Annotated in this window: 104 protein-coding genes, 1 tRNA gene and 2 pseudogenes (1 of these 107 only partly in view); 40 read left to right on the top strand and 67 right to left on the bottom strand. The window is 60.0% G+C overall.

Annotation, left to right across the window (positions count from 1 at the left end; genetic code table 11):
* A protein-coding gene (locus AC13RC_RS18195) for a sarcosine oxidase subunit alpha (protein ID WP_488558029.1) crosses the window boundary here: on the top strand, window positions 1-697 show its end. Its footprint begins 2,300 nt before the window's first position; 697 of the gene's 2,997 nt are visible here — the last part of the coding sequence; its start codon lies off the left edge, out of view; its stop codon occupies window positions 695-697.
* The gene (locus AC13RC_RS18190) at window positions 690-1,238 is read left to right on the top strand and encodes a sarcosine oxidase subunit gamma (RefSeq protein ID WP_488558028.1); all 549 of its coding nucleotides are present in this window, start codon (window positions 690-692) and stop codon (window positions 1,236-1,238) included. Before AC13RC_RS18195 ends, AC13RC_RS18190 begins: the two co-directional genes overlap by 8 nt.
* On the opposite strand, the gene AC13RC_RS18185 is transcribed toward AC13RC_RS18190, so the two are convergent.
* From AC13RC_RS18185 to AC13RC_RS18125, 13 genes are all read right to left on the bottom strand, one after another.
* Window positions 1,235-1,723, bottom strand: a complete 489-nt coding sequence (locus tag AC13RC_RS18185; RefSeq protein ID WP_488558088.1) for a MaoC family dehydratase — start codon at window positions 1,721-1,723, stop codon at window positions 1,235-1,237. The genes AC13RC_RS18190 and AC13RC_RS18185 overlap by 4 nt on opposite strands.
* A 67-nt stretch (window positions 1,724-1,790) precedes the next feature.
* A complete protein-coding gene (gene glgX / locus AC13RC_RS18180; protein ID WP_488558027.1) occupies window positions 1,791-3,761 on the bottom strand; it encodes a glycogen debranching protein GlgX in 1,971 nt (656 codons plus the stop codon).
* A gap of 207 nt (window positions 3,762-3,968) precedes the next feature.
* Window positions 3,969-5,597 carry an alpha-D-glucose phosphate-specific phosphoglucomutase gene (locus tag AC13RC_RS18175; RefSeq protein ID WP_069613291.1) on the bottom strand — a complete coding sequence of 543 codons (1,629 nt, stop codon included), beginning with the start codon at window positions 5,595-5,597 and terminating at the stop codon, window positions 3,969-3,971.
* Window positions 5,598-5,601: 4 nt separating this feature from the next.
* Window positions 5,602-7,044: a glycogen synthase GlgA gene (gene glgA, locus AC13RC_RS18170; RefSeq protein WP_113330515.1), complete on the bottom strand. Its 1,443-nt coding sequence runs from the start codon at window positions 7,042-7,044 to the stop codon at window positions 5,602-5,604.
* Window positions 7,045-7,047: 3 nt separating this feature from the next.
* Window positions 7,048-8,310: a glucose-1-phosphate adenylyltransferase gene (gene glgC, locus AC13RC_RS18165; protein ID WP_113330514.1), complete on the bottom strand. Its 1,263-nt coding sequence runs from the start codon at window positions 8,308-8,310 to the stop codon at window positions 7,048-7,050.
* 27 nt (window positions 8,311-8,337) lie between these two features.
* Window positions 8,338-10,545 carry a 1,4-alpha-glucan branching protein GlgB gene (gene glgB / locus AC13RC_RS18160; protein WP_113420206.1) on the bottom strand — a complete coding sequence of 736 codons (2,208 nt, stop codon included), beginning with the start codon at window positions 10,543-10,545 and terminating at the stop codon, window positions 8,338-8,340.
* Complete coding sequence (locus AC13RC_RS18155) at window positions 10,542-13,004, bottom strand: glycogen/starch/alpha-glucan phosphorylase (RefSeq protein WP_488558026.1); 2,463 nt, start codon at window positions 13,002-13,004, stop codon at window positions 10,542-10,544. The genes glgB and AC13RC_RS18155 overlap by 4 nt, the downstream gene beginning before the upstream one ends.
* 296 nt (window positions 13,005-13,300) lie before the next feature.
* A complete protein-coding gene (locus AC13RC_RS18150; protein ID WP_488558025.1) occupies window positions 13,301-14,548 on the bottom strand; it encodes a vWA domain-containing protein in 1,248 nt (415 codons plus the stop codon).
* Window positions 14,549-14,694: 146 nt separating this feature from the next.
* On the bottom strand, window positions 14,695-15,573 hold the full coding sequence (locus tag AC13RC_RS18145; protein ID WP_488558024.1) for a transglutaminase family protein: 879 nt from the start codon (window positions 15,571-15,573) through the stop codon (window positions 14,695-14,697).
* A gap of 4 nt (window positions 15,574-15,577) precedes the next feature.
* On the bottom strand, window positions 15,578-17,995 hold the full coding sequence (locus AC13RC_RS18140; protein WP_488558023.1) for a circularly permuted type 2 ATP-grasp protein: 2,418 nt from the start codon (window positions 17,993-17,995) through the stop codon (window positions 15,578-15,580).
* A 13-nt stretch (window positions 17,996-18,008) separates the two neighbouring features.
* Window positions 18,009-21,329, bottom strand: a complete 3,321-nt coding sequence (locus AC13RC_RS18135; protein ID WP_488558022.1) for a transglutaminase family protein — start codon at window positions 21,327-21,329, stop codon at window positions 18,009-18,011.
* A gap of 183 nt (window positions 21,330-21,512) precedes the next feature.
* Window positions 21,513-22,940, bottom strand: coding sequence for a mannose-1-phosphate guanylyltransferase/mannose-6-phosphate isomerase (locus tag AC13RC_RS18130; protein ID WP_488558021.1), 1,428 nt, complete (start codon window positions 22,938-22,940; stop codon window positions 21,513-21,515).
* 299 nt (window positions 22,941-23,239) lie between these two features.
* Entirely contained in the window at window positions 23,240-24,340 is a 1,101-nt protein-coding gene (locus tag AC13RC_RS18125) for a DUF475 domain-containing protein (protein ID WP_488558020.1), read from the bottom strand.
* 423 nt (window positions 24,341-24,763) lie between these two features.
* Here AC13RC_RS18125 and AC13RC_RS18120 point away from each other — a divergent pair, with 423 nt between their 5' ends.
* On the top strand, window positions 24,764-25,015 hold the full coding sequence (locus AC13RC_RS18120) for a hypothetical protein (RefSeq protein WP_183812751.1): 252 nt from the start codon (window positions 24,764-24,766) through the stop codon (window positions 25,013-25,015).
* Window positions 25,016-25,059: 44 nt separating this feature from the next.
* Here the strand turns inward: AC13RC_RS18120 and AC13RC_RS18115 are convergent, their stop codons facing one another.
* Together AC13RC_RS18115 and AC13RC_RS18110 are read right to left on the bottom strand one after the other, a co-directional pair.
* Entirely contained in the window at window positions 25,060-25,530 is a 471-nt protein-coding gene (locus AC13RC_RS18115) for a hypothetical protein (protein WP_113330505.1), read from the bottom strand.
* A 177-nt stretch (window positions 25,531-25,707) separates the two neighbouring features.
* A complete protein-coding gene (locus AC13RC_RS18110; protein WP_069613279.1) occupies window positions 25,708-25,953 on the bottom strand; it encodes a hypothetical protein in 246 nt (81 codons plus the stop codon).
* 213 nt (window positions 25,954-26,166) lie between these two features.
* On the opposite strand from AC13RC_RS18110, the gene AC13RC_RS18105 reads away from it, so the two are divergent.
* Window positions 26,167-26,478 (top strand): hypothetical protein, encoded by a 312-nt coding sequence (locus AC13RC_RS18105; protein ID WP_113389199.1) that lies wholly within the window; start codon window positions 26,167-26,169, stop codon window positions 26,476-26,478.
* A 139-nt stretch (window positions 26,479-26,617) separates the two neighbouring features.
* Here the strand turns inward: AC13RC_RS18105 and AC13RC_RS18100 are convergent.
* Together AC13RC_RS18100 and cpdR1 are read right to left on the bottom strand one after the other, a co-directional pair.
* Window positions 26,618-26,692: transfer RNA gene (locus tag AC13RC_RS18100), tRNA-Val, on the bottom strand.
* An 84-nt stretch (window positions 26,693-26,776) separates the two neighbouring features.
* Window positions 26,777-27,139, bottom strand: a complete 363-nt coding sequence (gene cpdR1 / locus AC13RC_RS18095) for a response regulator CpdR1 (protein WP_004117561.1) — start codon at window positions 27,137-27,139, stop codon at window positions 26,777-26,779.
* Between the two features lie 287 nt (window positions 27,140-27,426).
* Between cpdR1 and AC13RC_RS18090 the strand changes: the two genes are divergently transcribed.
* From AC13RC_RS18090 to hisN, 3 genes are all read left to right on the top strand, one after another.
* Window positions 27,427-28,311, top strand: a complete 885-nt coding sequence (locus tag AC13RC_RS18090; RefSeq protein ID WP_069613332.1) for an N-formylglutamate amidohydrolase — start codon at window positions 27,427-27,429, stop codon at window positions 28,309-28,311.
* 146 nt (window positions 28,312-28,457) lie between these two features.
* Window positions 28,458-28,913: a YcxB family protein gene (locus tag AC13RC_RS18085; RefSeq protein WP_488558019.1), complete on the top strand. Its 456-nt coding sequence runs from the start codon at window positions 28,458-28,460 to the stop codon at window positions 28,911-28,913.
* A gap of 293 nt (window positions 28,914-29,206) precedes the next feature.
* A complete protein-coding gene (hisN, locus tag AC13RC_RS18080; protein ID WP_488558018.1) occupies window positions 29,207-29,980 on the top strand; it encodes a histidinol-phosphatase in 774 nt (257 codons plus the stop codon).
* A gap of 3 nt (window positions 29,981-29,983) precedes the next feature.
* On the opposite strand, the gene AC13RC_RS18075 is transcribed toward hisN, so the two are convergent.
* A complete protein-coding gene (locus AC13RC_RS18075) occupies window positions 29,984-30,958 on the bottom strand; it encodes an alpha/beta fold hydrolase (RefSeq protein WP_488558017.1) in 975 nt (324 codons plus the stop codon).
* A gap of 224 nt (window positions 30,959-31,182) precedes the next feature.
* Between AC13RC_RS18075 and AC13RC_RS18070 the strand changes: the two genes are divergently transcribed.
* Complete coding sequence (locus AC13RC_RS18070) at window positions 31,183-31,917, top strand: SDR family oxidoreductase (RefSeq protein WP_113395343.1); 735 nt, start codon at window positions 31,183-31,185, stop codon at window positions 31,915-31,917.
* Here the strand turns inward: AC13RC_RS18070 and AC13RC_RS18065 are convergent.
* From AC13RC_RS18065 to AC13RC_RS18055, 3 genes are all read right to left on the bottom strand, one after another.
* Complete coding sequence (locus tag AC13RC_RS18065) at window positions 31,868-32,806, bottom strand: LysR family transcriptional regulator (RefSeq protein WP_488558016.1); 939 nt, start codon at window positions 32,804-32,806, stop codon at window positions 31,868-31,870. The genes AC13RC_RS18070 and AC13RC_RS18065 overlap by 50 nt on opposite strands.
* A 167-nt stretch (window positions 32,807-32,973) precedes the next feature.
* A complete protein-coding gene (locus AC13RC_RS18060; RefSeq protein ID WP_183812766.1) occupies window positions 32,974-34,041 on the bottom strand; it encodes a cyclic nucleotide-gated ion channel in 1,068 nt (355 codons plus the stop codon).
* A 129-nt stretch (window positions 34,042-34,170) separates the two neighbouring features.
* The gene (locus tag AC13RC_RS18055) at window positions 34,171-34,650 is read right to left on the bottom strand and encodes an Lrp/AsnC family transcriptional regulator (protein ID WP_488558015.1); all 480 of its coding nucleotides are present in this window, start codon (window positions 34,648-34,650) and stop codon (window positions 34,171-34,173) included.
* A 130-nt stretch (window positions 34,651-34,780) separates the two neighbouring features.
* Here AC13RC_RS18055 and AC13RC_RS18050 point away from each other — a divergent pair, with 130 nt between their 5' ends.
* Both AC13RC_RS18050 and AC13RC_RS18045 read left to right on the top strand, forming a co-directional pair.
* Window positions 34,781-35,197 carry a DUF2000 domain-containing protein gene (locus tag AC13RC_RS18050; RefSeq protein WP_113395342.1) on the top strand — a complete coding sequence of 139 codons (417 nt, stop codon included), beginning with the start codon at window positions 34,781-34,783 and terminating at the stop codon, window positions 35,195-35,197.
* 352 nt (window positions 35,198-35,549) lie between these two features.
* The gene (locus AC13RC_RS18045; protein ID WP_113389195.1) at window positions 35,550-36,014 is read left to right on the top strand and encodes an Hsp20 family protein; all 465 of its coding nucleotides are present in this window, start codon (window positions 35,550-35,552) and stop codon (window positions 36,012-36,014) included.
* 153 nt (window positions 36,015-36,167) lie between these two features.
* Here AC13RC_RS18045 and AC13RC_RS18040 read toward each other — a convergent pair whose 3' ends face one another.
* The 3 genes from AC13RC_RS18040 to AC13RC_RS18030 form a co-directional block, all read right to left on the bottom strand.
* The gene (locus tag AC13RC_RS18040) at window positions 36,168-36,587 is read right to left on the bottom strand and encodes a PIN-like domain-containing protein (RefSeq protein ID WP_488558014.1); all 420 of its coding nucleotides are present in this window, start codon (window positions 36,585-36,587) and stop codon (window positions 36,168-36,170) included.
* Window positions 36,584-37,285, bottom strand: coding sequence for a hypothetical protein (locus AC13RC_RS18035; protein WP_488558013.1), 702 nt, complete (start codon window positions 37,283-37,285; stop codon window positions 36,584-36,586). The genes AC13RC_RS18040 and AC13RC_RS18035 overlap by 4 nt, the downstream gene beginning before the upstream one ends.
* A gap of 87 nt (window positions 37,286-37,372) precedes the next feature.
* Window positions 37,373-38,398: a bile acid:sodium symporter family protein gene (locus AC13RC_RS18030; protein WP_488558012.1), complete on the bottom strand. Its 1,026-nt coding sequence runs from the start codon at window positions 38,396-38,398 to the stop codon at window positions 37,373-37,375.
* A gap of 106 nt (window positions 38,399-38,504) precedes the next feature.
* Between AC13RC_RS18030 and AC13RC_RS18025 the strand changes: the two genes are divergently transcribed.
* The gene (locus AC13RC_RS18025; protein ID WP_152092525.1) at window positions 38,505-39,362 is read left to right on the top strand and encodes a LysR family transcriptional regulator; all 858 of its coding nucleotides are present in this window, start codon (window positions 38,505-38,507) and stop codon (window positions 39,360-39,362) included.
* 372 nt (window positions 39,363-39,734) lie between these two features.
* On the opposite strand, the gene AC13RC_RS18020 is transcribed toward AC13RC_RS18025, so the two are convergent.
* Window positions 39,735-40,781 carry a threonine aldolase family protein gene (locus tag AC13RC_RS18020; RefSeq protein ID WP_488558011.1) on the bottom strand — a complete coding sequence of 349 codons (1,047 nt, stop codon included), beginning with the start codon at window positions 40,779-40,781 and terminating at the stop codon, window positions 39,735-39,737.
* A gap of 566 nt (window positions 40,782-41,347) precedes the next feature.
* On the opposite strand from AC13RC_RS18020, the gene gltB reads away from it, so the two are divergent.
* On the top strand, window positions 41,348-46,072 hold the full coding sequence (gene gltB / locus AC13RC_RS18015; protein ID WP_488558010.1) for a glutamate synthase large subunit: 4,725 nt from the start codon (window positions 41,348-41,350) through the stop codon (window positions 46,070-46,072).
* 176 nt (window positions 46,073-46,248) lie between these two features.
* Window positions 46,249-47,703, top strand: coding sequence for a glutamate synthase subunit beta (locus tag AC13RC_RS18010; protein ID WP_113330492.1), 1,455 nt, complete (start codon window positions 46,249-46,251; stop codon window positions 47,701-47,703).
* Between the two features lie 64 nt (window positions 47,704-47,767).
* On the opposite strand, the gene AC13RC_RS18005 is transcribed toward AC13RC_RS18010, so the two are convergent.
* From AC13RC_RS18005 to AC13RC_RS17995, 3 genes are all read right to left on the bottom strand, one after another.
* Window positions 47,768-48,517, bottom strand: coding sequence for an aminoacyl--tRNA ligase-related protein (locus AC13RC_RS18005; RefSeq protein WP_488558009.1), 750 nt, complete (start codon window positions 48,515-48,517; stop codon window positions 47,768-47,770).
* Window positions 48,518-48,756: 239 nt separating this feature from the next.
* Window positions 48,757-49,947 (bottom strand): SGNH/GDSL hydrolase family protein, encoded by a 1,191-nt coding sequence (locus AC13RC_RS18000; protein ID WP_488558008.1) that lies wholly within the window; start codon window positions 49,945-49,947, stop codon window positions 48,757-48,759.
* Window positions 49,948-50,026: 79 nt separating this feature from the next.
* Window positions 50,027-51,250 carry a lytic murein transglycosylase gene (locus tag AC13RC_RS17995; RefSeq protein WP_145631919.1) on the bottom strand — a complete coding sequence of 408 codons (1,224 nt, stop codon included), beginning with the start codon at window positions 51,248-51,250 and terminating at the stop codon, window positions 50,027-50,029.
* Window positions 51,251-51,453: 203 nt separating this feature from the next.
* On the opposite strand from AC13RC_RS17995, the gene galU reads away from it, so the two are divergent.
* On the top strand, window positions 51,454-52,341 hold the full coding sequence (gene galU / locus AC13RC_RS17990; RefSeq protein WP_095435793.1) for a UTP--glucose-1-phosphate uridylyltransferase GalU: 888 nt from the start codon (window positions 51,454-51,456) through the stop codon (window positions 52,339-52,341).
* Between the two features lie 92 nt (window positions 52,342-52,433).
* On the opposite strand, the gene AC13RC_RS17985 is transcribed toward galU, so the two are convergent.
* Window positions 52,434-53,951 (bottom strand): outer membrane beta-barrel protein, encoded by a 1,518-nt coding sequence (locus tag AC13RC_RS17985; protein WP_488558007.1) that lies wholly within the window; start codon window positions 53,949-53,951, stop codon window positions 52,434-52,436.
* 197 nt (window positions 53,952-54,148) lie between these two features.
* On the opposite strand from AC13RC_RS17985, the gene AC13RC_RS17980 reads away from it, so the two are divergent.
* The gene (locus AC13RC_RS17980) at window positions 54,149-55,144 is read left to right on the top strand and encodes a KpsF/GutQ family sugar-phosphate isomerase (protein WP_113389187.1); all 996 of its coding nucleotides are present in this window, start codon (window positions 54,149-54,151) and stop codon (window positions 55,142-55,144) included.
* Here AC13RC_RS17980 and AC13RC_RS17975 read toward each other — a convergent pair whose 3' ends face one another.
* Complete coding sequence (locus tag AC13RC_RS17975) at window positions 55,145-55,603, bottom strand: NfeD family protein (RefSeq protein WP_113389186.1); 459 nt, start codon at window positions 55,601-55,603, stop codon at window positions 55,145-55,147. It abuts the gene before it with no gap.
* Between the two features lies 1 nt (window position 55,604).
* Window positions 55,605-56,621, bottom strand: a complete 1,017-nt coding sequence (locus tag AC13RC_RS17970; RefSeq protein ID WP_488558006.1) for an SPFH domain-containing protein — start codon at window positions 56,619-56,621, stop codon at window positions 55,605-55,607.
* A gap of 299 nt (window positions 56,622-56,920) precedes the next feature.
* On the opposite strand from AC13RC_RS17970, the gene AC13RC_RS17965 reads away from it, so the two are divergent.
* Window positions 56,921-57,829 (top strand): S1C family serine protease, encoded by a 909-nt coding sequence (locus tag AC13RC_RS17965; RefSeq protein WP_113330449.1) that lies wholly within the window; start codon window positions 56,921-56,923, stop codon window positions 57,827-57,829.
* 34 nt (window positions 57,830-57,863) lie between these two features.
* Here the strand turns inward: AC13RC_RS17965 and hemH are convergent, their stop codons facing one another.
* The 9 genes from hemH to AC13RC_RS17920 form a co-directional block, all read right to left on the bottom strand.
* On the bottom strand, window positions 57,864-58,898 hold the full coding sequence (gene hemH / locus AC13RC_RS17960) for a ferrochelatase (protein WP_488558005.1): 1,035 nt from the start codon (window positions 58,896-58,898) through the stop codon (window positions 57,864-57,866).
* A gap of 96 nt (window positions 58,899-58,994) precedes the next feature.
* On the bottom strand, window positions 58,995-61,097 hold the full coding sequence (locus AC13RC_RS17955) for a 5'-nucleotidase C-terminal domain-containing protein (protein ID WP_488558004.1): 2,103 nt from the start codon (window positions 61,095-61,097) through the stop codon (window positions 58,995-58,997).
* Between the two features lie 147 nt (window positions 61,098-61,244).
* Entirely contained in the window at window positions 61,245-61,568 is a 324-nt protein-coding gene (locus tag AC13RC_RS17950; protein ID WP_145316081.1) for a hypothetical protein, read from the bottom strand.
* 28 nt (window positions 61,569-61,596) lie between these two features.
* Entirely contained in the window at window positions 61,597-61,986 is a 390-nt protein-coding gene (gene omp10 / locus AC13RC_RS17945) for an outer membrane lipoprotein Omp10 (protein WP_113355044.1), read from the bottom strand.
* Window positions 61,987-62,165: 179 nt separating this feature from the next.
* On the bottom strand, window positions 62,166-63,617 hold the full coding sequence (locus AC13RC_RS17940; protein WP_488558003.1) for a homospermidine synthase: 1,452 nt from the start codon (window positions 63,615-63,617) through the stop codon (window positions 62,166-62,168).
* Window positions 63,618-63,883: 266 nt separating this feature from the next.
* On the bottom strand, window positions 63,884-64,168 hold the full coding sequence (locus AC13RC_RS17935; RefSeq protein ID WP_488558002.1) for a YciI family protein: 285 nt from the start codon (window positions 64,166-64,168) through the stop codon (window positions 63,884-63,886).
* A 4-nt stretch (window positions 64,169-64,172) separates the two neighbouring features.
* The gene (locus AC13RC_RS17930; protein ID WP_488558001.1) at window positions 64,173-64,814 is read right to left on the bottom strand and encodes an aminotransferase class IV family protein; all 642 of its coding nucleotides are present in this window, start codon (window positions 64,812-64,814) and stop codon (window positions 64,173-64,175) included.
* Window positions 64,799-65,959, bottom strand: a complete 1,161-nt coding sequence (locus AC13RC_RS17925; protein ID WP_488558000.1) for an aminodeoxychorismate synthase component I — start codon at window positions 65,957-65,959, stop codon at window positions 64,799-64,801. Before AC13RC_RS17925 ends, AC13RC_RS17930 begins: the two co-directional genes overlap by 16 nt.
* 266 nt (window positions 65,960-66,225) lie before the next feature.
* Window positions 66,226-68,085 (bottom strand): M3 family oligoendopeptidase, encoded by a 1,860-nt coding sequence (locus AC13RC_RS17920; protein WP_488557999.1) that lies wholly within the window; start codon window positions 68,083-68,085, stop codon window positions 66,226-66,228.
* Between the two features lie 220 nt (window positions 68,086-68,305).
* Here AC13RC_RS17920 and AC13RC_RS17915 point away from each other — a divergent pair.
* The 6 genes and pseudogenes from AC13RC_RS17915 to AC13RC_RS17890 form a co-directional block, all read left to right on the top strand.
* Window positions 68,306-69,557: pseudogene (locus AC13RC_RS17915) on the top strand (sigma-54-dependent transcriptional regulator); the annotation flags it as partial.
* Window positions 69,558-69,676: 119 nt separating this feature from the next.
* Window positions 69,677-69,886 (top strand): annotated as a pseudogene (locus AC13RC_RS17910) (helix-turn-helix domain-containing protein); the annotation flags it as partial.
* A 175-nt stretch (window positions 69,887-70,061) separates the two neighbouring features.
* A complete protein-coding gene (locus AC13RC_RS17905; RefSeq protein WP_113330403.1) occupies window positions 70,062-72,014 on the top strand; it encodes a peptidoglycan L,D-endopeptidase MepK in 1,953 nt (650 codons plus the stop codon).
* Window positions 72,015-72,296: 282 nt separating this feature from the next.
* Complete coding sequence (locus AC13RC_RS17900) at window positions 72,297-72,914, top strand: glycosyltransferase family 29 protein (RefSeq protein ID WP_113389177.1); 618 nt, start codon at window positions 72,297-72,299, stop codon at window positions 72,912-72,914.
* A gap of 123 nt (window positions 72,915-73,037) precedes the next feature.
* Window positions 73,038-73,880, top strand: a complete 843-nt coding sequence (locus AC13RC_RS17895; protein ID WP_488557998.1) for a glycosyltransferase family 25 protein — start codon at window positions 73,038-73,040, stop codon at window positions 73,878-73,880.
* An 11-nt stretch (window positions 73,881-73,891) separates the two neighbouring features.
* Entirely contained in the window at window positions 73,892-74,593 is a 702-nt protein-coding gene (locus AC13RC_RS17890; protein WP_113355068.1) for a polysaccharide deacetylase family protein, read from the top strand.
* 166 nt (window positions 74,594-74,759) lie between these two features.
* Here the strand turns inward: AC13RC_RS17890 and AC13RC_RS17885 are convergent, their stop codons facing one another.
* Complete coding sequence (locus tag AC13RC_RS17885) at window positions 74,760-74,954, bottom strand: hypothetical protein (protein WP_113355070.1); 195 nt, start codon at window positions 74,952-74,954, stop codon at window positions 74,760-74,762.
* A gap of 346 nt (window positions 74,955-75,300) precedes the next feature.
* On the opposite strand from AC13RC_RS17885, the gene AC13RC_RS17880 reads away from it, so the two are divergent.
* The 4 genes from AC13RC_RS17880 to AC13RC_RS17865 all read left to right on the top strand — a co-directional run bounded on the left by AC13RC_RS17880 (window position 75,301) and on the right by AC13RC_RS17865 (window position 80,037).
* Complete coding sequence (locus AC13RC_RS17880; protein WP_488557997.1) at window positions 75,301-76,563, top strand: flavin monoamine oxidase family protein; 1,263 nt, start codon at window positions 75,301-75,303, stop codon at window positions 76,561-76,563.
* A gap of 191 nt (window positions 76,564-76,754) precedes the next feature.
* Window positions 76,755-77,852, top strand: coding sequence for a branched-chain amino acid aminotransferase (locus AC13RC_RS17875; protein ID WP_113395259.1), 1,098 nt, complete (start codon window positions 76,755-76,757; stop codon window positions 77,850-77,852).
* A gap of 101 nt (window positions 77,853-77,953) precedes the next feature.
* On the top strand, window positions 77,954-78,877 hold the full coding sequence (locus tag AC13RC_RS17870) for an NAD(P)-dependent oxidoreductase (protein WP_152092545.1): 924 nt from the start codon (window positions 77,954-77,956) through the stop codon (window positions 78,875-78,877).
* Between the two features lie 65 nt (window positions 78,878-78,942).
* The gene (locus AC13RC_RS17865; protein WP_488557996.1) at window positions 78,943-80,037 is read left to right on the top strand and encodes an NAD(P)H-dependent flavin oxidoreductase; all 1,095 of its coding nucleotides are present in this window, start codon (window positions 78,943-78,945) and stop codon (window positions 80,035-80,037) included.
* Between the two features lie 11 nt (window positions 80,038-80,048).
* Here AC13RC_RS17865 and AC13RC_RS17860 read toward each other — a convergent pair whose 3' ends face one another.
* The 3 genes from AC13RC_RS17860 to AC13RC_RS17850 all read right to left on the bottom strand — a co-directional run bounded on the left by AC13RC_RS17860 (window position 80,049) and on the right by AC13RC_RS17850 (window position 81,600).
* Window positions 80,049-80,300: a DUF2312 domain-containing protein gene (locus tag AC13RC_RS17860; RefSeq protein ID WP_069613239.1), complete on the bottom strand. Its 252-nt coding sequence runs from the start codon at window positions 80,298-80,300 to the stop codon at window positions 80,049-80,051.
* 172 nt (window positions 80,301-80,472) lie between these two features.
* Window positions 80,473-80,778: a DUF1244 domain-containing protein gene (locus tag AC13RC_RS17855; protein WP_069613238.1), complete on the bottom strand. Its 306-nt coding sequence runs from the start codon at window positions 80,776-80,778 to the stop codon at window positions 80,473-80,475.
* 27 nt (window positions 80,779-80,805) lie between these two features.
* Window positions 80,806-81,600 carry an N-formylglutamate amidohydrolase gene (locus AC13RC_RS17850; RefSeq protein ID WP_488557995.1) on the bottom strand — a complete coding sequence of 265 codons (795 nt, stop codon included), beginning with the start codon at window positions 81,598-81,600 and terminating at the stop codon, window positions 80,806-80,808.
* A 204-nt stretch (window positions 81,601-81,804) separates the two neighbouring features.
* Between AC13RC_RS17850 and AC13RC_RS17845 the strand changes: the two genes are divergently transcribed.
* From AC13RC_RS17845 to AC13RC_RS17830, 4 genes are all read left to right on the top strand, one after another.
* A complete protein-coding gene (locus AC13RC_RS17845) occupies window positions 81,805-82,293 on the top strand; it encodes a DUF1036 domain-containing protein (protein ID WP_069613236.1) in 489 nt (162 codons plus the stop codon).
* Window positions 82,293-83,732, top strand: coding sequence for a pyruvate kinase (gene pyk / locus AC13RC_RS17840; RefSeq protein WP_488557994.1), 1,440 nt, complete (start codon window positions 82,293-82,295; stop codon window positions 83,730-83,732). The genes AC13RC_RS17845 and pyk overlap by 1 nt, the downstream gene beginning before the upstream one ends.
* Window positions 83,733-83,858: 126 nt before the next feature.
* The gene (locus tag AC13RC_RS17835) at window positions 83,859-84,740 is read left to right on the top strand and encodes an NAD(P)-dependent oxidoreductase (RefSeq protein ID WP_488557993.1); all 882 of its coding nucleotides are present in this window, start codon (window positions 83,859-83,861) and stop codon (window positions 84,738-84,740) included.
* Between the two features lie 139 nt (window positions 84,741-84,879).
* A complete protein-coding gene (locus AC13RC_RS17830; protein WP_488557992.1) occupies window positions 84,880-85,515 on the top strand; it encodes a LysE family translocator in 636 nt (211 codons plus the stop codon).
* Window positions 85,516-85,519: 4 nt separating this feature from the next.
* On the opposite strand, the gene AC13RC_RS17825 is transcribed toward AC13RC_RS17830, so the two are convergent.
* From AC13RC_RS17825 to AC13RC_RS17810, 4 genes are all read right to left on the bottom strand, one after another.
* Entirely contained in the window at window positions 85,520-86,491 is a 972-nt protein-coding gene (locus tag AC13RC_RS17825) for a threonine ammonia-lyase (RefSeq protein ID WP_488557991.1), read from the bottom strand.
* Window positions 86,492-86,579: 88 nt separating this feature from the next.
* Window positions 86,580-87,152 carry a DUF4865 family protein gene (locus tag AC13RC_RS17820; RefSeq protein ID WP_488557990.1) on the bottom strand — a complete coding sequence of 191 codons (573 nt, stop codon included), beginning with the start codon at window positions 87,150-87,152 and terminating at the stop codon, window positions 86,580-86,582.
* Window positions 87,153-87,155: 3 nt separating this feature from the next.
* A complete protein-coding gene (locus AC13RC_RS17815; RefSeq protein WP_488557989.1) occupies window positions 87,156-87,551 on the bottom strand; it encodes a cupin domain-containing protein in 396 nt (131 codons plus the stop codon).
* A 5-nt stretch (window positions 87,552-87,556) separates the two neighbouring features.
* Window positions 87,557-87,949, bottom strand: coding sequence for a tautomerase family protein (locus AC13RC_RS17810; RefSeq protein WP_488557988.1), 393 nt, complete (start codon window positions 87,947-87,949; stop codon window positions 87,557-87,559).
* Window positions 87,950-88,060: 111 nt separating this feature from the next.
* Here AC13RC_RS17810 and AC13RC_RS17805 point away from each other — a divergent pair, with 111 nt between their 5' ends.
* Complete coding sequence (locus AC13RC_RS17805) at window positions 88,061-89,002, top strand: LysR substrate-binding domain-containing protein (protein ID WP_488557987.1); 942 nt, start codon at window positions 88,061-88,063, stop codon at window positions 89,000-89,002.
* Here AC13RC_RS17805 and AC13RC_RS17800 read toward each other — a convergent pair.
* The 6 genes from AC13RC_RS17800 to AC13RC_RS17775 form a co-directional block, all read right to left on the bottom strand.
* Complete coding sequence (locus AC13RC_RS17800; protein ID WP_488557986.1) at window positions 88,981-90,030, bottom strand: alpha/beta fold hydrolase; 1,050 nt, start codon at window positions 90,028-90,030, stop codon at window positions 88,981-88,983. The genes AC13RC_RS17805 and AC13RC_RS17800 overlap by 22 nt on opposite strands.
* Window positions 90,031-90,129: 99 nt before the next feature.
* Window positions 90,130-90,759 carry a hypothetical protein gene (locus AC13RC_RS17795; protein ID WP_488557985.1) on the bottom strand — a complete coding sequence of 210 codons (630 nt, stop codon included), beginning with the start codon at window positions 90,757-90,759 and terminating at the stop codon, window positions 90,130-90,132.
* Window positions 90,760-90,850: 91 nt separating this feature from the next.
* The gene (gene ykgO / locus AC13RC_RS17790) at window positions 90,851-90,976 is read right to left on the bottom strand and encodes a type B 50S ribosomal protein L36 (RefSeq protein ID WP_003582204.1); all 126 of its coding nucleotides are present in this window, start codon (window positions 90,974-90,976) and stop codon (window positions 90,851-90,853) included.
* A 152-nt stretch (window positions 90,977-91,128) separates the two neighbouring features.
* A complete protein-coding gene (locus AC13RC_RS17785; protein WP_488557984.1) occupies window positions 91,129-92,187 on the bottom strand; it encodes a 5-(carboxyamino)imidazole ribonucleotide synthase in 1,059 nt (352 codons plus the stop codon).
* Complete coding sequence (purE, locus tag AC13RC_RS17780; RefSeq protein ID WP_173002428.1) at window positions 92,184-92,681, bottom strand: 5-(carboxyamino)imidazole ribonucleotide mutase; 498 nt, start codon at window positions 92,679-92,681, stop codon at window positions 92,184-92,186. The genes AC13RC_RS17785 and purE overlap by 4 nt, the downstream gene beginning before the upstream one ends.
* 16 nt (window positions 92,682-92,697) lie before the next feature.
* Window positions 92,698-92,901: a YdcH family protein gene (locus tag AC13RC_RS17775; protein WP_015341042.1), complete on the bottom strand. Its 204-nt coding sequence runs from the start codon at window positions 92,899-92,901 to the stop codon at window positions 92,698-92,700.
* A 230-nt stretch (window positions 92,902-93,131) separates the two neighbouring features.
* On the opposite strand from AC13RC_RS17775, the gene AC13RC_RS17770 reads away from it, so the two are divergent.
* Both AC13RC_RS17770 and AC13RC_RS17765 read left to right on the top strand, forming a co-directional pair.
* On the top strand, window positions 93,132-93,305 hold the full coding sequence (locus AC13RC_RS17770) for a YdcH family protein (protein WP_069613224.1): 174 nt from the start codon (window positions 93,132-93,134) through the stop codon (window positions 93,303-93,305).
* Between the two features lie 254 nt (window positions 93,306-93,559).
* Complete coding sequence (locus AC13RC_RS17765; RefSeq protein WP_488557983.1) at window positions 93,560-93,943, top strand: NUDIX hydrolase; 384 nt, start codon at window positions 93,560-93,562, stop codon at window positions 93,941-93,943.
* 78 nt (window positions 93,944-94,021) lie between these two features.
* Here the strand turns inward: AC13RC_RS17765 and AC13RC_RS17760 are convergent, their stop codons facing one another.
* A complete protein-coding gene (locus AC13RC_RS17760; RefSeq protein WP_015341040.1) occupies window positions 94,022-94,282 on the bottom strand; it encodes an ArsR/SmtB family transcription factor in 261 nt (86 codons plus the stop codon).
* Between the two features lie 223 nt (window positions 94,283-94,505).
* Between AC13RC_RS17760 and AC13RC_RS17755 the strand changes: the two genes are divergently transcribed.
* The 5 genes from AC13RC_RS17755 to AC13RC_RS17735 all read left to right on the top strand — a co-directional run bounded on the left by AC13RC_RS17755 (window position 94,506) and on the right by AC13RC_RS17735 (window position 99,594).
* Window positions 94,506-95,159, top strand: a complete 654-nt coding sequence (locus tag AC13RC_RS17755; RefSeq protein ID WP_113355247.1) for a thiamine phosphate synthase — start codon at window positions 94,506-94,508, stop codon at window positions 95,157-95,159.
* A 9-nt stretch (window positions 95,160-95,168) separates the two neighbouring features.
* Window positions 95,169-96,389, top strand: coding sequence for a tetratricopeptide repeat protein (locus AC13RC_RS17750; RefSeq protein WP_488557982.1), 1,221 nt, complete (start codon window positions 95,169-95,171; stop codon window positions 96,387-96,389).
* A 190-nt stretch (window positions 96,390-96,579) separates the two neighbouring features.
* Window positions 96,580-97,380 carry an inositol monophosphatase family protein gene (locus AC13RC_RS17745; RefSeq protein WP_112503102.1) on the top strand — a complete coding sequence of 267 codons (801 nt, stop codon included), beginning with the start codon at window positions 96,580-96,582 and terminating at the stop codon, window positions 97,378-97,380.
* A gap of 135 nt (window positions 97,381-97,515) precedes the next feature.
* Window positions 97,516-98,559 (top strand): MotA/TolQ/ExbB proton channel family protein, encoded by a 1,044-nt coding sequence (locus AC13RC_RS17740; protein WP_113355205.1) that lies wholly within the window; start codon window positions 97,516-97,518, stop codon window positions 98,557-98,559.
* A 3-nt stretch (window positions 98,560-98,562) separates the two neighbouring features.
* A complete protein-coding gene (locus AC13RC_RS17735; protein ID WP_488557981.1) occupies window positions 98,563-99,594 on the top strand; it encodes a peptidoglycan -binding protein in 1,032 nt (343 codons plus the stop codon).
* Window positions 99,595-99,620: 26 nt separating this feature from the next.
* Here AC13RC_RS17735 and AC13RC_RS17730 read toward each other — a convergent pair whose 3' ends face one another.
* From AC13RC_RS17730 to AC13RC_RS17710, 5 genes are all read right to left on the bottom strand, one after another.
* Window positions 99,621-100,193: a hypothetical protein gene (locus tag AC13RC_RS17730; protein ID WP_488557980.1), complete on the bottom strand. Its 573-nt coding sequence runs from the start codon at window positions 100,191-100,193 to the stop codon at window positions 99,621-99,623.
* Window positions 100,194-100,287: 94 nt separating this feature from the next.
* The gene (locus AC13RC_RS17725) at window positions 100,288-101,520 is read right to left on the bottom strand and encodes an RNA polymerase sigma factor (RefSeq protein ID WP_488557979.1); all 1,233 of its coding nucleotides are present in this window, start codon (window positions 101,518-101,520) and stop codon (window positions 100,288-100,290) included.
* A gap of 7 nt (window positions 101,521-101,527) precedes the next feature.
* The gene (locus AC13RC_RS17720) at window positions 101,528-101,866 is read right to left on the bottom strand and encodes a YciI family protein (protein ID WP_113330377.1); all 339 of its coding nucleotides are present in this window, start codon (window positions 101,864-101,866) and stop codon (window positions 101,528-101,530) included.
* 248 nt (window positions 101,867-102,114) lie between these two features.
* Window positions 102,115-102,303 (bottom strand): YegP family protein, encoded by a 189-nt coding sequence (locus AC13RC_RS17715; protein WP_015341032.1) that lies wholly within the window; start codon window positions 102,301-102,303, stop codon window positions 102,115-102,117.
* A 108-nt stretch (window positions 102,304-102,411) separates the two neighbouring features.
* Window positions 102,412-104,232 carry an ABC transporter transmembrane domain-containing protein gene (locus AC13RC_RS17710; protein ID WP_488558087.1) on the bottom strand — a complete coding sequence of 607 codons (1,821 nt, stop codon included), beginning with the start codon at window positions 104,230-104,232 and terminating at the stop codon, window positions 102,412-102,414.
* 175 nt (window positions 104,233-104,407) lie between these two features.
* Between AC13RC_RS17710 and rpmE the strand changes: the two genes are divergently transcribed.
* The gene (gene rpmE, locus AC13RC_RS17705) at window positions 104,408-104,629 is read left to right on the top strand and encodes a 50S ribosomal protein L31 (protein WP_034503571.1); all 222 of its coding nucleotides are present in this window, start codon (window positions 104,408-104,410) and stop codon (window positions 104,627-104,629) included.
* Between the two features lie 74 nt (window positions 104,630-104,703).
* On the opposite strand, the gene AC13RC_RS17700 is transcribed toward rpmE, so the two are convergent.
* The 4 genes from AC13RC_RS17700 to AC13RC_RS17685 all read right to left on the bottom strand — a co-directional run bounded on the left by AC13RC_RS17700 (window position 104,704) and on the right by AC13RC_RS17685 (window position 109,312).
* A complete protein-coding gene (locus tag AC13RC_RS17700; RefSeq protein ID WP_488557978.1) occupies window positions 104,704-106,641 on the bottom strand; it encodes a GTP-binding protein in 1,938 nt (645 codons plus the stop codon).
* 275 nt (window positions 106,642-106,916) lie between these two features.
* On the bottom strand, window positions 106,917-107,432 hold the full coding sequence (rcdA, locus tag AC13RC_RS17695) for a protease adaptor protein RcdA (RefSeq protein WP_113330375.1): 516 nt from the start codon (window positions 107,430-107,432) through the stop codon (window positions 106,917-106,919).
* A gap of 384 nt (window positions 107,433-107,816) precedes the next feature.
* Window positions 107,817-108,008, bottom strand: a complete 192-nt coding sequence (locus AC13RC_RS17690) for a DUF1192 domain-containing protein (RefSeq protein ID WP_069611864.1) — start codon at window positions 108,006-108,008, stop codon at window positions 107,817-107,819.
* Window positions 108,009-108,037: 29 nt separating this feature from the next.
* The gene (locus AC13RC_RS17685) at window positions 108,038-109,312 is read right to left on the bottom strand and encodes an MFS transporter (protein ID WP_113330374.1); all 1,275 of its coding nucleotides are present in this window, start codon (window positions 109,310-109,312) and stop codon (window positions 108,038-108,040) included.
* A gap of 225 nt (window positions 109,313-109,537) precedes the next feature.
* Between AC13RC_RS17685 and AC13RC_RS17680 the strand changes: the two genes are divergently transcribed.
* Window positions 109,538-109,699 carry a hypothetical protein gene (locus tag AC13RC_RS17680; protein ID WP_488557977.1) on the top strand — a complete coding sequence of 54 codons (162 nt, stop codon included), beginning with the start codon at window positions 109,538-109,540 and terminating at the stop codon, window positions 109,697-109,699.
* Between the two features lie 48 nt (window positions 109,700-109,747).
* On the opposite strand, the gene AC13RC_RS17675 is transcribed toward AC13RC_RS17680, so the two are convergent.
* The 3 genes from AC13RC_RS17675 to AC13RC_RS17665 form a co-directional block, all read right to left on the bottom strand.
* A complete protein-coding gene (locus tag AC13RC_RS17675) occupies window positions 109,748-110,665 on the bottom strand; it encodes a PhzF family phenazine biosynthesis protein (protein WP_488557976.1) in 918 nt (305 codons plus the stop codon).
* A 178-nt stretch (window positions 110,666-110,843) separates the two neighbouring features.
* Entirely contained in the window at window positions 110,844-112,028 is a 1,185-nt protein-coding gene (locus AC13RC_RS17670) for a serine hydrolase domain-containing protein (RefSeq protein WP_488557975.1), read from the bottom strand.
* Window positions 112,029-112,439: 411 nt separating this feature from the next.
* Entirely contained in the window at window positions 112,440-113,465 is a 1,026-nt protein-coding gene (locus AC13RC_RS17665; protein WP_113355191.1) for a class I fructose-bisphosphate aldolase, read from the bottom strand.
* Window positions 113,466-113,637 lie beyond the last annotated feature (172 nt).

Genomic DNA, 113,637 nt, shown 5'->3' with positions numbered 1-113,637 from the left:
AGGTCCGAAGGCACGCGAGATCATCGAGCCGCTCGTCGAAGGACAGGATCTCTCCAACGAGGCCTTCCCGCATATGAGTGTCGCCGAGTGCAAGATTTGTGGCGTGCCGGCGCGGCTGTTCCGCGTCTCCTTCACCGGCGAAATCGGCTACGAAATCAACGTGCCGGCCGATTACGGCCAGTCGGTATGGGAAGCTGTCTGGGCGCGCGCCGAACCGCTGGGCGCCTGCGCCTACGGTACGGAGACCATGCACGTGCTGCGCGCCGAGAAGGGCTACATCATCGTCGGCCAGGATACCGATGGCACCGTCACGCCCGACGATGCCGGCCTTGCCTGGGCCGTGTCCAAGAAGAAGACCGATTTCGTCGGCATTCGCGGCCTGAAGCGGCCGGATCTCGTCAAGGAAGGTCGCAAGCAGCTCGTTGGCCTCATTACGCGCGATCCGAAGGTTGTGTTGGAGGAGGGCGCACAGATCGTCGCCGATCCGAATGAGCCGAAGCCGATGACCATGCTCGGCCATGTTACTTCGGCCTATTGGTCGGAAAATCTCGGCCGCTCCATCGCCTTCGCGCTGGTTGCCGGCGGGCGTGAGCGCATGGGCAAGACGCTCTATGTGCCGATGCCCGATAAGACGATATCAGTCGAGGTGACGGATCTGGTGTTCTTTGACAAGGAAGGAGGCCGGATCAATGGCTGATCTCGCTACCCGCAAACTGCCGCTCGTTGGTCGCCACGGCGGTTCCTCGACCGTTCGGCTGACGCCTGCTGCTCCCGCAAGCCGTATTTCTCTGCGCGCTCCGGCCGATTCTGTCGGCGGTCTTTCGCAGGCGCTTGGCCTGCAACTGCCGACCCGGCCGAAGACTTCGGTCAGCGCCAATGGGCGTCACGCCCTGTGGCTCGGCCCGGACGAATGGCTCGTCATCGACGAAAACGGTGTCGAGCTGGTCGGCGTGGCTGCGTCGTCAGGCGGCTTGCATTCGGCGACCGATGTCTCGCATCGCAATACCGCTGTCATCGTCTCCGGCCCCGGAGCAGAGGCGACGCTTGCTGCCGGTTGTCCGCAGGATGTGTCGCTCAGCGCATTTCCTGTCGGCGCCTGCTCGCGCACGCTGCTTGGCAAGGCGGAAGTCGTAATCCTGCGGCTCGACGGGGAAACATTCCGCGTCGAAGTCTGGCGCTCCTTCTCCGATTATGCCTTCGGTCTTCTGGCCGAGGGTGCGGAGGATGCGAGCCTTTAACTCTCTTCCGGTCTGTCCTTGGGGTCGAACTGCGATATGGTCGTCCATGTCGCTGTCAGTGCCGGCTTGCGTTCGTTTTCGATCTCGACCGTCACGTCATAAGTCAGCATCAGCATATTGGCGCCGCGCAGCCGCGTTTCGGCGAGCGTGAAACGGCCACGGACCCGCACGCCGCATTTGACCGGCGACATGAAGCGGATCTTCTCGAAGCCGTAATTGATGCCCATGGTTTGTTCGCGGATTTTCGGCAGGGCGCTGTAGTTCATCGCTGAAAGCAGCGAGAGCGTCAGGAAGCCGTGAGCGATGGTGCCGCCATAGGGCGTTTCCGCCTTGGCGCGTTCGGGATCGACGTGGATGAACTGGTGATCGAGCGTCGCATCGGCAAAAGTGTCGATCATCGTCTGGTCGACGGTGATCCAGTCGGAAACGCCGATCTCCGTTCCCGCAAGCTTCATGATCTCAACAAGCGAAATTTCGCCGGGCATGCCATCCTCGTCAGTCTGTGTCGTCAAAGCCCTTTCTGGCGAATCGAGACTGAAAGTGCAACCGTGATCAGTTTTCCAGAAGGAAGGCGACAGCGCGGGCGGGAATAGCGATCTGCTCTCCGGCTGGCGTTTCGCCTGCTGTCGTCAGCAGGGACCAGCCGCCGCTCTCGGAAGCCGGCAATGTAACGGCGCGTTCGTCTGCGGCGCGATTGAAGATTATGGCGAGTCGCGTCGATCGATGCGTCGCGCGATCCGCTGTTTCCAGCGCCATGCCAAGCACGGCCGCTCCTGGCGCCTCCCAATCCGGCACCGTCATTGGCGTCCCTGCGCCTGAAAACCAAAGCACGTCACCATCACCCCGGAAGAAATTCATGTCGCCAAAGGCGGTGAAGCGGCGGCGCAGGCCGGCGAGCCAGGCAGTATGGCCGATCAGTTCCTCGTCCAGCGTCTTCCAGTCCATCCAGGTGATGGCGTTGTCCTGGCAATAGGCATTGTTGTTGCCCTGCTGGCTGCGCCCGCCTTCATCGCCTGCCGTCAGCATGATAGCGCCGCGCGTGGCAAAGAGCGTTGACAGCATAGCTTCAATATCGGCGCGGCGCTTGCGCTGGACCGAGGGATCATCCGTTTTTCCCTCGATGCCGTTGTTCCAGGAGAAGTTCTCGTTGTGACCATCGCGATTGTTCTCGCCATTGGCCTCATTGTGCTTGTTCTCGTAGGACACGAGATCCATCAGGGTGAAGCCGTCATGGGCGGCGAGGAAGTTGACGCTGCGCGTCTGTGTCCGCCCGTCACGGCCAAAGATGGACGAAGAGCCGGCAAGGATCGTTGCCAGATCGCCGATGCCGGCATCGCCGCGCCAGAAGCGGCGCAGGTCGTCGCGAGCGCGGTCGTTCCATTCGAGGAAAGGTGCCGGGAAATTTCCGAGCTGATAACCGCCTGGACCGATGTCCCAGGGTTCGGCGATCATGATTCGATCCTGCAGCACCTCGTCCGCCAGCATGGTGCGCAGCGTCATGCTTTCCGGATCGAAGCCCTTGCCGTTGCGGCCGAGCACGGTGGCGAGATCGAAGCGGAAACCGTCGATCCCGGCATTGCGGACGAAATGCCGTAGGCTGTCGATGATGAGCTTGCGTGTCGCCGGCTGATCGCATGCAACGGTGTTTCCCGTGCCGGTATCGTTGACAAGCGTCCCGGGCTGATCCGGCAGGCTGCGGAAATAAGTGGGGTTATCGAGGCCGCGCAGGGATAGCGTCGGGCCTTGACGGTCGCTCTCGCCCGTATGGTTGAAGACGAGATCGAGGATGACGGCGATGCCTTCGGCGTGAAGGGCGGCAACTGTCTCGCGCAACTCCTTCATGCCGCCGGGTACGAGACGCGAGTCGAGCGCCATGAAGGCAACGGGATTGTAGCCCCAGCCATTGGTGAGGCCGAGCGGCGGCAGATGACGTTCGTCGATCCATGCGGTGATCGGCATCAACTCGACGGCGTCGACCTGCAGGCGCTTGAGATGCGCAATGATTGAGGGATGGGCGAGGGCGCCAAGCGTGCCGCGCTGTTTCGCCGGCACATCGGGATGCAGCATGGTGAACGGCTTTACCGCGATTTCGTAGATCAGGCCGCCCGGCTGAAACAAGGGCTTGGCTGGCTTCACCGCGATATCGCGCGAGACGATCGCCTTCGGCATGAGATCCTGCGTATCGGCGCCGTAGACCCCAAGGCGCGGATCGTAGCGAAACGGCCGATCGATCTCCTTGGCATAGGGATCGACAAGCAGCTTGGATGGGTCGAACCATAGGCCGCGATCGGGATCGTAGGTGCCATGGGCGCGCAGGCCGTAGCGCGTGCCTTCCCCCACATCTTTCACAAAGAGGCGGTGTTCATCGCCGTCGCGGGCGAGCGGCAGACGCGCGATTTCCTTGTGGCCCTCGGCGTCGAACAGGCAAAGCTCTATCCGCTCAGCATGCCTAGAATAGACAGCAAATTCGACACCGGATTCAGTGAGGGTGGCGCCAAGGTAGCGGGTTGTCGGTTCGGACATGTCTTGCGGGCTTTCCATTTTAGGACGTTGGAACGAACGTGATGCAATTTGCCGTCGCTCCCGGATAACCCCCTCATCCGTCTTTCGGCGATTTCGCTCCGCTCAATCACCGAAATCCACCTTCTCCCCGAGGGGAGAAGGTCCTTAGGCACAATCCTCCTCTCCCCTCGGGGAGAGGGCAGGGTGAGGGGGTTCTGCAAATTGCCGTCAGGTAATCACCGTCGGTGCATCGCGGCCGGTGCGGCCCTTGATGTCGGCGATATCCTGAGCGGCCGTGATGAGATCGGCCAGCGCTTCCTGGGTCTCGATATTGTGGCGGGTCGAATCGGGCTCGTAACGCTCGATATAGACGCGCAGCGTTGCGCCCGTCGTGCCGGTGCCCGAGAGGCGGAAGACGACGCGCGAGCCGCCCTCGAACATGATGCGGATGCCCTGATGCTGGCTGACCGACTTGTCGACCGGATCGTGATAGGCAAAATCGTCGGCGGCGGAAACCGTGAGGTCGCCGAACTTCGTGCCCGGCAGGGTCGGCAGCTTTTCGCGCAGCGCTGCAATCAGGCCGTTGGCAGCATCGGTATCGACGCCCTCATAGTCGTGGCGGGAATAATAGTTGCGGCCATAGGCGGCCCAATGCTGCGTCACGATATCGATGACGCTCTCGCCGCGCACGGCAAGGATGTTCAGCCAGAGCAGCACGGCCCAAAGGCCATCCTTTTCGCGAACATGGTTGGAGCCGGTGCCGGAGCTTTCCTCGCCGCAGATCGTCGCCATGCCGGCGTCGAGCAGGTTGCCGAAGAATTTCCAGCCGGTGGGCGTTTCGTAGATGCCGACACCGCGCTTTTCGGCAACACGGTCGGCGGCGCCGCTTGTCGGCATCGAACGGGCGATGCCGGCGATGCCATGCGAATAGCCGGGAGCGAGGTTGGCGTTGGCTGCCAGGATCGCCAGGCTGTCGGACGGGGTGACGTAGATGCCCTTGCCGATGATGAGATTGCGGTCGCCGTCGCCGTCCGATGCTGCGCCGAAATCGGGCGCATCGTCGCTCATCATGTCGTCGTAGAGCTCCTTGCAGTAGACGAGGTTCGGGTCCGGATGATGGCCGCCGAAATCCGGCAGCGGCAGGAAGTTGCGCACCGATCCATCCGGGGCGCCAAGACGGATTTCAAAGATTTCCTTGGCATAAGGGCCGGTGACGGCGCTCATCGCATCGAAGCAGATGCGGAAGCCTAGGCTGATCAGGTTGCGGATGGCGCCGAAATCGAACAGCTCTTCCATCAGGGCTGCATAATCTTCGACCGGATCGATGACCGAAACGATCATGCCGTCGATATCTTCGCGGCCGATGCGGTCGAGGTTGATATCCGGGAAATCGGCAATCTTGTAGCTTTCGATCACCTTGGAGCGCTCGTAGATAGCGTCGGTAATCTTTTCAGGCGCGGGGCCGCCATTGCCGATGTTGTACTTGATGCCGAAGTCTTCCGTCGGGCCGCCGGGATTGTGGCTGGCCGACAGGATGATACCGCCGAAGGCCTTGTACTTGCGGATGATGTTGGAGGCTGCGGGCGTCGAGAGGATGCCGCCCTTGCCGACCATCACCTTGCCGAAGCCATTCGCGGCGGCCATCTTGATGGCCTTCTGGATGACTTCGCGATTGTAGTAGCGGCCATCGCCGCCGATGACCAGGCACTTGCCCTGATAGCCTTCGAGCGAATCAAAAATCGACTGGATGAAGTTTTCCGCGTAGTTCGGCTGCTGGAACACCGGAACCTTCTTTCGCAGGCCCGAAGTACCTGGTTTCTGGTCCGCGAAGGGGGTGGTGGGTACTGTTTTAATCATCGGGTTAAGCGCCTCTCGAGACTAGACTGGAGTAGAGAGCGGCGTAGCGTTCTGCGCTCCTGCCCCAGGATACGTCGGATTTCATGCCCTGCTTTTGCATCTGCGTCCAGACCTTTCGATCCGGGAAAAGATGCATGGCACGGCGCACGGCCTGCAAAAGCCCCTCCGCGGTGATGGGCGAAAATTGAATGCCGGTCGCGACTTTTGCCTGCAGCGCGGCATGGTTGGCGTCGATAATCGTATCGTTCAGCCCGCCCGTTCGCGCAACGATGGGTAAGCAGCCATAGCGTAAGCCATAAAGCTGCGTGAGGCCACAGGGTTCGAAGCGCGAGGGAATGATAATCGCATCACAGCCGGCCTGCATCAGGTGCGACATGGGTTCGTTGTAGCCGGCCGAAACACCGACGCGACCGCGATGACGGCCGGCTGCGGCAAAAAGCGCGCCCTCCAGCGCTGCATCACCTGCGCCGAGAATTGCGAGCTTGCCGCCCATGTGGACGATCTCGCTGGCAACTTCAGCCAGAATATCCATGCCCTTCTGCCAGGTGAGGCGGCTGACGACGCAGAAGATCGGACCGTCATCGTCGTCGAGACCGAAATGCTCGACGACCCGATGACGGTTGATGGCGCGATCCTTCAGCGTCGCCGCGCTATAGGTCTGCGCGATCATCGGATCGGTCGCAGGGTTCCAGATGTCATCGTCGATACCGTTGACGATGCCGTAGAGATTGTAGGCCCTGCTGGCGATGACGCCTTCGAGGCCCATGCCGAATTCCGGCGTCAGGATTTCTTCCGCATAGGATGGGCTGACGGTGGTTAGGGCATGTGCCGTCTGTAGCCCGCCTTTCAGGAAGCCGACATCGCCGTAATATTCGATGCCTTCCATGGAGAAAGCGTGGGCCGGCAGGCGCAGGCCGGGGAAGATGTCGGCGCCGAACTGGCCCTGGAATGCGATGTTGTGGATGGTCAGCACACTCGGCAGCTCCGGCGTCGGATAGTAGCGCATGTAGACCGGCACCAAGGCCGACTGCCAGTCATGCGCATGCACGAGATCCGGCCGCCAGCCGGGCAGGAGGCCGGCGGCAATTTCCGCACCGGCGAGCGACAGCGCGGCGAAACGACGCCAGTTGTCGGGGTAATCCTTGCCCGTCGCATCCACATAGGGGCCGCCGGTGCGGCTGTAATAGGCCGGCGCATCGAGCACGAGGAAGGAAATTCCCGCGTGCTCGACCTCGAGAATGGTGGCTGCCTCGCCAAGGAGGTCCGGAAGCTCCAGACGGGCAACCGGATCGCGGATGGCTTTCATGACCGCAGGGTAGCCCGGGATGAGGGTCTTGGTTTCAACGCCATAGGGCTTCAGTGCAATAGGCAGGGCGCCGGCCACATCGGCAAGGCCCCCTGTCTTGATGAGGGGGAAGACTTCGGACGAAACCGAGAGAACCTTCATAGGTTACAAATCCAGCTTGTCGATCATCGATTGGGTGATGAGGCAGATGCCGCTTTCCGTGCGGCGGAAACGCTTGGCATCGAGTTCCGGATCCTCACCGACTATCAGACCTTCGGGAATGGTGACGCCATGGTCGATGACGACATTCTTCAGCTGCGCGCGGCGGCCGATCTTGACACTCGGCAGCACGACGGCGCCTTCCAGCTTGGAGTAGGAATTGGCGCGGACACCGGTGAAGAGCAGGCTGTTGTAGAGGCTCGCGCCGGAAATGATGCAATCGCCGGCAATGACCGAGGAGATGGCGGAGCCGCGGCGATCTTCGTCGTCATGAACGAATTTGGCCGGCGGCGTGATTTCGGCATAGGTCCAGATCGGCCAGGATTTGTCGTAGATGTCGAGCTCCGGCACCACGGCGGTCAGGTCGATATTGGCCTGCCAATAGGCGTCCACCGTTCCGACGTCCCGCCAATAGGCCTCGCGCTCGAAATCCGAACGAACGCAGGATTGCGTGAAGCGGTGAGCGATGGCTTTGCCGTTCTTGACGATATGGGGAATGATGTCCTTGCCGAAGTCGCGGCTGGAATTTGGGTCGGCCGCATCGCGCTTCAGGCATTCGATCAGGAATTTCGTGTGGAAGACGTAGATGCCCATCGAGGCGAGCGCGAAATCGGGGTTGCCGGGGATGCCTGGCGGATCGGCCGGCTTCTCGACGAAGTCGATGATCTGATCCTTATCGTCGACGTGCATGACGCCAAAGCCGACAGCTTCCATACGCGGCACTTCCAGGCAGCCGATGGTGACGTCAGCGCCGGAATCGACATGTTGCTGCAGCATCCATTCATAGTCCATCTTGTAGATGTGGTCGCCGGCGAGGATGACCATGTATTCCGGACCATAGGGCTCGATGATGTCGATGTTCTGATAGACGGCGTCCGCGGTGCCCTCGTACCACTGCGTTTCGGAAACGCGCTGCGAGGCCGGCAGGATATCGAAGCTTTCGTTTCGTTCGGGACGAAAGAAGTTCCAGCCGCGCTGCATGTGGCGGATCAGCGAATGGGCCTTGTATTGCGTCGCGACGCCGATGCGGCGGATGCCGGAATTGAGCGCGTTTGACAGCGCGAAATCGATGATCCGGGTCTTGCCGCCGAAATAGACGGCTGGCTTGGCACGGCGGTCGGTCAGTTCTTTCAGGCGGCTGCCGCGGCCCCCGGCAAGAACGTAGGCCATGGCATCGCGTGCCAGCGGCTGGAAACGTTTTTCTACCATTTTTATTCCTCCCTGTCCGTAGTGATCTCAGAATTCCGGTTCGAGCATGATGGTCGCCAGCGGAGGCAGCGTTATGATCGCATGTACGCCTCCGCCTGCATTGACGGCCTGGACACGCCCGCCATTCCCCTTGCCGCTGCCGCCGTAGATGTCGGCATCGGTATTCAATATCTCGCGCCACCGCCCCTCAGCTGGCAGACGCAAAGTGTAATTCTCTCGATAGACTGGCGTGAAATTGGTGATGACGGCAACCGGCTTTTCGCCCGGCGCCTTGCGCAGCCAGGCGAAGACCGAGTTTTCGAAATCGTCGACGACAAGCCATTCGAAGCCATCGCCCTCGCAGTCGCGGGCGTGGAGTGCCGGCTTGCTGCGATAGGTGAAATTGAGGTCGCGAACGAGGCGGCGCATGCCTTCATGCATGCGGTACTGCAGCAGGTTCCAGTCCAGGGCACGCTCCTCGCTCCATTCGCTCCATTGTGCGAATTCCTGGCCCATGAACAGCAGCTTCTTGCCGGGATAGCCCCACATGAAGGCATAGTAGGCGCGCAGATTGGCGAATTTCTGCCAGTCGTCGCCGGACATCTTGGCGATCAGCGATCCCTTGCCGTGGACGACTTCATCATGCGAGAGCGGCAGGACGAAGTTTTCCGAGAAGGCGTAGATCAGGCCGAAGGTCAGCTCGTTGTGGTGATATTTGCGGTGCACGGGTTCGCGGGCGAGATAGCTCAGCGTGTCGTGCATGAAGCCCATGTTCCACTTGAAGCCGAAGCCGAGGCCGCCTTCATGAACCGGCTGGGATACTTTCGGCCAGGAGGTCGATTCCTCCGCGATGGTCATGACGCCGGGATGTGCACCATAGATCCGGGTATTCACCGACTGCAGGAAGCGGACGGCTTCGAGATTTTCGTTGCCGCCATATTCGTTCGGGATCCATTCGCCGTGCTTGCGGGAATAGTCGAGGTAGAGCATGGAGGCGACGGCATCCACGCGCAAACCGTCCAGGTGGTATTTTTCCGCCCAGTAGAGTGCGTTGTTCAGCAGATAGGCGAGAACCTCGGTGCGGCCGAAATTGTAAATCGCCGTGTTCCAGTCGGGGTGAAAACCCTTGCGCGGGTCCTCATGCTCGTAGAGGGCGGTTCCATCGAACCAGCGCAGGCCATGTTCGTCGGTCGGAAAATGCGCCGGCACCCAATCGAGGATAACGCCGATGCCGACCTTGTGGCAGCCGTTGACGAAACGGGCAAAGCCTTCCGGTTCGCCGAAGCGGGCCGTCGGGGCGTAAAGACCCGTGGTCTGATAGCCCCAGGACGGATCGTAGGGGTGTTCGGTGATCGGCAGGAATTCGATATGGGTGAAGCCCATGTCGACGCAATAGGGGATGAGGCGCGAGGCAAGCTCGTCCCATGACAGCATCGAACCGTCGTCGCGGCGCTGCCAGGAACCGGCATGTACCTCGTAGATGGAGATCGGCTGGCGGCGCTGGTCGACGCTTGCCCAATGTTCGCGATGCGCCGAATCGTCCCAGACCTGAAGCAGTTCGTTGGCGGTGACCGAAGCCGTCTTCGGGCGCAGCTCGCTGCGTCGGGCAAAAGGATCGGCCTTCAACGGCAGCAAGACGCCATCATGGCCACGGATCTCAAACTTGTAGGCGACCCCGGCTGGCACATCCGGGGCGAATATCTCCCAGATGCCGCTGTCGGCACGGAAACGCATGACGTGCCGGCGGCCATCCCAATTGTTGAAATCGCCGACGACGGAAACGCGCTGCGCATTTGGCGCCCAGACGGCGAAATGAAAGCCCTGCACGCCCTCGTGCTTCAGGGGATGGGCGCCCATCTTGTCGAACAGGCGCAGATGCGTGCCCTGGCGCGCAAAATAATCGTCCATCGGCCCGAGAACTGGACCGAAGCTATAGGGATCGGTTACCGCCCATTCTGCATCGCCGCGCCGTGCGCGATAGCGGACCGGCTGCTGCTTGGCGAGCTTGACGTCGCCGGAAAAGAAGCCTGCCGGATCAAGGCATGCGAGCTCGCCGATGACGGAACCGTCGAGTGCCGTGGCGGTGACGGCTTCCGCGCCAAGGATGAAACAGCGGGCCACATAGCCGTCATCCGTCTTGTGAACGCCGAGAACGGCGAACGGATCGGAATGGGTGCCTGCGAGAATTGCAGCAATATCCTCTGCCGAAATATCGCTCGAGCTCGTGGCGTCAGCGGTTTTTTTCGGCTTTTTCATCCGGCTCTCCAGATTTCCTTGGCGTATTGACGGATCGTCCGGTCGGAGGAGAACCAGCCCATGCGAGCGGTATTGTTGATTGTCTTTGCGTACCACTCCGACGGGTTGGCCCAGAGAATGTCGACTTCGCGCTGTGCCGAGGCATAGGCGTCGAAATCGGCAGCGACCATGAACCAGTCGTGGCTATAGATGCCGTCGATCAGGCTGGCGTAGCGGTTGCGATCGTCGGGAGAGAAGACGCCGGAGGCAATGGCCGAAAGTGCTTGAGCCAATTCGCGCGAGCGCTCGATAATGGCGCGCGGATTGTGACCGTCGCTGCGCAGGTTCGCGACCTCGTCGGCCCGCAGTCCGAAGATGACGATATTGTCCTCGCCGACATTGTCGCGCATTTCGACATTGGCGCCGTCAAGCGTGCCGATGGTCAACGCGCCGTTGAGGCCGAATTTCATGTTGCCGGTGCCGGAGGCTTCCATGCCGGCGGTCGAAATCTGCTCCGAAAGGTCGGCGGCCGGAACCATGACTTCTGCCAGCGAGACGTTGTAGTTCGGCACGAAGACGACCTTCAGGAGGCCGCGTACGGACGGATCGTTGTTGATGACGCGGGCGACGTCGTTGATCAGCTTGATGATGAGCTTCGCGTTGTGATAGCTCGGCGCCGCCTTGCCGGCAAAGAGCTTGACGCGCGGCTGCCAGTCAAGTTCCGGATGCGAGCGGATCTGGTCGTAAAGTGCCACTGCCTCAATGACGTTCAGGAGCTGGCGCTTGTATTCATGGATGCGCTTGATCTGGATATCGAACATCGCGTTCGGATCGAGCTTGATGCCCATGCGGCTGGCGACGAGGTTGGAGAGCTGCACCTTGTTGGCACGCTTGACGGCGGCGAACTTCTCCTGGAAGGCGCTGTCGTGGGCGAACTGATCCAGCGGCTTCAGCTGTTCCGCATCGTCGAGGAAGGCGTCGCCGATAGTTTCGCGTACGAGATTGGTCAGCCCGGGATTGCATTGCATCAGCCAGCGCCGCGGTGTGATGCCGTTCGTCTTATTGTTGATGCGATCGGGATAGAGCTTGTGCAGGTCGGCGAAGACCGTGACCTTCATCAAGTCGGTATGAAGCGCGGAAACGCCGTTGATCGAATGCGAGCCGACGAAGGCGAGATTGCCCATGCGCACGCGGCGATCACCATTCTCGTCGATCAGCGAGATCGAGCGGATTTCGGTGTCGCTGAAATTGCGCAGCTTGCGCGCTTCGACCAGAACCTTGGCGTTGATGGCGTAGACGATCTGCATGTGCCGCGGCAAAAGCCGCTCGAATAGCGGTACGGGCCAGCTTTCGAGCGCTTCCGGCAGCAGGGTGTGGTTGGTGTAGCCAAAGGTGTTTCTGGTGATATCCCAGGCCTTGTCGAAATCGAAGCCGTGGACATCGATCAGCAGGCGCATCATTTCCGTGACGGAGACGGCCGGATGCGTGTCGTTCAGCTGGATCGCAACCTTGTCGGCGAGATTGGTCAGGTCGTCATATTGCTGCAGGTGGCGGCGAAGGATGTCCTGCAGCGAGGCGGACGAGAAGAAGAATTCCTGGCGCAGGCGCAGCTCCTGACCGGCGGGCGTCGCATCGGCGGGATAGAGAACGCGGGTCAGGCTTTCGGCCTTGTTGCTTTCGCGTAGCGCGCCGATGTGGTCGCCGGCGTTGAAGGCATCAAGCAGGATCGGGTCGATCGGTTGCGCCGACCAGAGGCGCAGCGTGTTGACGCGCCTGCCGCGCCAGCCGACGACGGGCGTGTCGAATGCCGTGGCGATGACGCGCTCGGCCGGCTTCCAGACGTAACGCGGCTGATCGTCGTGACCGCCGATGGTCTCGACAGCACCGCCGAAGCCGATTTCATAGGAGCTTTCCTGGCGTTCGAATTCCCATGGGTTGCCGTGCGCTAGCCAGGTTTCGGGCAATTCCACTTGCCAGCCATCGGCCATCTGCTGACGGAAGAGACCATGCACGTAACGAATGCCATAGCCATAGGCCGGCACATCGACGGTTGCCATGGATTCCATGAAGCAGGCGGCAAGACGGCCAAGGCCGCCATTGCCGAGCGCTGCGTCGGGCTCAAGGCCGGCGATGACACGAATATCGACGCCCAGCGAAGCGAGAGCGTTGGTGATTTCCTCCATCAGGCCCAGATTGGAGATGGCGTCGCGCATCAGGCGGCCGATGAGGAATTCGAGAGACAGATAGTAAACGCGCTTGGCACCGGTCTGATAGACCTTGCGGGTGGATTCGATCCATTTGTCGATGACGCGGTCGCGGATGACCAGGATCGTTGCCGTCAGCCAGTCATGTGGCTTGGCGACCTTCGCGTCCTTGCCGATACGGTATGTCAGGCGCTCGATGATTTCTTCGGCAAGGATTTCGGGGCGGGAACTGCGCGGGGCTGGAACGGGGAGATCGGCTTTCGTCAAGTTATTCATACTATCAACTCTCGCCATTTATGATTTATATTCAGCGTGTTACGCTCAATTAAATCGATTTGCCTTTCCGTGTCACTATCAGTTTACGCACCGATGTAAAGCAGTTGCAACAAGCGAGTTGGGCGGATGCGAAAAATGCCGCCAAAGGTCTGCCCTGAGTCGGAAAAGACTTGATTCCGATGATGTTTCGGGCTTTTATTCGCGCATCGATCAAACGAAAAGCCGCGCGATACTCGCATCGCGCGGCTTTTTCTTTGCTGTCTATCTATGGTTGCTTGGTGCTATTGCCAGCGAGATCACTTCGTCAGCAGCGTCATCTGCTTCGATGTTTCCGTGGCGATTGTCGTAAATGCCTTGAAGAGATCCGCAGCGCTTTGGGGCGTAAAGTAGTCGGAGGCTGAAGTAGCGCAATACTTCAGCAAGGCCTGGCCATTCTCCGGTGCCATGAAGGCAATCGTGTACACGTGGATGCCGTTGCTGCGCGCCTTGTCGCATTGTGCTTTGGTATCCGTGTCCGCATTTGTCACGTTGTTTTCTCCGTCGGTCATGAATACGATGTACATGGTCGGGTTCAGGACGCCGCTCTTGTCCTTATGTTGGAGCTGCTCATATGTCAGTCCTGACGTCGGGGACGATTTCGTCAATGCGTCGACAGCGGCCGTAAACGCGGGGGCCGAATTCGTGGAGCCGCTCGAAGTCAGATTGTTGACATACGTCGTGATGCCGCTCGTACCCCAAGCCAGGGCCGTAGGTGTCTGAGCGACATTGTTATAGGAGTCCGCGCCTGTTCGAACGTACATCATGTTCGGGTCGGCACTGTTTAGCTGTGCAGCCAGATTGGACGTGGCAATCTTCAGCGATTCCATTTTGGTGTAGTAATTCGTCTTGGTGCCGGTGCACGTACTCCACACCTGTCGGCCGTTCGCATTCGTCTTCAAGCAGCTATAGGTATATGTCGTGGTCGGCTGCTGGGTATTGACCGTGTCCGTGGCTTCATCCATGGATCCGGAGCGGTCCAGAACAAAATACATCGACAGCGCATTCTGCTGGGTTTCGGTAGTCTTTCCGCTGGTTGACGTGCTGGACGCAGAAATGTTCAGGGAACTCTGGCCCGTCAGGCGGGTCATGCTGTTCACGGGCATTGAATAGGATGCATTTACAACGACCGTGTAACCCGAATTCCCGGAGGAATCGGTCGTTTTTGTAACCGTCGTACTGGTGCCCGCTTTCAGTGAATTCGTAGCATCCACATTGCCGGCGAGATAATTCGACATCTGGCCGAGGACAAAATTATTGGCCATATCCTTGGCGGTCGTCGTGGTCGCACTGCCTTCAGCGAGCGCCGTTGCTGTAGCGAGTGCCGCAGCATCCGTTGACTCCTGCAGCTGACTGCGTGTCAACGACATGTTCGTGACATCGACGGCTACACCTCCCGCAACAGCCAGCACGGGTACTGCAATCGCCGTCAGGATGCCGAAGTTCCCGGCTTTATCTCGTAGAAGTTGTTTTGCAATGCGAAGTAAATCCGAGCCGGCAACCATCATGTCCGCCTATAAAAGAGCTTCAGTCTCAAGAATGGCGGGACTATCGATTACAGATATTAGTTGAAGGTTTAAGCGGTCAGTTGATTTTTAACAAACTACATAATCTGGCGCGATTTGCTTCAGATTTTTACTACTTTAAGTATATTCTATTTTAGTGGAACGACATCTACTGCCTGAACGGCTTTCTGATTGCCGTAGCTCTTCAGTACGCCGATAACGGGGGCAACGTCCGAATAATCGCGACCATAGGCGACGACGATGTGATCCGTGCCGGCAGGAATATTGTTGGTCGGATCGAGCTCGATCCAGCCTGCCGTCTCACCGCACCAGACGCGCACCCAGGCGTGCATGGCGTCGGCGCCTTCCAGTCTTTCCTTGCCGGGCGGCGGAATGGTGCGCAAGAAGCCGCTGACATAGCCGGCAGGGATACCGAGGCTGCGGAGCGCGATGATCATCACATGCGAAAAATCCTGGCAGACCCCGCGCTTGAGGCGAAATGCGTCCTTGGGGGTGGTATCGACCGTCGTCGCCTTGGGATCGTAGGTGAAGTCCTTGTGGATCTGCGCGCAGACCGCATGCGCAATCTGCAGTGTCGTCAGTTTGGTCGATTTCCATTGCCTGGCGTAATCGGTGATTTCGCCCGTGTCCGGCAGGCGCGGGCTGCTGCCGAGGAAATGGTGGGGTGAAGACGGATCGATCGACCAGCAGTCTTCGATCTCTTCCGGCAACTTGGCCAGCAGCGGCGAGAAGTCGGCCCCGACGGGCTGGCTTTCCACCTGAACGCGCGCCTGCATGCGGATGTCGAGCCTTTCATGCGGATCGCGAACCAGGATCGAGGTCGCCGGATGCTGGAAGAAATCCGTGAAGTTGGATTGCTCGTCCGGACCCGGGGTTATCTTTACCGAGCCGGCGATCAGCCTCTGCCGATTGGGCAGTGAGAGCGGCATGACGCGCAGGATATGCCGCGCGCCGCTTGCCGGCACGTCGTAGATGTAGCCCATGTGAAGCGAGAGATCGTAGAGCATTACGTCATCCGAGATAGGTGCGTGCCAGCAGGTCGGACAGCCGCTCCAGTTCGCGCGCCAGCTGCTGGTAGACTTCGACCGTCATCGCTTCGGGCGTCATGACAGCCAACCCTGAATGCAGGCGCATGGCCTCGCGGAAAAAAGGCGACATCTGGCCGTTGACGTAAGCGTTCGGGAGCTGTTCGACCTCGCGGTGGATCTCGTTCATCTGGAAGAGAATCGAGCGCGGGTTGAGCGGATCGAGTGCGAGCAGATCCGTCACTGTCAGCCGAGCGGTATTGACGTTGTAGCGGCGACGATGGGTCATGACGCTGTCGCCGATTTCAAGCAGCATGTCGAGCGCGCCGTCGGGCGCATCGGGGCCGGACATATGGCCGAGCAGCCGTGTCATGTGCAGGCCGCGCTCGATATAGCGGCCGAGCGACAGAAAGCGCCAGCCGGTGAAGCGGTACATGTTTTCATGCACGAGACCGGCAAAGCCCGCGAGCTTGCGCAGCAAGATCGTCATGGCATGGCTGGCATCGTCGCCAGGTTTCACCCCTTCCTTGAAGCGGCGTGCCGTCTTGGCGAGATCGTTCAGCGCCAGCCAGCCGTCGGGAGAGAAGCGGTCGCGAATATTGCTTGCCGAATAGACGGCGCTGTCGATGTTGCGCAGCAGGGTTTCCGGCACCGCCTGCTTGGTATCGATATCGATGGCGGCAAGATAGGCGCTGACATCGGCAAGCAGCGGCTGGTTCGGATCGGCCGCTTCGGCAAAACGGCCATGCCAGGCGCGCAGGATGCGCAACGCCCCTTCAGCGCGCTCGATATAGCGGCCGAGCCAGAAAAGGTTGTCGGCCGCCCGGCTCGGCAGGCTGCCCGGCATGTTGCGGGTGAAAGTTTCTTCGGCCGGCAGAAGCGTGTGCGCCTCGACGGGCTTGTCGGAGACGATCCAGACATCGGCGGCCGAACCGCCGGCCTGCATTGCGATCGCCGCGACATCGTCGCCGCTGCCGATGCGGGCAAAGCCGCCCGGCATGATCTGCCAGCCGTTTTCCGTGCGGGCGGCGAAGACGCGCAAGCTCATCGGCCGTGGCGTCAGCCTGCTATTGACCCAGGCCGGCGTCGTCGAAAGTGTCACGACCTCCTGGCCCACCAGCTTGTGACCCTCAGTCGCCAGCCAGTCCGCGATCGAATCGCGGGCGGTGCTGCGTAATGTCGAACCCAACACCGATTGGCCGTTGTCATCAAAGAAGGGCATGCAGGAATAGGCCGGGCCGATGACCATTTTTTCGATATTGGCGGCGACATGTTCCCGCTCGCGCTTCTGACCGCACCACCAGGTCGCGATAGAGGGCAGCTTCAGCTCCTCGCCGCGCAAATGCCGGCAAATGGTCGGCATGAAGGCGAGCAGCGCTCTGGTCTCGAGAATGCCGGAGCCGAGTGCATTGACGATCGTCACCGTCTGCGCCCGCAGGGCTTCGACGAGGCCGGGCGTGCCGATATGGGAATGCTGGTTGAGCTCCAGCGGATCGGCATAGGAGGCATCGAGGCGGCGCCAGAGGACACTGATCGGTCGCAGCCCCGCGACGGTGCGCACCATCAGCTGATCGTTGACGACCGTGATATCCTCGCCCTCCAGCAGCATGAAGCCGAGATAGCGGGCGATATAGGCGTGCTCGTAATAAGTCTCGTTGGCAGGCCCCGGCGTCAGGACGGCGACACGTCCTTCGGCTCCGCGCTTGCCGCCAAGAAGCGCATCGCGAAAGGCACCGAAGAAGGAGGCAAGACGATGAACCTTGGTTTCGGCATAGATATCGGAAAAGGCACGGGTGGTAGCGACACGAGTTTCGAGAGCGAAGCCGGCGCCGGATGGCGCCTGTGCGCGGTCGGCCAGTACCCACCAGTTGCCATCAGGACCGCGGCCGACCTCGAAAGCCAGGAAATGCAGATAATGGCCGCTTGCGGGCTTGACGCCGACAAGCGGACGCAGGAATTCCGGATTGGCGGCAATCAAGGCTGGCGGCAGCAGCCCTTCGCTCACCAGCCGGCTGTCACCATAGATATCGGCGATGATCGATTCCAAGAGATCGGCGCGCTGTTGCAAGCCTTCGGAGAGCGCCTGCCATTCGCGCTCGTCGATGAGCACTGGGATATGGGAGATGGGCCAGTTGCGTTCGCTGACGCCCGCCGTTCCGTAGGCGCGATAGAAGACGCCGGCGTCGCGCAAATAGCGGTCGGCGCGGGCGAAGCGCTCGGTCAATCCCTCTTCCGTCATACGCGTCAGCGCCGAGAGGAAGTTTTGCCAGACTGGGCGGACCGCGCCGGTATTGTCGACCATTTCGTCGGCCACACCGGGCAGGGGACGATAGGCAAAGGCCGGCGCCTTGGCAGTGCCGGTCTTTGCCTCATCCCGCCGTTCCGTCGCCGGTTTTCTACCCATGCTCAGTTCCGTCTCAAATTCCTGCCGGACGCCTGAGGTCGAGCGTCAGCGGGAATTCCACCGATGCAGTCTCCGGTCTTACGGCATAGCCACCTGCTGTATGCCCCCAAGGCTCGAAACGCGCAAGACGTCGCGCTTCCGCCTCATTGCCATTAACGGGGAAGGTGTCGTAGTTGCGGCCGCCCGGATGGGCAACATGGTAGATGCAGCCGCCGATCGAGCGGCGCGACCATGTATCGTAGATATCGAAGGTCAGCGGCGTGTCGATGGGAAGCACGGGATGCAGACCTGAGGCCGGATGCCATGCCTTGTAACGCACACCGGCGACCGAGATGCCTGCCATTCCCGTCGGCGTCAGCGGTACAGGACGGCCATTGCAGGTTACCGTATAGCGGGAGGGATTGGCGGTTTCGAACCTCACCTGCAGACGCTCAACCGATGAATCGACATAGCGCACGGTGCCGCCGATCGCGCCTTCTTCGCCCATGACGTGCCAGGGTTCCAGCGCCTGGCGCAGTTCCAGCTTGCTGCCCTCGTATTCGACTTCGCCGCAGAAGGGGAAGCGGAATTCGAGCTGCGCCTGGAACCATTCCGGTTTGAGGTCGAAACCGTTTTCGCGCAGATCGGCCAGGACGTCGAGGAAATCCTGCCAGATATAATGCGGCAGCATGAAGCGATCATGCAGCGTCGTGCCCCAGCGCACGAACCTTCCGTCGATGGAATTGCGCCAGAAGCGGGCGATCAGCGCGCGCACCAGCAATTGCTGGGCAAGGCTCATGCGCGCATTGGGCGGCATTTCGAAGCCGCGGAATTCGACGAGGCCGAGGCGTCCCGTCGGTCCATCAGGCGAAAACAGCTTGTCGATGCAGATTTCCGAGCGGTGCGTGTTGCCGGTGACGTCGGTGAGAAGATTGCGGAAAAGGCGATCGACCAGCCAGGGAAGCGGCTGAATGCCGCGACCGGGCGCCGGCACCTGCGCCAGCGCGATTTCCAGTTCGTAGAGACTGTCGTGGCGGGCCTCGTCGATGCGCGGGGCCTGGCTGGTCGGGCCGATGAACATGCCGGAAAAGAGATAGGAGAGCGAGGGATGGCGCTGCCAGTGCAGCACCAGGCTCTTCAACAGGTCGGGACGGCGCAGGAACGGGCTATCCATGGTATTGCGGCCACCCACAACGACATGGTTGCCGCCGCCGGTGCCGGTGTGGCGGCCGTCGATCATGAACTTGTCGGTGCCGAGCCGGCTGGCGCGTGCCTCTTCGTAAACCGCCGTGGTGATATCGACGGCTTCCTTCCAGCTCGATGCCGGATGGATGTTGACTTCGATGACGCCGGGATCGGGCGCAACGCGGATGACGTTGATGCGTTCGTCCTGCGGTGGCGGATAGCCCTCGATGTGAACCGGCAAGTTCAGGGCTGCGGCTGCGCGTTCCGCTGAGGCAACAAGATCGAGGTAATCCTCGACGCTGACCGTCGGCGGCATGAAGATGCAGAGGCGCCCGTCGCGAGGCTCGACGCTGATGGCCGTGCGGACATAGCCGCCGATCTCATCGACCGATTGCGGCATGATCGGCTGCTGGCCGGTGAAGGGTTGGAAATGAGCGGCTTGCAGCGGCCGGCCCTTGTCTTCATTGTAATCCGGCAGGGCCTCGCGGGGGATCGTTGGATCCATCGGGTTGATGTAGGGATATTGCGATGCCGGTATCCAGCCAAGCGAATTCAGCGGCAGGCGATAGCCGACCGGGCTATCGCCGGGCGTCAGGAAGATGCGGCCGCGGCGCGTACGCCATTTCTCGCTCGTCCAGCGGCGGCCGCTGGCGCGCGCATTCCATGCCTGTATGGGAAGGACATAGCCCGTCGGCCGAGTCAGTCCACGTTCGAAGACGCGGGCCATGCGCGAACGCTCTTCCGGATCCTTCAGTTTCGAATTGGATGGATCGACATTTTCGGGCAGGTTCGCTTCCTTGACCAGCCATTCGGCCGGGTCCTCGAAGGCGGGCGCCACATAGTCCGGTTCGATATCGAGTTCGCCGGCAATGGCCGTCAGCAGTCGGCCGGCATCGTCTTCGGTGACGCTGTAGTTGCGGCCCTCATTGGCAATTAGATCCGGGTTCGACCAGATCGGCAGGCCGTCGCGTCGCCAGTAGAGCGAGAAAGTCCAGCGCGGCAGGCTTTCGCCGGGATACCATTTGCCCTGGCCGTAATGCAGGAAGCCGTTCGGTGCGAAGCGTTCGCGCAGGCGGCGGATCAGCGTATCGGCTTTCTCACGCTTGGTCGGGCCGACGGCGGCTGTGTTCCATTCGTCGGACTGGAAATCGTCGATCGACACGAAGGTCGGCTCGCCGCCCATGGTCAGGCGTACGTCGTCTTCCTTCAGGATCGTGTCGACCTTTTCGCCAAGCGCATTCAATGCATCCCAGCTTTCGTCCGAGAAGGGCTTGGTGATGCGCGGATGCTCGGCGACGCGGGCAACCTTCATGTCGAAATCGAATTCGGTCTTGGCCTCGCCGAAATAGCCCCCCGAGATCGGCGCGGCATTGCGGTAATGCGGCGTGGCGGCCAACGGAATATGGCTCTCGCCCGTCAGAAGGCCCGAGGTCGGATCGAGGCCGACCCAGCCGGCGCCGGGAAGATAGACTTCCGCCCAGGCATGCAGGTCGGTGAAGTCGACTTCAGTACCGGAAGGGCCGTCGAGCGCCTTCAGATCCGGCGTGAGCTGGATGAGGTAGCCTGAGACGAAGCGGGCGGCGAGTCCGAGATGGCGCAGCACCTGAACGAGCAGCCAGCTCGTGTCGCGGCAGGAGCCTTTTGCCTTTTCCAACGTCTCCTCAGGCGTCTGGACGCCGGCTTCCATGCGGATGACATAGCCGATCTCCTGCTGCAGGCGCGTATTGAGGCCGACGACCATGTCGACCGTCTTTTGCTCTGAGCGGTCGAGCGTGGCGAGGAAGGCTTTCAGCCGGGGGCCAGGCTCCTCCGGCTTCATATAGATCGACAGATCCTCGCGGATGGTCTCGGGATAGTCGAAGGGCCATTTGGTGGCTTCCTCTTCGACGAAGAAGTCGAAGGGATTGTAGACTGTCATGTCAGCGATGAGATCGACCTCGATCTTCAGCTCGGTGACCGGATCGGGAAAGACGAAGCGGGCGAGATAGTTGCCGTATGGGTCTTGCTGCAGATTGACGAAATGGTTTGACGGCGTGACTTTCAGCGAATGGCTGAGCACGCGCGTCTTGGAATGCGAGGCGGGTTTCAGGCGGATGATCTGGGGGCCGAGGCGGACCGGGTTGTCGTATTTGTAATGGGTGAGATGATAGATGCTCGCCTTGATCGCCATATGTCTCTTCGCCTAGCCCGCATCGTTGTGCGGTGATTGCTGTTCCCTTGGAGCAGTGTGTGCAATGCAGCGAAAGAAAGCAAGGTGTCTCCCGGCGCTTCGGAAAGTCCTGCCATGTAACCCCAAAACAAAAACGGCGAGCTTTTGCCCGCCGTTCTGAAATCTTGATCTGTTTGCCTGCGCTCAGCTTCTGCCGAACTCGTCGACAAGGCGGATGATATCGTCTTCGCCGAGATAAGAGCCGGTCTGCACTTCGATGAGCTCCAGCAGGATCTTGCCCGGGTTGGCCAGGCGATGCACTTCGCCGAGCGGGATATAGATCGATTCGTTTTCGCGGAGCATCTGCACGTTCTCGCCGACCGTCACTTCGGCCGTGCCCTTGACGACGATCCAATGCTCGGAGCGATGGTGATGCTTCTGCAGCGACAGCTTCTTGCCCGGCAGCACGAAGATGCGCTTCACCTGGAAGCGCTCACCGTTCAGCACGGAGGTATAGCCGCCCCAGGGGCGGTAAGAGGTGGGGTGCGTTTCCGTGAGCTTGGCCGTCTTCTTCTCGCTCGCCAGCAGCTTGACGAGCTTGCCGACTTCCTGGCTGTCCTTGAGGTGGCCGACATAGACGGCGTCTTCGCTGGCGATGACGGCGACATCCTCAAGGCCCTGCACGGCAACGTGCAGGCTATGCGACATGACGAGCGAATTCTTGGTGTTGACCAGCGTCGTGGCGCCGGCCGACACGTTGCCGCTTTCGTCGCGGCTGCCGACTTTCCAGACCGCATCCCAGCTGCCGAGATCGGACCAGGTGAAGGGCGAGGGAACGACGGCGGCGTTAGCCGTCTTTTCCATAAGCGCGTAGTCGATGGAGATGTCCGGGCTCTTGGAGAAATTGTCAGCGTCGAGGCGGGTAAAATCGAGATCGCGCGTCGATTTCGAGACGGCCTTGCTGGCAGCCTTTTCGACGTCGGGCGCAAATTCCTTCATTTCGGCGAGAAGCTGGGCGGCCGAGAACATGAACATGCCGGAGTTCCAGTAGAAGCTGCCGCTTGCCACCATCTCCTTTGCCTTTTCCAGGACAGGCTTCTCAACGAAACGCTTGACGGCATGGGCGCCGGTCGAGAGCGCCTTGCCGGTTTCGATATAGCCGTAGCCGGTGGCCGGCTCGGTCGGCTTGATGCCGAAGGTGACGAGCTTGCCCTGCAGTGCCGTGTCGCGGGCCAGGCGCACGCAATCATAATAGATAGTGTTGGCATCGATCTCGTAATCGGAGCCGAGGACATGCATGATCGCGTCCTTGCCGAAGAGCTCGGTAACGAGCGCAGCGGCGGCGGCAACGGCAGCGGCAGTATTGCGGGCGATGGGCTCCAGCAGCACGGCGGCCAGTTTGAGGTCGAGTTCGCGGGCCTGCTCTGCGACGAGGAAACGGAATTCCTCATTGGTCAGGACGATCGGCGCTTCATAGAGCTCGGGATCGGCCACCCGCTCCAAAGTGTTCTGGAACAGCGTCTTGTCGCCGATGAATTGGATGAATTGCTTCGGAGCGGAAGCGCGCGACAGCGGCCATAGCCGCGTACCCTTGCCACCTGCCATGATCACCGGAACGATCTTTGCTGCCATACTCTGCCTCTCCTGGACACTTCAAACGAGAGCCGGCATCGAGAGCGCAACCGTTGCGCTTTCCGCCGTGCTCCTTCGACAACGTCAATCGCCATTGCGATATTTTTTGGCAAAACGCTAGCGCTAATATGCCAGTAGCGTAAACATTCGGCGATCTCGGCTCGGAAATCCCGATGAAAGTCCGCTGCGCGCGCCTTTCCGAAAGGGGGGAGAGAGGCAGAATCGATAAGTACGATTCTGCCCTCAGGATCCGCCATAGGCCAGCGAGGCCATGGTGATGATCGTCATTATGTCGGAGATCAAGCTTCCGCCCTGTCGTGCTCTTCATCGTGCACCGGCGCATGGCCGAGACCATTGCGCCTGTTGTACCGGATCGAGGACCAGAGCGAGATGCCGATCAGGGCCGCGCCGCCAAGGCCGGTGATGACTTCCGGAATATGCGTCAGCGTCTGCACGTACATGATCACCGAAAGGATCAGTATGGCGTAGAAGGCGCCATGTTCGAGGTAGCGATAGTGGGCGAGAGTGCCTTTTTCCACCAGCATGATCGTCATGGAGCGGACGTACATTGCGCCGATGCCGAGGCCGATCGCGATGATGAAGAGGTTCTGGGTAAGAGCGAAGGCGCCGATGACGCCGTCGAAGGAGAAGCTGGCGTCGAGGATTTCGAGATAGAGGAAAGCGCCGAATCCACCCTTTGCCGCCGCGCTCATCGTTCTTTGCGAGGCATCCAGAAAGCCGGCCAGAACCTCCACGAGCAGGAAGGTGAGGAGGCCGTAGATCGAGGCGTGCAGGAAGGTCGTGGCGTCGTCACCGTCAAGCACGGAGGTGAAGATGAGGACCATGATCAGCACGAAGGCGATCTCCACGCCCTTGACGGTGGCGAAATGCGCCATCCGCTTCTCGATGAAGCTGATCCAGTGCACGTCCTTTTCGTGATTGAAGAAATAGGTCAGGCCCACCATCATCAGGAAGGTGCCGCCGAAGGCGGCGATCGGCAGATGTGCCGCCTGCATGATCTCTGCATATTGCTCAGGCCTGGTGGCGGCGAGTTGCAACGCTTCCCATGGATTGATCCAGGCGGCGATGGCGACGATCGCCAGCGGAAAGATGATCCGCATGCCGAAGACGGCGATGATGATGCCCCAGGTCAGGAAGCGATGCTGCCAGACCGGCGTCATCTCCTTCAGCTTGTTGGCGTTGACGATGGCATTGTCAAAGGAAAGCGAGATTTCGAGCACGGCGAGGACGGCACAGATGAAGAAGGCCGTGGCAAGACCGCTGAAGGTGCCGGTGGTGTTCCAGCCCAGCAGGGCACCGAGGGCAAGGCCGCCGACTGTAGCGGCAAAAGCCCAGCCGAAATAGCCGAGTACGGATTTTGAAGCGGTGCGCGAGTTCATGTGCGCGCCTCGCCGCAAAGGGAGTGAATCTGTCCGGATTGCGCGCATAGCCGCATACCGAAGACGGCATGCGGGTGAGGCATGGTCAAGCTGATCATGGAAACGAAGTCCGCCGGCTCATCTGCAGGCGGTACCGACATCGCGAGAGCGCCGTGAAAACTCTCGCCAGAGGGGCCCGGCACCAAAGTTCAATCCGTCGCCGATGTCAGGGAGGCACGGAGATGCTTCATAGTTAGTGAAGTTGCGATGCAGGTCAAGAGTTGAAATCGTGGCGACAGCAACTGCCCTTGATAATTGCGAATTCGAGGAACCAAACAGGGAGGGCCGCGTTTGCCCTTCAAGCGGCCTTGTGCCGCCCCCCGCCGCTTCAAAACCTCAGGCGGATCGTTATCCCGATAACAGCGACAGACAGGAGAAGCTCCGATGAGCCCGACACCCATCCACCCCAAGTCGCAAACGCAAAAACCGGAACTGACGGAACGACAGAAAAAGGCACGGCCGAATACGCTACGCCAAGCTCAGGTCCTGCCGCCGCATCAGGTGGATCTTACCCTGCATCCCGTCACCCACGAGGATGTGCATGTTCCTGCACACGTCAACGGCGCAGACCTGTCGCGCGAGTCGCCGGCGGATGCCAATCATGGTCGGAAGCAAAAGACCACGCCGCGGCATTAATTCGAGTGTTGGAGCTCGGACGGTGGCAGCGCGGCGAATGGGCGCTACTTGTGTCGAGGCGTCTTGCCGTCGGAAGTAAAGCTGCCGTTGAAGCTCATCTCGGTCGATTTGGCCGAGCATTCGATGGCGATCGGCTTGCCGGCATAGGGATTGGCGAAGGTGCAAGTGCCCCTGGCTTCGACCTGGCCCGATATCTTGCCGCCGGCACCGGTCGAGATGACGTCGATCGGCAATTGCGCCGTCCCCTTCTGGCTGCCTGCCTTGATGCCCTTGCCGTTGCCTTGGAAGCCAAGCATCTTGCCGCCGGACGTGAAGATGAAGGTCACGGATCCATCGGGGCCGGTGACGCTGGCGATTTCGGCCTTGCAGCCCTTGGAGGCATCGAGCTTGCCGACCACGAGCTTGGAGCATTTTCCACTAACGACGGTGACGCCTTTCGATGGGAAATCATCCACTGCGCCGGCCGAGGTTGCGGCCAAGATGGTCAATCCAAAAGCAATGCCTGCGAATCTCATAAGTGGGGCTCCTTTCAAGCCCCAGCAAATTCGCCGATCCAAATGTGGCAGTCAACCCGAAGCGGGGCGCAAACCCGAAACCCGCTGAAATCGCTCGGATTCACACTGGGCGCTTCAGCGTTTGACGTCACACATCTCGCTGTTGCAAGGCCATCCGCGGTCCTTGCGCGAAGTGCGTTAATGTTGCTGCGCCGATTCCGGAACGAGCGAGCCGATCAACTGTAGCAGGGCATTCTGGCGATTGCCGCCACCGGCCAGGAATTCATAAAGGGTCATGCTCTTCTCGCTGCCGCCGTCGACGACATAATCCGCTTGGCGAATGACGTAGACCTCGCCGCTTTCGGTGTCGCGGGCGAGGTGAAACATATATTCATCGCCGTTGGGCTTGTGGTTCTTGTAGAACTGCCGCTTCACCACCGTCATCTCGTCCTCCCGTATGATCGATGCGCTGATATGACAGTAGGATGACGGCGCGGCCGGAAGTCAAGCGGCTTGTGGCGGGAACTTGTGTCGCAGGTTCCGTTCAACTCGCAATCGCAGCGAACAGCAGCATGTGATTGGCTATCTTTCAAAAGACTACTATTCTCGACCTGCGCTCGAATTTTTCGGGACGCAGCTAGTTGGAGATCGAAGCACATGAGAATGATGTTAGCGCTGGGAGCGATTTTGAGCCTGGCATGCGTCTCTGCCGGTGAGGCGCCTTCGAATTACCAGACCTACTATGGCGGCATTCGCGCCGACAGCGATCCAGTGGTGCTGGCAAGATATGACAGGGCTCTCAATCATTGCGAGCCCGAAGCCTATTCCTGGCGGCGTGGATCGCCGGATGCGAACAGCACACTCTACTGGCTGGCTCTCAGGGATTGCCTCTACCGCCAGGGCTTCGTCGATCGTGGCGTCTATGCCTACCCGACGACGGCGGTGCTGCGGCATATTCTGGATCGCTGACGGTCGACAAACGGCCGCGGCCTGGCGAAACACTTTGCCCATGCAAAACTTCCGCGACATGCGCAGATGTAGCCAAACGACAGGAAATGAAAAAGGCCTTTCGATTTCTCGAAAGGCCTTGCTTTTCAGCGAATTAGGATGGTGGGCGTGACAAGGATCGAACTTGTGACCCCTACGATGTCAACGTAGTGCTCTCCCGCTGAGCTACACGCCCATCCGATGGCGGCGCATAGATCACAAAACCTTGGTCGCCGTCAATAGGCTTTTTTTCGGTTTTGTGACTGGGCCGCCGAAAGCCTTATGCAGCAAGGAGTTTGTTGACCTCGTCGACCAGCTCGCGGAGGTGGAAAGGCTTGGAAAGGACCTTGGCATCCTTCGGCGCCTTCGAATCGGGGTTCAAAGCGACGGCGGCAAAGCCGGTGATGAACATCACCTTCAGGTCGGGATCGAGCTCGGTGGCGCGCCGCGCCAGCTCGATGCCGTCCATCTCGGGCATAACGATGTCAGTCAAAAGCAGCGAGAACGGCTCTTCGCGCAGCCGGTCGTAAGCGCTGGCTCCATTGTCAAAGGACAAGACCTTGTAGCCGGCTTTTTCGAGTGCCTTCACGAGAAAGCGACGCATGTCGTTGTCGTCTTCGGCAAGAAGTATCTTCTGGGTCATCATCTCTATCGCTAATCAACTTTGTCTTGTTGGACTCGTCCAGCGTTTAGGGTACCGCGACGCCGTAAACAAGCCGTGAATGGTCAGCCAAAACGCGCCATTCCAGCATTTGTTCGAAGCATAGGTGGATTCCACGAAAACGTCCTGCGTTTTCGCTAATCGGGCTTCCGAGATTCCGAATACGGTGTTTTGGATTAAGGCCATTTCGCTCAAGTTACTATGGACTTGCGGTCATGCAACTGGCAACATGATTACCGCGACAAGTTGTTGACATGGTAAAGACGTTGATGTCCGCAGAAATGCGCAGTTTCGAGATTTTCGAGGTATTGGAGCCAGCCTCCCAGACGATACCGTTTGTCTACAGCTCGCCTCATAGTGGTCGCATCTATCCCCCCGATTTCGTCGCCCAGTCCCGCCTGCAGGGCATCGCCATCCGCCGCTCCGAGGATCATTATGTCGACGAGCTTTTTTCGGCGGCAAGCTCTCTCGGTGCGCCGCTGCTGTTTGCCAATTTTCCGCGCGCCTATATCGACGTGAATCGCGAGCCCTATGAGCTTGATCCGCGCATGTTCGACGGTGCACTACCATCCTATGCGAACATCAATTCGCTGCGGGTCGCCGGCGGTCTTGGCACGATCCCGCGAATCGTCGCCGAGAACATGGAGATCTATGCGCGCCGCGTCCCGGTAGAAGATGCGCTGAAGCGCATCGACACGATCTACAAGCCTTACCACGCCACGCTGCGGCGACTGATCGCGCGCACCCATGTCAAATTCGGCTTCGGCGTGCTGGTCGATTGTCATTCCATGCCGGGCAATATCCGTATCGCCGGCAGCAACATGCGGCCGGATTTCATCCTCGGCGATCGCTACGGCACCAGCGCCTCCGCCGAGCTTTCGCGCGCGGCCATGCAGATTCTCGAGGAGCTCGGCTTCAACGCGGTGCGCAACAAGCCTTATGCCGGCGGCTTCATCACCGAACATTACGGCCGCCCATCCCGCGGGCTGCATGCCCTGCAGATAGAGGTCAATCGCTCTCTCTATGTCGACGAGACAACGCTCGAGAAGCGTCCGGATTTCGACAAGGTCGCCGCCGCCATCACGCTCTTCATGAAGCGCATGGCGGAGCATGTGGAATCCTATACGGGCGATCCGGCGCTGGCCGCCGAATGATCGTTTTGTCGTCGTTGAGTTTGCCGAATTGACGCGCGGCCAGGCAAAATCTGCTTATGGGCGACGTCGGAATTCGAAGCTGCCGATAGGCTGTGCGTAGTGGGTGGGCGATGCATCGGACTATCACCGTCACCTACACGGAGGAAATGCTGCGCGATGCCGTGACGGCCTTTGTCTGGCGGCGGCTGATTGTCAATCAGCGCCTCTGGGTCGCTGAAATTGCAATAATCCTGCTTTTTCTTTGGCAGCTTTGGAGTGATGGCACCGGATGGCTGACCGGCGTTTTCGGCAGCCTCGTTCTTCTCTGCCCGGCTATGATTATCGTCTTATGGATCGCGCATTACCGCAATACGGTTGGAAAGTTCCGCAAAATGTCGACACGACAGGCGGTGTTTGCTTTTCATCAGGAAGGGTTTGACGTAGCGTCCGAGTTGGGGTCGGCTAAAATTCCCTGGTCCACCGTTACCGAAATCTGGCAGCGGCCGACCTATTGGATGATATTTACAGCCATCAACCAGTTCATGACGCTGCCCACTCAGACGGCAGACAGCAATGATCTCGATTTTGTGAAATCGAAGGTGCCTTCCACAGTACCGCAGTGAATGCGGATTCCCTTGCAAAATAGGTAGGCCAGGCAAAAAAGAACCGCGCTCGTGGCGCGGCTAAGTCTAGGGAGGAAACACCCAAGGAGGGTATTTACAGTCAGAAGACTGCATGAGGATATTGCTGCTGCGTTGCACAAATGTCAAGCACTTTATTGCAGTGCAAAATATTTAGGCAAACTTAAAAATCCTGCCTGATCCGCAGGCATTGCGCCCAGCGCGTCATCAGCCGGTTTGCTTCGCGACTTATATGCGTTATGACATCGCCGTCCCGTCACTTATCCGGATTCACCATGCTTCCCGATCGCTCGTTCTTCTATCGTCTGGCCGAAGCGGCCAAGGCCGAAACCCTGCCGCGCTTTCGTGCCGGCATCGATGTGGTCAACAAGGAAGCCAAGGGCTTTGATCCCGTGACGGAAGGAGACCGTGCGGCCGAACAGGCGATTCGCGCATTGATCGAGGCCGAATTCCCGGAACATGGCATTCTGGGCGAGGAGCATGGCAATGTCGGGCTCGACCGCGAGCATGTCTGGGTCATTGATCCGATCGACGGCACGCGCGCCTTCATCTCAGGCGTCCCGGTCTGGGGAACACTGATCGGCCTGCAGAAGAACGGCCGCGCCGTCATGGGCCTGATCGACCAGCCCTTTACCGGCGAGCGCTATTTTGCTGATAGCAATGGCGCTACCTATTCGGGCCCTGATGGCGAGAGACGGTTGCAGGTCCGCGATTGCGGCAGCCTCTCGAATGCCATCCTCTTCACCACCTCGCCGCATCTCTTCGTCGGCGATGAGCTTGCCAAATATCGCGAAATCGAAAGCCAGGTCCGGCTCTTCCGCTACGGCTGCGATTGCTATGCCTATGCGCTGCTAGCGGCCGGCCATATCGATCTCGTCATCGAGAATTCGCTGAAGCCCTATGATGTCGGCGGCATCATTCCAGTCATCGAGCAGGCCGGCGGCATTATGACCACCTGGGAAGGCGGCCGGCCGGAAATGGGCGGAACGATTATCGCGGCCGGCAGCCGAGCCGTTTACGAGCAGGCTTTGGCCGTCCTGTCCCGCTGAGAATCAAGCTTGCGCTTCGATCTCATAGGCATTGCTCTCGGCGTCGCTGCCAGGGATGAAGGCGTGGATCGCGGCAAGTGCCTGGTTGCGATAGATGTCCCGTTCCTGCAGGATTTCATGCTTGGCGCCGTGAATTGGAACCAGCTGAGCGGCACGGAAATAACGCGACAGCCGCTCCTGATCGGCATAGGGCACCACGCCGTCGCGCGTCGGCGCGATCAAGACGGTGGGGACCTGAATTGAAAACAGGTGTTCGGGCCTGTTGACCCGTTCGATCGCCCGCAGGGCCTGCGACAGCCATCGTGCCGTCGGCGGTCCCAGGCAAAGCTGCGGATAGGTGGCGCCGATGCCGATGTTGCGGCGGTAGCGCTGCTCGTCCGTCGTTAACGGGTTTTCAGCAAATGGCCTTTCCTTGAACTTCTTGCTGAACTGCATCCGGCCTAGGCCGACACCGCTGACCGCGCCAGACAGAAAGCGGATAAAACCAGGGGAGGCGCCATGGCCGGTCAAGCCGATGAAGGGAGCCGACAGCACCATGCGCTCGACGCGGCTTGCAAGCCTCGGCGCCGCTGAGAGCGCAATCAGCGCGCCCGTCGAATGGGCGAGCAGAAAAAAGGGCAGGCGGGTATCCGGCAGGACGATCTTGTCGAGAAAGGCGGTCAGATCCCGCTCATAATCGGAAAAATGGCGGATATGGCCGCGCAGCGGGTCTTTCAGCAGCCGCTCGGATCCGCCCTGGCCGCGCAGATCGAAGGTCGCGACCCACAGACCCTTGGCCGTGAGGTCACGGATCGTCTCGAAATATTTTTCGATGAATTCGTTACGGCCCTGCAGCAGAACAACGGTTCCCTTGGCAACCGGCTGCTCGCAGCGGAAGACGGCATAGCGCAGCTTGCGGCCGTCAAAACTTTCGAAGAAGCCTTCGGTGCGGTTTTCCGGCACCTGATTATCTGCTGTGGAATAGAGGACCGAATCCATGACGGTGTCGCGCCTCGCTGACCAATGGCTCATTCCAAGGGGATAGCGCAGCCTCGTGGAATTGCAACAGGTTTGTTAGCGGTTCCGGCAATCGAATTCCGCGCTTCTCAAGACGATACTCTTCCATCGGCGATTCCGATGACGCTATCGTTTTTCTCCGTTTCATCTTCTTGCGCAGCTTTGCGAATGTTCGGCCATGGTCATCACCTGCTGGAATGGAAGACATGGCAATCACTGAAATTGCGAATTCGAGAATTCTTATTGTCGGCGGCAGCTCCGGAATGGGATTGGCGCTGGCGAAACGCGCGCTCGCAGCTGGAGCCGAGGTCATTATCGCTGGACGGAACGCGGATAAGCTCAAGCGCGCTTGCACGGAACTTCAAAGGCCGTCGCTTTCCGTTGAGACAGTCGACATTACGCAAGAAAGCCAGGTCGCCGATCTGTTTGAGCGCATCGGGCGGCTGGACCATATCGTAAGCACTGCCGCCGATATCGAGGGCGCTTATGAGCTGCTGCCTTCCCTGGACCTCAGGGCTGCGCAGAGGGTCGTGGACAGTAAATTCTACGGTCCGCTGCTGCTTGCGAAATATGGGTCGCCCTTACTCTCTGCCGCTGGCTCCATCACGTTCACGTCAGGCATTGCTGCTTATCGCCCGGCTGCACGAGGGTCGGTGGTCGCTGCCGTCAATGCTGGTCTGGAAGGGCTGGTTCGCGCACTCGCCGTCGAGTTGGCGCCCATTCGTGTGAACGCCGTTTCACCTGGCTGGGTCGATACGCCCATCTGGACGTTCGTTGCCGGTGATCGGAAAGAGGAAGCATTGGGCGCGATGGCAAAGCGGCTGTTAGTCGGACGAGTGGGACAACCGGAAGACATCGCCGATGCTATCAGCTTCCTGATGGGCAACGCCTTCACAACAGGGACGATACTGCATGTCGAGGGCGGACATCGGCTGATCTAGTGGACGCAAAGCCGGCGCTTGCGAAAGCCAGGAACAGCTTCAAAGCCGGCGGCTGAACACGCCTGCGCCGCCAGATCATCACAAGCGAGGCTGTCCGCATTGGCCCCGGCCAGGGCATTTCGTCGATTTCGCCACGATGGAGTGCGTCGGCGACGGCAAACCGAGGAACAAGGCTCGAGCCCGTACCGGCTGCCACGAGCCGCGCAATGGTGCCGATGCTGCCGACTTCGGCGGCGAGCTTCGGTGCTGCCGTCCCTGCTGCCTCGAATGCCTTGTCGAACAGGTGCCGGTAGATGCAGCCGTCTTCGGTTGCTACGAAGTTCATCGAAGCGAGTGCCGCCAGATCGCTCGTCTTTGATGACGCCTCCGGTGCGGGAGGGGTGATGAGGATCAGCGGCTCCGTCGATATCACTCGCTTTGCGAGGCGTTCATCGACCTCGCCCCTGTCAAAGCAGAAGGCGACGTCGATCTCACCGGCTTCAAGCTTGCGCAATAGATCGCCGCTGCCCGCGATCGTAACACGCAGATCGATATCGTGATGATCGCGCCGAAGGGTCGGCAGCCATTGCGGAAGCTTCATGGAAGCAATGGTCTCTAGCGCGCCGATCGTCACCTTGCCAGCCGCAGCTGCGGAGACTGCTTCAACGGCAGCGCGCGCCTCGTAGGCGATTGCCAGTAATTCCTCGGCATAGGGTTTCAGTGCCTCGCCAGCTGCCGTCAGCTCCAGGCCCGATCTCGACCGGATAAAAAGCGCAGTGCTCAATTCAGCCTCGAGCGACTGGATCTGATCGCTTACGCTCGATTGCGCGAGATGGACCTCTTCGGCTGCACGGGTGAAATTCCGGTTCCGCGCGACCGCCAGGAATGTCTTGAGTAATCGGGGGTGCATCGAGCCGTGCCGAACCAATGTGAAGGCGCCCTCGAATAAGGAGACGGCGCTCAATACTCGTCAGGCTGCCATATCCGTTATATCGACGTCAATGCACCACGGGATGGCAGTCGGTATCCGCAGTTTATTGTGCTCTCGGAGAATCCTGCTGCATGAAGCCGATCGCGTCAAGCCTTCGGTGCCGCCGCTCTCCGTTCGAGCGCGGTCTGGCGGATGATCTCGGCGATCTCGGGGCTGCTGCTCGATAGCATCTGGAAATCCGACGCATAGAGCGACAGCAGCGAGACTTCGGTCGCGGCGCTGACGGTCGCTGAGCGGGGTTCGCCGGTGATCAGCGCCATCTCGCCGAAGAAGCTGCCGGAACCAAGTTCCACTGGGTTCGGCGTGGCGACGCTGACGCGGCCCTCGACGATGAAATACATCTGGTCGCCGGCTTCGCCCTTGCGGCAGATGATGCCACCGGCCGGCACGACGCGAGGTCTCAGCGCCCGTACGATCTCGATGAGAGCACCCGAACCGAGCTTCTGAAACAGCGGAACTCCGGCAACCAGCTGCCAGTTGCGCACGAAGTCCTGGCGGCGAACCTCTTCGTAGAAGCCGGTGGCAAGAATACCGGCCCATAAGGCAAAGATGCCGATTCCGCACATCATGACCAGTCCGGCAAGGGTGCGACCGGCGAAACTTTGCGGGATTTCGTCACCATAGCCCGTGGTCGACAGCGTTGTCACGGCCCACCACATTGCTAGGGGGATACTGCCGAACTTGTCAGGCTGGACGTCACGTTCGATGATGTAAGCCGCAAGTGCTGCGGCAAACAGAACGATGACAAAAATAGAGGTGACGCCGATCAGGTTGCGCGCTTCCTTGGTCAGAACCCTGCCCAGCAGCCGGAAGAAGATCGAACCCCGCAGCGGCTTCAAAAGCCAGATGGCGCAATAGAGGCTTTGATCGCGCCCTCGGATGAGAAAGAAGGCGGCCAGAGGGACCAGAACGGCCAGCATGTCGACGGCGATTTCCGGGATTCTGCCGCGCACCTCCTTTGCGCGATGTATGACCAGCGTTTCGATCAATTGCAGAACATAGATGGCCCAGACGCCAGCAAGCACGACTTCCAGGATGAGCCTCGTCTGTCCGACGATATCGGGCGTCGTAAGCACCGCCACCGTCAGCAGACCGATTGCAGCCAGAAGCGTATTCAGCGATGAGGAAATCTTCGAGAAAGAAAGCGCCGACATTATATCCCCCGGGCAATACCCTGGGGGCAGCCACTCGCCCGAGAATAGGATGGCTTAGATCCAAACGTAAAGAGCGCAGGGACGTGCTGCTTCCTCCATGCCTAACCTGGCACTCTGTGCCTTGCGCTGCTATCGCTGGCCGACCTCAAGCGGAAAGCCCTTGAATGGCTTGATTTCCTTCAGCACGAATGTGGTCTGCATCTCCTTGATGCGCGGCAGGCGGCGCACCACCGCCATGGCGAAATCGGCGTAGCTGTCGAGATCAGCGGCTACGACTTGCAGCAGGAAATCCGCATCCCCGGCGATGCTGTAGCAGGCCACGACCTCGTTGAGTTTCAGCACGTCGCGCGAGAATTCCTCGGCTTCCGCCTCGCTATGGCTGTCGATCTTCACCCGAATGAAGGCAAGGACGCCGAGGCCGATCTGGCGCCTGTCGAGGGTGGCCGTATAACCCTGGATCACGCCCGTTTCTTCCAGCTGGCGCACGCGCCGCCAGCATGGCGACGTCGAGAGCCCGACTTCGGAGGAAAGCGCCTGATTCGTCAGGCGTCCGTCCTTCTGAAGGGCGCCGAGAATCTTCAAATCAATGGGCTCAAGAGTATTAGGCATATCCAACCGTATATCCGCAGAAACGGGGTAGATGCTACCATGTTATCCAATTATGCAGCAATAAAAGGCAAGATTGTCCCCGATGCGCGAGATATCCTGCGATCACTTTTATCAATTGCAGCAGGTCTCCATGCTTCCCGATATTCGTCTAGCCATCGTCATCAATCCGGCATTGCCGCTCGGTCTGATCGCCAACACCGCCGGTGCCATCTCGATCGGGTTGGGCGCAAAGTTTCCTGCGCTCGCGGCCAGGCAATTGACCGACAGGGAGGAGCGCACCATCGACATCAGCTCGAACATGCCCGTTCCGATACTGCAGGCGGATGCGGAAACCATACGATCTCTGTTGCTGAAGACCCTGCCGGTCGAAAACGACCGCGCAATCGTTCCGTTTCCTGCCTTTGCCCGCTCGCTGCACGATTACAGGGAATATGAGGCGATATTTCCGGATCGCGATCTTGCGGGCGAGGCGATCGACGGTCTTGGGCTGGCCGGCCCTGCGAAGTGGGTGAAATCGCTGACTGGTTCTCTGAAGTTGCTGCGATAGTGTCCGCTAAGAAAAAAGGCCGGCTTGCGGAGATAGAGAGATCCGCTTCGCCGGCCGAGCAAGGACTGAAGAAGAAGGGACGATACACTTCAGTCATCGGACGATGGTGTTCCGATGGTTTGGACGATAGGCCAGCCAGCCTGAACCGGTTCCGAACCATCCGTTCATCTGCGGTTCACGCAGCGATTTTCCGCAAAATGGGAGGCGGGCACAGGGGCTTGAACTCCGCAAAAGCGATCCCCATCTCTTTTTCGCGGGTGCCAAACGGGCCTGCGAAACCGTCCCGAGGCCGCCGAGAGTGGGGTCATGGGACAGAATTGAAATCGCAATTGTCGCTCACAGGAGGACTTCCATGCGTCACGTAGACTTCTCTCCCCTTTACCGTTCCACCGTCGGTTTCGACCGTCTCTTCACCATGCTCGACAGCCTTGGCCAGCCGGATCAGGCCCAGACCTATCCGCCCTACAATATCGAGCGCACGGGTGAAAACACCTATCGCATCACCATGGCCGTTGCCGGTTTCGATGAAAAGGAACTGAGCATCGAGGCCCACGCCCATGTCCTTCAGGTCAAGGGCGAAAAGAGCGAAGAGCCGGCTGAAACCAGCGAATATCTCTATCGCGGTATCGCCAAGCGTGCCTTCGAGCGTCGTTTCCAGCTTGCCGACCATGTCGAGGTTCAGGCTGCTTCACTGAAGAATGGTTTGCTGCACATCGACCTGCTGCGCAACATTCCTGAAGCCATGAAGCCCCGCCGTATCTCCATCGCGGCCGAGCCCGTGGAAAGCCCGAAGGCCATCGAGGCTCATATCAACTAAGTACGGCTGACGGTCTGGGACCGTCATGCCGGGCTGGCGGTCTCTGGCCGCTAAGCTCCTGATCCTCCCAAGATCAAAAGAAGCGGCGCTCCATCAGGGTGCCGCTTTTGTGTATGCTTGGCAGTTGATTTTATTCTACTGCGCGCTCAGCTCTCATATCGGGAGCGCGCGAAGTTTTGCGTTCTTATTGATTGGTACTTCATGCATGGATGGCGCCTGAAGCAGATTGGTAATTTGTAATATTTCAGGCCAGCGCCAAATCAAGATGGATGCGACCTGATTTAGTGGCGCCTTCTGGTAAGCCGGCGCCAGAATAAAGCCGTGAAGTCCCGCTGACCGAAGCGCCGCTCTTTCAGCGGAATTTCTTAAGACGCGTCCATCTCCGGAGATGAAAATCCATTGGTCATTAGATTTTCGAAGAAGATCGATCCACTCCAAGTCCGTGGAATGTCTCCCGTTCGGCAGGGCTGGTACATCACGTATATGTACTGCGGTGTGACCTTGATGTTGAACAAAACCGTGTAACGTGGTGGCAAAGACAGGAGATGTGCAATTGTCAAAAAAGACGTTCACGCCGCTAGCCGTTGTTCCATCATCGTTTCAAATTCGATGGCGTTTTTGATCGCTATCTCGGATACGTCGTATGCCAGTGCGGCATTTCGAATTCCGCCATCGTGCTTAGCCGCGGCTGCTAGAACTGCCGTTGGTACACTCGATGACGCATCTATGGGTTGGCCGAACGAGCGAGCGGGATCGATAACGACATTAAGTCGCCGGCCTGCTGGCCACCAAGCCAATGGATTTCCATCGCTGCCAAAATCAACAGTCTTCAGAATGGGATCTAGAATAGTATTAAATTCAAATTGCTTGCGAAATAGGTTGAGTAAAAGTTCCCGCCTTTCACCGTCGTCGTCTTCTTCAACAATGTGGAGGAAAATTTCGCGCCCATCTGTTCGGAAGCGATTAGTCGACAAAGGTCTGTCCCGGCCGATGATGTCTCTGGCGACCTCGATCGCGGCACGCACTCTAATTGCTGACACTCCGACTTGGATAAATGCGTCCGCTACACGCACTTCCATAAGATCGCGAAACCCAAGGAATATTCTATCATCACCAAGCGAAATCTCAGGTGTCCAAAGAGGCGGATAATACTTCCCCTTAATATGGTGGCCTCTTAGCCAGCGTGAAATTTTGGTTGGTGCGATGCGCAAGAGCTTTCCTGCTTCCGCAGGAGTATATAGGCCGACACCAATCAATTGATCATTGCTCATGCAGCCATAATCCATCAGGTTGATTCGCTGTCAACAGTTCAACATCACCGCATGCTGTTAAACCTATAGTCGGATTGGTTTAAGCCGTCAGGCCGCGTTTGTCGCTTCGCCGGACTTTGCGCCCGACTTTGCTTTCGCAGCCTCGCGCCGCTTGGCGGCATCGGCATATTTCTGGGCAAGCACGGCGCAGGTCATCAGCTGGATCTGATGGAACAGCATGAGCGGCAGCACGATGGCGCCGATACTCTGGCCGGCGAAGATGACGTTGGCCATCGGCACACCGCTTGCCAGCGACTTCTTCGAGCCGCAGAAGGTGATGGTGATCTCGTCAGCCTTTTCAAAACCAAGGGCACGGCTGCCGAACATGGTGATGCAGATCACCATTGCCAGAAGCACCATGTTCGCGATGATGACCGTGACGATGTCGAGGACGGAGAAGGTATGCCACAGCCCTTCCACCACAGCCTCGCTGAAGGCGGAATAGACGACCATGAGGATCGAGCCGCGATCGACCGGCATCAGGATCTTTTTCTTCGAACGGATCCAGTCGCCGATCCATGGCTGCAGCAGCTGGCCGGCGATGAATGGGGCAAGCAGCTGCAGCATGATCTGCCACAGAACATCCCAGGAAAAGCCACCGTCCTGGCCGCCGACCGAAAACAGGATGCCGACGAGCAGCGGCGTCAGGAACATGCCGAAGATATTGGAGGCGGACGCGGAGCAGATCGCAGCCGGCACATTGCCGCCGGCGATGGAGGTGAAGGCGATCGAAGACTGCACGGTCGAAGGCAGCACGCTCAAAAACAGCATGCCGGTATAGAGCGATACGGGGAGGATGCTGTTCGGAACGATATGGCCCATGGCCAGCACCAGCAGCGGGAAGATTCCGAAGGTCGTCAGCAGGATGACGAGGTGCAGCCGCCAGTGCAGCAGGCCGGCGATGACGACATCGCGCGAGAGGCGCGCGCCATGGAGGAAGAACAGCAGGCCGATGGCGAAGTTGGTGGCAATGCCGAAATAGTGAGCGCTGGCCCCCTGCACCGGAAAGAAGGATGCCGTCAGGACGGTGAGCACCAGCAGCATGGTGAAGGTGTCTGGAAGAAAGCGGCGCATCGTGCCTACCCCAATCGCATTGCAAGTCTTGATGATGACTCCTTGCAGATAGACCTATTGTGATCCACGATGCAAGGAATAACAGTTATCACAATGTAGGATAACCATGCTGGATCTCACGCAGTTGCGCAGCTTCGTCGCCGTCGAGCAGATGGGCAGTTTCACGCTTGCGGCCGAGCGGCTGGGGCTCGGGCAGTCAACGGTCAGCCAGCATATACAGCGGCTGGAAGCCGAATTGGGGCGAAAACTTTTGGCGCGTGACACGCACCGTGTCGTCCTCACCGGCGATGGCGAGGCGCTGCTCGGCCATGCGCGCCAGATGCTGTCGATCGAAGGGGAGGTGCGTCAGCTTTTTGCCGGCAACAGCCTGCGCGGCAATCTTCGGCTCGGCGTTTCCGAGGATTTCGTCACCAGCCAACTCCCGGACGTATTGGAGGAATTCGTGCGTTCGCATCCTTCCGTCGATCTCGAGCTGACGGTCGCGCTTAGCGGCGTGCTTTATGAAATGCAGGACAATGGCGATCTCGATCTGGTGCTTGCCAAGCGGCGGCTCGGCGACGCGAGAGGCAAGCTCGTCTACCGCGAGCCGCTGGTCTGGCTGGCCCGCGACCCGGATCGCATCCGCAAGCTTGCGGGGCCATTGCCGCTGATCGCCTTTCCCACCCCAAGTGTCACGCGTGCGGTCGCGCTAGAGGCGCTGCGTCGACAGCAGATGCCGTGGCGCATCGTCTGCACATGCGGCAGCCTGAGTGGCCTGACCGCAGCAGCGCGCGCCGGCATGGGTGTTCTCGTGCAGCCGAAAAGCATGGCTCCCGCCGGATTGATCGAGATAGCCCCGGGCTGGCTACCCGTCCTTGAGGACGTGGAGTTCGTGCTCGTGCCGCGCAAGGGCGCGGACCAACTTCTGGTTAGTGCGCTCTCTGACGACATACTCTCCAAGGTGCGGGGGCCCCGATCAAGCTGACAACGAAATCGTCTATCAGCTATCGTTAAAAGCCGTTTCCCATCATGCAGATGAGATCCGGATTTATTTTGCCGGCTGATCTATTGTTGCGCCCGTTTTCAGGCGGAAGTCAGCTTATTCTGCTATCTCCGGTGGCGATGGGGGAGTTGCGGGGGGATAGCCGTTCCGATGACATATGGTGCGATCTTCATTTCCGGGCTTGTCGCCTGCGTCGTGGCAATGACGATGATCGTACATCATGCACCGGCGTCCGACCGCGACGATCTATCGAACTTCGCAATGATCGCCCATCGGAATCAAAACTGACTTTTTGCCGCTATTGCGAGCGCCGTCCGGTCCGGAAGCCGGCTCCGGCGCTCTTTTTCTTGCGGGTCAGTTCAGGCAGGCGAGGAAATTCGCCACATCGGCTTCGGTGGTGGCGAAGCTTGTCACGAGTCGGATCAGCGTTTCATCCCTGCCGACCAGATCCGGCTGCGACTCTGGAATTGGCCATTCGTAGAACTTCGCTCCCTTGTCTTCTGCAGTCTTGGCGGAGCATTTTGGGATGATCGCAAAAACCTCGTTCGAGGCAGTCGGCCAGGCGAGACGAGCGCCGCTGGTCTCTTCGAGGCCGGCGCGCAGCCGATCGGCCATCCCGTTGGAATGGCGGGCAAGGTCGAGCCAGAGGCCGTCCTGGAAATAGCCGTCGAACTGGGCGGCAATGAAGCGCGACTTGGAGAAGAGCTGGGCGGCGCGCTTGCGGATGAAATGCATTTCCTTCGCCTTCTCCTGATCGAAGAAGACGATCGCCTCGGCGCACCAGCAGCCGTTCTTGGTGGCGCCGAAGGAAAGAATGTCGACGCCGCGCTTCCATGTCATTTCGGCAGGCGTAGTGCCGAGCGCGACCAGGGCGTTGGCGAAACGCGCGCCATCCATGTGCAGCGGTAGCCCGTTTGCCTTGGCGATGGCGGCGATGGCGTCGATCTCATCCAGCGAATAGACCGTGCCGATTTCCGTTGCCTGGGTGATCGTCACGGCGGCGGCGCGGCCATGATGGACGGCATCCTGCGGGAAGCGGGCGATCTTGGTGGAAAGCGCCTTAGGATCGATCTTACCGAGAGCGCCTTCGACGGTGGCAAGACGTGCGCCGCTGAAGAAGTCAGGAGCACCGCATTCGTCTTCGGCGACATGCGCCTCGGTATGGCAGAAGCTGATGCCGCCCGGTTTCTGGACGCTGGCAAGCGACAGCGAATTAGCGGCCGTACCGGTTGCGACAAAGAAGACCGCGACCTCGCGCTCGAAGATCTCGGAGAATCTGGCTTCGACACGCTGGTCGAGCTCGCTTGTGCCGTAGGCGGAGGCAAAACCACTCGATGCGGCGAGCAGACGTTCGGCGACTTTGGGATGGGCGCCGGCCCAGTTATCGGAAGCAAAGAACATGAAAATGCACCAGATGAAGATTGAATTGCGGCTGGATTAGATAGGGTTGGCCGGACATTACGCCAATGCAAAAACCTATCAAGAGTATGAGTTTGAAGAATGCATCACAGAAATTGATTGACGCAATCAACAAATAAAATGATGCGCCGCAGCGAAACTTTATTGCTCTATTCCTGCAGCAAAGGCAATCTTCCGTCTTTCGTTGACGAAATTTTGCCGTTTTGCTCTTGCGAAGGCGTAAGCTTTCTGGCATAGAGCTGATGAATTAGGACAGGGTTGCTGTCCTATTTTGGCCGCCGAGGCCGAAGATGTGCCCCAGGGTCCTGACGATGTCGGGATTTCGAGCTATAGTTACCAGGAGCATGCCCTTTCGAGCCTTTTGAGGTGCGGGCAATGCGGCGGTGGAATAGCAGGGCGCGGAACGCTGACGACGGGCTCCACTTAAAGGAGCTGCGGTTCGCGGCCGGATCTTCACAATGCAACAGCGCTGTCGCGCGTCGGCCCCGGAAACGGACCGCGCGGGACGAAGGAGCGCCCGCGACGCGGGCCTTACCGGAGGGAAGACCATGACGAACAGGACGACGTTGACGAGTTTTGACCAGACCGCTGCAGTGAATGCTGCCGCTACGGCCAAGACGTCGAAACGCGCTGTCGGCATCCCGCCGAAACAGGGCCTCTACGATCCCCGCAACGAGCATGACGCCTGCGGCGTCGGCTTCGTCGCGCATATGAAGGGCCAGAAGTCGCACCAGATCGTGCGCGACGGCCTGTTCATTCTCGAAAACCTGACGCATCGTGGTGCTGTCGGCGCAGATCCGCTGATGGGCGATGGCGCCGGCATCCTCGTGCAGATCCCCGACCGCTTCTTCCGCGAGGAGATGGCGAAACAGGGCGTGATCCTGCCGAAGGCGGGCGAATATGGCGTCGGCCATTTCTTCCTGCCGCGCGATGAGGCGCTGATCGAGCATTTCAAGACTGCCATCACGCAGGTCGTTGCCGAAGAAGGCCAGGTGCTGCTCGGCTTCCGCGACGTGCCGGTCGATAACTCCTCGCTGTCGAAGGCGCCCGATATTGCCGCCACCGAGCCGCATCATGTGCAGGTCTTCATCGGCGCCGGCCGCGATGCCGGCACGAACGAGGAATTCGAGCGCCGCCTCTTCACCCTGCGCAAGGTGATCTCCAATCGCATCTATGCGGAATACGAGGGCGAGGAGAGCAGCTTCTATCCCGTGTCGCTGTCAAGCTCGACCATCGTCTACAAGGGCATGTTCCTCGCCTATCAGGTGGGCGCCTATTATAAGGACCTCTCCGATCCGCGTTTCGAAACGGCGGTTGCGCTCGTGCACCAGCGTTTCTCGACCAACACTTTCCCGTCATGGAAGCTTGCCCATCCCTACCGCATGGTCGCGCATAACGGCGAAATCAACACGCTGCGCGGCAACGTCAACTGGATGGCGGCACGCCAGGCTTCGGTCTCTTCGCCGCTCTTCGGCGAGGATATCTCCAAGCTCTGGCCGATCTCTTATGAAGGTCAGTCGGACACCGCCTGTTTCGACAACGCGCTCGAGTTCCTCGTGCGCGGCGGATACTCACTGGCGCATGCCATGATGATGCTCATCCCCGAAGCTTGGGCCGGCAACCAGCTGATGGCGCCGGAACGCAAGGCGTTCTACGAGTATCATGCCGCCCTGATGGAGCCATGGGATGGCCCAGCCGCCGTTGCCTTCACCGACGGCAAGCAGATCGGTGCGACGCTTGACCGTAACGGCCTGCGTCCGGCCCGCTATCTCGTCACCAGCGACGACCGCATCATTATGGCGTCCGAGGCCGGCGTTCTGCCTGTCGAGGAAGAGAAGATCATCCAGAAATGGCGCCTGCAGCCGGGCAAGATGCTGCTGATCGACATGGAAAAGGGTCGCATCATCTCCGACGACGAGGTGAAGTCGGAACTATCAGGCAAGCATCCCTATCGCAGCTGGCTGAACCGCACGCAGCTGATCCTGGAAGACCTGAAGCCTGTGGAGCCGCGGGCGCTGCGCCGCGACGTGTCGCTGCTCGACCGCCAGCAGGCCTTCGGCTACACGGCTGAAGACACCAAGCTCCTGATGTCGCCGATGGCGACGACGGGGCAGGAAGCCGTCGGTTCCATGGGCACGGATACGCCGATCTCGGCGATGTCGGACAAGCCGAAGCTGCTCTATACCTACTTCAAGCAGAACTTCGCGCAGGTGACGAACCCGCCAATCGATCCGATCCGCGAAGAGCTGGTCATGAGCCTGGTGTCGTTCATCGGCCCGCGCCCCAACCTGCTCGACCATACCGGCATGGCCAACGCCAAGCGTCTGGAAGTGCGCCAGCCGATCCTGACCAACGGCGATCTCGAAAAGATCCGCTCGATCGGTCACACCGAGGATCGCTTCGACACCAAGACGCTCGACTTCACCTATGATGTCGAACGCGGCGCCGAAGGCATGCCCGAGATGCTCGACCGTCTCTGCGAGCGGGCGGAAGCGGCCGTTCGTGGCGGCTACAACATCATCGTGCTGTCAGACCGCCAGATCGGACCGGATCGTATCGCGATCCCGGCGCTGCTGGCGACGGCTGCGGTGCACCATCACCTGATCCGCAAGGGTCTGCGCACCTCGGTCGGTATCGTCGTCGAAACCGGCGAGCCGCGTGAAGTGCATCATTTCTGCCTGCTGGCCGGCTACGGCGCGGAAGCGATCAACCCCTATCTGGCCTTCGACACGCTGCTCGACATGCATCAGCGCGGCGAATTCCCGAAGGAAGTGGACGCGACCGAGGTCGTCTACCGCTACATCAAGGCTGTCGGTAAGGGCATCCTCAAGGTCATGTCGAAGATGGGCATCTCGACCTATCAGTCCTATTGCGGCGCGCAGATCTTCGATGCTGTGGGCTTGCAGCAGGAGCTGGTCGACAAGTATTTCTTCGGCACGGCGACGATGATCGAAGGCATCGGCCTTGAGACGATCGCCGAGGAAACCGTCTCCCGCCACAAGGCTGCTTTCGGCCGCGATCCGCTGCTCGCAAGCACGCTCGACATCGGCGGCGAATATGCCTACCGTATGCGCGGCGAAAGCCACGCCTGGACGCCGGACGCTGTCGCGGCCCTTCAGCACGCCGTGCGTGGGAATGCCGAGGACCGCTATCGCGAATTCTCCGAGATGGTGAACGAGTCGGCGCTCCGGATGAACACGATCCGCGGCCTCTTCAAGATTAGGGGTGCGGAAGCCCTCGGCCGCAAGCCGATCTCGATCGAAGAGGTTGAGCCGGCCGCCGATATCGTCAAGCGCTTCTCGACGGGCGCCATGTCCTTCGGCTCCATCAGCCGCGAGGCGCATACGACGCTGGCCATCGCCATGAACCGCATCGGCGGCAAGTCGAACACCGGTGAAGGCGGCGAGGAAGCTGATCGCTACATGCCGCTCTTCGACGGTTCGCCGAATCCGGAACGCTCTGCCATCAAGCAGATCGCCTCCGGCCGTTTCGGCGTGACGACCGAGTATCTGGTCAATGCCGACGTGCTGCAGATCAAGGTCGCGCAGGGTGCCAAGCCCGGCGAAGGCGGCCAGTTGCCCGGCCACAAGGTCGATGCGACGGTTGCCAAGACCAGGCATTCGACGCCGGGCGTCGGCCTGATTTCGCCGCCGCCGCACCATGACATCTATTCGATCGAAGATCTGGCACAGCTGATCTACGATCTGAAGAACGTCAACCCGACTTCGGATGTATCGGTCAAGCTCGTCTCTGAAGTCGGCGTCGGCACGGTTGCTGCCGGCGTTGCCAAGGCGCGCGCCGACCACATTACCATCTCGGGCTATGATGGCGGCACCGGCGCTTCGCCGCTGACCTCCCTCAAGCATGCCGGTTCTCCCTGGGAGATCGGCCTTGCCGAGACCCAGCAGACGCTGGTCCTGAACGGGCTGCGCTCGCGCATCGCCCTGCAGGTGGATGGCGGCCTGAAGACCGGCCGCGATGTCATTATCGGCGCGCTGCTCGGTGCTGACGAATTCGGCTTCGCCACCGCGCCACTGATCGCGGCCGGCTGCATCATGATGCGCAAGTGCCACCTCAACACCTGTCCGGTTGGTGTCGCCACCCAGGACCCAGTCCTGCGCAAGCGCTTCAAGGGCACGCCGGAGCATGTCATCAACTACTTCTTCTTCGTGGCGGAAGAAGTGCGTGAGATCCTCGCCTCGCTCGGCGTTGCCAAGCTGGATGATATCATCGGCGCTTCCGAGCTTCTGGAGAAGGACGACATGCTCGCCCACTGGAAGGCCAAGGGCCTCGATTTCAGCCGTATCTTCCACAAGGTCGATGCGCCGAAGGAAGAGACCTACTGGACGACAGTGCAGAAGCACCCGATCGACGACATTCTCGATCGCAAGCTGATCGAGAAGGCTGAACCTGCCCTGTCGTCCAAGACGCCGGTCGCCTTTGAAGTCGACATCAAGAACGTCGACCGTTCGGCCGGCGCCATGCTGTCGGGTGCGGTTGCCAAGCGTTACGGCCACCGCGGCCTGAAGGACGACACGATCAACGTCACCCTGAGGGGCACCGCCGGTCAGTCCTTCGGCGCGTTCCTCGCACGCGGCGTCACCTTCAACCTCATCGGCGACGGCAATGACTATGTCGGCAAGGGCCTTTCGGGCGGCCGCATCATCATCCGTCCGCCCGAAAATTCGAAGATCGTTGCTGAGAATTCGATCATCATCGGCAACACCGTGCTCTACGGTGCGACCGAGGGCGAGTGCTACTTCCGCGGTGTCGCGGGTGAGCGCTTCGCGGTCAGAAACTCCGGCGCGATCGCCGTCGTCGAAGGCGTGGGCGACCACGGCTGCGAATATATGACCGGCGGCGTCGTCGTCGTGCTCGGCGAAACCGGCCGCAACTTCGCGGCCGGCATGTCGGGCGGCGTAGCCTATGTTCTCGACGAAAAGGGCGATTTCGCCCGCCGCTGCAACATGGCCATGGTCGAGCTGGAGCCGGTTCCGGAGGAAGACGAGCTGCTGGAGAAGCTGCATCATCACGGTGGCGACATCATGCACAAGGGACGCGTCGACGTCTCCGATGACATGACACGCCATGATGAAGAGCGCCTCTTCCAGCTGATTTCGAACCACGTCCACTATACCGGCTCGACGCGAGCAAAGGAGATCCTCGATCACTGGGCCGACTACCGCCCGAAATTCCGCAAGGTCATGCCGGTCGAGTACCGCCGTGCCCTTGAGGAAATGGAACGTAGCCGGATGAGCGTGGCGGCGGAATAATCCGTCCCGGTTCTGAAACCAGCCGAGGGTTTCGCCTCGCATTGCGATCGCCATATGGCGATCGCGACTGTCGAATAGCGGAATCGGATTTGAATTAAAGTGCCGGACAGGGAAACCGAGATGACCCTCAGGCACGGGAGCCATGAGCTCCTCTTTTAGAGTGAGGAAACGAAAGCATGGGCAAGGTAACAGGCTTCTTGGAAATCGACCGGCAGGTGGCGAAGTATCAGCCGGCGTCGGATCGCATCCGGCATTTCCGTGAATTCACGATCCCCATGTCGGACCAGGAAGTGCAGAAACAGGCAGCTCGCTGCATGGACTGTGGCATTCCCTATTGCCACGGCCCGACCGGCTGCCCCGTGCACAACCAGATCCCCGATTGGAACGATCTCGTTTACAACAACAATTGGGAACAGGCGATCCACAACCTGCATTCGACCAACAACTTCCCGGAATTCACCGGCCGCGTCTGCCCCGCACCCTGCGAGGAAGCATGCACGCTGAACCTGGAAGATGCGCCGGTCGCCATCAAGACTGTTGAGCAGGCGATTGCCGACAAGGCCTATGAGCTGGGCTTCATCCGCCCGCAGCCGGCAACCGTGCATACGGGCAAGAAGGTCGCGATCATCGGCTCTGGCCCTGCCGGCATGGCAGCCGCCCAGCAGCTCGGCCGCGCCGGTCACGACGTCCATGTCTATGAGCGCGAAAGCAAGCCCGGCGGCCTGCTGCGCTATGGTATCCCGGACTTCAAGATGGAGAAGAACTTCATCGATCGCCGCGTCGAGCAGATGAAGGGCGAGGGCGTCACCTTCCATTGCGGCGTCAATGTCGGCGTCGATGTCAAGGTCGAGCAGCTTCTGGCGGAGCACGATGCCGTGCTCTATTGCGGCGGCTCGGAAACCCCGCGCGAAGCCGGCATTCCCGGCACGACGCTGGCAGGCGTCCATGACGCCATGCCCTATCTCGTGCAGCAGAACCGCCGCGTCGGCCGCGAAAATATCGACAGCGTCGGCTGGCCCGCCGATCCGATCCTGGCTGGCGGCAAGCACATCGTCGTCGTCGGCGGCGGGGATACGGCATCCGACTGCGTCGGCACCGCATTCCGCCAGGGCGCGGTGAAGGTGACCCAGCTCGACATCCGTCCGCAGCCGCCGGAAAAGGAAGACAAGCTCGCCGTATGGCCGTTCTGGGCGACGAAGATGCGCACATCTTCCTCGCAGGCCGAAGGCGCGGTTCGCGAATTCCAGGTCGCAACGCTCGAGTTCATCGGCGAAGACGGCGTGCTGACGGGCGTGAAGTGCTGCGAAGTGGATGAGCGTCGCAAGCCGATCGCCGGCACGGAATTCGTCATCCGCGCCGACCTCGCCTTCATCGCCATCGGCTTCCGCGGTCCGTTCACCGACAGCGTGCTCAAGGAACTCGACGGCAAGCTGACACTGAACACGGATCGCCGCGGTTCGACCAACGTCGTTGCCAACGACAGGGACTACAAGACTTCGATCGACAAGTTCTGGACAGCCGGTGACGTCCGCCGCGGCCAGTCGCTGGTGGTCTGGGCGATCCGCGAGGGCCGTCAGGCCGCCCGCGCGATCGACGAGGCTCTGATGGGTTCGACGGTTCTGCCGAACTAAGTTTCGCTGTCCGTTCGCGCAAAGTTATTGAAGGCCGGGTTCTCGATGAATCCGGCCTTTGTCGTTAACGGCTTGCGGCGATATTCCAGTTGTAGATGCAGCGATCGAGGCCGATGGCGATTTCGAGCACCGTGACGTCATGGTCTATCGCGGCCCCCTTCTTCGGCTGGCTGCGGTAGCGCTGAGGGAAATCCGTGCGTTTCGAGATCGAGCAGACCTCCATCCATTTATCGCCGTTATCGACCTCGATATCCATCGTCACCTCGGAATAGGCCGGAAGCCGATCGGATGGGGCGATCCGTGTCGGCAGATGGACGACCGAGGCGATCATCCGGCGGACCGGTTCAAGGGAGGCAGAGTGATAATCGTTGCCGCTATCGGTGGTGAAGGCGCATTGGAATTCGAGCTGCCAGAGCTCCTTGAGCCGCACATGCTTGCTCGGTTGGTCCTGTTCCCGGCGATAGGATTTTCCCGCCTGCCAGACGCATAGTGGCAGCCTTGTTCTGGAATGGTTTCCGAGAAGATGCTGCATGTAGGCATAGGTTGAAGATGTCGTTTCCGGCCGCAGCACAAGTTCGGTCTCGGTGTTCGACATTTGCTCCTGCACCCATATGTCTGAGTTGGAATAGGCGTCCGAAACGAGGTTTCGAGGCATCAGAGTCGGTGCTTCGACCCTTCGCATACTCCAGGCGGGATTTGCCGATCGCAGGAAGTTCGCGACTTCATCGGAAAAGAAGCGGATGAAATCGTCGCGCAGTTTAATGTCCCGCTCTTCCCAGTGAACGAGCGAATTGACGTTATAGATATTGAGCACGTGCCATTCTCCATGGGCAACGTTGAAGTCTTGAGGTTGAGGGCTTTACGTCCAGCAGCCGCCGGACGCATCAACGCCTCCGGCTGTCACGACTGGACGCGGAGACCTCGGCCGGAGAAAGCGCGCAAAACCGCAACCTGCGGGCAGGTGCGGTAACGATCGATCTGATCTGCGCTTTTGGTGCTCATGCAGTTCTTCTATTGGCGGGGCGCCGCGTTGTCAAACCGCCTCCAGGTCGCCTATCGTGCAACCGATCCCGGCAATCGGTAGTCGTCTACGCGGCCGACAGGCGCCGGATCCATCAGCCCCTTCTCGACCAGAAGATCGCGTGGCGATGAAGTCGTTGCGGCAGGAGCAGGGTTGCTGCCGAGAAGCTGCGAGCCGCCGTCGAGATCGGGATCGGAGAGGCTCATCGGCTGCGTGCGGGTAATCTTTTCCGGTTCTGCGCCGGGAAGATTGGCCTGTTGCGCAGGCAGCGGATTGCCCGTGTCCAGGCGCGTGATGTCTGGGCTTGCCTGATCGCCCAGGATCCGGCGTGCGGATTTCTCCAGATAGAAAGCGACCTTGCGCTTACCGGCTGCCGTCAGATTGACGCCGTCGGCCGTTCTCAACCGGACCTGCTGGCCGTTGATATCGGAGCCGGTCACGATGAATTCGCCGCTCTGGTCGGTAAATCCGTCCCATATGTCGATGAACTCGCCGCCGACGCTGGTGGTCTGGCTTTGATAGATCTGATTGAGCTTGACCGCACTGGCGGTCAGCTGATCGGAGCCGAAGGAAGGAAGGCCGACCCAGAGCAGCGGAATATGGTGGCTCGTCACCAGCTTGGCGAATTGCTGCACGCGCTCTTCATAGGCGAGGAACCACGGGTCGGTGCCGTATTTCTCGTTGAGCCCGTCGCCGATCATCTGCTGGCGGTCGTTGGCGCCGATCATGACGACGACCATGGCCGGTTTCAGCTGATCGATCATGCCAGGCAATTGCTGCGGCCAATTGTAATAATCCTGCCGCACGAGACCGGAGGCGACGTTGCCGCGGGACTGGATGACGACGCCGGGGGAGGTGGAGAAGGCATCCTCCAGCCCGGTTGCCAAGCCGCTTGCCAGAAAATCGCCGACGACAAGGATGGTCTTGGCATCGGGGAGCTTTTCTGCGGGCGGTGGCGTTTCAGGCTGCGCAACCGGCTGGCGCGGCGGCGGGGTTGGCCGCTTTTTCGGCTGCACCTTGCGTCGTGGCGGCGGCTGCTCGATGGGCTGATCCGGGTAATCGGGCTCGCGGGTGCCGAACAGCATATCGAACAGGTTCCGCCGCGGCCGCTCCTGCGCCTGCGCCATATTCTGCAGGCAGCCAAGCGCGATGACGACGCTGAGAAATGCCGTCAGAACAATCCTTAGAGTTGCCTTGGTCGCGCGGGCAGAGTGTTTCATCATAGCTTCTTTTCCGCTCACGAGTCCGGGCCGCGGAATGACGAGTTCATCGTCCTGGCGATCCGGATTCGCTGGAGGCGGCCTACTTGCGCAATGCTTTCAGCAGGCTCATCGAAGGCTCGCCGTCCGCATCCATACCCATGCGCTGCTGGACAGCCGATATTGCGGCCTTCGAGCCCGAGCCGAAATTCCCGTCGACCACGCCGTCATAATAGCCGAGCTCCTTCAGACGCGTCTGCAGTTCGAATTTCTGCTTGACGTCGAGCGCGCCGCTCGGACGCGGCCAGGATTGCTGCATGCCGCCATATCCGGCGATCTGGTCTGCGAGCAGACCGACGGCCAATGCATAGCTGTCGGAGGCGTTGTAGCGCTTGATGGTGAAGAAGTTGCCGGTCATCAGGAAGCCGGGACCGTTCGGCCCGCCGGGCATCTTCAACTGCGCACGGTCGGAGGTCGTGCGGAAACCCTTGCCGTTGGGACGTACGAAACCGAGGGCCGCCCATTGCGCGATCGTATGCGTCTTGCCGGCCTGGGCGTTGCCACCGGGCGGCACGACCACCTCGTAACCCCACGTCCGGCCGGTATCCCAGCCATTCTTGGCGAGAAGATTGGCTGTTGTCGCCAGGGCGTCCGGAACGGAATTCCAGATATCGGCATGGCCGCTGCCATCGGCATCGACGGCATAGAGCAGATAGCTCGTCGGAATGAACTGCGTATGGCCCATGGCGCCGGCCCAGGAGCCGTTCAGGTCCTTGCGCGAGATATCGCCCTTCTGCAGGATTTTCAGGGCGGCGATGAGCTGCTTCTTGGCGTAGTTCGCCCGCTTCGGATCGGCATAGGCAAGGGTCGCCAGCGCGCGGGGGACATAATGCAGCCGATCGTTCTTGGCGAGAACCTCGCCGTAATTCGACTCCATCGACCAGATGGCCAGCATGATATTGCGATCGACGCCGAAATGCTGTTCGAGCGTGCGCAGTGTGGACCCGTACTTGACCGCCATCTTACGGCCAATATCGACCGTATAGGGATTGACACGGGAGTCGAGGTAATCCCAGATCTGGGACTTGAATTCCGGCTGGTATTGCGCCTTTTCAAGCACCGTGGGGTCCGGGTCGGTTACGCCGGCAAATGCATTGCGATAGGTGGATTGCGTAATGCCGCTCTTTGCGGCGGTGGCGTAGAAGCCCGCGATCCATTTCTGGAACCCAGGGTCAGCATTGGCGTTAACGGGAAGGAATCCCGCCAAGGCGCCGAGCGCGAGCGCCAGAGCGAGACCACGAAGGGAGTGTTTGCGGTTTACGGTCATCTACAGCCTTGTCCATCAATCGTTGGATTTCGGTGCGGCGATGCGCGTTGCATCGGCCCATGCGTGACGCTAAACGAACGAAGTCAACAAATTCTTTACCATGGAAGTTTGCGTCAGTCATTATTTGCAAAACAGTAGCAAATCTAATCTACTGACCTTTAGAATGGCTTTGTGCCAACTGATTTAATGCCCAGGAGGTATGCGTGGGACAGCATAAGAAGGTTCGTAAGGCAGTATTTCCGGTCGCCGGACTAGGGACGCGGTTCTTGCCGGCGACCAAGGCGGTGCCGAAGGAAATGCTGACCGTCGTGGATAAGCCGGTGATCCAGTATGTCGTCGACGAGGCGATGGAAGCGGGCATCGAGCATTTCGTGTTCGTTACCGGCCGCAGCAAGCATGTTATCGAAGATTATTTCGATATTCAGTTCGAGCTTGAGCAGACGCTGCGCCAGCGTAACAAGAATGCCGAATTGTCGCTGCTGAGCGGCCTGCTGCCGAAGGCCGGCACGGCAAGCTTCACACGTCAGCAGGAGCCGCTCGGTCTCGGTCACGCCGTCTGGTGCGCCCGCGAGATCGTCGGCGACGAGCCTTTTGCGCTGCTGCTGCCCGACATGGTCATGCGCGCCGAAAAGGGCTGCATGAAGGGCATGATCGAGCTTTATGAGCATAGCGGCGGCAATGTCATCGCCGTCGAGGAATGTGCGCCTGATCAGACCCATAAGTATGGTATCGTTGGCGTCGGCGAGACGATCGGCAGCGGTTTCCGCATCACGGAAATGGTCGAAAAGCCGGCCAAGGGCACGGCTCCGTCCAACTTCTTCATCAACGGTCGCTACATCCTCCAGCCGGAAATCTTCCGTATCCTCGAAAGCCAGGAGCGCGGCGCCGGCAACGAGATCCAGCTGACGGATGGCATGCTGAAGCTTGCTAAGACGCAGGATTTCGCCGGCTATCACTTCCAGGGCCAGACGTTCGACTGTGGCGCAAAGGACGGATTCATCCTTGCCAACGTCGCCTTCGCCTTGGCGCGTGACGACATCCGCCCGACCATTGAGGACGAGTTCAAGGCGCTGATCGCAGCCCTGAAATAGGGATCCGACCTTTTGAGAAAATCTTGAGGCCTGGCATATGCCGGGCCTCGATTCATTTGAGCTGGTAGTTTGGATCTAAGCGAAGGCGGTGCCTAGCGTTTTACCGTCAAACCGAGGCCGGCCTGGAACTGCCGAGTGCTGTCGCCCACATCCCTCGTTGTCAGCTGATAACCGACATTGCTGGTAAGATCGAGGTAACGGTTGATCCCCCAGGTTAGCCCGAAAGCGGCGTCGTATTCGATTTCGTCGGCGGCGCTGCCATTGGAGGGGTAATTTCGCCACGTCGGGCCTCCCGTCAGCTTGGCGGTGAGATCGTCGCGCAGCTGATGGCTTATGGTGCTCGTGAGCTGATAAGCGGTGTAGCCGCTGAGGCCGGCCGTGGTCGACGGTTGTACGGTCGTCGAAAGGCCGACGCTGATATCGGTGCCGCGCTGCGGCGACCAGGCGAGGCTGCCGTCGATCGTCGGTGAGTCGACCGAGCCCAGGCGCGAATCGTCGAATTGTGTGTGCTGGTAGCCGAAGCCCAGCTCGCCCTTGAATTTTTCGCCGAGGTCGAATTCGACGCCACCTTTGCCGCCATAGCTCTGGTTCGAGCGGGCATAACCGTTGCTGTCGCGCGTCTGATCGTAGACGGCGCGACCGAGAGTGACTTCGACGAAGGGAATGATGGCGGGCGACAGCTCGTAGCCGATGCGGCCGCGCCAGGTTCCGGCCGTCTGATTGCGATCGCTGAGGGTGACCGTCGTCCCATCCGAAAGCACGGCGTCGGAATAGACGCTGCGTGTCAGCGCCACGGCCGTCGTGCCGCGCAGCAGGCCGAAATCGCGTTCCAGCGAGAGCCCGGCCGTGTATTGGTTGACGGCGGATTGCTTCGATGCGCCGGCAATCGCATTCGGATCGCTCGTGTCCTCACGGTAGAATTGATAGCCGGCGGTGACATGCGCAGTCGTGTCGGCGGGAAGATCCAGACGCAGGTCGGCATTGAGGTTGACGGTTGGCTTTTCCTCGCCAGTGCCGCTGATGTTCTTCTGCCAGACGCCCTCACCGGTGACGGTCAGGGCATGTCTGTCCCAGTCCGAAGTCAGGGTGCTGCGCAAGTCGGTCTGCAAAAAGCCGCGGTTATCCTTGGTGTCGCCGGTGCGATCCCGCTCGATGTTGATCGACTGGTTGATCGAAGGCTTCAGAGTGAAGGTGCCGAGCGGGATGCCCTGTGCATCTGCCCGATCCGGATACCGGCGGGCTCTCAGGTCATCAACGCTTGGTTCGCGCAGGTTCACGCGGCGCAGATCGTTATCCAGCGTCGAGCCGGTGGTTGTAGGGTCGATGCCGGTGAGGCGCAGCGGCGCGTTCAAGGGTGCGTTGCTGGAGGTCGACGGCTGGTTTGTTGGCGTGGCCGCCTGGTTGTCGGTGTTGAGTGCGGCATTCGGATCGGTCGGAGATGCCGTCGTCGACGCTGGCAAGGTATCGTCGGCGTTCTGGTCGGATGGCAAGGATTGCGCGTTGACCGGCAGCGGTGCGGCAAATGCGATACCCCAGCCGAGCACGGCGGAGGTCGCCCATGCCGCCAGCCGGAAGGCACCATGACCCGCCTTGTCCTTGCCGATGCCCATGTTGTTTATATCTGACCCTGCTGGAAATGACCTAAATTCTTACCCAAGTGTAAAGCCGCGTGGTTAACGCTTGGTTGCCAAGTGATGGCGACAAGAAAGGGTTCGATAATATTTGTCGGGAAGGCGCTGCAGGCTGCCGTATCGCCATAAGTCGATCTTTGGTGGACAGATTTGCAGAAAAGCGTTAGGCCTCGCTCATGAATAAGAGAGCTGTAAGACTCATCGAGAACGGTGCGATCGAATCCGCAATGCGAACGATCGAGACCGAGAGACGGGGCATGGAAGCGCTGGAACGCGCACTGACCAATGGTCTGGCCGAGCCCTTCAGCCGCGCCGTCGAGCTCATCGGCGATATTAGAGGTCGTGTCGTCATCACCGGCGTCGGCAAGAGCGGCCATATCGGCAACAAGCTCGCCGCAAGTCTGGCATCCACCGGAACGCCGGCCTTCTTTGTGCATCCGGTCGAAGCCAATCACGGCGATCTCGGCATGATCACGCAGGATGATGTCATCATTGCCATCTCCTGGGGCGGCGAGAGCGCCGAGCTGCGCGGCATCATCAGTTATTCCCGCCGTTTCTCGATCCCGATGATCGCGATCACCGCCGGCGAGACTTCTACGCTTGCGCGTGAATCGGATGTTGTGCTGCTGCTCCCCAAGGAGCAGGAAGCTTGCCCGCACGGTCTGGCGCCGACGACATCGACGCTGCTGCAGCTTGCGATCGGCGATGCGCTGACCGTCGCTCTTCTGGAAGCACGCGGCTTTACCGCCGAGGATTTCCGCACCTTCCATCCGGGCGGCAAACTCGGCGCCAGCCTCTCGCACGTGGCCGATATCATGCACAAGGGCGACCGTGTGCCGCTCGTCAAGCTCGGAACCGGTATGCCGGAAGCGGCGATGACGCTATCGAAGATGCGGTTCGGCTGCGTCGGCGTGGTCGATGATGACGGTTGCCTGTGCGGCATCGTCACCGATGGCGATATCGCCCGCAATCTCGGCACCAGCCTCGCGGAGAAGCTGGTGGACGAGGTGATGACCCCCAATCCGAAGACGGTGAAGGAAACGACGCTGGCGACGAGCGCCATGGCCGTGCTCAATCGTCATAATATTTCCGCGCTGATCGTTGTCGACAACGAGCGGCGCCCGATCGGTCTGGTGCACTTCCACGATCTGCTGCGGATCGGCGTCGCCTGATCAGACAGGCTCGACGGTGAGCTCGCGGCCGTTGCTGGCGACCACCTTGACGCGGGTGCCGACCGGCAAGTCCGGCCCGCTGACGGTCCAATAAGTGTCATTGAGGCGAATGCGCCCACGGCCTTCGGCTATCGGCTGGTCGAGCGTTGCCGTGCGCCCGACAAGGCTGGCACCGCGCTGGTTCAGGAACGGCTCGTCGGTCACCTGGTTGTTGTTATAGAGATAGCGGCGGCCGAGCAGGGTGACGATAACAGCCATGGCGGCGAAGACCAGCCCTTGAACCTGCCAGACCCAGAAGCTGCTTTCCCAAAACAGAAGCGACAAGGCGCCGACGATGATCGCGGCGAGCCCGATCCATACCAAGAAGAAGCCGGGCAAGACGAGTTCGGCGGCAAGCAGCGCCAGACCAGCGAGCCACCAGCTCCAGGGGCCGAGTTCGACGATGAGATTGTCGAACATCTCAGCTCTCCTTCGGTGGCAGCGGATTGATCGTTGGCGTTGTGCGGACGGGGCCGGAGCGTGGCCGGGCCGGTTGCGTCGCGCCGTTGCCGTCGCCATTGTCGCCGAAGACTTCGCGGACGATGGCGCCGATACCGCCGAGCGAGCCGATGATGGAGCTCGCCTCCACCGGCATGAGGACAATCTTCGAATTGCTGGCGGAGCCGATCGCGGTCAGGGCTTCGGTGTATTTCTGGGCAACGAAGTAGTTGATCGCCTGCACGTTACCCTCGGCAATCGCTTCGGATACGACGCGGGTCGCCTTGGCTTCGGCCTCGGCCAGGCGCTCGCGGGCCTCGGCGTTGCGGAAGGCGGCTTCGCGCTGGCCTTCGGCTTGTAGGACGGCTGCCTGCTTTGCACCCTCAGCGCGGAGGATCTGCGCGTTGCGCAGGCCTTCCGCCTCCAGGACCTGGGCGCGCTTTTCGCGTTCGGCCTTCATCTGTCGGCCCATGGCGTCAACCAAGTCTTTCGGCGGCTGGATGTCCTTGATTTCGACGCGTGTTACCTTGATGCCCCAGGGCTCTACCGCCTCATCGACCACGCGCAGCAGTCGTTCGTTGATGGCATCGCGATTGGACAGAAGCTCGTCCAGATCCATAGAACCCATGACGGAACGGATATTGGTCTTTGTGAGATTGAGGATCGCGGTTTCCAGATTGGTGATCTGATAGGCGGCCTGCGCCGCATTCAGCACCTGGAAGAAAGCGACTGCATCAGCGGATACGCTCGCATTGTCCTTGGTGATGACCTCCTGCGTCGGCACGGCCAGCACCTGCTCCATCACGTTCATCCGCACCCCGATTGTTTCGATGAAGGGCACGATCAGGTTGAGCCCCGGTTCCAGCGTGCGGATATAGCGGCCGAAGCGCTGAACTGTGTACCGATAGCCCTGAGGTACGGTCTTGATGCCCGCAAACAGCACCAGAATGACGAAGACCACCAAGGCAATCACAACGATGCTGAAACCACCCACTACCATCGAACTCCTCCATGGACGCGGCTGTCTGAGCAGGCTCGCGTCGCCTAAAATGCTACCGTTTGGCCTCGCTATGCTCGGTCGAGCTCACGAGGCGGCAGCTCAATCTTATGTGGTGGGTTAGCATGTTCTCAGCAAGTGAGGAATGGGGCTACAGCAGGCGTTTTGCTATGAGGCAGGTCAACCAATCACCGTCTGGGTCTTGCGTCCGGCGATTGATATTCATACTTTATATGGAGATTTCCGGCTCCGCTGCCACGCAGCTTTTCGGGTCAGCCTTAGCGCATTATCAGGGTGAAGCTATGAACTTAGATAGGACCTTGCGGTCGGTTGTGGCCGTGCACGCCTCAATTCCGGAAGACGCCTTCACGGCGGCAACCCTCGGCACACGCAGGGAAGGCAGCGGCGTCGTCATTCGCGGAAACGGCTTGGTATTGACGATCGGCTATCTCATCACCGAAGCCGACGAGGTCTGGCTCACGACCAATAGCGGCCGTGTCGTGCCCGGTCATGCGCTTGCCTACGATCAGGAAACGGGTTTCGGCCTCGTGCAGGCGCTCGGGCCTCTCGATGTGCCCGCCCTCGAATTTGGCGATACCGACAAGGCTGAGATCGGTGATGAAGTCGTCATCGCTGACGGGATCGGCCAGTTTGTCGAGGCGAAGATCGTCGCAAAGCAGGAATTCGCCGGCTATTGGGAATATCTGCTCGACGAGGCGATCTTCACGGCACCCGCCCATCCATCCTGGGGAGGTGCGGCTCTTATCGATGAGGACGGCAAGCTTCTCGGCATCGGCTCGCTGCATCTGCAGATGGCGACCCAGAACGGCGACAGCGCCGATATCAACATGATCGTGCCGATCAACCTTTTGATGCCGATCCTGGACGATCTGATCAAGCGCGGCCGCGTCAACAAGCCGCCGCGGCCTTGGCTCGGTGCCTTCTCGGCCGAAAGCAATGGCGAAGTCGTCGTCATGAGCGTCACCGAGGGTGGTCCGGCCGCCAAGGCTGGCTTGCGTCGCGGCGACGTCATTTCGGAAATCCGGGATGGCGAAGTCGATGGGCTCGCGGATTTCTACCGCAAGATCTGGGAGAGCGGTCCGGCTGGCTCCGAGATCCCCATGCGCGTATTGCGCGACGGCCGCGAGGCCTGGCTGCGCGTCAAATCCGCCGACCGCGGCAGCTTCCTCAGAAAGCCGCAGCTTCAGTAGGATCGCGTCGCCGGGATCAATCCCGGCGGTCTCGTTACGTCCAGCCGAGCAGCTCCCGCCGTACCACCTTCTCCAGCACGTTCATGCCGTCTTCGCTGTCGTTGAGACAGGGAATGTGGCTGAATTTCTCACCGCCATTGTGGTGGAAGGATTCAGCGGCCTGTTCGGCGATCTCTTCCAGCGTCTCAAGGCAGTCGGAGACGAAGCCGGGATTGAGCACGGCGATACGCTTGGTGCCTGTCCTGGCAAGCTCTTCCACCGTCTTGTCCGTATAGGGCTGCAGCCATTCCTCAGGGCCGAAACGCGATTGGAAGGTGACCATGAACTGATCTTCGGAAAGACCCAGTTTCTCGCGCAGCAGGCGGCCAGTCTTCTGACAGAAGCAGTAATAGGGATCGCCCAGCTTGAAGTAGGACATGGGAATGCCGTGGAAGGAGGCGATGATCTTTTCAGGCTGCCAGTCCAGCGTCGCGAGGTGGCGGGTGACGGAATTGGCAAGCGCCTCGATATAGGTCTCGTCGTCGTGATATTGCGGCACGGTGCGGATCGCCGGCTGCCAGCGCATCTTCTGCAGTTTCTCGAAGGCCTTGTCGTTGACGGTCGCCGTCGTTGCCGCCGCATATTGCGGATAGAGCGGAAAGAGCACGATGCGCTCGCAGCCATCGTCCTTCAGCGCCTGGATGCGATCGGCGATCGAGGGCTCGCCGTACCGCATGGCCCAGTCAACCTTGACGTTGGGCAGGTCGCGCAGCCGCTCGGCCATTAGGTCGGATTGGTTGCGCGTATAGGTGCGCAGATAGCTCTCGTTCTTATCCTTGTTCCAGATCGTCTCATAGGCCTTGCCGACCTTTTGCGGTCGGGTGTTAAGCACGATGCCGAATAGGATCGGATACCATTTCCAACGCGACCACTCGATGACGCGGCGGTCTGTCAGGAATTCGCGGAGGTAGCGGCGCATCGAGGAGTAGTCGGTGCCGTCGGGCGTTCCCAAATTGATGAGCAGCACGCCGACCTTGCCGTATTTCACGCTAGGGTGATCGGGCGGAAGCGTGGTCAGGGCTGCTGTCATCGATTGAATTCCTCTCAAGATATGAAGCACTTCACATAAGAACAAAAGCCGGTCCGGGAAAGCCCGGACCGGCTGGAGCAAGCGAGACAAATCGTCTTACTTGGCCGGAATCTTCAACTTTTCGCCAACCACCAGATGATGCGGCTTGATATTGCGATTGGCGGCCACGAGTTTGTGCCATTGTTTGGCATTGCCGTAATAAGTCTTGGCAAGATCCCAGAACGTGTCGCCGGCGACGACGATGTGGGTTGTCGGCGTCTTTGGCGGCTCGTTGACCTTGGCCTCCGGCGTTGCTGTTGCCGGAGCCGTGGTCGCGGGTGAAGACGCAGCCGGCGTTTCAGCCGCTGGAGCTGAGGTGGCGGGTGTCGAGGCTGCCGGATCCGATTTTGCCGGGGCAGACGGCGCAGCCGCCGGGTTTGCCGGCATGGTGGTGCTTGGCGTTGTCACCGTGGGAGGCGAGGAGGCCGGAGGGGTTGTCGTGGACGACGCGCCACCGCTATCTCCAGCGGCCGGTGCGGGCGTCTGCGCTGGTGCTGCCTGCTGGGTGGTGTCCGCCGGCTTTGCGGGTTCCGGCTGCGCAGCTGGCGCCGCCGAGGCTATCTGGGTTATGCGGCCGTCCGTGTAAGGCTTGTACGGATTGTGTGCGCCAAGATAATCGGCGACCACCGATTCCAGATTGGGGCCGAAGTCATAGGCGTTCTTGCCGTCCTTGGCGAAGACGGCGTAGCCGTCGCCGCCGGCGCGCATGTAGTTGTTGCTGACAACGCCGTAGGTCTTTTCGGGACCGATCGGCTTGAACTCGCTGCCTTCCTGTACGTCGACGGAGACGAGGCGACTGCCCGGCGGCTTCGATTTGTCGAAGCTGTATTTGAGGCCGGCGACCTGCGGGAAGCGGCCCGCCCCGTCATCGATCTGGCTGAGGCCGTTTTCGAGTGCCGCCTTCACGTCGGCTCCGGTCAGCTGGAAGGTTGCAACCGTGTTCTGGAAGGGCAGCACGGTCAGCACGTCGCCCATGCTGACATCGCCTGCGGCGATCGAGGCACGCAGGCCGCCGCCGTTCTGGATGGCGATGGAAATGCCCTGCGTCCTGGTGCGGTCAAGCATCGCATCGGCGACAAGATTGCCCATCGAGCATTCCCGAACGCGGCAGACTTCACGCGCGCCTTCGATCGGCCCCTGCGAATTACCGATGACCTTCTTGCGCAGTTCCTCGATCGGCTTTGCCATCTCCTGCACGCGTGACAGGATCGTCGGATCCGGCTTAATGGAGGAATCGAGCAGGATCGGATCGCCTTTGGCGTCCTTGACGGCGCCATTGTCATCGAAGGTGACGACGACGTCGCCGAGATATTTGCTGTAGGACGCGGCCTGTACAACGGGGACCTTATAGCCGGCCGGATTGTCGACCATGGTCGGATAGGGGCCGGCTGCCTTCGGGTCGGTATTCGACAGGAGCGTATGCGAGTGGCCGCCGACAACGACGCTGACGCCGGCGATCTTGGCGATCTTCTCGACATCGCGGGGATAGCCAACATGGGTGAGCGCGATGATCTTGTTGACACCCTGCGATTTCAGCGCGTCGACTTCGGCGCTGATTGCGGCGGCATCGTCGGTGATCTTCACATGCGGGCCGGGGGAGGCGAGTTCAGGCGTTTCGGTGGTCACCGCACCGACGATGCCGATCTTCTGGCCGCCGATATCGAGCACGATCGACTTCTTGATGCGGTTGCCGAGCTTCGATTGGTCGTCGACTACCAGATTGGCCGTTACAACGGGGAACTGCGCCTTGTCGAGGAAGGCGGCCAACGGGCCTTCGCCATCGTCGAATTCGTGATTGCCGACCGTCATGGCGTCGATCTTCATGTCGTTGAGAAACTCGACTTCGGCCGCACCCTTGTAGGTGGTGTAGAACAGGGAGCCCTGGAAATTGTCGCCGGCATCAAGGACGACTACGTTCTGGCCGGCAAGGGCGGCACGCCGCTGGTCGATGGCGGCTTTCAGCCGTGCCGCACCGCCGAAGCACTCGTTCTTGGCTTCTTCGGCTGCAGAGCAGGTTGCGTCGAATTTGTTGATCGATTCGACGCGCGAATGGAAATCGTTGAAGTGCAGGATGTTGAGCTGATAGTCCGCGAAGGCGGCGCTGGTACTCAGCGCCAGCAGCGTGGCGGCCAAAAGACCCACTCCGAAGGGCTGCTTCATCTGTCTCTCCTGTTGGTCATTGCAATCCGGCCCGCCAATGCCCAAGGCGGTCCCCCACAGCGATGTTTTCATCCCGGCGGAGCGAGCGCAAGCAAAAGCTGTTGGCGTTATTAGGATTTTTACAAAGCGGCGAAATGCGCTGCCGGATCAGGCGCATGCCTCGACGGAGGCGGATCCATAGGATTCCCGCAATGCCGCAACGGCATTCCAGCCGACAGAGCAGAAGACGAGCACACAGCAGAGGGCGGTGACAAGATGAAGGCGTCGATTCCGCTTTCGATAGAGCAGAATAGCGCTGGCGCCGTAAATGAGCAAAGCCGGTACGGCGAAAAGGAGGACGCTCGCCGGGCCATCGCAATCAAGGGCGTCGATGCCCTGGGCTTGATAGCTATTTGCAGGGAGGACCGCCGCCAGAATAGCGACGGGCAATGCTGCGATCAGTAACAGATGGAGGATCAGCATTCCGCGCATGATGCCTTATCCGTCCATCGGGCCTTTATCAGCCCTGGCGATTGAGCGAGAAGTGTCCGCCGGTTTCGGAGGTGCAGTTGAGCTGGCTGGGATTGGCCAGGAAGCAATTCACCTTCGACGAGGTGCGCTTGATGTTCGAATAGAGGTTGATCTGGATCATGCCCGACGGATCGGTCGTGTAGGTTCCAGAGGCCATCTGCTGGTTCGTGCCATCCGTCGTGTGCGTTTCGAACCGGCCGCCGTTAAAGGTCGAATTCAGGCCATTGGAATCGGCCCAGCTGCCTTCCACGGAATTCGTGCGCGGCTGGCCGCCGCCCGGATTCATCGCCATCGGCGGCGGTCTGGAGCCGCCAAAATCGACGCAGGCAGATAAAGCTGCCGCAGCAGCGAGGAGGGCAAGAACGGTTCTCATCTTCATAAATATCTCCCGCAAATAGAGGCGGTCTAAAGGCGTATCGGTTGTAAGGAAGATGGCGCGGCCATCGAGCTAAAGCAAGACTTCACAGGCGATCTGCTTGATTTATCTGGCTTGCGTAACAAAAATGCCCGCACGACCTGTGCGGGCATTCGCTCTTACATCAAGCTGACACTATACTTTTAGCGAACCAGAATGTTCCGGAACTGCCAGGGATCCTTGGTGTCGATGTCTTCCGGGAAGAGGCCCGGGCGACCATCGAGCGGGGTCCAGTCGGTATAGTGACCTTCGACCGGGCCGAGATAGGGCAGCTGCACTTCGAGGCAGCGCTTGTAGTCGATCTCGTCGGCTTCGACGATGCCGGCCTTCGGATTCTCCAGCGCCCAGACCATGCCGGCGAGAACGGCTGAGGTCACCTGCAGACCGGTGGCGTTCTGATAGGGGGCAATGCGGCGGGTTTCTTCGAGAGACAGGCGCGAGCCGTACCAGTAGGCGTTCTTGGCATGGCCGTAGAGGAGCACGCCGAGCTCGTCGATGCCGTCTTCCAGCTCGTCCTCGTCGAGAACGTGATGAACCGGCTGCGGCGTGCCGCCATTGCCGAACATTTCGTGCAGCGAAAGCACGGCGTCGTTGGCCGGATGATAGGCGTAGTGGCAGGTCGGACGGAAGGTGACCTCGCCGTCCTTGTCGCGCACGGTGAAATAGTCGGCGATCGAGATCGACTCATTATGGGTGACGAGGAAGCCGTATTGCGGGCCAGGCGTCGGGCACCAGGTGCGGACCCGGGTGTTTGCGCCCGGCTGCTCCAGATAGATGGCGGCCTTGCAGCCCTTCTTGTGCTTCTTGGCGTTCTTCGGCATCCAGTTTTCATGGGTGCCCCAGCCGAGTTCTGCCGGCTGCATACCTTCGGAGATGAAGCCTTCGACCGACCAGGTGTTCCAGAAGACGTTGAGCGGCTTCGGATGCTTGGTGCGCTGTGTGTCGCGCTCGGCGATGTGAACGCCCTTGACGCCGACCTTCTTCATCAGCTTGGCCCAGCCTTCGCGATCGTGCTGATCCGGCTCTTCGAACTTCAGGTCGATATCCTTGGCGAGGTTGACGAGCGCCTGCTTGACGAACCAGGAGACCATGCCCGGATTGGCGCCGCAGGTGGAAACGGCCGTCGTGCCGCCCGGGTTCTTTTCCTTCTCCTTGCGCATGGTTTCGCGCAGCGCATAGTTGGTGCGGTCTGCGTTCTTCAGGCCCTTGTCGAAGTAGAAGCCGAGCCAGGGCTCGACGACGGTGTCGATATAGAGCACGTCGAGCTTGCGGCACAGCTTGACCAGATCGAGCGAGCCGGTGTCGACCGAGAGGTTCACGCAGAAGCCCTGGCCGCCGCCTTCCGTGAGAAGCGGCTTCAGGAGATCCTTGTAATTGTCCTTGGTGACATGGGCCTGGATATGGCGGACGCCATGCTTTTCCAGGATCGCCAGGTGCTCGGCATCCATCTGCGGGTCGATGACGACCATCCGGCTCTTGTCGAATTTGAAATGGCGCTCGATCAGGGGCAGGGTGCCACGGCCAATAGAGCCAAAGCCGATCATTACGATCGGACCGGTAATTTCGGCATATACCGGATAGTTTTGTTTCGTCATTCTTTTCTCCTTCGAAAGGCAGGGCGCCGTTCGGTTCACGAAATCTAGTTAGAGTTGGCGCGAAAGCGCTGGCAGAGTTTGCGCGAAAACGCGGGGTGAGCGGCTCTAATCATAATTTGATGTCACAATAAAGAGCTGTTGAGGGTTAGCCGGCCAAAGTCAAGTCGAGGCAAACATACACGCCATATGCGACGAGTTTGTTGCTCTCAGGGTTGGCTTTCGCTGACATAAACGGAATGCGACGGAAGGCAAGCGCCTTCCGTCGCTTAGGCCTTCAGGCTTTCCAATCCGTCGACGACGGTGGTGAGGGCGATTTCCTGGACTTCATAAGCGGCGACGCCGTGGATCGTGAAGGGGTCTGCGGCGACATAGGCCTCCAGTTCCGCTCGCTCGCCGCGGGCGAAGATGATGCCGCCTGTGCGCGGCACCTTGCGGCCGGAAGCGAGGAACCAGCCCCTGGCATAGCCTTCCTTCACCCAGGCCATGTGCGGCTCCATGTGCTTATCGGCTTCGTCATTGCCCTTGAGATAGGTAAGCGACAGAATGAACATTCAATCAATTCCATAGGAGTTGCGCGCGGATCAGGCCGCGCAGTGAGTTTCCGACATAAAGGGGGCGATCTCTCAGGTCGTCGAGCCGGATGCGGCCGACACGGGCCTTGCGCTGGCAGATGAGTTCGGTGCGCAGGACGCCTGCAAGTAGACCGGATGATATGGGAGGAGTGCGGAGCAGGTCCGCGCTATCCTCGAGGAAGACAGAGGTGATCGTCCCCTCGCAAACCTCATCCTTCTCATTGAGCAGCAGCACTTCGTCTGCCTCGTCTGGCCGATATTCCGCGCGGGCTGCTTCATAGATGCCTCGTCGCGTGGTTTTGAAACGCAGCAGCTTATCGGAGGAATCGAGCCGGGTCGCAGCGACGCGCAAGCGCCAGACGGTATCAGGCAAAAGCGGGACGAAGGGAGCCGTCGTCAGTTCCGTTTGCCCTTTGCGATCCAGAGTGAGGCGAACTCTCAAGGGTGCGGCGGCACCGGCGACCGCGTGCTCCAGCTTGCCAAGCACGTTCTGCGGCGCGGAAAAGCCGAGGCGGCGGGCGGATCGTTGTAGGCGGGCAAGATGCAGGCGCAGGCGAACGAAGCCGGTTTCCGGCTTGTAGCGCAATGTCTCGATCAGGGAAAAGTCCTCTACCGGTCGATCCATCGGTCCCCCACGGCGAAGCGCGCCTTAAGGAGGCATTCTTCATATTCCGCTTCCGCCGTCGAATCGAAGACGATGCCTCCGCCGACATTGAACACCGCGCGACCGTCTTCGAAAAGCGTGATCGTGCGGATCGCCACGGAAAAACGCATGGCACCACCAGGCGAGATCATGCCGATCGCGCCGCAATAGGCGTCGCGCGGGCCGTCTTCCAATTCATGCAGGATTTCCATCGCCCGCATTTTCGGCGCACCGGTGATCGAGCCGCAGGGGAAGAGTGCTGCAAGGATATCGCGGATCGATATGCCTGGCAGCAGCTTGGCCTGCACATGGCTGACCATCTGGTGCAGGGTCGGGTAGGTCTCGATCTCGAAGAGTTTCGGCACATCCAGCGTGCCGACCTCAGTGATGCGGGAGATATCGTTACGAAGCAAGTCGACGATCATGCGGTTTTCGGCCTGCGTCTTCTCGTCGGCGAGCATGGCGGCGATGATGCGGTCGTCCTCGGCAGCATTTGCGCCGCGCCTGGCCGTGCCCTTCATCGGATGCGTCTCGATCCAACCGTCCTCGTCCGTGCGGAAGAAAAGCTCCGGTGAACGAGAGAGGATGATCGGGCCGCCGAGATCGACCAACGCGCCGTATTTCACCGGCTGCCGTTCGATCAGAGACCAGAAGGCGGCGCGGGGATCGCCGTTCCATCGCGCATGGATCGGCATGGTCAGGTTTGCCTGATAGCAGTCGCCCTGGCGCAGATGCCAATGCAGCCTGTCAAAGCGCTCCTTATATATCTCGAAACTCCAAGCGGCCTTCGGCTCCGTGAGAAACTCTCGGTTTTCCAGGCGCTGTACCGGCTGGCCCAGCAGATGGCCATCAGCGGCAGGAGCATCGAAAACGCCGAAGCAGAGCAGGGGCGTTTCCCTGTTCTCCTCGGCGAAAGGTGCGAGTTTTTCCTCGAAGAGATGGCCGGCCTCATAGGCCATGTAGCCGGCAAGCCATTGTCCCTGCCGCTTGGCTTTTTCCATCCGATCGAGGGCATCGAAAAATTGCGCACGCGTATGGGCGACAATGATCTCGGCCGGCTCGGCGAAGATCATCATCTGTCCTGTGCTGTCGTCCCTGAAAAGGACGTAGGGTACGGCATCGGCCATGCGCGGGTGTCTATCGGGTCGTTGTGGTGTCATTTGTCAGGCACGTCCATCATTGCCGCGACTTCCGTGCCTGGCCCCTCACCCCAACCCTCTCCCCGCTTGCGGGGAGAGGGAGTTACCGCAGCCGCTACAGCGTCTTTGGCGAAGAACGATGCGGTGAATACAGAGCCAGTTCCCTCTCCCCGCAAGCGGGGAGAGGGCTAGGGTGAGGGGCCATGCACAGAGCTGCAGCAAAGGCGGACGTGCCTGTCCTGCTTCTCTTCAGCTCAGTTCTTATCTAACGCTTCCAGCTCGTCGATCAGCCCTTCGATCATCGACAGGCCCTTGCTCCAGAACGACGGATCGGTTGCGTTGAGGCCGAAAGGCTTCAGGAGTTCGGAATGATGCTTGGTGCCGCCGGCCTTCAGGAGCTCGAAATACTTTTCCTGGAAGCCCTTTTCGGCGTTTTGGTAAACGGCATAGAGCGAGTTTACCAGGCAATCGCCGAAGGCATAGGCATAGACGTAGAAGGGCGAGTGGATGAAATGGGGGATATAGGCCCAGTAGGTCTCGTAGCCTTCGGAAATCTTGATCGCCGGGCCTAAGCTCTCTTCCTGCACAGAGAGCCACAGCTCGCCGATGGTGTCCGATGTCAGCTCGCCATTCTTGCGGGCGGTATGTACCTTGCGCTCGAATTCGTAGAAGGCGATCTGGCGCACGACCGTATTGATCATGTCCTCGACCTTCTGGGCGAGCATCGCCTTGCGCTCGCGCTTGTCGGTGGTCTTGTCGAGGAGCGCGCGGAAGGTCAGCATCTCGCCGAAAACGGAGGCTGTCTCAGCTAGAGTCAAAGGCGTCTGGCACATCAGTGCGCCCTGGCCTCCGGCCAGCACCTGATGCACGCCATGGCCGAGCTCATGCGCCAGCGTCATGACATCGCGCGGCTTGCCCATGTAGTTGACCAGTACGTAAGGATGAGCCGACGGCACGGTCGGATGGGCGAAGGCGCCCGGCGCCTTGCCGGGGCGCACCGGCGCATCGATCCATTCCTCGTCAAAGAAGCGCTTGGCGATATCAGCCATTTCGGGGGCGAAATTACCATAAGCCGATAGAACCGTATCCTTCGCATCGGTCCAGGGGATCAGCGCGTTGGGCGTTTCCGGCAGCGGCGCATTGCGGTCCCAGAAGTTCATCTGGTCCATGCCGAGCCACTTGGCCTTCATCTTGTAATAGCGATGCGAAAGCCGCGGATAGGCCTCTCGCACGGCGGCCGCCAGCGCATCCACTACCTCGCGCTCGACGCGGTTGGCGAGATGCCTGCTGTCGGCAATATCCTCGAAGCCCCGCCAGCGGTCGGCGATTTCCTTGTCCTTGGCGAGCGTATTGGTAATCAGCGTAAAGGTGCGCAGATTGGCCTTGAAGGTTTCGGCAAGCGCCATGGCTGCCTTGCGGCGCACTTCCGGGTCCTGCTCCTGCAGCATGTTCAAGGCGACTTCCAGCGGCTGCTTCTCGCCGTCGATCTCGAAGCGCAGCTCAGCCATCGTCTCGTCGAACAAGCGGTTGAATGCGGCGGCGCTCGTCATGGATTTTTCCAGGAACAGCTGCTCCAGCCTGTCGTCGAGCTGATGCGGCTTGTCCTTGCGCAGGTCGACGATCCAGGGACGATAATGGCCGGCGACGGGGTCGTTCGTCATGCAGGCGTCCATCATCGTATCGTCGATGCGGTTCAGCTCCAGCGGGAAGAACAAAAGGTGAGAGGAATAGTCCGTGAGCTTTGCCTGGACGTCGCCATAGAGCTTGCCGTTGTTCGGATCGATGGTATTGGAGAAGTAGGTGAGCCCGGCGAATGAGCCGAGACGGCCCATGATATCGTCAAGCGCTTCATACTCCTTGATGGCTGCGCCGATGCCGGCGTCGCCTGTCTTGGCGGCGGCATCGGTAAGCTTCCCCTTCCACTTTTCCTCGAAGGCAATGGCCATCTTGCCGGCCTTTTCCAGATCCCCGACGAACTCGGGGGACGTGGAGGAAGGATAGAGATCGCTTAGCTTCCAGGCTGGCAGGTCTCCAAGCGCCTGGCCGGCTGCCGGGCTTGCCGAGAATTTAATGGCCGAGAAATTAATGAGGGGGTGGAGCGAGGTCGGGCTCATGGGCGAAATTTCCTCTGCTTTTATTTTTCGGATCGTCCGATCCGTATGGTGTCTATTCGGCTGGAAAGCCCGCTGCAAGGCCTGATTTTCCTGCACCGAAGGTTGAATCATAAGCGCTTTTACATTCGTCATAATGATTAAAATGCGATGCTTTGGCAAAACTTCATGTTCAAGCCTTTCTGCGATCTTCGCCTCAGGTTTCGCATGAAGTGAGGCACCAATGACCGTTTACAATAGCGCCAAGGGGGGCGCGCAGATTCTCGTTGTTGAGGATGATCCGATTCAACGCCGTCTGCTGAAGAATGCCATCGAGCGGCACGGACACGTTGCCCATTTGGCAGAAAATGGCCGTCTCGGCCTTGAGTTCCTGAAGCGTGGCAACGATCAGATCAACGTGATCGTGCTCGATCTCATGATGCCGGAAATGAACGGCATCGAGTTCCTGGGCGCGCTGAACGATATGGGCATCGACCTGCCCGTCATCGTGCAGACGGGGCAGGGCGGCATCGATACCGTGGTGCAGGCAATGCGCGCCGGCGCCTTCGATTTCGTCGTCAAGCCGGTATCGCCGGAGCGTATCGCGGCATCGATCGCCAATGCTTTGAAGCTCGACCAGCGCGAGGCGAAGGCCCGCGCCGGGCGCAAGTCGCGCTCGAGCAGCATCACCTTCGACGATATCGTCTCGGCAAGCCCGGCGATGATGCGGGTGATCGATCTCGCCCATCGCGCGGCGCAATCGAACATTCCAGTCGTGCTGGAAGGCGAATCCGGTGTTGGCAAGGAACTGGTGGCCCGTGCCATCCAGGCCGCCAGCGACCGCGCCGGCAAGCCGTTCGTGACCGTCAACTGTGGTGCGATCCCGCACAATCTCGTCGAAAGCATCCTGTTCGGACATGAGAAGGGTGCGTTCACGGGTGCAACCGAGCGCCATGTCGGCAAATTCATGGAAGCCGATGGCGGCACGTTGTTCCTCGACGAAATCGGCGACCTGCCGCTGGAGGTCCAGGTCAAGCTTTTGCGCGCCGTGCAGCAGGGCGAAATCGAGACCGTCGGCGCGCGCGTCGCGCAGAAGGTCAATGTCCGGCTGATTTCGGCGACCAACAAGGATCTGATCGAAGAGGTCAAGGCTGGGCGCTTCCGCGAGGATCTCTATTATCGCTTGAACGTCTTTCCGATCACCATGCCGGCACTGCGTCGCCGCAAGGAAGACATCCCGCATCTTGCACGCGCTTTTGCCGACCGGTTTGCGCTGGAGCAGAAGCTCGATCATCCGCTCGGGATCAGCAACGACGCGCTTGCACTGCTGACCGCCTATGACTGGCCGGGCAATATCCGCCAGCTCGAAAACGCTGTTTTCCGCGCGGTCGTCCTGTCCGAGGGACCAGAGCTGCTCGACACGGATTTTCCGCAGATCGCCGCACAGCTGCCCGGCTATTTCGCTGCCGAGCATCCAACCTTGGTTGTGGATAATTCGCATGCCTCTTCGGCCGAGCTTCTGGCGGCTGAACGAAGCGAACGGGTCGCTTACGGGGTTTCGCACGGATCGGCTGCAACCACTCCGCTTGCCTCAGCCGATGCATCGGCCGGTACTTCCGACAATGTCATCGTCAGCACAAATACCTCGGGAGATGTCAGGAAACTGGCTGATGTCGAGGAAGAATTGATCCGATTTGCCCTCAAATTCTATCGTGGGCAGATGAGTCAAGTCGCGAGAAAGCTCGGCATCGGCCGCTCAACTCTCTACCGAAAGTTGAAAGATTACGGCATAGACCCGGATGACCCGCAAAAAAACGCAGCATGAAGTAAAGCTTAACGTTTAGGCAAGCATATTTTGTTACCCGTCGTAAAGCACTTGTTAGTGCATCGTTCACCATGTATGAAGGGGTCGACCATGTGTGGCATTTTTGCCATCGTGTCACCGCAATTGACAGCCATTTGGAACACGATGCGACATTGTCTGTCGGACGGGGATCGAATTGCCGAATTTGAGTGCAAATACCAAGCCTAATAGCTTGAGCTGGCATTCTGCGTGCTCTAACCTATTTAGCAAGGTGGCCAAGGTTGTAGCCGTTGGCCTCCTTGCTTTGTCCGTTTCTACCCCTGTTTTCGTCGGCACTCCCTCTCAGGCAGGCGGTGAAACCCGTAGCCTCAAGATTTACTACGTCCATACCGGCGAGAAGGCCGTCATCACCTACAAGCGCAACGGCAAGTTCGATCCGGACGGCCTGGAGAAGCTGAATCGCATTCTGCGCGACTGGCGCAAGAATCAGCCGACCAAGATGAACCCGCGCCTGTTCGACCTGATCTGGGAAGTCTACCGCGAAAGCGGTTCACACGAATTCATCTATGTGATCTGCGGTTTCCGTTCGCCGGGCACCAACGAGATGCTGCGCACGCGCTCCGCCCATACCGGCGTTGCCAAGAAGAGCCAGCACATGCTCGGCAACGCGATGGATTTCTATATTCCTGACGTCAAGCTCACCAAGCTGCGCGAAATCGGCATGAAGCTGCAGGTGGGCGGCGTCGGCTACTATCCGACCTCCGGCTCGCCCTTCGTGCATATGGATGTCGGCGGCGTGCGCGCATGGCCGCGCATGGATCGCCAGGATCTCGTCCGCCTCTTCCCGGATGGCAAGACGATGCATATTCCGGCGGACGGCCGGCCGTTGCCGGGCTACCAGCAGGCAGTCGCCGATTACAAGCGCCGTATGTCGTCCGACGATATCCAGATCGCCAGCTCCTCTTCGCCGCGTCGCGGCTTCTTTGCCCGCCTGTTCGGTGGTGGCGGTGCCGATGAGGAAGAGGATAATGCAGATAGCGGAACGACGGCGGCACCGGTGGCTGTCGCCTCAGCTGCCCGCAAGGGCCAGCCGGCTCCGGCTGCCAGTGATGATGGTGACGAGGGCGCCGCTCCGGCTCCGGCCCAGGTTCAAGTTGCCAGCGTAAACGCGCCCGTTCCGCAGGTTCGCCCGGCATTCGGCAATCAGCCTGCCGGCAGCGATGTGGCTTCCGCTCTCGTCTCACCGTCGCGTAACGCGGCGCAGGATGCTCTTGCCGCCGCCATGCCGGATACGGGCGACCAGCCGCAATATGCCGACCTTCGCTCCTATCATGTGCCCGTGCCGTCCCTGCTTGACCGTCGTTCACCCGGGGATGCCGAAGTGGCATCGGCCGAGGCTGACATGAAAGGCCAGCTGGCTGCCGTTCCGGTGCCGGCGCAGCGTCCGGAATTGGCCGAAAGCCTGCTGGCATCAGCCGATGCCGATCAGGAGGCCGCCGACGACCAAGCTGACGCAAGTGCACTTTCGCCTTCGGTCATTGCGGCTCTCGAGCAAAGCCGTCCTGATCGATCGGACGCCAACAATGCGGTTGCGGTGATGCAGCCGTCGAACAACGTCGCGTCCAAGGATCAACTGGCACCCGCCGGCAACGGCATGGCTGCCGGTAACGATGCGGCGCAGGCAATTGCCGCCGTCCTGCCGCAGCAGAGACCGGCACAGCAAATGCCGATGCAGGTGGCCGCGCTTGCACCGGTCCGCAACGAGGTGAAGGCCAGCAGCCGTCGCTTCAATGACGGGTTCGAGCCGACTACGCCGCAGGAACGTCCGATCGCCGCCGGTATCGCGACCAAGGGCGGCCGGCCGAACAAGCAGGACGCCGTGGTGGCCGATTCGGGCCGCGCAACGGTGACGACTGCGCCGACGCTGACGGAGAAGATGATCTCGCAGTGGGCGATCGCAAAGGCCCGGGTTGAGATTGTAAACCGCCCGGTCAAGGCGCCGCGCTTCGTGAGCCCGACGCTCCGTGCCCAGCCGACTGCCGTTTACACGGATGGTTTCAAGGTACAGACGGCTTCGATCGATCCCGAACGCTTCAGCGGAAGCGCGGTGAATTTCCTTCAGGTGAAGAAGTTCAATTCGGTCGAATAGGCAGCATCCACTTCAGCGTGATTTCAAGGAGCCCGTTTGGGCTCCTTTCTGATTCGGCAGGGTGCTATCCATTTATGATCGCGATCGGGTTTGCGTGGCCTGCGGGCGGCATGCAAATCTGAGCTGAGCCCGGTTTTCAGGCACTGCTGTTGCTCGTAGGTGACATTGCGACGGCTTTCAGGTTCGTGTCAGGATTTATGCATCCTTCCCCGATCCGCCATTCAGTTTGGCTTCATTCGGCTCCGTTAGGTCGGCGACTTCAGACCTGATGGATATTCATATTTGACCCGCAAGACTGCAATCATCATTGGCAATGGCAAGCTGCAGCGTGACCTCTCTGAGGTCGTGGACAATGCAGAATTTGCGATGCGTTTCAACGAGCCGAAGGCTTCGATCGGCATGAGCGGTTCACGCACCGATATTCTCATGCTTGCAGCTTCCAGCAAGCCTATGCAGCGCCGATTGACGGACCCGACCTTCCTGACCAGCGCGACGTTCACGGCAGCCAAGGAGGTCGTGCTTGCCTATCATCCCGATATCATCCGCAAGTATCACCCCAAGCCCAATCTGCTCTCACGCCTGAAGGGCCGAAGAAGCGATTGGACGATGCGGACGATCGAATTGGTCGGTGCTGCCGGCAAGGAAATCCGCATCATGCCGCCGCAGTTTTACATCGAGGGCTGCGAGGAACTCGGTGTGAGCCAATGCCGGATGCACCAGCTTTTTCCGAGCACCGGCTTCTTCGGCATCCGATATGTGCTGTCACGATTGCCTGCAGACGAGTGGGAGGTGAAGCTGTGCGGTTTCAGCTGGGAAGGGTGGAAGCGCCATGCCTGGCTGGATGAGCGCCGCTGGGTTGAAGACAAGATGGCGAGCGGCCGCATCAGCATGCTCGTCTAGCTTCCTTCAGTTGTTCAGACCCGTTGAAAACAACCATTTTCAGTTTCGCCTCAGGTTTGCCTAAGCTCGCTTTCATTCAGGGTTGCTAGAGCCTCGCGAAATATGACCTCGAGGTATCCCTTCATGCAAGCCCACGAATTCAACCCGTCTTCGGCGATGCCGCTCGAAAGATCTCATACGGGATTCGAGTTCGCTCCTGCGTCCAATTCGGTCGGTACTGTTCTGGACACGCCCGGCCAACCCGTCATTCGTGGCTTCATCATCCATCTGGATCGCGCCCGTGACCGCATGCCGCAGGTCGAAAGGCTTGCTGCAAAGCTTCCGGTGCAAAGCGAGATCGTCGAGGCAGTCGATGGCCGCACTCTGAGTGCCATCGAGATCGACAGTGTCTATCGTCCGCGGTTGCAGAAGCCTTATTATCCGTTTGCCATGAGCACGGGCGAAATCGCCTGCTTTCTGTCGCATCGCAAGGCTTGGGCTGCCATTGTCGAGCAGAATATCGATGCTGGTCTTGTCTTTGAGGACGATGTCGAGATCGACGACGCGTTCCACGCAGCCTTTGCTGCTGCCAAGGCCTGCCTGAAGCCAGGTTCTTTCATTCGCTTCCCGTTTCGCATGGGCAAGGAGCATGGCAGATCTGTTCTTTCCCAAGGGGAGACCGATGTCATTCAACCGACGAGGATAGGTCTCGGCATGGTGGCCCAGCTCGTCAGCCGAGATGCCGCCATCCGCCTGCTGGAAGCGACCTCCGTCTTCGACCGGCCCGTCGATACCACCGTGCAGATGAGCTGGTTTACGCGCGTATCGCCGCTCTCGGTCCTGCCTGGCGGCGTGCGTGAAATTTCCCCTCAGCTCGGCGGCAGTACGATCAAGAGTCGCAAGACACTGGCAGAGCGGCTCTCCAGAGAGGTGTTGCGGCCGCTCTATCGCGCCAAGATCGCGCTTCGCTCGCGCCGCATCATCTGAGACGATCCATCGTGGCTGTTCCAATCCTCGCATATCATCAGATTGCGGTGCCGCCGTCGCGCAAGGCGCCGTTCAGAAGCATGGTCGTCCATCCCGAAGCCTTCCGCCGTCAGATGGAATGGCTGAAAAAGCTTGGAATTCAGGGTGTGTCGCTGCGTGAGGCAATGCCTTACATCCGCGGCGAGAAGGCCGGCAAAGTCGCTGCCATCACCTTCGATGACAGTTATGCCAATGTCCATGAGAATGCCTTGCCCGTGCTGCAGGAGTTTGGCTTCACTGCCACGAATTTCGTTGTGGCGAACCAGATCGGCGGCAGCAATGTCTGGGATGTCCCCCTTGGCGTGGCTCAGGCGCCCTGCATGTCGGTCGAACAGCTGAAGCATTGGCACAGCCTCGGGCATGAGGTGGGATCGCATACGCTCGATCACGTTCGCCTGCCGCAATTGCCGATGGAAGAGGCGCGCCGTCAGATCACCCATTCGCGCGAGTTGCTCGAGGATTTGCTCGACGAAGGCGTTTCGTCCTTCTGCTTTCCCTATGGCGACGAAACGCCGCTCGATCGCGTGCTTGCCTATGAAGCCGGTTACAGCGCCGCCACGACGACACGCCGCGGCCGGGCGCGGCCGGGCGACGATCCGTTCGGCCTGCCGCGCGCGACCATCCGGCGCAACGACAGCTGGCTGCATTTCGTCAAGAAGTGCGTCGTCGGATAGTCAGCCCTGTAACTAGGATGCCGCCGTAAAGCTGTAGTTGCCCTTGGTCCTGTGGCCGTCGGCGGAAGGGCCTGCCATTTGATGGTCTATTTGTCAGGTGCGAGCTTATCGCTCACGGGCATGGCCAGCGTTTTTTCGCTATCGGTCGGTGTGGCCGCGGCTACAGCTATGGCTGCTTTTTCGGCGCGGGATCGGCAATCGGACGGCCATTACCGTCGCTGAGTGTGACAGCTCCGCCGACATGGTTCTGTGTTGTCGCCGCCGGCGGCATGAGGGTCCAGGTGAAATAGGCGATGAGTCCGCAGACGCCGAGCAGGAAGACACTGAGGATCGCGGGGATAGACCACTCCTTCGTGAACATCGGTGTTTCCGAATGCGATTTGAAAGAGGCGCGACGTGTGGCCGCCGTCTTATTGAGCTGTGTTGGCACAAGCGCCTCCAATACTACGCGTCGCGGTCGAGAGTGTTGTTCCGAAGGTCCGTTTCCGCACGATCTTCCTCACTATCTGTCTGGATGAAGCACGTACGACATTCGCGGTTTCAGCTCAATGCGGCAATTTGGTATCCCGTCGTCGCGCCCGTTTACAGGCCGCGCCGAGGTCGGCTACACATGATCGACAGGGTTCGCGCCGGCGGATTGGCGAGCCTCATATCACCAAGTCGCGCGGCTGGTTTGTTCTCCAGCGCTTGCGCGAAGAGGAATTGGAATGCCCATCGAATCCTGGAGAGGCGGCGAGATTGACGTTGCCGTGATTGGTGCCGGAGCGGCAGGAGTAAGTGCTGCCCGACAGCTGCAATTGCTTCGGCCGGATCTCTCGATCGTCTTGCTCGAGGCTTCCGATCGCGTCGGCGGCCGCGCCCGCTCGATCCACCCATTCGGCACCGATGCCGCCGCGCTCGATCTCGGCTGCGGCTGGCTGCATGGCGCGCGCACCAATGCCTGGACTGATATTGCCGAGGAAATGGGCCTGACCGTCGATCGCACGCCCGCGCCCTGGAGCGACGGCGGCCATCGGTTAGAACAGAACGATCCCGATGCCAAGGCTGCGGCTGCCGCCGTCAACGCCTTCTTCGAGCGGGTCTATGAGTATGAGGGAGATGCAGACGCCGATCTCTCGGCCATGTTGTCGCCTGATGATCCGTGGAATGAAAGGATTTACGCCGTCGGCGCCTTCATGACCGGAGGAGAGCTCGACAAGTCCTCGGTGATCGATCTTGGCCGCTACGATCCCGGCCCTGGTCCTGACTGGCGCGTGCGGCAGGGTTACGGCACTTTGGTTGCGACCTACGGCTTGCCGGTGCCGACCGTTCTCGGCGCCGAGGTCAGCCGCATCGACCATAGCGGCGCTGGCCATGTCGTGCTTTCCACGAGCAAGGGCGAGCTGCGGGCGAGGGCCGTCGTCGTCACTGTTTCCACCAATGTGCTTGCGGCTGGACGTATCGCCTTCTGGCCGCCTCTGCCGGAGAAGATCGAAGCAGCCTCCCGCCTGCCGCTCGGTCTGGCAAACAAGCTTTTTCTTCGCGCAGCCGAACCTCGGACGTTCCCGGAGGATGCGCATGTGATGGGATCGCAGCATAGCCGCCGGACGGGAGCGTATCAGCTGAAGCCATTCGGTGCTCCGGTCATCGAGGCCTATTTCGCCGCTGATCTCGCGCTCGATCTGGAGAGGCAGGGCGTCGATGCGATGTTTGATTTTTCGGTGGAACAGCTGAAGCGCGTCTTCGGCGCCGATGTCGGCAAGACGCTGTCGCCGCTGGCGGCGTCGGCCTGGGCGGGAGAGCCCTTCTTTGGCGGCTCCTATTCCTATGCGACACCCGGTGCGTCCGACCTGCGCAGCATCCTCGCCGCTCCCCATAACGGACGTTTGTTCTTCGCCGGGGAAGCGTGCTCGAAGACGCGTTATTCGACCGCGCACGGTGCCTATGAAACCGGCGTTGTCGCTGCTGAAGCCGTTGCGGAAGCGCTCTGATGGAAAGCCGATGAAACCGATAGCCAGCTTGCAAGCGAGAAATAGCGATTCGCCTCATAATTTTATGCAAATCGCTCTTAAACTTGCGTGAGAACAGGCGTAAACGCAATCAAATACCACCCGATTTGATTTACACCATCCTTCGGGAGATGGGCGGCGAAAGCCGCGACACAAGAAGCATTGGAGGAGCCATGAGCACCGGCGAAACATTAACCTTCGACATCCAGAAAAACCCTAATCCCGCGACGGCGAGCGAGCGGGAAGCGCTGCTGCAGAACCCGGGCTTCGGCCGCATCTTCACCGACCACATGGTGACGATCCGCTATTCGCAGGATCGCGGCTGGCACAGCGCCAAGATCGAGCCGCGCAAGGCGCTTCCTCTCGATCCCGCGACCGTGGTGCTTCACTATGCGCAGGAAATCTTCGAAGGCATGAAGGCTTATCATCTGCCGGACGGCGGTGCGGCCCTTTTCCGCCCGAGCGCCAATGCGCGCCGTTTCCAGAATTCGGCGGAGCGGTTGGCGATGCCGCGCTTGCCGGAAGAGCTCTTCGTCGAGTCCGTCCGCGAGCTGGTCAAGATCGATCGCGAATGGATCCCGACCGCCGAAGGGGCGTCGCTCTATCTCCGGCCGTTCCTGATCGGTACGGAAGTCGCCCTCGGCACAAAGCCATCGGCGGAATACATCTACTGCGTCATTGCTTCGCCGGTTGCCTCCTTTTTCAAGGGCGGCGGATCTGCCGTCACGCTCTGGGTTTCCGAGAATTTCACCCGCGCCGCTCCGGGCGGCACCGGTGCTGCCAAGTGTGGCGGCAATTATGCCGCAAGCCTCTCGGCGCTTGCCGAAGGCCAGCGTGAAGGCTGCGATCAGGTGGTCTTCCTCGATGCCGTCGAAAAGCGTTGGATCGAGGAGCTTGGCGGCATGAACGTCTTCTTCGTCTTCGACGACGGATCGCTGCAGACACCGCCGCTCACCGGCACGATTCTGCCGGGCATCACCCGCGATTCGCTGATCAAGCTCGGGCGCGACATGGGCCTGACGGTGCGCGAGGAACCCTATTCGATCGAGCAGTGGCAGGCGGATGCCGAGAGCGGGCGCCTGCGCGAATCCTTCGCCTGCGGCACGGCGGCCGTCGTGACGCCGATCGGCAAGGTGAAGGGCCGCAAGCACAGCTTCACCATCGGCGACGGCAATGCCGGCGCTACGACGCAACGCCTAAAGGCAGCCCTGACCGACATCCAGTTCGGCCGCGCGCCGGACAAGAACGAGTGGCTGGACCGCCTGTTCTAAGCGAACCGTGAACCCATACCCGGCGGGAAAGGTATATGAGCTCTCCCGCCGGCTCTGACACAAGAAATCGCATAGTCACCCGAACCATCGGAGTTGTTGTGATGACCAGCGTCAGCGAACGTCCCGGCGGCGAGCCGGGCGCGGAGATCGGTTTTGTCGGCCTTGGCGTCATGGGCCAGCCGATGGCCCTTAATCTCGCAAAGGCAGGCACCAGGCTGGTGGTCTGGAACCGCTCTGCGGCAGCAGCCGATCCGTTGCGCGAGGCGGGTGCCACGGTGGCGGCGAGCGTCGAGGAGGTGTTTGCGCGCACGCGCATCGTCATCCTGATGCTGGTCAACGAAACGGTGCTGGACGAGGTGTTGCGGCGGGGTACTCCGGACTTCGCCAAGCTGCTGTCTGGACATATCGTCGTGTCGATGGGCTCCAATCCGCCCGGCTATTCGCGCGGGCTTGCCGCCGATATTCTTAGCGCCGGCGGGCAATATGTCGAAGCCCCGGTTTCGGGGTCGAGGAAGCCTGCCGAGACGGCGCAACTCGTCGCGCTGCTCGGCGGCGATGCGGAGACGGTTGCCGAGGTGCGGCCGCTGCTTGCGCCTATGTGCCGCGAAACGATCCTGTGTGGCCCGGTCGGCAATGCGCTGCTGATGAAACTGACCGTCAATCTCTATCTTTGCACGATGCTTGCGGGGCTTGCCGAAGCTGCACATTTTGCTGAGAGCAACGGGCTCGATCTTGAAACTTTTCAGGCGGCTATCAATTCCGGTCCTATGGCCAGCGATTTGACACGCGTGAAAATTCCAAAGCTTGTTGCGCGGGATTTTTCAGTGCAGGCGGCGACGGCCGATGCGTTCAACAGCACGAAACTGATTGCGGAGGCAGCTCGCGCCGCGGACATGGCATCGCCCGTCCTCGATCTCTGCCGCACTCTCTATGGTGAAAGCGTCGAACTCGGCAATGGCCGGCTCGACATGGTGTCGGTGATCAAGGCGATCGAGGCCCGCACCGAAGCGCTTGGTCGCTCCTAGCAACTCATCGCGCAACCCCTATGTTGGGTTAAGACTTGGGCAGGCATTTCCGGAAGGACGGTCCTATGGGCAGCAATCTTTTTCAACAGCTGGGCCTGAAGCATCCATTGATCGTCGCACCGATGGCCGGTGGTCCTTCGTCGGTAGAACTCGTGGCTGCGGCTTCCGCCGCCGGTGCCCTCGGCGCCATGGGTGGCGCCTATTTAAATGCCGCGACGATTGAAACCTTTGCAGCTCAGGTTCGCCAGCGAACCGACAAGCCGTTTTCGATCAATCTCTTCATTCCGCATTCGATCACGGAGGTTGGCACCGATCGGCTTGAGCGCGCCGTGGCCGCGACCGCAGGATATCGCCAGGAGTTGGAACTGCCGTCGCCGCAGCTTTCTCCTCCCTACGAAGAGGATTTCGATGCGCAATTCGAAGCTGTCTTGCGCATCAAGCCGGCCTGCTTCAGCTTCGTCTTCGGCCTGTTGCCGGCCGACCATGTACGAGAGGCGAAAAAGGCTGGTATCCCGCTGATCGGCACGGCAACGACACTCGACGAGGCGAAGGCGCTGGAAGAGAGCGGCGTGGATGCGATCGTGCTGCAAGGCTTCGAAGCGGGTGGTCATCGCGGCATTTTCGATGCGAGGGCAGCGGATCCGGAAATCGGCATGCGAGATCTCCTGGCGCAATGCGTCGGCACCATTCGCGTGCCGCTGATCGCAGCCGGCGGCATCATGAGCCCAAGCGATATCCGGTCGGCACTGCAGGCGGGTGCACAGGCCGTGCAGATGGGCACGGCTTTCCTTGCCTGCGCTGAAGCCGGGACATCGGCACCCTATCGTAAAAAGCTGCTCGAAACGCCGGAGCGAAAGACGCGGACGACGCGCGCTTTCTCAGGTCGCTTTGCGCGCGGGATCGAGAACCGCTTCATGGACGAGATGGATGGGAAGCCTGACGCCATCCTTCCCTTTCCGGCGCAGAACAAGTTCACGCGGGACATACGCGCTGCGTCGACAGCGAAGGGATCTCCGGATTTCCTGTCTCTCTGGTCGGGAACCGGCAAGGGCGAGCTGTGGCAGGGGAGTGCCGCCGAATTGATCGGTCGTCTTTTTGCAGAGCGACGCTCAAAAAGAAAGGAGCCGGCAAGCCGGCTCCCGATCATCTTTCAAGACTGATAAAGTCTCGATCATTCCATGCCGAGTGCGGCCATGTAGGTCTGCAGGATGGATTCTTCTTCCAGGCGCTCGTTTGCGTCCTTCTTGCGAAGGCGAATGATGGTGCGGATCGCCTTGGTGTCGTAGCCGCGGCCTTTGGCTTCGCCCATGACATCCTTGATGTCGGACTGGATGGCGGCCTTTTCTTCCTCGAGGCGCTCGATGCGCTCGATGAATTGACGCAGTTCCGCCGCGGCCACGTTCTCGACGCTGTTCTCTTCCATGCACTTCTCCTAAAGGGTCTCAAAGGGGTCGCTTGCAGCCCGTCGCAGATGAGATCGGTCGGTCACCGATACGGCACATCGCTTCATGGCTTGCGCGGGATTTCGAATTCGATCGGGCAGTTGACGTGCCGCGAATGGCGCGCAAGGTCAAGCCGAATTGGTGAAGGGAGCGTTAATCTTTCGGCTTGTTCTGCTCGAAAGCGGCTTTTTGCACAGGAGAGGCTTCTTTCTGGTGCAGGTTCTTCCAATCCTCGTAGGGCATGCCGTAGATCACCTCGCGCGACTCATCCTTGCTGACCGGCAGCCCGGCCTCTTCGGCCGCTTCGCGATACCAGTTGGAAAGGCAGTTGCGGCAGAAGCCGGCAAGATTCATCAGGTCGATATTCTGAACGTCGCTACGTTCGCGCAAATGCGCAACGAGACGGCGGAAGGCGGCAGCCTCGAGCTCGATCTCTTGTTCCTTGGTGAGCGTGGTCATCTCTTTCTCCTCAATTCGCTTGCCGGCTTACGCCTCATAAGGGCCGGTGCGCGAAGGATAGCGCTTATATTCATGGAGCGCCGGATCGGCATTGATCTCTGCGAAGATCGGTGCGAGGCGATCGGCCCATTCGACAATGCCGGCCTCGTCGCCGATCAGATCCTGCCGGACCTCCAGCAGCGCATGCGCAATGCCCTTCATCATGCAATGGCGGAACATGGTGTCATTGCGCAGGGCACCGTCATAAGGCTCGTTGTCTCCTATCACGAGATCGGTATCGGCGCCGAGCTTTGCAAGAAGCTGCGCGACGGCGCGATCGTCGCTGTCCCAGAGCACGCTGGCATGCCAGGGGCGCGGCACGCCTTTCCATGCCGGTGTGAAGGAGTGCATCGAGAAAACCAGGGGCGCCTTGCCCGTCGCCTCGGCTACGGCGGAAATCGTCTCATCCACCGCCTTGTGATAGGGCCGGTGGAAGGCTTCTATGCGGTAATTCCATTCCTCGTCCGTAATCGGATGATTGCCCGGTATGATGGCTCCGTCCGAGATCTTCATGATGAGCGTCGGATCATCCTCGCCGCGGTTCGGATCGATCAGAAGACGGGAAAAGCCGCCCAGCACGCCGGGCACGCCCAGCCGCGCGCAGAGATGACGGCACAGGCCTTCGATGCCAATGTCATAGGCGATGTGGCGGGAAAAGGCAGTCTCCGGCAGGCCAAGGCTGCCGTAACGCTCGGGCAGGCGCCGCATGGCGTGATCGCCGAGAATGACCATGCCTTTGTCACGATTGCCGGGTATGAATTCAAACGGTCTGAAATCGGTCATGCGGATTGTCGATTATTGAAATTTTCAACTCTTTGTTTGATTGCATGTGCGGATGGAAGGTGCAAGGTTTGCAGCTTCGATCGGATGGAGAGCGGCGCATGGTGCCGTCACCATCCCGTGAAGAAAATATAATCGATTAGAGTTGCGTTGACATTCATGGGATGGCGGCGCAAGAAGACGCAACAACGAATAACCGGGAGCCAATTGGAAGCCGTGTCCAGCCAAGTCGCGCCACGTTTCGTTAAGCGGTCAGGCCCGCTCGCCCGAATCGCCTTCCTCATCCTTGCTGCGGCCGCGCCGTTCTTCTTCATGCCGAATGCCGCCCATGCCGATTTCCGAACGTGCAATGGTACGCAGAACCTTGTCGGCGTTGCGATCGGCTATCGCGCGAAGGACGGCTGGGTGACGGAGGGCTGGTGGCAGATTCCGGCCAATACCTGCGCGACTTTGATCGAGGGGCCGCTTCAATCCCGCTATTATTACCTCTACGCAGAAGACGCGGCCCGCGGCGGCCGCTGGACGGGCGACGTCGAAATGTGCGTGGCGGAAAACGAATTCAAAATCCCAGGCGTCAAGGATTGCTACGCGCGTGGCTACCAGAAGATGGGATTCAAGGAATACGACACCGGGCGCCAGGCGAGCTGGATGGTTCAGCTTTCCGAGCCCTCGGGCAGCCAAGAAAGCCAGAATTGATGAGACGAAACCGAAAAGTCAAAATCCTCGCAACGCTCGGTCCGGCCTCCTCTTCGGAGGACATGATCCAGAAGCTTCATGAGGCCGGCGCGGATCTGTTCCGCATCAACATGAGCCATGCCAGCCATGATGTGATGCGCACGCTGATCCAGCGCATCCGCGCCGTCGAAACCCGTTGCGGCCGTCCGATCGGCATTCTCGCTGACTTGCAGGGTCCCAAGCTGCGCGTCGGCAAGTTTGCTGACACCAAGGTCGACCTCAAGCCCGGTCAGACTTTCACGCTCGACAATCAGGATATCCCCGGCGACAACACGCGTGTCTACCTGCCGCATCCGGAAATCCTGGAATCGGTTCAGCCCGGCCACCGCCTGCTGATCGATGACGGCAAACTGGCGCTGCGAGCCGAAAAGTGCGACGGCAAGAGCATCGTTACGACTGTCATTTCGGGCACCAAGATTTCCGACCGCAAGGGCGTCAGCCTGCCCGATACGCTGCTCGGCGTCGGCGCGCTGACTGACAAGGACCGCGCCGACCTCGACGCCGTTCTCGCGACCAATGAAGTCGACTGGGTTGCGCTCTCCTTCATCCAGCGCCCGGAAGATCTGACGGAAGTCCGCAAGATCTCGCATGGGCGCGTCGGCTTGATGTCGAAGATCGAAAAGCCGCAGGCTGTCGAGCGCATCGAGGAAATCATCGAGCTTTCCGACGCACTGATGGTGGCCCGCGGCGACCTTGGCGTGGAAATGCCGCTGGAAGCCGTTCCCGGCATTCAGAAGCAGCTGATCCGCGCCTGCCGCCGTTCCGGCAAGCCGGTGGTCGTTGCTACGCAGATGCTGGAATCGATGATCTCCGCGCCGGTCCCGACCCGCGCCGAAGTCTCCGACGTCGCGACCGCCGTTTTCGAAGGCGCTGATGCGGTTATGCTCTCGGCGGAATCCGCATCGGGTGACTATCCGGTCGAAGCCGTTTCCATGATGGCCTCGATTGCCGGCACCATCGAGCGCGAGCCGCATTATCCGGGCATCATCTATGCTCAGCGCGCTCTTCCGGAAGCGACCGGCGCCGATGCGATCTCGCTCGCCGCCCGCCAGATCGCCGAGACGCTGAAGCTTGCCGCCATCGTCTGCTACACGTCCTCCGGCACCACCGGTCTGCGCGCCTCGCGCGAGCGTCCGCAAGTTCCGATCCTGGCGCTATCGCCGATCATTCAGACGGCACGCCGCCTGTCCGTCGTCTGGGGCATGCACTGCGTTGTTACCCACGATGCCACCGACCTCGACGACATGGTCAACAATGCTTGCCGTATCGTTGCCGAAGAAGGCTTCGGCAAGCCGGGAGACCGCATCATCATTTCGGCCGGCGTTCCGCTCGGCACGCCGGGCGCCACCAACATGCTGCGTATTGCCTATATCGGTTCGGACGGCCAGTCCGGCGTGTGATTGCCGACATCTGATTGCGGCAGCACCTTAAACATCCGAAACCCGCTGTCGAAAGACGGCGGGTTTTTTCTTGAAACCGAAGCGTCTGCGATCCCCAAGCAGGCGGATTGAGAAGGAGATATTCCAATGAAAGTCGGATTTATCGGATTGGGCCAGATGGGCAGCGCCATGGCCGTCAATCTCATCAGGGCCGGGCATGAGGTGACTGTCTATAATCGGTCGCGCGACAAGGCCGAGGCTCTGGCCGGCGAGGGCGCCAAGGTTGCGCCGACCGTAGCGGAAGCCTGCGGCGGCGAGGCTGTCTTCACCATGCTCGCACATGACGATGCGCTATCGGCCGTCGTCGATGGCGATGGCGGCGTTCTGGCAAGCCTTGGCAAGGGTGCAGTTCATATTTCCGCCAGCACGATCAGCGTCGCCATGTCCGAACGCTTGACCCAGGATCATGCCGCCAAAGGCCAGCGCTTCGTTGCTGCCCCCGTCTTTGGTCGTCCGGAAGCGGCGGCTGCGGCAAAGCTTTTCGTTGCTGCGACGGGTGCACCCGATGCGATCCAAACGGTCACGCCGCTCTTCGACGCCATCGGTCAGCGGACTTTCGTCCTCGGCGAGGAGCCGAAGTCTGCCAATCTCGTCAAGCTCAGCGGCAATTTCCTCATCGCTTCGGTCATTGAGTCGCTCGGCGAGGCCATGGCGCTGGTCGAGAAGGGCGGTGTCGACCGGCATGCCTACCTCGATCTCTTGACCTCGACGCTGTTCAACGCGCCTGTCTACAAGACCTATGGCGGGCTGATCGCGGATCGCAAGTTCCAACCAGCCGGTTTCACCGCACCGCTCGGCCAGAAGGATATCCGGCTGGCATTGGCTGCCGGCGAGGCGCTGAACGTGCCGCTGCCGTTGGCGAGCCTGCTGCGCGATCGGTTCCTCAACCTGCTGGCGCATGGCGGCGAGGAGCTGGACTGGTCGGCAATTGGCGCGTTGGCGGCAAAGGATGCGGGTTTGGTGGGATAATGGCGGGCTGAAGGAGTTTTATTCACTGACGACCGAGTTTGTGGCGGGTATGCATCGGCGGACTGAAAGCCTCGTTGAAGCCCCCTTGCTAACCGCCGCTCCACATGCAACCTTCCTCTCTTCCAAGAGGAGGGACCCCATGCATCTCACCGCGCTGCTTGCCTTCGCCGCTGTTTCCTTCATCGGTATCGCAACGCCGGGGCCGACCGTGCTTCTGGCGCTGACCAATGGTTCGCGTTTCGGCGTCAGGCGGGCCCTGCCGGGCATGATCGGTGCCGTTCTTTCCGACGCCGTACTGATCAGCGCCGTTGCCATCGGGCTTGGCGCCCTGCTGGCGGCTTCTGAATTCTGGTTTTCGGCTCTGAAATGGGTGGGTGCAGCCTATCTTGCCTTTCTCGGCATCATGATGCTGCGCTCCAAGGGAAGCATCGACGGCGCTTTGCAGGCGAGCGCGGGCCAGACGAAAGGAACCGCTTTCTCGATTGGGCTGAAGAGCTTCATGGTCGCTGTCACCAATCCGAAGGGCTATCTCTTCTTCTCGGCCTTTCTGCCGCAGTTCATCGATCCCTCGGCGCCGCAGATGCAGCAATATATCGTGCTCGGCGCGATCTTTGCCGCGCTCGATTTCATGATCATGTTCGGCTATGCGGTCTTCGGTTCGCAGGCCGTGCGTGTGCTGAAGTCGGAAGGTGCGAAATGGCTCGAGCGCGCCTGTGGCGGCGCGCTGCTGGCTCTTGCCGGATCGCTGGCGCTCTATCGGCGCGCCGTGAATTAAAGGCCTAGTGGCGGCTTAACGCCGCCTCGAAGACTTCCCTGTCGACATTGCCGCCCGACGTGACCGCGATCACCGTATCGCCGTCGATGTGCTTGCCGTGGAAGAGTGCTGCAGCAAGCGCGACGGCGCCGCCCGGCTCGACCACGATCTTCAAACGGGTGAAGGCGAGCGCCATGGCCTTCTGTGCTTCCTCATCCGTCACGACGAAGCCGAGGCCACAGAGGCGCTTAAGGATCGGGAAGGTGATGTTGCCCGGTTGTGGCGTGATGATGGCGTCGCAGATCGAGCCCTGCAGTGCGGCATTGCGCTCGATCTTACCCGAGGCCAGCGAGCGCGTGGTGTCATCAAAATTTTCCGGCTCGCATGGATGCACCTTCAGGCCCGGAGCGCGGGATTCGAGCGCCAGTGCAATCCCCGAAGTCAGGCCTCCTCCGCCGCAGGGAACAAGGACGCTGGCCGTCTTGATACCTTCCTCGGCGGCCTGTTCGGCAATTTCCAGCCCGGTCGTTCCCTGACCGGCGATCACCTGCGGCTCGTCGAAAGGCTTGATGAGCGTCAGACCGCGCTCGCTGGAAATACGCGCGCCGATCTCATCGCGATCTTCCTTTACGCGATCGTAGAGCACGACCTCGGCGCCGAAGGCGCGGGTATTGGCGATCTTCAGTTTCGGCGCATCGGTCGGCATGATGATGACAGAGGGGATGCCATGAAGCTTTGCGGCCAGCGCCACGCCTTGTGCGTGATTGCCGGAGGAGAAGGCAATGACGCCTCTGGAGCGTACGGTTGGCTCCAGCGCTGAAACAGCCGACCAGCCGCCGCGAAACTTGAAGGAGCCGGAATGCTGCAGGCATTCGGCTTTCACGAACAGGCGGCGCCCGGCGATTTCATCCAGAAAGGGCGAGGAGAGGAGCGGCGTGCGGCGCGCCCGGCCGCCGAGGCGAGTGCGGGCGGCTTCGATCATTGCGATATCGACCATGGAGGGATCACTCTTCTGATTTAGAAAGGCTTCCATCCATAAAGCGCCGGACCTTCCTTTAAAATAGAGAGATTGTCTCCATGACACTTCAGGCGATACCAGGCAGCGAAAGATGTCCGACATTGTAGGTTTGGACACCCGGCCGCGCCGGATCTTTCGGCGGCTCTGCCAAGAGGCGGAAGCGCACCAGCGTCCAGTGGGTCGGCTCGAAGGCGGCGACCGAGGCCAGTGCTTCGCTGTTCGAGAGGGCTTGCGCTGCCGCCTCAGTTTCGCTCGCGCGGAGCTCGGCGAGCGATGTCTCGGCATCGATCGTGACCACCTCGCGTGTCGCGAATTTGGTGCGGCGGATACCCGCAGATGCCTCGGCGTGCCAGGCGATCCAGGTATTGACCTGGGGGCGACCGAAATTCTCCGTCAAGGCTTGGAAGCCTGGGCCGCAGACGAAGTCGCTCAGGCCTTCCTCTTGCTGCCAGACATAGAAGGGCGAGTAGAAATTCTGCCGGCTTTCCGTGACGGCATCGCCCTTTCTCGCCGTCAGGTAAGCCTTGAATTTCAAGCCTGGAAGATTGTCGAGCAGCGGACCTTTTTCGCGGATACGACGATCGATGATCGCCATGTCATAATCCGCTGGGAGGGGAAAGTTATATTGCATGGCGATCATCGGTCATTCCTCCAGCCAGGTCACGGCGCTTCCATTCTCCGCCGCCTGGATACTGATATAGGAGAAGGCGTTCTCCGGCCCCGCGCCGTGCCGGTGGCGCTCGTTCGGGGCGAAAGTGATGCAATCGCCGGCGCGCAGCTCTTCGGCCGGGCCGCCGAAGCGTTCGGCAAGTCCGACGCCGGATAGAACGTAGAGGATTTGTCCGTGCGGATGCGTATGCCAGCGCGTCATGACACCGGGCTCGAGTTCGCAACGCATGGCCGCGAGGCCGCCGTTTTCGGCATTCTCCACCAGCGGCTCCACCAGGAAGGAGGCCGTGGCGATGCCCTCGGGCGACGGCCGCATGTTCGTGCCGGCGCGATGGATGGCGGGCGATGGGGTAGATGTGGTCTGAGGCATGGCTCTCAAGCCTGTTCGATCATTTGCGCGCGGCCGTCAGAGAAGGACCAATCCTCGCGCGTCGCGGTGGTGATGGTAATCATGATGTCTTCGGGGCGGATGCCAGGCGCATCGCCAAGGAGTTCAGCGACGCGTTGATAGAAGGCTTTCTTGACCTCGGTGCTGCGCGGCTTGCCGATCGTGACATCGAAAAAGACGTAATCATCCGAGCGCGGCTTGCTGGCGAAATAGGTGCGATCGAAGACGAGTTCATGCGGCTCCAGCTGATGAATGGACTGGAAGCGGTCGGTCGGCGGTACCTCGAAGGCTTCGACCAGAGCGCGGTGGAAATTATCCGAAAGTGCCTTGAGATATTCCGGTGACTTGCCGCGCAGAAGGGTGATGCGGGTGAATGGCATGGGATTACTCCTGTTTTCGTGTCACTTGACGATCATAGAATGCCAGCGGATAATCATCCTGAAAATCAGATAATTCCGAATAAATAGTCCTAAAAATATGGATGGTTATCCATGCGAAAAGTCATCTTCGATCTCGATGTGCTGCGCAGTTTTGTCACTGGTATGGATCTTGGCAGCTATGCCAAGGCGGCAGACCGGCTCGGCCGCTCCACTTCCGCCATCAGCGCCCAGCTGAAGAAGCTGGAGGAGCAGGCCGGCACGCCGATCTTCCGAAAGGCGGGTAGAGGGTTGGCGTTGACGGAGGCCGGCGAGACGATGCTTGGCTATGCCAGGCGGCTGCTTGATCTCAACGACGAGGCGGCTACGGCGCTGCATGGGACGGAGCTTGAGGGCTGGGTGCGGCTCGGCTTGCAGGAGGATTTCGGCGAGACACTCCTGCCGGACGTATTGGGCCGCTTCGCCCGCGCCCATCCGAAAGTGCGCATCGAGGCGCGTGTCGTGCGCAATGCGGAACTTGTGGAGCGGGTGACCTCAGGCAAGCTCGATCTGGCGCTTGCCTGGAGCGATGGTTTCCGCACGGCTTATACGGATCGTATAGCCGAAGTACCGCTCTGCTGGGTCGGTCCGGCCAATGGTGACATGCAATGGCACGTCGATGGCGGCGAGGCCATGCCGCTTGCCTCGCTGGAAGCACCATGCCTGTTGCGGAACATCGCAACCAAGACGCTCGATCGCGCCGGTATCGGCTGGCGGATATCTTTCGTCAGCCCGAGTCTCGGGGGGCTTTGGGCTGCGACGGCGGCAGGTCTTGGCCTGACGCTGCGCACACCGCTCGGTCTGCCGCCAAAGGTGCGGCAATTGACGCCTGATGAGGCCGGTCTACCGGCCTTGCCGACGCTCGATCTCGTCCTGCATCGTACCGAGGCGGAGGGAAGCCCGGCGACGGAGCGGCTGGCATCCATCATGTTGCAGGCAGTGCGGCAGACCATCGAGACCGTGCCGCAGAGCCGCATATTCGAGGATGCGCCTAGTCACGATGTCGTCATGGCCTGAGATACGGCAGCGGATTCCGAAGATTCCTCCGTCAGGCTGGCGATGCGGATTTCAGCCTGTGCGGCAAGCACTTGCAGATCGCGCGGCTGGCCCGCCAGCCTTTCCATGGCGGCGATCGCGACATCCGTCGTTACATAATCCGGCTTGTGGCCGAGATTGCGGATAGTGATGAGTTCGGCGCCTGCGATATCGCGGGCGAGCCCGCGCGAATGCAATTCCTCCAGCACGACATCATCACTGTCGCCGGTGATGATGATGGTGGGCGCCCTGATCTCGCTGTAGCGCGGCGCGTGAGCGGAGACATAGGCAAAGAGATTGACCACGTCGATTGCGTTGTTGCGGAAGGTCTGGGGCCGCAACACCAATTCCGGTGCCGTCTTCATGATGTAGTCCGCTGGTCGCGCATTCGGGCGGAAGATGCTGAGCGTGCCGGTCTCGACCCGGCGCAAGCCGAGCGGGATGACGAAAAGCTGAGTGAAGAGCCAGCCGAAGACGGGGGTGGCGGCAAGCGTATAATACCAGTCGACGCCGCCCGACCAGGGGTGCGTCGCCGGGGAGAGGAAGAGCAGCCCCTCGGTCTTCTCCGGATGGCGCATGCCGAAGGCGGCCGCGATCGCACCGCCGAAGGAGTGGCCGATGATGATGGCGCTCCTGATGCCGCGCTTCTCCATGAGTTTGGCAATGGCATCGGCCTGACCGGAGGGAAGGGCGTTTTCGGCAGGCCCGCGTTCGGAATAGCCGTGACCGGGGCGGTCGACGAACAGCATCTCAGCGCGGCCGGCCAAAGGTGCGGCAAAGGCTTCGAACTGGTCGCGCAGATTGCCGCTCGCCCCATGGATAAAGACCAAGGCCGGCAGATCAGCTGTTGCCGGGCGTGGCAAATGCACAGCGTTGAGGCGATAGCCTCCGATATCGGTAAGCTGGCCAATATTGGGATAGGCCTGCTCGATGGCACGGGTTTTGTAGGCGGAAAAGCCTGCGGCGAAAACGATAAGGATAACGATGACGGCGAACAAGGAATCGATCATTGCGGCACAGATCAAATATCTTAAGACGCTAATCTAGCGCGATATTGCGGCTTTTCATCCCTCCAAATGCGATTTCCGCCGGGAGATCGCCGCATGCAATCAGGTGCGGCTGCCGGCAATCTTTTCCGAAAGCTTGCCCGCTTCTTCCTGGGCCGATCGATTCGCGGGATAGACTTCTAGGAAGCGCTCCCAGGCCTTGAGGGCGAGGGTATCATTGCCGCGTTCGGTCAGCATCGCTGCCATGCCGGCCAGCGCTCCGAAATGACGCGGTTCGATGCGCAGCACCTGATTGATGTCTTCCATCGATTTGCGATAGTCGCCAATCGCGAAATTAAGGGTGGCGCGGCGGTTCCAGCCTTCGACATAGTCTGGTTTCAGCGAGATCACCTGATCGAGATAATCCATCGCGGCGGCATTGCGCTTGTCCTGAATGGCCTTGTCGGCCCATTGCATCAGGAGATTGATGGTGGCGCTGCCGGAATCGGCGAACTGGGTACTGATCTGATCCGCAATTAGACTTGCCTGGTCGGGATCGCGTTGCCGCTTCAGCGTCATGAACAGATTGTCGAGCTGCTGCTTGGGCGACAGGGTGCCGGAGGAATTGCCCTGATTCTGCTTTTCCACAGGGTTTGGTTCATCAGCCGGCGCTGCATGGGGTGCAGAGGCAGTCAGAGCAAACAGAATCGGCAGGGCTAGATATGACAAAGCAAAAACGCGCATGGCGGGCATAGTAGCCCGCCAATGTCGAAGATCAAAAACAAATTTGATGCGATCAACTAAAACTGAGACTCGATCCGTAGGATCGGAGCCGCGCGCTGTATCAGCCCTGACGAGCCTTGTAGCGCGGGTTCAGCTTGTTGATGATGTAGATGCGGCCCTTGCGGCGGACGAGACGGTTGTCACGGTGGCGCGCCTTGAGCGACTTGAGCGAATTCTTGATCTTCATTTTTCTGATCCGCGATCTCTGAGGGGGAATGTCACATTCGCCCGGGTCTTTTAACAATCAAAAGCGCGCTCGGGGCGCGCTCTTTAGGGTGGGGAGCAAATACCCTGTCATACCGGGCCTGTCAACCATGTCAGGGCTTTTTCCCGCTGCTCTTAGCGGAGAAGCTGTGTGACATGGCCCATCTTGCGGCCCGGCCGGGCTTCGGTCTTGCCGTACAGATGCACGAGCGTGTCGTCAAGGCGCAGCCATTGCGGCAGTGCCAGGATGTCGTCGCCGATCAGATTCGTCATGACACAATCCGAATGGCGCCGGGGATTTCCGAGCGGAAGACCGGCCACGGCGCGGATATGCTGCTCGAATTGCGAGATGACGCAGGCGGCTTCCGTCCAGTGGCCGGAATTGTGAACGCGCGGCGCCATTTCATTGGCGATCAGGCTGCCATCGGCAAGTACGAAGAACTCGATACCGATGACGCCGACATAACCAAGCGCCGTCAATATCTTCTCGGCAGCGTCGCGCGCAGCCGCGGCTGTCTCCTGCGAAATGCTCGCCGGCAGCGTCGAGGTGTGGAGAATACCGTTGCGATGAACGTTCTCCGCCGGATCGTAGCAGGCGAGCTTTCCGTCGCTTCCGCGGGCAGCGATGATCGAGATTTCGCGCTCGAAGGATACGAAGCTTTCCAGAATCAACGGCACGCTGCCCAAGGCTGCATAACCGCCTTCGGCGCTGTCGGCGGCGGAGCGATAGACGCGCTGCCCTTTGCCGTCATAGCCGAGACGACGGGTCTTCAGCACGCCTTGGCCGCCGAAATCAGCGAGCGCCTTTTCGAGATCGGCCTGGCTGTCGACGGCATGAAAACGGGCCGTCGGAATGCCGCAACCATTGATGAAGCTCTTTTCGGTCAGCCGGTCCTGCGCCATTTCAAGCGCCTTGGGCGGCGGATAGACCGTTACCTGCAAGGCAAGATCCTCAGCGGCGGTCACGGGCACATTCTCGAATTCATAGGTCACGACATCGCAGCGCTTCGCCAGTTCTGCAAGCGCGGCCGCATCGTCATAGGCGGCAGCTATCTGTGCGTTGGCGACATGGGCGGCCGGGCAATCCGCCTGGGGCTCGAGGATGACGGTGCGAAAATTCAGGCGTGCGGCCGCCATGGCCAGCATGCGGCCGAGCTGGCCACCGCCGATGATGCCGATCGTCTTCGCGTTCATAGGTCGTCCATCGGATATTCGGCGACCGCCGCGCTCTGGCGTGCCCGCCATTCGTCGAGCCGGTCGGCGATCTCTTCATCGCCAAGCGCCAGCACGGCGGCGGCAAGAAGGGCGGCATTGACCGCGCCGGCCTTGCCGATCGCAAGCGTGCCGACGGGAATGCCGGCCGGCATCTGCACGATCGAGAGAAGACTGTCCTGCCCGGAGAGCGCGCGGGATTGCACCGGCACGCCGAAGACCGGCAGCGGGGTCATGGAAGCCGCCATGCCCGGCAGGTGTGCTGCGCCGCCGGCGCCAGCGATGATGACCTTGAAGCCCTCGTCCTTTGCGCCCTTGGCGAAGTTCACCAGTCTGTCCGGCGTACGATGAGCGGAAATGATGCGCGCATCATAGGTGATTTCAAGCGCTTCCAAGGTGTCCGCAGCATTCTTCATGGTTTCCCAGTCGGACTGGCTTCCCATGATGATGGCGACAGGCGGTCTTTCGGTCAGCATCGTTGCGTTGTGCTCCTCAGGCGATGATATCGGGTATAATCTGGTCTTCCAGCTTGGTCAGCTTGTCCTTGATGACGAGCTTCTTTTTCTTCATGCGCTGGATACGAAGGGCGTCGCAGCCCGTTTCAATCATGGCATTGATTGCGGCATCATAATCCTCGTGTTCCTGGCGCAAACGCGCCACGATCAGCCTGATTTCCGCCTGTTCCTGATCGGCCATGTTCATTTCCCCAGCATATCGCGGAATCGCATTCGTTCCGCCTCCTGAATTCCGCAAGCTCCTATCACCAAATGGCGATAACGGGAAGTTATCCTTCATCACGAATTTGCCGCCTATAGGCCACGTTTTCGCCTTCGACAAAGGCTCGATCTTATGGCACAGTGGGAGGGTTGACACCTAGAGCCTTGGCGAATGGATGGTCAGGGCTCTTAAGAGGAAGGAAGGGTCATATGACTGTTCAAGCTCATCTTGAATCGCTCGAAAAGAAACATGTCGCGCTTGAGGAGGCGCTCCATGCGGCAATGTCATCTCCCTCTAGCAATGATACGGAAATAGCCGACATCAAACGCAGGAAACTGCGCGTCAAGGACGAAATCCAACGTCTGCGTTCCTCAGTCCACTGAGGCAACGTTCCAAAGTTTAAAAGCCATCGATCTTGAGGGCAAGAGAGGCGGATCGAAAGGTCTTAAAGCAAATTCCCGGTCAGGATCGATGAGCATTTCCGTTTAACGGATGCGCCAACTTCATAGCGTCGGAGGTAGGGGTTGGCGCAATTTTCCCCATCTTATGCAACAAATGTCGTCGGTGACGACTCTTGGCTCGTTGTGATCCTCCGGCAAATCTCGCAAATTGCCGAAATTCGAGGCGCCGAGATGATATGACGACAATCGTGCTGGCTGCATTCATCGAAAGCGGCCGGATTCTGATGGCGCGTCGCGCCGCAAACAAGCAGTATTATCCGGGACATTGGGATTTAGTTGGCGGCCATGTCGAGGCGGATGAGCCTATCGTTGCCACGCTTATCAGAGAAGCCCGCGAAGAGGTCGGTGTTACACCTGTCGCCTTCCGCTATTTGGGTTTCTTCAAAGATAGCCGATACGAAACCACCTATCATTTATATGAGGTTACAGGCTGGTCCGGCGGATTGCCCAGGTTGATCGGACACGAACATACCGATTTGGCGTGGGTGGCATTGAATGATACCAGCTTTGTCGTGCCACTGGCTCATCCAGAAGTCATGTCGTTTCTGTCACCGGCTTAGCTCTAGCGGCGGCAGGCCAAAACCTCTATTCGTGTTGCAGTGATTGCCTGCCAAATGCCGCAAAGCGAAGGTCTCTTTTCAGGACCAGAATTGATCCAGCCACAAATTCAGCTTGTCGAAGCCGCGGCTGTTGACCGCATAGATGCGTTTCGTGCCTTCGTTGGTGACTGAGACGAGGTTGCTGTCGAGCAGCGCCTTGAGATGCTGTGAGACGGCCGGGCGGCTGATCGGCAGGCCCTGCGCCAGTTCGTTGACCGTCTTGGGTGCGCGGCGCAATTCCTCCAGCAGATGACGCCGGTTCGGATCCGCGATGGCTGCGAAAGGGTCCATGGTCGACATGGGCGAAAGCTACGTCAAACACCAAAGGGCGGCAAGTTAATTGTGCGCTGCATGATATATTGTGAAAATGGTCGCTTGCGAAGGTTCGTATCATGAGTGTCCTCTGCTGCGAATTGCCGGTTTCGGCCGCTGCCCCTTGTCAGAGAGAGCTAACGGATTTACTCACGATTATCGAACCGGTGCGCCGTCGCTGACGATGGAAGCCGAAACCATGGAAGCTCGCATGACCGTGCCCGAAGATCGTTGCCGCCTCGTTCTCATCGTTCCCGACATTGCCGATATCGAGCAGCGGGCGAAGGCGGTGGCCGATGCCTTGAGGGGCGGAGACGTCGCCTCGGTGATCATTCCCCAGTACGGTCTCGATGACAGTACCTTCCAGAAACATGCGGAAAAGCTGGTGCCGGTCATTCAGGCCGCAGGTGCGGCAGCGCTCATCGCCGGGGACAGCCGCGTCGCGGGCCGTGCCAAGGCTGATGGGCTGCATATTGCCGGCAATATCACCGAGCTTACGGAAGCCGTCGAAAAATTCGTGCCGAAGCTGATCGTTGGCGGTGGCAGCGCGGCCGACAGGCATAGCGCGCTGGAGGTCGGCGAGCTCAGGCCGGACTATATCTTCTTCGGCAAGCTTGACGGCGACATCAAGCCGGAGGCGCATCCGAAGAACCTGGCACTCGGCGAATGGTGGGCCTCGATGATCGAAATTCCCTGCATCGTCATGGGGGGCACTGATCCGAAGTCGGCGCTGGACGTAGCCCTGACGGGTGCCGAGTTCGTCGCGCTGCATCAGGCGGTTTTTGCCGACCCTGCGGCAGCCCCCTCCATCGTCGCGGAAGTGAATGCGCTTCTGGACGAAAAAGCGCCACGGTTTGAGGATTGATAGCGATTCATGTCGTCAACGCCTCGATTCCGCCATCGATCCTTCCTTGCCGTGCTTGCAGCCGGGCTCGCGGCATTTCCGTTGCTGGCCGCAGCGCAATCAGGCAACAGTGATACGTCGCTGCCCGGTGTTTCGCAGCCGGCGGAGAAGGGCGCGCGTCCCGATGACAACGCACAAACCGACGACGACACAACTGTGCCGGCTGCGCCGCAGCATAACGACAATGTCATGACGCGGCCTTTGGGCGCCGATGCCGGCACCTTCAAGACCGAAAAGATTCAGCCGGGCGCCGAGCCGAAAGCTGACAGCGACATCAAGCCATCCCAGGGTGTCGGGGTTTTCGAGCGCATGGGGGCAAACTTGCCCGACCTGCCGCCGGAAAAGCCCTTCACCGGCAAGGTGGACGATGCTTATGGCGCCTTCCAGCGCGGCTATTACCTGACCGCCTTCCAAAAAGCATTGCCGCGGGCGCAGCTTGGCGATCCGGCCGCACAGACCTTGATCGCGGAGCTGATGGCACAGGGCCTGGGCGTTAAACGCGACACGAAGGACGCCGCCTTCTGGTACGGCAAGGCGGCCGAGGGCGGCGATCCCACGGCGATGTTCAAATACGCGCTGATCCTGATGGAAGGGCGCGATGTGCCCCGCGATCAGAAGAAGGCCGACGACTGGATGAAGAAGGCGGCCGATGCGGGTCAGCCTTCGGCGGAATTCAACGTAGCCCAGATGCTGACGGCGGAAAATCCTGGCCCCAAGGGCCTGCAGATGGCGCTTCCCTATTATGAGAAATCTGCCGAGCAGGGCATCGCCGACGCGCAATATGCCGTGTCGCAGCTCTATCTCAACCTTCCCGACCTGCCGCCGGAAAAGAAAGCGCGTGCGCGGGAATGGCTGTCGCGTGCCGCCAATGCCGGCTTCGATACCGCACAGCTCGACATGGGCATCTGGCTGATCAACGGCACCGGCGGCGCACAGGATCTCGAAAACGGCTTCAACTGGATGAGGGTTGCAGCCTATCGCGGCAACGTCGTTGCGCAGAACAAGCTGGCGCATCTTTATATCAACGCCATCGGCACGAAGCAGGATCCGGTGGCGGCCGCTACCTGGTATGTCATTTCCCGCCGTGCCGGCCTGAAAGACCCCGAGCTCGAGGATTTCTATCAAGGGATCGAGGACTATCAGCAGAAGGCAGCTATCGACGCAGCCAACAAGTATCGGCGCGCGCGATAATAAAGTGTCGGATTGAGCCTTGGCGGAGCTGATCTGAGGTCAGTTTGCGTCTGCCATGGTCTCGCCACTTGAAATTCCCCCGATTTTATGGTCTTGAGGCCGCCAATCTTTATTTCCGCTGACGCTCCCGCTCCGTCGGGGCCTGCTTTCAGGCCCGATCAGCGCTTTCTGCATTACCCAAGGAAACCCGATGGCCCGTTCTGCTCTTCTCAATGTCATGGTTCAGGCTGCCCTCAAGGCAGGCAAGTCGCTCAGCCGCGATTTCGGCGAAGTGCAGAACCTGCAGGTTTCGGTGAAGGGACCGGGCGATTTCGTCAGCCAGGCGGATCTGAAGGCGCAGAAGATCATCCGCGACGAGCTGCTGAAGGCACGCCCGACCTATGGTTTCCTCGGCGAGGAAGGTGAAGAGGTCAAGGGCACGGATGGCGCTCATCGCTGGATCGTCGATCCACTCGACGGTACCACCAATTTCCTGCACGGCATTCCGATGTTTGCCGTTTCGATCGCGCTTGAGCGCAATGACGAGATCGTCGCCGGCGTCATCTTCAATCCGGCGACCGACGAACTCTATACGACCGAACGCGGCGGCGGCGCATTCCTAAACGATCGTCGCCTGCGCGTCGCCTCGCGCCGTGTGCTGTCGGACAGCGTCATCGGCTGCGGCGTTCCGCATCTTGGCCGCGGCAATCACGGCAAGTTCCTAGTCGAGCTGCGCCATGTGATGGGCGAAGTCGCGGGCGTGCGCCGTCTCGGTTCCGCATCGCTCGATCTTGCCTATGTCGCTGCCGGCCGCTTCGACGGCTTCTGGGAAACCGGCCTGTCTCCCTGGGATATTGCAGCCGGCATTCTGCTGATCCGCGAAGCCGGCGGTTTCGTCTCGGATTTCCATGGCGGCACGGACATGCTCGGCACCAATTCGATCATCTGCGGCAACGAGCATATCCAGAAAGCACTCGCCGAAGTGGTTAAGCGACCGATCCCGACGAAGTAAGCCATTCCTCCGTTCGCTTTTTCGAATGACAAAACAGTCTGTTGCCAACGGACTGTTTTGTGCTTTCCGTCTCTTCAATTCGGCACAATGTTGCTCTAGTCTCCGCCTGCGGAAGATGCGGTGTCGGAGCGTGTGATGGAAAATGTGAATCTGTCGGATCTCGGATCGACCGACAACGTATCGGGAAATTACGCCTACAAGCTTTCCAGCCCGATGGCTTTCTTCTGGACGATGGTTCTTTTCCTGGTCATCGTCGGCTTCATCGTGGCAATCCTTTTCCGCCAGGCGCAGGTCGCCTTCCTGCACAATCCCGGCCTCAATGGCCTGATCGTCGGCGTTTTGGTCGTCGGCATCCTCCTGGTCTTCAACCATGTGCTGATGCTGAGGCCGGAGGTTCGCTGGTTCAATCATTTCCGTGCCGTCGGCAATGCGGACAAGGTCGGCCGCAATCCGCGGCTGCTGGCGCCGATGCGGGCGCTGCTCGGCAACCGCCGGGCGATGCAGCTCTCCACCGCGACGCTGCGCTCGATCCTCGATTCGATCGCCACGCGTCTCGACGAATCGCGCGATACCTCGCGCTATCTCATCGGTCTGCTCGTCTTTCTCGGCCTTCTCGGCACTTTCTGGGGTCTGATCGGCACGATCGGCTCGATCAACGACGTCATCCAGGGCCTCGATGCCGGCACCGGCGACACCGGCGATATTCTGAGCGCCCTGAAGACCGGGCTTTCCGGCCCGCTGGTGGGCATGGGTACGGCCTTCTCGTCGTCCCTGCTCGGCCTTTCCGGCTCGCTGATCCTCGGCTTCCTCGACCTGCAGGCGGGCCGCGCGCAGAACCGCTTCTATACCGAGCTCGAAAACTGGCTTTCCTCCGTTACCGATGTCGGTTCCGACCTCACGCCTGTCATCGAAAGCGCGGCCGGTGCTTCCTCGGAAGATGTGCGGGCGCTGTCGGACTATCTGCGCAAGATCGCGGAGGAGGGCGGCGGCCAGCGTTCGGTGACCGCCATGGCAAACCTTGCCGAAGGCATTCAGGGCCTGGTCAAGAACATGCGCAACGAACAGCAGATGCTGCGCGATTGGATCGAGGCGCAACAGGAAGAGGCGAAATCGATGCGCCGCACGCTCGATCGCCTCGCAGACCGGATCAGCCATACCGAGAAGACCGGGAGCAAGTAGGCCATGGCGCTCGCCCGCAACCGACGCCATCAGAGAAGCGTCGACTACTGGCCCGGCTTCGTCGACGCGTTGTCCACGCTGCTGATGGCGATCATGTTCCTGCTGACGGTATTCGTCGTTGGCCAGTTCATCCTCAGCCGTGAGATTTCGGGGCGCGACGAGGTGCTCAATCGGCTCAACAGCCGCATCAACGATCTGGTGCAGCAGCTGGCGCTGGAGAAGGGCGGCAAGCAGGATCTGGAGGATGCCGTCGCCAATCTGCAGGCGTCGCTGTCCTCTGCGGAGACAGAGCGCTCGCGGCTGCAAGCCCTGCTTGCAGCAGGCTCGGGCAGCAGCCAGGCCGCGGAAAAGCGGGCTGGATCGCTTTCGCAGGAGCTTGACGAGCAGAAGCAGGTGAGCGCGCGGGCAATGAGCCAGGTCGATCTGCTCAACCAACAGATTGCCGCCCTGCGCAGCCAGATCGCCGCTATCGAAGCTGCCCTTCAGGCTTCCGAGGCAAAGGATCAGTCATCGCAGGTGAAGATCGCCGATCTCGGCCGGCGGCTGAATGTGGCACTGGCGCAGCGTGTGCAAGAGCTGAACCGCTATCGTTCCGACTTCTTCGGGCGCCTGCGCGAAATCCTTTCCGACCGCGATAACATCCGCATCGTCGGCGACCGCTTTGTGTTCCAATCGGAAGTGCTGTTCCCCTCGGGTGCCGCGGATCTCAATCCCGCCGGTCAGGCAGAGATGGCCAAGCTTGCTGCAGCACTGATCGATCTTGCCAAGGAAATCCCGCCTGAGATCAACTGGGTGCTACGTGTCGATGGCCATACCGACAATGTGCCGCTGTCGGGCAGCGGACGCTATGCGGACAACTGGGCGCTCTCCTCGGCGCGTGCCATTGCCGTCGTGAAGTTCCTGATCTCGCAAGGCGTTCCCGCCGACAGGCTCGTCGCCGCCGGCTTCGGCGAATTCCAGCCGATCGCACCCGGCGATACACCTGAGGCACGCGCCACCAACCGGCGCATCGAGCTGAAACTGACGGAGAAATAGGGTGCGGCGGCCCAGAGCTGGCTCAATCAGCTGGCGCGATGGATCTTAATGATCTCGGGAGCCGCAGCGTCCATGAACATATAGGCCCGGCCAAGCAGCGCTTGCTTACCGAAGTCGTCGAACTTGTTCGGTCCTTGCGGTGTGATCAGCACTTCCGATTCCGCTAGCCCTTCAAGGTGATGCTGCTCTATTTCTGGCCAATGCGCCCGTGCGACGTCATGTAGCACGACGTTCATCGCTGGGTGATTGTAGCGGACCAGAATGTTGCCATCGTCCATCGACAGCGGATTCATATCGGGATGAGAGTTAAAGATGGTGGAGAGGGTCGTCAGCGAGAACGACTTGGCATCTTTGTCGTTTAACCCCTGCTTCAACACGACACAGGTGCCATTGCGGAAGACTGAAAAGTCGCGCTTCCCGTCCAAATAATAGGAGATTCGCTCTATTACCTTGTCGGTTGGCTGCCGAAAGGACGGTTTCCACTGCGGAACCGGCGGAAAGTTCTCATTTTTCGTCACTGCGGCGTGACCTTTGCCAACACCGACTAAAGCAAGCGCGATGAAAGCAACGGATCCGGTGACAAAGGAACGTCGATGCACTTTCCTATCCCTTCGTTTGTGTCGTATCCATTCTATGGAATTGTTTACATTAGGTTGTAATATGCCGTCTAGACATTCGACAAGCTAAGCGCGATCAGAGGGCAATTAGCTTCTTCTGCAACCAATCGCGTACAACATTGCTCTCGCTCAAGCCGATTGCCATCCGGTAGGCCGCGACGGCACCTTTCGTATCCCCCGCCTCGGCTAGCAGATGCGCACGCACCGCCCAATAGGGCTGGTAGCTGTTGAAATCGCGCTCGGCCATCTGATTCAGATGACGTAATCCGACCGCCGGACCTTGCACCCTGCCTGTGACGGCCGCATGGCTGACACGGGCGCCGACGGTCGGTTTCATCATCACCAGCGCCTCATAGAGCTTGGCAAGGGCCGCCCAGTCGGTGATACCAGAGCGTCGTCGGTCGGCATGTACGGATTGAATGGCGGCCTGGCACTGGAACGGGCCGAAATGGCCGGATGCTCCGGCTTGCCGCAACAGCCTGTCGGCCTCGGCGATCATCTCGGCGTTCCAGAGAGCCGTATCCTGCTCGTCGAGGGGGACATACTGTCCCGCAGCACCCCGCCGCGCCTCGCGCCGCGCCTCGCTGTAGAGCATCAGCGACAGCAAGCCAGCGACTTCCGGTTCCTGGGGCAGGGTTGCCAGCAGGGTGCGGCCGAGCCAGATGGCTTCGTCGGCGAGGGAGCCTTGCTTGCCGCTCTCTCCGTCGACCCCATCCCAGCCGAGGCCATAGGCGGCATAGATTGCCGAGAGCACACTCTCCAATCGGTCTGGCAAGGCGGGTCGGTCCGGAACGATGAAAGGGATGTGTGCATCGCGGATCTTGATTTTTGCCCGCACCAGCCGCTGGCTCATCGCCTGCGGCGAAACGAGGAAGGCCTTGGCTATGGTTGCGGCATCCACGGCCAATACCGATTGCAGCATCAGCGGGGTGTGAGCCGAGCGATCCAAAGCCGGATGGGCGCAGACGAAGAGGAGCTTCAGACGCTCATCTGGAAAGGTGGAATTGTCGGCATTCATGCGTTCCTCCGCTTCTTCGAAGGCCATCATGATCCTGTCGCGCGCTCCGGCCCTGACGCTTTCGTGCCTGACCCGGCGAAGGAGGTTACGCTTGGCTACAACCAGCAGCCAGGCTTCCGGATTGTCGGGGATGCCGCGTTCCGGCCAGGTACTCAGCGCTGCAGCGATCGCATCGGACAAAGCATCCTCGGCCGCCGGCACGTCGCGGAAGCGTGCGGCGAGAAAGGCAATCAGCTTGCCATAGGATTGACGCGCCGTTTGCTCGGCGGCGCGTCCGGCATCTAGCGTCATTTGGTGGCTACATCTGCAGTCGCGGCCGTATCTCAACCGAACCTTGCTGGGAGATCGGTACGCGTAGCGCCCATTCCAGCGCGGCATCGAGATCCGGCACGTCGATCAGGTAGAAGCCGCCAAGCTGCTCCTTACCTTCAGGGAAGGGACCGTCCTTTACCTCATGGTCCTCGCCCTGGCGACGGACGACCGTTGCCGTTTCCGGCGCCGTCAATCCCGCGCCCCCCGTCATGATGCCGGCCTGGATAAGGGCCTGCGTATAGGCGACCCAGCCGTTCTTATAGGTCGGATCGGCACGACGCCCAAAATCCTCGGCTGATTCACGAATAATCAAAGCATATTGCATGAGAAAAGTCTCCCATTTGCAGTTTTGACGATGGCCGAACGGCATAACCTGCAAAGCTGAATGCCGGAATATACAACACCGCTGGCAAAACGGCTTCCTGCCGCTTCGATATGATGAGCCGTGAGCCTGCGTGAATTCGACACTCGCGGAAAGATTTTTTGAAATTTGTGGCCGAAAAATCAAACGGCCGGCATGCCCGAAGGGCAGCCAGCCGTTGATGGCTTTGCAGCGAGTGCGTGACGCGAGAATTATGCGGTGGCGGTGGTCTGGTCGTCGATGACGGCGCCGCCGACGTGGGCCTTGATCGATTCGATGGCATGCAGGGCCGAGGCCTTCGCCTTATAGCCTTCCGAACCGAACATGGTTTCACCGTTCGAGGCCTTGAAGCGGAAGCGAAACTCGCCAGCCTTGTCCTTGTAGACTTCAAATTTATACATGGTTCTCGTCTCCTAGAATCGCGTCAGCGCGGGATAACGCTGAAAATCTAGCTCAACTTTGAAACTATTTCTACAAGGTTGTATTTGGCACGACTTGCGCGATTATCGCTATTTCGCAATGAGCATATGCTCCTCGATGCCGGCATCGAATTGCAGGCGGGCGAGCTTCGCATAGATCCCGCCGTGGCGTATCAGGCTCTGGTGCGTGCCTTCCTCGACGATACGGCCCTGATCCAGCACCAGAATGCGGTCGGCCTTGAGGACGGTCGCTAAGCGATGAGCGATGACGAGGGTCGTGCGCCCTTCCATCAAGCCCTCCAGGGCCTTCTGAACGAGCGTCTCGCTTTCGGCATCGAGAGCGGAGGTTGCTTCATCGAGCAGCAGGATTGGCGCATTCTTCAGGATCGCGCGGGCAATGGCAACGCGCTGGCGCTGGCCGCCTGAAAGGGTGACACCGCGCTCGCCGACCTGCGTATCATAGCCTTGTTCAAGGCGTGAAATGAACTCGTCCGCCTGCGCGGCGATCGCGGCGGCGCGCACTTCGTCGCGCGAAGCGCCAGGGCGGCCGAAGGCGATGTTGTCATGAATGGAGGCTACGAAGATGGTGGTGTCCTGAGGGACAATTGCGATGCGCTCACGCAGGGCATCTGGCAGCACATCGCGCGCATCGACACCATCCAGGGCGACGCGGCCCTTTTGTGGATCGTAAAAGCGCAGCAGCAGCGAAAAGATGGTGCTCTTGCCGGCGCCCGACGCGCCGACGATTGCGACCGTCTCCCCCGGCTTCACGGAGAAGGAGAGCCCATGCAGCGCCGATCTGTTTGGTCGTGACGGGTAGGAGAAGTGGACGTCGGAAAATTCCACGCGACCCTGCGGCGGCTGCGGCAAGGGCAGGGGATTGGTGGGGGCGGCAATGGGAGACACTTCGGCAAGCAACTCGCCCAGGCGATCGGCAGCACCTGCGGCCTGAGAGAGCTCGCCCCAGACTTCCGACAGCGAGCCCAGCGAAGAGCCAGCGATGACGGAATAGAGGAGAAACTGGCCAAGCGTGCCGGCAGACATGGTGCCGGCAAGCACATTCTGCGCCCCGACCCAGAGAACCGCGACGATGCTGCCGAAGACCATGGCAATGGCGAAGCCCGTCAGCAGCGAGCGGGATTTAATCGCCGCGCGCGCCGCCTGATAGGCATCCTCGACGGCGCTGCCATAGCGCTGGGCCGCGGCGTTCTCGCCATTATAGGCCTGAATGGTGCGGTTGGCCGCGATGGTCTCGTTGGCATAGGCGGATGCCTGCGCCAGTGTCTCCTGCGCGGCACGCGAGCGCTTGCGCACGGAACGGCCGAAACTGACAAGCGGCAGGACAATGATCGGGATCGCGATCAGCACGATGCTCGAGAGCTTCGGACTGGTGACGATCATCATGATCACCGCGCCGAGACAGAGAATGAGATTGCGCAGCGCGACGGAGGCGGTGGCGCCGACGGCGGACTTGATCTGCGTCGTATCCGCCGTCAGCCGCGAGACGATCTCGCCGGATTGATTGACGTCGAAGAAGGAGGGCGACAGCCGCGTCACGTGGTCGAAGACCTCGCGGCGCATATCGGAGACGATGCGCTCGCCGATGGATATGACGAAGTAATAGCGCAGCGCGCTTGCAGCCGCGAGCAACAGGGCCATGATCATGATCGCTACGAAGTAGCTGTCGATCAGGCCGCGGTCGGCCTGATCGAAGCCGTGATCGATCATGCGGCGGACGGCGACCGGCAAGGCGAGCGATGTAACGGCGGCGATGACGAGCGATATGATTGCGCCTGCCACCATGCCCCGATATCGCCTGAGGTATGGCGCCAGTCGTCCGAGAGGACGGATCGAACGGTTTTTCTTTTCCTCAGCCTGGCCAGTCTCTGACAAGTCGTCTCCAATCCCCATATCAGCAAGGGACTCGACGTTTTCGCCCCTTGTTATCGCCGCTGCCTTCATGTATAGGCACGCCATCTTAATTGGAAGCCGTGGCCTTTAACGGACTGCGGCTTCATTTATTCAATCGGTTCGGTTGCCGCAATGCCTTGCGACAAATGGACCCTGGCATGACAGGAAGATTGTTATGAAGGCCAACATCCATCCCGACTACCACACCATCAAGGTGGTCATGACCGACGGCACCGAATATGAAACCCGCTCGACCTGGGGTTCTGAAGGCGCTGTCATGAACCTCGAAATCGACTCCAAGTCCCATCCGGCTTGGACCGGCGGCAACCAGCAGATGATGGACCGTGCCGGCCGCGTTTCGAAGTTCAACAAGCGCTTCGGCGGTCTCGGCATCTAATCGCATTGCGATTTGCCGCTTGAAAAAGCCCGGTTTTGCCGGGCTTTTTTGCGTTGATACAGAGCCTCGCACCCTCATCGCACACGTCGCAGGTAATCCGCGCGATCGAACGGATTTGCCGCTGCGCGCTCCCGTACACGGTGCGGACCCGATAAGGGCATATGGTGATCGAAGGCGTGCTCCAGGACGCCGGCTCCGCCCGACAATCCCGGCAATTGCCTTTGGATCGTGTGGATCATCGATGATGCCACCGTGCCCTCCAGTCGTGCGATACCATCGTCGATCAGCGATCTTCTCATCGATGCGCCGGATTTCGCGAGCAGGCTGTGCACGCCAGCCAACGCCGTTGCCGGTATCTCGACGTGAAAATGCTCGATAGGCTCGCATAGGATCGTCTGTGCGGATGAAAGCGCGGATGCGAGCACCAGCGGCGTCAGCTTGCGGAAGTCGACCGCCGTGCTCGCCGGCGAACTTTGCCGCGCCGCCGTCATGGCGACGTGGCAATCGATGATCTGCCAGCCGAAAAGACCTTCCTTGAGCGTTTCGAACGCAGCTTCCTCGACTGCCCGATAGAAGCTTGCCGGCATCTGGCCGACATCCACCTCGAGGGCAAAGCTGTTTCCGCTGCCTTCCGGCCGTGGCTCGACGCGCAATCCGACGGTTGCGAGAAACGGATTGGGCTCCTTGAATATGTGCTCAACCGCGCTTCCCGTTCCAGCCGGCCTTTCGACATAGATGACGGTGCTTTCCTCGAAGGCGATGTCGAGGCCGAACTCGGTCGAGAGGGTTGCCTGGATGACCTCCTTCTGCACTTCGCCATAGAGCGAGACATATATGTCGCCTGTTTCCTCATTGGCGCGCAGGTTGATGAGCGGATCCTGCTCTGCAAGTTGCCCCAGAGCCAGCCAGAGTGCTGCGTTTTCAGACGGGCGCAGGGCGCGAATGCGAGTTTCCAAGGTCGGCGGCGCGAAGTGGCGAAGCGTGCCGGGCGGCCCTTCGATGCCGATCCAATCTCCGATACGGGCATTTGCGAGCCCGCCGACCTTGGCGATCTGCCCCGCGTGAACCTGCGAAACCTTGTCCGCTTTGCCATCGCGGAAAAGCTGAAGACTGCCGATCTTCGCCGAGCCGCGAGGAGTTTCGATATCATCTCGAAGGTTGATCGTGCCCGATGCCAGATAGAGGTAGGCGAGCTTCTCGCCGCCCCACCCGCGTTCAATCTTGAAGATCGTCCCGGAAACCGGGTCGTCATGGTTCGGCTGCCGGCTCGGCAGCAGGGTTTCGATTGCCGAGATCAAGGCAGAGATCCCGAGACCCCGCGTCGCCGCACCGGCAAATGCCGGATGGATAGAGGACTTCGCTACCTGATCGGCCAAGGCTTGTTCCAGCCTCTGTCGTGTCAGGCGCTCGGGAGCCAGAACATAATCTTCTAGCAAAGCCTCGTCGTTGATTGAAAGTGCTTCACACAGGCGCGAGAAATGCGGATCGCCGCCGAGATCGGCAGCTTCCACTGTGGCGAGCCTGCTGCCGGCAGCATGGACGATCGACATTGCAATGGGGCGAACCGCCAGCTGGGTCGCCATATCCTCAAGCACCTCATCATAGCGTGCGCCGAGGCGGTCGACCTTGTTGACGAAGAATATGAAGGGTATCCCGAGGCGTCGCAATGCTTTCACAAGCACGCGCGTCTGTGGCTGCACGCCCTCGACTGCCGATACGACGACCACGGCCGCATCGAGCAGCTGCAGCACCCGTTCGATCTCGGCGATGAAGTCGGGATGGCCCGGCGTGTCGATGAGGTTCACCATCACATCACCGATGGTAAAGGAAACCACAGCGGCGGCGATGGTGATGCCGCGTTGTCTTTCGAGTTCGAGACTATCGGTCTGCGTGCTGCCAGCGTCGACGCTGCCGAGTTTGTCGATTATGCCGGTGTCAAAAAGGAGCCGTTCCGTGAGGCTAGTCTTGCCCGCGTCTACATGGGCGAGGATGCCCAGATTCAATGTGCGCATGGTTCATCATCTTCTCAGAATTTCGGATTTGATTTTCGTGAGAAGTGAGTCGGCGCATTGGGTCCTCCACGCACATTCGATATTGGCCTGCTCCTCCCTTGAGAGAAGCACGCACTCTTTTTTACAGAGGTTTCACGGAATCCGTCAAGTTAGGCCCAGCTTCAACTTCAGGCCTAACTCTGCGCACGGCTTTTCGGAGCGCTGGATGATTGCTCAAAACAAAACCGGCCACGTCAGGCGCGGCCGGTTTGAAATCATTGCGGATTGTCTGAAGCTCAGTTGCCGCCAAATGCGGTCTGCAGCAGGGTTAGCTGTGCCTTGACGCTGTTCTGGTTGTCCGGAACGATAGCAGCTTCCGTCGGGCGGTAGATTTCGCGATCGAGAATGGCAACGCGGTTCTGCAGGCGCAGCGAACGCTCCACGAGATCACGGAAGGATTCCGGCAGGTCATTCCAGCCCGGCGCATTGCGGTCGACGTTGAAGCCGTCGAGGCGAACCTTGTTCTTTTCGGCCAATACCTGATCGCGCGACATTTCGCCATTGTTGACGGCGCGCTGCAGCAGCAGCCAGGAGGCCATCTGCATCAGACGGGTGGTCAGCCGCATGGATTCGGCGGCATAAAGCACGGAGGCCATGCGCGGCAGAACTTTGGAAGCGGCGCGGCCTTGGCCGTCGAGATAACCGGCGGTTTCTTCGACCAGCGACATGCCTTCAGAATAAAGCGCCCTGAACTGCGCCGACGATGCGGCGTGGCCAGCAAAGCTGATCGTGTTCAACCCAAGTTCCGACATCGAATAAATCCCTGCTTCACGCAACACTTTTGTTCAGGAAAAGCCGGTCAAGTCCCTAAGAGCTTTCGGCATCCGCTTTTATGACTTTAAGATGGTTGTTTTAACTGAAATTCGCAAGGCGATTCTTAAGAAAGGGTTAATCTCCACAGTTTCGGCGAGGTCCGCGATACAGGACAAAAAAGAAGAGCCGCAAAAGCGGCTCTCAAGGTAAAACAGGGAGAAAAATCAGACCAATTCGCCAAGTGGAGGAACTGTCTGAGTCCAGAGCGAATCTGGATGGTCATAGTAATATGTCGTAAAGCTTAATATTGAGTTGACCATGCCTTGATCCTGGACTCCCCCGCACGGATTTCGTGCTATGGCAAGCCACCTTGGAACGGTGCGTCAGAAGCGGAAAAGACTATCCGCCGCCTTTCGGCCGGAGGTCTTGGTGGCGATTTCCTCTTCCAGCCGGGCTATCTCGCCCTGAAGCAATGCGACGCGACTTTTCAGCTCGTCCACCGACAGTAACGACAGGTCACTACCGATCTCATGGGCGGACGGCTGCTTGGGACGATCATCATCGAATAGGCTCATTTCGGCTCCTCCTTTCCCTTGTCGAGGGATCAGGTGCCGTAATTTACAGTTATATCGTCCTTTTTTGAAGTCTCGCTGCGCGCGAGCGCCATGCTCTCCGGCGTGATCATCTGCGCGTTGGCCGACGGCATGGTCGTATAGGCGTCGCGATCGCCCGCCGGCTTTGCGGCACGCATGCGGCTGCGGAAGATCGAATAGGAGGTAATCAGCACATGGGCGATGGCGGTGACGAAGAACAGCGAGTAGGGGCCGATGGAGGACATGACCGGGCCACTCAGCGTCGGCCCTATGATTGTGCCGATGCCATAGAGCAGCAGCAGGCCGCCCGACACCTTGACGAAATCCTCCGGCGCGGCGAAGTCATTGGCATGGGCGACGGCAATCGGATAGAGGGTGTTGGCGACGGCGCCGTAGATGACGACCATGCTGATGAGGAAAGCCGGGCTGCCCGGCTTCAACAGGAAGAGCAGCAGGCCGTCGAGGGCTGCGATTGCAGCCATGCCCGCAAGCACGTAGCGGCGGTCGATGCGATCGGACAGGCGGCCGGCCGGCAGCTGCATCACGGCGCCGGCAAAGATGGTCGAACTCATCATCAGCGCGATATCGCCTTCTGAAAGGCCGGCCTTGGCGCCGAAGACGGCGCCAAGCGTGCCGTATGCGCCATTGGCGATGCCGACGAGCAGGATGCCGATCGAGGCGACCGGCGAATTGCGGTAGAGCGCTCTCAGGTCGAGGCTGACGGCCTTCAGCGGCTGCGGCGAGGCGGCGGTCGACAGCGTGGTCGGCAGCATGGCGATACAATAGCAGATGCCGCACACCATGAAGAGGATGGGCGTATGGACATCGGCGAAGGGCACCATCATCTGGCCGGCGACGGCGCCGATGAGGGTGATGCCGATATAGAGCGAGAAGATCGCACCACGGCTTTCATTGGTGGCGCGTTCGTTGAGCCAGCTTTCGATGATCATCGAAGTGCCGGCCGTGCAGAAGCCGGTCACCGCGCGCAGCGCCACCCACCAGATGGGGTCGACGATAATGCCGGTCAAAAGCGCGATAATGGCGATGACGGAGATGAAGCCCGAAAAGGCACGCACATGGCCTATGCGCCGGACCAGTTTCGGCGCCGTCAGGCAGCCGAGCACGAAGCCCGTCGCCCAGGTGGTGCCGAGCAAACCGAGCGTCGTCGTCGCATAGCCTTCGGCCGTGCCGCGCACGGGCAGCAGCAGGCTGTGCAGGCCATTGCCCGTAAACAGGAACAGCGTGCCGAACAGCAGAGCGAGTACCGGCAATATGTTTCTTTTCATGCTCCCCACCTTCATGCCGCTCCATTTAAGGAGCCGAAAGACAGGATCGTGCCCTGCCTGCATTCGCTATTGATTGTGTCCCGGATTGCCGCTATCGGCCTGTAGAAACAGTCTGTTGGCGCGGAAAAATGTCCGTCCTATGACGATTAGAGCATGATCGCGAAAGGCGTGCAGCGGTTTTTGGTCGCGGCTGCCCTCACTCTTGCATAAACGGGGAAAAATAGCGTGACAAAAGCCATAGCGATGCTGCTTCTGCTCGCCATGGTGGTGCACATCATCAAGCCTTTGGGGCTGCCGGGCCTGAGGCGCAGGGCCGATTTTTGGAAGATCGCTATCTTCGCCTTTGCCGTCTGGACCGTGGCGCTCGTTATCAACGAGGTGTTTTAGCGCATTTTAGGCTAAATTCAGGGCTTCAGCGCCGCCACGCGCGGCTGCCTAAAGTTGGATCTCTCCGCGCATGAGGGAGACGCAGCTGCCCGACAGCAAGACTTCGTTTACCGTGCCGGCAGATTTCCTGACATCAACGCCGATAAGGCTGCGTCTTCCCATCTCCACGCCCTGTTCGATAGTGATTTTCACCTCCGCATCCTGTGCCGGCAGCAGGGAAGTCAGATAGGCGCCGATCGCGGCAGAGGCGCTGCCGGTCGCCGGGTCTTCCGTGACATTGTCGAGCGGGGCAAACATGCGGGCGCGAATAGCCCACGGATTTTCTGCCGAGCGCACATAGAGAAAGAGCGAAAAGCCGGTCTTGTCTTCCTTGTGGCGTGCGGCCGCTTCAGCAAAAACGGCGGCGTTCGGCCATGCCTTGGCGAGCGTTTCGAGGCTATCCAGCTCTGCGAAGGCGAAAGGCAGGCCGACGGACGCGAAAGTCGGCGCATGGGTTGTGTGGCGGATCGATTGCGGATCGATCTGCACGCAAGCGGCAATCAGTTCGTCGGCAATGGTTTCGCCGATCGTAAGCCTGCCCGGTGCGCGGATGCTTGCGCCGGAGACGCCGCCACCGTTGCGCAACAACATTACCTCGACAAGCCCGGCATCCTCTTCGAAGATCAGCCTATCGCTTATGGATTTTCCGAAGATCGCTTGCTGCTGGCCGAGGACGAAGGCGGTGCCGACATTGGGATGGCCGGCAAAAGGGATTTCGGCCGTGGGCGTGAAGATGCGGACGCGGGCCGTATGCTCCGGGTTTTCCGCCGGCAGCACGAAGGTCGTTTCCGAATAACCGAACTCGGCTGCAATCTTCTGCATGGCGCTGCTGCTGAGGCCACGCGCATCCGGGATGACGGCCAGCGGATTGCCGACGAAGCGTTCGGATGTGAAGACATCGACGGTGACATAGGCGACGGTGTTCATGACGGCTCCCGGCAGCTTTGGTGGAACTGCCAGGATTTAGCCGCTGCTCGGGCAAGCTTGAAAGCCGGAACTTGTGTCCGTGACAAGTTGGCTAACGGTTCTGGCGAAGATAGCCTCTTATCCCAACCCCTTCTCCCCAACGGGAGAACGGGTTTCTGCAGCACGCGTGAAGATCGCTTCAATTGCTCTGGAACTGTTTGAGCACGCTGGACCAGAGCTCGACGAGCTCGGCACTGCCGGCATCGCCGGGCTTCGCACGGACCGCAGTGTGTACGAGAACCAGATGTGTCGTCGGGTCGACCAGGATGCGCTGGCCGGCTTTGCCGTCAAGGAAAAACGTTCGGCGCGGACCGGGCATCAGCCAGGTCTGATAGCCGTAGCCCCAAGGGTTCGTTTCGTGATTGACCGCCAGGAACGAACCTTGCTTGACCGGCTCCGTGGCATCCAACAGCCATTGGCGGGGTATGATCTGCCGGCCGTTCAAGGCGCCGTCATGCGCGAGCAGCAGGCCAAAGCGGGCATAATCGCGAAGTGTCGCGCTGAAGCAGCAGTAGCCGACCTCTTGGCCGGTGCTGTCGACCTGCCAGTTCGCGCTGGCTTCCGCACCCATCGGCTGCCAGATGCGGGTCTGGAGATAATCCGCCATGCTCATATGGGTGGCGTGAGTCAGGACCAGGCTCAGCCCTTCGGTGTCAAGATTGCTGTAGTGCCACACCGTATCGGGAGGAGCGACCCGCTTGTTGAACCGCGATATGGCCGTAATGGGGTCGAGTTTTTCCGGGCCGAGCAATGAATTGCTGAGATGAACGTTGTCGTCGGGGTTGCCGAAGTTTTCGGTGAAGGCAATGCCGGAGGCCATATGCAGCAATGCGCGGATCGGCGTAACGCCCATCTCTGTGCCTTTCAGCTCCGGCACATAGGTCTCAACAGTATCGTCGATCGAATGGATGGCACCCTCGGAAATCGCAATTCCGATCATCATGGCGGTCAAGGTTTTCGCCATGGATTGCGAGACAAGCCGGTCGCGGTCGGTGCGGCCATATTGGTAATGTTCGAACAGAATCGTGTCGTTGTGGGCAATCAGCAGGCCGGTGGTGGGATTGGTGTCGAGATATTTCGACAAAGAGCCGGTTTCCGTGCCGAACGTGAACTTGACCGAAATCTCGGACGGCGCGCGTAAGAGGGGTAGCGGATGCTCGGCGGCGGTGATCATATGCGTTGGCGCAAGCTTATCGGCGTGACTGAAATTGCCGATCATGTTCCGTTGTTCGCTCAGCGGCAGGCCGACGGGATAGCCGAGTTTCTCACCGTAAGCCTCTGCATCCGGTCCTGTCGCGGAAAAGACGGGAACGGCCGTCTGCAATTGTTGGGCGCGAGAAGTGTCTATTTGTGCAACTAAGAATACAGAAAGAACAGCAACAAAACTGCGCCAGGCAAGCATATGGCAACCCCTCTATTTGGCCCCTTTTATTATAAGTGGGACAATCCAGTGCCGTGTTTTCGTAACATCCATTTGACACGGATTGTTTTCCGATATCACGGCAAGCCTATTCTTGTCATTGTGACAGATGTGACTTGCTCTGTTCTGAACGCCGAGCTGGCTATTCCCCGAAAGCAAAAAAGCCTCGGTCGCATCGCGACCGAGGCTTTTCGTTCATTCGAATACTCAAGTGGTTCAGCTTTTCACAGCGTCATCGAACCGCTCTATCCCTTTGTTTCCACGCAATTCCGCGGAGATTGCAGTATCCTTTTCCCGGAATTGCTCCAGCTGACATCAGGCAGCCTGTTCGCGATCCTTCGTCCAGCTACCCTTGGCGGCGAGATAGTTCATCTCGGCACGATGGGTGAAAGCACGTTGGCCGGCGGCAACGTTTTCCGGCTTGCCGCCCCATGCCTTCAGCGCGCTGTCCTGCAGGGCGCGACCATAGGAGAAGGTCACTTTCCAGGGCAGTTCATAACCGGAGTTGATGGCGGAGAGATGGGCCGTCGCCTCTTCGGTGGACTGGCCGCCGGAGAGGAAGGCGATGCCGGGAACGGCCGACGGAACGGTTTCCTTCAAAACCTTGACGGTGCGTTCGGCGACCTGCTCGACCGAGGCCTTGCGGACCTTCTTGCCGTCGATGACCATGCTCGGCTTGAGGATCATGCCTTCGAGCTTGATGCGGGCTTCTGCGAGTTCCTGGAAGACGATCTGCAGCGTCCAGCGGGTGACTTCCTCGCTGCGATCGAGGCTCTGCGTGCCGGGTTCGCCATCCATCAGCACTTCCGGTTCAACGATCGGGACGATCTTGGCCTGCTGGCAAAGGGCGGCATAACGGGCAAGCGCGTGGGCGTTGGCCTTGATGGCGCCATAGGTCGGCAGCGTATCGGAAACGGCGATCACGCCGCGCCACTTGGCGAAGCGGGCGCCGGCGTCATAATATTTCGCCAGACGATCGGCGAGGCCGTCCAGGCCTTCGGTAACGGTTTCGCCGGGGAAGGCGGCGAGCGGCTTGGCGCCGACATCGACCTTGATGCCGGGAATGCTGTCGGCAGCCTTGATGATATCGACGAAGGGGGTGCCGTCCGCGGCCTTCTGGAAGAGGGTTTCCTCATAGAGGATGACGCCGGAGATGTACTTCTTCATTGCGTCGTCGGAGCGGAAGAGCATTTCGCGATAGTCGCGGCGGCTCTCTTCCGTTGATACGAGAGAGATGGCGTCGAAGCGCTTCTTGATCGTGGCGGTGGATTCATCCGCCGCCAGGAGGCCCTTGCCACCAGCAACCATCTTTACGGCAATGTCTTCAATTCGTTCGCTCATTTTGTTTCTCCAAGGCGATTTCATTCGGCGACAAGAACAATATAGATCGGCGATAACAGAAGTGTAGAAGGAGGGAAATGGCAGGCTAACTAATTGAAACGATTGAAATGATTTCAACCGTTTGAAAGTCTTTCATGTAATCCTAGCACTCATGGAAAAGCCGCGAAAGCTT

It is taken from the genome of Martinezella sp. CNPSo 3890, from assembly GCF_057784455.1.
The sequence above is the reverse complement of the archived record's forward strand: the minus strand, read 5'-3'. Positions and strand labels throughout refer to the sequence as shown.

Coding starts and splice junctions, on each gene's coding strand:
- AC13RC_RS18190 (WP_488558028.1), top strand. CDS start 690: ATGGCTGATCTCGCTACCCGCAAACTGCCGCTCGTTGGTCGCCACGGC.
- AC13RC_RS18185 (WP_488558088.1), bottom strand. CDS start 1,723: ATGCCCGGCGAAATTTCGCTTGTTGAGATCATGAAGCTTGCGGGAACG.
- glgX (WP_488558027.1), bottom strand. CDS start 3,761: ATGTCCGAACCGACAACCCGCTACCTTGGCGCCACCCTCACTGAATCC.
- AC13RC_RS18175 (WP_069613291.1), bottom strand. CDS start 5,597: ATGATTAAAACAGTACCCACCACCCCCTTCGCGGACCAGAAACCAGGT.
- glgA (WP_113330515.1), bottom strand. CDS start 7,044: ATGAAGGTTCTCTCGGTTTCGTCCGAAGTCTTCCCCCTCATCAAGACA.
- glgC (WP_113330514.1), bottom strand. CDS start 8,310: ATGGTAGAAAAACGTTTCCAGCCGCTGGCACGCGATGCCATGGCCTAC.
- glgB (WP_113420206.1), bottom strand. CDS start 10,545: ATGAAAAAGCCGAAAAAAACCGCTGACGCCACGAGCTCGAGCGATATT.
- AC13RC_RS18155 (WP_488558026.1), bottom strand. CDS start 13,004: ATGAATAACTTGACGAAAGCCGATCTCCCCGTTCCAGCCCCGCGCAGT.
- AC13RC_RS18150 (WP_488558025.1), bottom strand. CDS start 14,548: ATGATGGTTGCCGGCTCGGATTTACTTCGCATTGCAAAACAACTTCTA.
- AC13RC_RS18145 (WP_488558024.1), bottom strand. CDS start 15,573: ATGCTCTACGATCTCTCGCTTCACATGGGCTACATCTACGACGTGCCG.
- AC13RC_RS18140 (WP_488558023.1), bottom strand. CDS start 17,995: ATGGGTAGAAAACCGGCGACGGAACGGCGGGATGAGGCAAAGACCGGC.
- AC13RC_RS18135 (WP_488558022.1), bottom strand. CDS start 21,329: ATGGCGATCAAGGCGAGCATCTATCATCTCACCCATTACAAATACGAC.
- AC13RC_RS18130 (WP_488558021.1), bottom strand. CDS start 22,940: ATGGCAGCAAAGATCGTTCCGGTGATCATGGCAGGTGGCAAGGGTACG.
- AC13RC_RS18125 (WP_488558020.1), bottom strand. CDS start 24,340: ATGAACTCGCGCACCGCTTCAAAATCCGTACTCGGCTATTTCGGCTGG.
- AC13RC_RS18120 (WP_183812751.1), top strand. CDS start 24,764: ATGAGCCCGACACCCATCCACCCCAAGTCGCAAACGCAAAAACCGGAA.
- AC13RC_RS18115 (WP_113330505.1), bottom strand. CDS start 25,530: ATGAGATTCGCAGGCATTGCTTTTGGATTGACCATCTTGGCCGCAACC.
- AC13RC_RS18110 (WP_069613279.1), bottom strand. CDS start 25,953: ATGACGGTGGTGAAGCGGCAGTTCTACAAGAACCACAAGCCCAACGGC.
- AC13RC_RS18105 (WP_113389199.1), top strand. CDS start 26,167: ATGAGAATGATGTTAGCGCTGGGAGCGATTTTGAGCCTGGCATGCGTC.
- cpdR1 (WP_004117561.1), bottom strand. CDS start 27,139: ATGACCCAGAAGATACTTCTTGCCGAAGACGACAACGACATGCGTCGC.
- AC13RC_RS18090 (WP_069613332.1), top strand. CDS start 27,427: ATGTCCGCAGAAATGCGCAGTTTCGAGATTTTCGAGGTATTGGAGCCA.
- AC13RC_RS18085 (WP_488558019.1), top strand. CDS start 28,458: ATGCTGCGCGATGCCGTGACGGCCTTTGTCTGGCGGCGGCTGATTGTC.
- hisN (WP_488558018.1), top strand. CDS start 29,207: ATGCTTCCCGATCGCTCGTTCTTCTATCGTCTGGCCGAAGCGGCCAAG.
- AC13RC_RS18075 (WP_488558017.1), bottom strand. CDS start 30,958: ATGGATTCGGTCCTCTATTCCACAGCAGATAATCAGGTGCCGGAAAAC.
- AC13RC_RS18070 (WP_113395343.1), top strand. CDS start 31,183: ATGGCAATCACTGAAATTGCGAATTCGAGAATTCTTATTGTCGGCGGC.
- AC13RC_RS18065 (WP_488558016.1), bottom strand. CDS start 32,806: ATGCACCCCCGATTACTCAAGACATTCCTGGCGGTCGCGCGGAACCGG.
- AC13RC_RS18060 (WP_183812766.1), bottom strand. CDS start 34,041: ATGTCGGCGCTTTCTTTCTCGAAGATTTCCTCATCGCTGAATACGCTT.
- AC13RC_RS18055 (WP_488558015.1), bottom strand. CDS start 34,650: ATGCCTAATACTCTTGAGCCCATTGATTTGAAGATTCTCGGCGCCCTT.
- AC13RC_RS18050 (WP_113395342.1), top strand. CDS start 34,781: ATGCTTCCCGATATTCGTCTAGCCATCGTCATCAATCCGGCATTGCCG.
- AC13RC_RS18045 (WP_113389195.1), top strand. CDS start 35,550: ATGCGTCACGTAGACTTCTCTCCCCTTTACCGTTCCACCGTCGGTTTC.
- AC13RC_RS18035 (WP_488558013.1), bottom strand. CDS start 37,285: ATGAGCAATGATCAATTGATTGGTGTCGGCCTATATACTCCTGCGGAA.
- AC13RC_RS18030 (WP_488558012.1), bottom strand. CDS start 38,398: ATGCGCCGCTTTCTTCCAGACACCTTCACCATGCTGCTGGTGCTCACC.
- AC13RC_RS18025 (WP_152092525.1), top strand. CDS start 38,505: ATGCTGGATCTCACGCAGTTGCGCAGCTTCGTCGCCGTCGAGCAGATG.
- AC13RC_RS18020 (WP_488558011.1), bottom strand. CDS start 40,781: ATGTTCTTTGCTTCCGATAACTGGGCCGGCGCCCATCCCAAAGTCGCC.
- gltB (WP_488558010.1), top strand. CDS start 41,348: ATGACGAACAGGACGACGTTGACGAGTTTTGACCAGACCGCTGCAGTG.
- AC13RC_RS18010 (WP_113330492.1), top strand. CDS start 46,249: ATGGGCAAGGTAACAGGCTTCTTGGAAATCGACCGGCAGGTGGCGAAG.
- AC13RC_RS18000 (WP_488558008.1), bottom strand. CDS start 49,947: ATGATGAAACACTCTGCCCGCGCGACCAAGGCAACTCTAAGGATTGTT.
- AC13RC_RS17995 (WP_145631919.1), bottom strand. CDS start 51,250: ATGACCGTAAACCGCAAACACTCCCTTCGTGGTCTCGCTCTGGCGCTC.
- AC13RC_RS17985 (WP_488558007.1), bottom strand. CDS start 53,951: ATGGGCATCGGCAAGGACAAGGCGGGTCATGGTGCCTTCCGGCTGGCG.
- AC13RC_RS17980 (WP_113389187.1), top strand. CDS start 54,149: ATGAATAAGAGAGCTGTAAGACTCATCGAGAACGGTGCGATCGAATCC.
- AC13RC_RS17975 (WP_113389186.1), bottom strand. CDS start 55,603: ATGTTCGACAATCTCATCGTCGAACTCGGCCCCTGGAGCTGGTGGCTC.
- AC13RC_RS17970 (WP_488558006.1), bottom strand. CDS start 56,621: ATGGTAGTGGGTGGTTTCAGCATCGTTGTGATTGCCTTGGTGGTCTTC.
- AC13RC_RS17965 (WP_113330449.1), top strand. CDS start 56,921: ATGAACTTAGATAGGACCTTGCGGTCGGTTGTGGCCGTGCACGCCTCA.
- hemH (WP_488558005.1), bottom strand. CDS start 58,898: ATGACAGCAGCCCTGACCACGCTTCCGCCCGATCACCCTAGCGTGAAA.
- AC13RC_RS17955 (WP_488558004.1), bottom strand. CDS start 61,097: ATGAAGCAGCCCTTCGGAGTGGGTCTTTTGGCCGCCACGCTGCTGGCG.
- AC13RC_RS17950 (WP_145316081.1), bottom strand. CDS start 61,568: ATGCGCGGAATGCTGATCCTCCATCTGTTACTGATCGCAGCATTGCCC.
- omp10 (WP_113355044.1), bottom strand. CDS start 61,986: ATGAAGATGAGAACCGTTCTTGCCCTCCTCGCTGCTGCGGCAGCTTTA.
- AC13RC_RS17940 (WP_488558003.1), bottom strand. CDS start 63,617: ATGACGAAACAAAACTATCCGGTATATGCCGAAATTACCGGTCCGATC.
- AC13RC_RS17935 (WP_488558002.1), bottom strand. CDS start 64,168: ATGTTCATTCTGTCGCTTACCTATCTCAAGGGCAATGACGAAGCCGAT.
- AC13RC_RS17930 (WP_488558001.1), bottom strand. CDS start 64,814: ATGGATCGACCGGTAGAGGACTTTTCCCTGATCGAGACATTGCGCTAC.
- AC13RC_RS17925 (WP_488558000.1), bottom strand. CDS start 65,959: ATGGCCGATGCCGTACCCTACGTCCTTTTCAGGGACGACAGCACAGGA.
- AC13RC_RS17920 (WP_488557999.1), bottom strand. CDS start 68,085: ATGAGCCCGACCTCGCTCCACCCCCTCATTAATTTCTCGGCCATTAAA.
- AC13RC_RS17895 (WP_488557998.1), top strand. CDS start 73,038: ATGCAAGCCCACGAATTCAACCCGTCTTCGGCGATGCCGCTCGAAAGA.
- AC13RC_RS17885 (WP_113355070.1), bottom strand. CDS start 74,954: ATGTTCACGAAGGAGTGGTCTATCCCCGCGATCCTCAGTGTCTTCCTG.
- AC13RC_RS17880 (WP_488557997.1), top strand. CDS start 75,301: ATGCCCATCGAATCCTGGAGAGGCGGCGAGATTGACGTTGCCGTGATT.
- AC13RC_RS17875 (WP_113395259.1), top strand. CDS start 76,755: ATGAGCACCGGCGAAACATTAACCTTCGACATCCAGAAAAACCCTAAT.
- AC13RC_RS17870 (WP_152092545.1), top strand. CDS start 77,954: ATGACCAGCGTCAGCGAACGTCCCGGCGGCGAGCCGGGCGCGGAGATC.
- AC13RC_RS17865 (WP_488557996.1), top strand. CDS start 78,943: ATGGGCAGCAATCTTTTTCAACAGCTGGGCCTGAAGCATCCATTGATC.
- AC13RC_RS17860 (WP_069613239.1), bottom strand. CDS start 80,300: ATGGAAGAGAACAGCGTCGAGAACGTGGCCGCGGCGGAACTGCGTCAA.
- AC13RC_RS17855 (WP_069613238.1), bottom strand. CDS start 80,778: ATGACCACGCTCACCAAGGAACAAGAGATCGAGCTCGAGGCTGCCGCC.
- AC13RC_RS17850 (WP_488557995.1), bottom strand. CDS start 81,600: ATGACCGATTTCAGACCGTTTGAATTCATACCCGGCAATCGTGACAAA.
- pyk (WP_488557994.1), top strand. CDS start 82,293: ATGAGACGAAACCGAAAAGTCAAAATCCTCGCAACGCTCGGTCCGGCC.
- AC13RC_RS17835 (WP_488557993.1), top strand. CDS start 83,859: ATGAAAGTCGGATTTATCGGATTGGGCCAGATGGGCAGCGCCATGGCC.
- AC13RC_RS17830 (WP_488557992.1), top strand. CDS start 84,880: ATGCATCTCACCGCGCTGCTTGCCTTCGCCGCTGTTTCCTTCATCGGT.
- AC13RC_RS17825 (WP_488557991.1), bottom strand. CDS start 86,491: ATGGTCGATATCGCAATGATCGAAGCCGCCCGCACTCGCCTCGGCGGC.
- AC13RC_RS17820 (WP_488557990.1), bottom strand. CDS start 87,152: ATGATCGCCATGCAATATAACTTTCCCCTCCCAGCGGATTATGACATG.
- AC13RC_RS17815 (WP_488557989.1), bottom strand. CDS start 87,551: ATGCCTCAGACCACATCTACCCCATCGCCCGCCATCCATCGCGCCGGC.
- AC13RC_RS17810 (WP_488557988.1), bottom strand. CDS start 87,949: ATGCCATTCACCCGCATCACCCTTCTGCGCGGCAAGTCACCGGAATAT.
- AC13RC_RS17805 (WP_488557987.1), top strand. CDS start 88,061: ATGCGAAAAGTCATCTTCGATCTCGATGTGCTGCGCAGTTTTGTCACT.
- AC13RC_RS17800 (WP_488557986.1), bottom strand. CDS start 90,030: ATGATCGATTCCTTGTTCGCCGTCATCGTTATCCTTATCGTTTTCGCC.
- AC13RC_RS17795 (WP_488557985.1), bottom strand. CDS start 90,759: ATGCCCGCCATGCGCGTTTTTGCTTTGTCATATCTAGCCCTGCCGATT.
- ykgO (WP_003582204.1), bottom strand. CDS start 90,976: ATGAAGATCAAGAATTCGCTCAAGTCGCTCAAGGCGCGCCACCGTGAC.
- AC13RC_RS17785 (WP_488557984.1), bottom strand. CDS start 92,187: ATGAACGCGAAGACGATCGGCATCATCGGCGGTGGCCAGCTCGGCCGC.
- purE (WP_173002428.1), bottom strand. CDS start 92,681: ATGCTGACCGAAAGACCGCCTGTCGCCATCATCATGGGAAGCCAGTCC.
- AC13RC_RS17775 (WP_015341042.1), bottom strand. CDS start 92,901: ATGGCCGATCAGGAACAGGCGGAAATCAGGCTGATCGTGGCGCGTTTG.
- AC13RC_RS17770 (WP_069613224.1), top strand. CDS start 93,132: ATGACTGTTCAAGCTCATCTTGAATCGCTCGAAAAGAAACATGTCGCG.
- AC13RC_RS17765 (WP_488557983.1), top strand. CDS start 93,560: ATGACGACAATCGTGCTGGCTGCATTCATCGAAAGCGGCCGGATTCTG.
- AC13RC_RS17760 (WP_015341040.1), bottom strand. CDS start 94,282: ATGTCGACCATGGACCCTTTCGCAGCCATCGCGGATCCGAACCGGCGT.
- AC13RC_RS17755 (WP_113355247.1), top strand. CDS start 94,506: ATGACCGTGCCCGAAGATCGTTGCCGCCTCGTTCTCATCGTTCCCGAC.
- AC13RC_RS17750 (WP_488557982.1), top strand. CDS start 95,169: ATGTCGTCAACGCCTCGATTCCGCCATCGATCCTTCCTTGCCGTGCTT.
- AC13RC_RS17745 (WP_112503102.1), top strand. CDS start 96,580: ATGGCCCGTTCTGCTCTTCTCAATGTCATGGTTCAGGCTGCCCTCAAG.
- AC13RC_RS17740 (WP_113355205.1), top strand. CDS start 97,516: ATGGAAAATGTGAATCTGTCGGATCTCGGATCGACCGACAACGTATCG.
- AC13RC_RS17735 (WP_488557981.1), top strand. CDS start 98,563: ATGGCGCTCGCCCGCAACCGACGCCATCAGAGAAGCGTCGACTACTGG.
- AC13RC_RS17725 (WP_488557979.1), bottom strand. CDS start 101,520: ATGACGCTAGATGCCGGACGCGCCGCCGAGCAAACGGCGCGTCAATCC.
- AC13RC_RS17720 (WP_113330377.1), bottom strand. CDS start 101,866: ATGCAATATGCTTTGATTATTCGTGAATCAGCCGAGGATTTTGGGCGT.
- AC13RC_RS17715 (WP_015341032.1), bottom strand. CDS start 102,303: ATGTATAAATTTGAAGTCTACAAGGACAAGGCTGGCGAGTTTCGCTTC.
- AC13RC_RS17710 (WP_488558087.1), bottom strand. CDS start 104,232: ATGGGGATTGGAGACGACTTGTCAGAGACTGGCCAGGCTGAGGAAAAG.
- rpmE (WP_034503571.1), top strand. CDS start 104,408: ATGAAGGCCAACATCCATCCCGACTACCACACCATCAAGGTGGTCATG.
- AC13RC_RS17700 (WP_488557978.1), bottom strand. CDS start 106,641: ATGCGCACATTGAATCTGGGCATCCTCGCCCATGTAGACGCGGGCAAG.
- rcdA (WP_113330375.1), bottom strand. CDS start 107,432: ATGTCGGAACTTGGGTTGAACACGATCAGCTTTGCTGGCCACGCCGCA.
- AC13RC_RS17690 (WP_069611864.1), bottom strand. CDS start 108,008: ATGAGCCTATTCGATGATGATCGTCCCAAGCAGCCGTCCGCCCATGAG.
- AC13RC_RS17685 (WP_113330374.1), bottom strand. CDS start 109,312: ATGAAAAGAAACATATTGCCGGTACTCGCTCTGCTGTTCGGCACGCTG.
- AC13RC_RS17675 (WP_488557976.1), bottom strand. CDS start 110,665: ATGAACACCGTCGCCTATGTCACCGTCGATGTCTTCACATCCGAACGC.
- AC13RC_RS17665 (WP_113355191.1), bottom strand. CDS start 113,465: ATGAGCGAACGAATTGAAGACATTGCCGTAAAGATGGTTGCTGGTGGC.